Origin of the sequence: Bosea vaviloviae (assembly GCF_001741865.1) — a bacterium.
In the GTDB taxonomy this organism is placed as follows: Bacteria; Pseudomonadota; Alphaproteobacteria; order Rhizobiales; family Beijerinckiaceae; genus Allobosea; species Allobosea vaviloviae.
The window spans coordinates 4,827,939-4,940,851 of sequence record NZ_CP017147.1 but is presented as its reverse complement, the minus strand read 5'-3'; the positions used below and the strand labels follow the sequence as shown (position 1 = coordinate 4,940,851).

The window sequence follows — 112,913 nt, the reverse complement described above, 5'->3', positions numbered from 1 at the left end:
ACAGCAGCGTCGCCGACTATCATACCTCCGGCGCCTGGAACGCGCTCGGTTGCGTTAGCGTCGCCGCGCGCCTGCTGAAGCTCGATCGCGGGACGACGCGGCACGCGCTAGGCATCGCCGAGTATCACGGCCCGCGCAGCCAGATGATGCGCTGCATCGACCATCCGACCATGCTGAAGGACGGTTCCGGCTGGGGCGCCTTCGCGGGCGTCTCGGCGGCCTATCTGGCGCAGGACGGCTTCACCGGCGCACCGGCGATCACGCTGGAGGCGCCCGATCAGGTCGATCTCTGGAGCGATCTCGGTTTGCGCTGGCGCATCCTCGAGCAGTACGTCAAGCCTTACCCGGTGTGCCGCTGGGCGCAGCCTGCGGTCGAGGCCGCAGCATCGCTGGTCGCGCGCCATGGCATCGCGCCGCAAAGCATCGCCGGGGTCGAGGTCGAGACGTTTCTGGCAGCGGTGAAGCTGGGGACGGCGGTGCCGACGACGACCGAAGCCGCGCAATATGCACTCGGCTTTCCGCTCGCCGCCTTTCTCGTGCATGGCCGGCTGGGAGCCGCCGAGATCGGCCCCGCGGGCCTCGCCGACCCCGCAATCGCCGCGATGATCGGGAAAATCGCGCTGTCGGAGCGGGAGGACCTGTCGCGTGCCTTTCCAGCCCGCCGGCTTGCGCGTGTCAAAATCACCCTCGTCAGCGGCGATGTCCTGATCTCGGAGGTGACCAGCGCGCGAGGCGACGCCTCGGAGCCGCTTTCCGATGCGGAGCTCATCGCCAAATTCCACACCTTGGGCGATGGCTGCGACGCCCGGGCATGGCGCCTCCTCGCAGAAACCTGCATGCAGCCCGATGTCGGAGGCTTGAGGCTCGCGGAGGCTCTGACTCTGATCCTGGCGGATTTTCAGAATGCCGGCGCAGCGCAGCCGACCCTGGGTCTGGGAGGCTCGGCGGTTGGCGAGCTGACGTAAGCGCGTCGGCATGGCCCGACCGATCGTCGACCGGGCCATAGCTTTGCATGCGCCAGAACCGGCTTTCCCACGTCAGAACATGTGGAAAGGCGGCTTGGCGTCGTCCGGCAGGAGCGCCTTATAGGGGGCCCGGACAAGACGCTCCGCGAAATCGGCCTTGGCCTTTTCCAGCAACCCAGGTTCGACGAGCGCGTCCACGGCTACGCCCGCCATGACCTTGGCGACGTGGACCATGCCCTTATGCGCCAGCGGCGATTGGCCATGGGCCGTCAACTGCCAGGAATGCCCGGGCGTGCCGATCGTATAGGTCGCGCCGCGCGCCTGGACCGTGGGAACGGCCCAGGAGACATCGCCGACATCGGTCGAGCCCATCATCCGCGGTCCCGGCACCTCCTTGGGTGCGATCGCGTTGCACAGCGGGAAATCCGTCACCGGCAAGCCCGAGCGGCGAAATGCGCTTTCGATATGCGCGGGCGTCACGGTCTTCTGCATGCGCCTGGCGAAGGCGACGTCGTCCGCATCGAAAGGCGGCGGGCCGAGCCGATCGAAATTGCGCTGCATCGCATTTTCCAGGGGCGTGTTCGCCAGCAGGCTGCTCATCGCGCTGACGACTTCGCTGCTGACTGTGGTCTCGGTCATCAGCGCCGCGCCTTCGGCGATTTTCCGGACGCGGGCGATAAGCTCATGGACCTGGGAGACCATCGTCGCGCGCACGACGTATCGCAGCCTGGCCTTGGCCTGCACGACGTTCGGCGCGATGCCGCCGGCATCGAGATAGGCATAGTGAATGCGGGCGTCCGAGGGCATATGCTCGCGCATGTAGTTGACGCCGACATTCATCAGCTCGGCGGCGTCGAGCGCCGAACGGCCGAGATGCGGCGCAGCGGCGGCATGCGAGGCACGGCCGGAGAACTCGAAATCGAGCGTCGTGTTGGCCAGGGATATGGCTGCCGTCACCGCCGCAAAATCGGCCGGATGCCACGAAATCGCGATGTCGACGTCCTTGAAGGCACCGGCCTTGACCATGAACGCTTTGCCTGCCCCGCCTTCTTCGGCAGGGCAGCCATAATATCGGACGCGGCCCTTGAGCCCACGCTCCGCGAGGAAATCCTTGACCGCCGCGGCCGCCAGCATGGCGCCGGCGCCGAGCAGGTTGTGGCCGCAGCCATGGCCGGCCGGCTGGTTGGGAAGCGGTTGATGCTCGGACACGCCGGGCGCCTGCGAAAGCTCCGGCAGCGCGTCATACTCACCGAGGATGGCGATCACCGGCCCGTCTTCTCCCGCTTCGCCCATGACGGCGGTCGGCAATCCGGCGATGCCCGTCTCCACGCGAAATCCCTCGCGCCGAAGCTGCTCGGCATGGGCTGCAGCCGACTTGACCTCGCGATAGTTGAGCTCGGGCATCTCAAAGACGCGGTCGCTCAGCTCGATATAGTCCGCCTGCTTTGAATCGACGATCGTCCAAATCTTATCGGTATTCTGCACAGCCTTCTCCCGAGATTGCGTTGGCGCCCATAATTGCGTTCGCGCCCCTGGAGGCTACTACAAGGCGGACGGCAGAACGGCCGAATTTTGCCCCGAAGAATCGGCGATTCTTGCAGGTTGGAGGTTTGCTTGCGCCCTCCGGAATTCGCGATGCTTGCCTTCAAAACCCTGCAGCGGACCTCACACGGGCAATTCGTGCACGGTGATGGCGGGGCAGATCCCGCGGGCAATGTCGATCAGGTGGCGGTGATGCGTAGCCACGACAACCTGACCGGTCTTGGCCATCTCGGTGAGGAGACGGCAGGCCTCCTCGGATCGGAAATCGTCGAAGGTCTCGAGGATGTCATCTGCTATGAACGGCAGCGAGGGACGGGTCTTGGCGAACTCGTGATAACCGGCGATGCGCAGCGCGAGGTAGAGCTGAGCCCGCGTGCCGGTCGACATGTCCGTGGCGAGTTTCGAGCCGCCCGTGGCCATGACGCCCAAAAGGATTTCCTTGTCGCCGCTGGGCTGGGTCTTAAGGCCGGAATAGGCGCCCTTGGTGATCGTCTGGAAAGCCTCCGAGGCGCATTGCAGCATCGAGGTCCGGTGCGTCTCCCGATAGATCTGAAGTGCCTGGTGGGCGGCAGCGATGCCCAATTTCCGGCGCGCAAAGGTGATGGCCTTCTCTTCGAGCTCGACAAGCAATGTCCGGCGCTCTTCGTCGAGCCGCGCGACCGCATCGTCGCCACCGATCGCCGCGAGCGCGCGATCTGCCTGCATGTGCCGAGCATGGAGTTCGTGAGCTTCGCGATCCTGTCCGTCGATCCGCGCCGTGAGCGTCGCCGCCTCGGTTTCAAGCTGCGATTGATCGAGGTTGGCCAGGATCGCTTCAGCGGCGTCCAGCGTTTCGGATCGACACGCTGCAGTCACGCGCTCGCCCAGGAGCTTTAGCTGGCGCTCAAGGTCGGAGCGACGATTGGCCTGGTCGATCATGGCGCTGACCTCGAGCAGCGAACCGACGCCGAAGAAAGCGGTGAGGGTCGATGCTTCGGCCTGATGCAACGCGATCCCTTCCATGGCCTCACGATGCACGATCTCGGCCTGGTCGAAATCGGCTTGTTTGCTGCGGCGCTTTTGGTCGTTCAGGCGCGCGAGCTCAAGTTGCTGGCGTAGGCCTGCGGCGAGTTTGAGGGGATCATCGGTGGCTGCGAGTCTAAGCGTGCCGGCGATCGACTGCACGGCCTGGGCGAACTGCTCCTGGTCTTGCTTCATTGCCGCGATGCGGTGGCTGAGGCTTTCGCGTTCGGCCTCCAGAGGCGGAATCTCAGCAAGCAGGGACAGGATCTGATTGATCTCGTCAGGTCCGGGCGGGGAGGGCACTTGACCTAGCCAGCAAGACCCGACGGCAGTGCTCCAATCCCGTTGCCATTCGTCATCGATGGCTTGTGCCTCGGCGAGATCTCGCTTGCGTGCGGCGACTTCGGTCGAATGGGTTTCGACCGCCTTTGCTGCGTTGGCGAGATCGGAACGCTGCTTCTTCTGCTGATCGACGATGGCCTGCAGGCTGAGGAGAAGGCTGTCGAAGGCGACCTCGGGCGACGCGATTCCAGCAATCTTCAAGGCGGATGTCAGCCGCTCGATCTGGGCGGCGGCATCATCTTGAGCGGCCTGAAGATCGATCGATACCGATTTGAGGCCGGCATTGATGTCGAGAACCGATAGGCGACGCGACAGCCAACGATCGAGTTCGCTCAAACGCATGTCCGCCGGCAGCCCGATCGCGGTGAGAGCGCCTGCCGTTTCGCGTTCCAGAGCCAGCTTCAGGTCGAGCGCCCGGCTGTGGAGATCCTCGACCCGTTTCAGCCTGGCGGAGGCTGTCGCCAGCCCCTGCACGGCCTGCCGCAGCTCGGCAGCCTGGCTTGTCTGGCGAAGTTGCGTATCCGTGATCCCGTCATCCTGCCGCAACGCGCTCTCGAAGGCTTCGGCCGTGGCATGGTCCATGGCTCGGCGATGGCTGAGCCAGGCGTCATCGCGCCTGGCCCGGGTAGCGAGGGCGGCGGCATGATCGACCAGCCCGGTTGCGGCTTTGATCGAGTCGCTTTTCGCAGAGAGCTCGATTGTGGTGCTGGTCAGGCTTTCAATCTCGGATGCGTGCGTGACCAGGGACTGGCGGATCGTTTCAGCCCGGCCGCGCCAGTCTTCGATCTGATCTGCCGTCGGCACTCTGACCGCGTTGAGCTGATCGATTTCGCCAGACCACGGGCTAAGCTGCGAGACTTGGTCTGCAAGCTTCTCTCTGAGCTGGACGACGATGCGGCGCGCCGATGTCTCGCGGGCGACATGGTCGCTCGCCCGAGCCTGATCGAGAACGAGCTGCAGCCGCGCCACCGACGACTCATCGGGCTTGGCCGGGCCGAACCCTTCAAGGACCTGTCTTGCCGCGGCATCCGCCTCGCTGGCACGGATATGTTCTCTCCTGGCGGACTGCCGCCTTTCGTGGATTCCCGATCGTCGATCGATCAAGCCGCGGAGCTTTCCAACGAGCGAGGCCGGCAGGACCAGTTGCGATGGGTCTGCATCCCGTCGATCGAGCCGTTCTGCGAGCGTCTTCAGGTTGCCGGTGATGACGGCGAGTTCGGATTGCCGCTTTGGGATGTCGAGTGCAGCGACATAGCGCGCCTCGCCGGTATGCAGGGCGTCGATTGCGGGGCCTGCCTCGATGACGGACTGCACGAGCTGAATGCCATCCCGCTCCCGGCGAATCCGCTCGACGCTGGCTGAGGCGATCTCGGATGCGGCCTTGAGGCGGCTATCGGCCGCGATAAGCTCCGGCAAGCGTCCAGTCCAGGCGGCAGGCGGCTGTGGCACGTCGGCCAAGGTCGCAAGGTCCTGGCGAAGAGCCCTTGCGGCTGCCAGGTCAGGCAAGGCGGAGAGGTAGCGGTTGATCTCGTCCAGACGGAGCTTCGACTTGCCGCGCTCGGCCAGCGATGTTTCGTATTGTGCCGCGGCGCCGTCCCTATCCTGGACAAGTTGGGCATAGGTGGTGGCAAGGACGTTGATCTCGTCCTTTCTGGCTTTCAGCGCATCGAGCCTGGTCTTGAAGGTCGAGAGTTCGCTCGATCGGGCGCGTGCCTTGTGAAAGGCATCGGCGGTCTCCTGCAATTTGGTGAGGGTCGCGCCGAAGCCAGCCAGGCCTGCGCTGGCGGAGAAGAGCAATTGGCCGAGCTCACCCTGGCTGGCGAGGATGCTTTCACCGCCGAGGCGCAGCGTCTCCTCATCGAGACAGAACATCATCCGATAGGCTTCGCGGGTGATGCCGGATAGGCCGGCGGTCAGCACGCCTTCATCGATCGCCTGGCCGCTCGCATCCCTAAGCCGAGCCCCCCGTTTGACGCGCACGAATTCTCGCGTGCCGCTGGGAAGGTCGAGAGCCGCACCGAGCTGCATGGTGTCGTAGCCGTGCAGGAAGTCGTAGGGCGAGCGCTGGCCAATGCCGAAGAACAGGTCGACGATCGCCGCCGTGAGCGTCGATTTACCAGCCTCGTTGGTGCCGACGATCAGGTGAAAATCGGGCTTGCCGTCCTCGGGGCTGCCGAAGTCGAGCGGATGGTCGGTGAAGCGACCGAAACGGGTGAGATCAAGGCGCCGGATCCGCATCAGGCGCGCGGCTCCCCATCGGCTTCATGCAGATGGGCGATGACGTCGAGCGCGCCATCGCTGGTCAATTGCGCGACGGCCCTCTCGAAGCTGGCCTCATCCTCTCCAAAAATCTTGTGAAGCTCGCGAGGCAGTGCGCCCCGAAGCTCCGTGATGATCTCGCTGGCCTGAAGCCGGTACGCATCTGATGTCAGGACGTCGCTGGAGATGAGCCGCGACAGCTCCGCGACGGCGCTGGCGCTGTCGACCGCTGCTCCCTGAGGTTCGGAGCATTCAGAGCTGACCTTTTCGATCCAGGTCTTGCCGATGATCGCGGCTTGCTGCTCGGCTTCGGCGAGCAGCATCTCGGTGTCTCGGCGCAAGCGCCAGGTCAGGGGCGTTGCGCCGGTGAGCATGATACGGGCGATCAGATGATCAGATGCCGCGACTTCGCACTCGGCCGCCAGTTTGCGACCGATGGCTCGCATGGCGTCTGACCAGTCCTCAACGCCGGACAGGTCCACCATGACGCGCTCAAACTGAGCCGTACTGGTACGGTGCTCTTCGATCTGGATGGTGCCGTCGTCGTTGACTGTGACGAGGCTGACCGATTTCGCGCCGCTCTCGTTGATGTCACGGCCCTGCGGGATGCCGGGCATGACGATGGCTGGCTTGTCGAGGTGAACCTGGCGCTTGTGGATGTGGCCGAGCGCCCAATAATCGAAGCCGGCCGCGGCGAGGTCGGTGACGCTGCAGGGCGCATAGCCGTCATGGCCTTCGGCGCCGGCGAGGCTGGTGTGCAGAAGCCCGATATTCACCGCGCCGTCGACCGGAGGCTTGAACTTCGGCAAGAGGCTCTCGGGGGCGTGCGGTCGCGGAAAGCTGATCCCGTGAATGACGACGTCCCGGCGGCCTGTCTGGCTCGGCAGGCGAATGGCCCCGGCGGAACCTTTGAAGAAGGTCACGCTGTCGGGAAAGACGAGCTCCTTGGTGATCTTGGACTCGGCATCATGGTTGCCGCGGATGCCGAAGGTGCGGATGCCCGCTTCATGCAGCCGGCGCAGTTGCGCGGCGATGAAGCCGGCGGTCTTCATGGAGGTCTGGTCGCCGTCGTAGAGGTCGCCCGAAATCAGGAGGGCGTCGACCTTCTCGTCCAGGCAGAGATCGACGATTGCGACAAACGCTTTTCGCGTGGCGTTGCCGACCAGGTCCGCGAGCTCGGGGTTTCGCAGCGCCAAAGACTTGAGCGGCGCATCGATATGCAGGTCCGCGCAGTGAACGAAGCGAAAGCTGAAAATGACGTTCGGGCTCCATCCCGTCAGGATTTTTGTCGATCGAGCATACCCGAAAGAATCCCCTTGAGGAGGGACGGCCCCGAATTGTCAGCTGGTATCACGCTCCCGGACGCATGTTTGCAACTGGAATCTGGGGCCCGGCAGGATGATTGTCCTGACCTGGTGGCCCGCTTGGTATAAGGACGCCTGGGGAGCGGTGTTCCCTCAAATGACAACCTCGATTTGGAACGGCCCAGAACGCCTGAAAGCGGATGTTGGCACAGTTCGGAAGGTGGCACCCAACGCGAAACTAGGCGGGAACTTTCGCCTTGGCGGCGAAGCTCAAGGAGGAGGCCCCGCAGGCGCAAAGGAGATGTTTCTTTGAACCGCGCGGCGGGGTGAGCTCAAGAAGCCCACTGCAGGTTGGGCAGTGGAATTGCGTCACTACCTCCTTATAAGCCGCGACGACGGCGGCGAAGTCCTTGCGGCCAAGGTTCGCCCACGCGTTGAAGTGGACAGTGGGATTTATCTGCCAGTGCTCGATGGTTGCGGCGCGGATCGCATCCTCGAGGTTCTGCTTTCTGGCCTTGATTGCAAGGACCTCTACCGCGCCGCCCCACGTCTCGGCGGCCTTCAGAGCGTCGCCATAGAGTTCACGCTTGCGGTTGAGCGCGGGCTCCAGCAGATCGCCGAGGTCATAACGCCCGTCGGCGCTGAAGAGCACCTTCGCCCGAAAGGCCTGGCAGGCCTCGGCAGTGACGTACTCCAGGTAGTTCCGCAGCTGCGCGGCCGCCTCGCGCATGTTGTCGTTGTCGATGGCCGCCTCGATCTCGTTCCATACATCGTTGTCCACCCAGATGGACGGACCCGTTTCGACGGACCATTTGCGGAAGCGCACAATGTTTTTTGACGGAACGAGACCGGCCGTCTGCATGAACTTCAACCAGACGGGGTCGTGGGTAGTCAGTACGAACTGGGTGCCGGGGAACTGGGCCTTCAGCATGCGCGTGACTTCCCGCCGATGACCGGTGTCCACTGACATCAAGACGTCGTCGAGAACGGCGAAGGTAAATTTGTTGCCCTGGAGATGGTCCATCAAGGCGAGGTAGAGGCACAAGCCCATGCTGTCTTGGTGGCCTTCGCGGTGAAAAGCACCTGGAGGGAATTTGCCCCGTTTGTAGAAGTCGACCTTAAAATCCAGGCTCGCCTTGTCCTGCTTCATCTCGGCTTCGAAGACGCCTTCGTCTTCCGCATTAAGTTGCCGGTAAAGCTCAGAGAACCGGGTCTGTACCTTCCGATAGATGCCCACCAGGGCCGCCTCGGTCTCCGCGCTGTAGATCTCGGACACTCGCGACGCCGTCCGCGCCTGTTCAGAAGCGTGAGTAAGCGTGGCGTTTGCAGCGCGCAGGGCGTCAAGGCGCGCTTGGGCGACGCTCAGCACGGCTGCAGCGGCGTGCTGTGCCGACGGTTCTGGGAGTTCGGCGATCCGGAGGGCCAGACTGTCGAGCAAGCCATGGATGACCGACTCATCGGGTAGGGCACCCAGGGTCTCGATAGACTGCTCAAGTGGCAGGAATGCTTGCAGTTCGCCGATGGCCTTGCCGAGCGCCGTTCCCCATGCCGTAAGCACGGGCAGCGAGTCGGGTGGGAGCATAGCTTTAGCGTGCGGCCAGACAGTTCTCAATACCTCGCGCTCAGCCTCGAGCTTGGCCACGATTGGCGACAGATTGGCTTCTGCATCGACGCGCAGTGCCTTCACCTCAACGAGCTTTGCACGCTTTTCGGCAATGATCGACCAACGCTTCAGGCGTATGGGGGATATCGCAGGCCGGGCAGTGCTCCCCGTCGAACAAATCGAGGGCGACCTTCAGGAAGTCGTCGCGTATGACCGCGTTGAGCAAAGAGGCGTCGGCCTCCAGACGCCGCAGCTTGGTGAGCGCCTCGTTGCGCGCCGCGCTGAATTCGTGGCTGGCCCTGGCGTCCATTGCGTCTCGTAGGGCGCGTAGATCATTCTCGGCAACCGCCTTGTTCACTGGCATGGTCGGTTGACCGCCCACTATCCCGACACCTGCGTTGACCGCAGTATCTGCGCAGATCTCTTGAAGCTGCCCGAGACCCAATGCCGCGCGTTGCGAATTGACGGCCGAGAGGATCACGGTCGGCGTAGTGGTCGATAGGCTAAGCGCCCGGCTGAAGGCGTCATCTGCCGCCTTTCGAGCTTGGCCGGCGGTCTTCCCGGCAGCCATGGCGTCGCGCGCGATCTTCTGGAAGCGAAGCCGCAAAGCGTTGATCCGGTCGAGCTTAAGGAGTTCCTGGACCTCCTTGGATCTCGCCCCCGGCTCGGCGAGCACATAGCTGGTGATCTCGCGCCGCGAGAGCGCGAACTCGGGGTGGCCCTCGAGATATGCTAGGATCTTGCGCATTTCCGCGGTGTCGGGGGTGATCTCGGGCGTCGTAGGCGCCTTGACTGTCCGCCGTATGGTCAAGGTCTTGCCTAGCGGCGGTATATGCAGCACGGCCTCTGCGAATGCTTCCTCCGGCAGAACGCAGTCGATGTGCGGGCCATGCAGCTTGATCGACAGCTCACCTCGACCGCGTCCGGTCAGCCGTGAGATCGTCCCAGATAGTACGAACTCGAGCGCATCCACGATACCGCTCTTACCGGTTCCATTAGGCCCGCAGATCGCGAAGTTCTTGCTGTTCAGATGCAGCGTGAGATCGCGGATGCCTCGCAGGTCTTATTGGCGGAGAGTGCGGCAACGGCTCGGGAACGTCGGCTCCTGGCCCATTGCTGACGCTTTCAACGTCCGCTTAGCGGTAGCCCAGGTCATCGAGGCAAGAACGGAAATCCGCCCTGAGGAGCAGGGCTGTGTCAGGATGCCTTCCTCGTCCGGGAACCTGTCGAGGCGCCTGACGTTAATCCTGGCAGAAAAATGGGTGGGACCGATGTGACCGGGGACGAGCTTCGAGGCGGGATAATTAGCGAAGCCGCTCCACAGCGCGATGTGATCGTCCTCGGCGGTGCCGAGAAGCCAGCTGAGCATAGCAAAACCCGACCCGCCGAATCGGTTTGGCGGATGCTCGGTCGATTTCTCGCATCCACTCCCTCGAAAATTTCGGCAGCCGCGTCAGCCTGCTCACGAATCGGCGCCGACGTCGCTCAGCGCACGCAGCCTTGGCGGGCGCGGCTGGGCGCGCGCCTCCCGCCCTTGCGGCGACGGGTCGCCGAGGGCGCCGTGCTGACGGGGAGCGTTCTCCTGCGCGCCCTCAGGCGCATTCGCGCACGCCATGTCGCGATCGCGGCCGCGCTCTTGATCACGCCCATAGTTGTGCTGATCGCCTACAGCGTTGTAACCCTGCCGCTAAACGGCGGCCTCGTGATCGCGCCAACACCGAGCGCCCTGGTGATCGAGGCCCAGGACGGCCGGAACTTCGCCACGCGAGGCGTCTTCAAGGGCGGAAAGCTCTCCTCCGCGGATCTGCCCGAGCATCTCAAAGCGGCCGTCGTTGCGATTGAGGATCGCCGATTCTACGAGCATGCCGGCATCGATCCGCGCGGCATCGTCCGCGCCGCCTGGCGCAATTGGCAAGGCGGCGGCACGCGCGAAGGCGGCAGCACCATCACGCAGCAGCTGGCGCGTCTGATGTTCCTGTCGCCCGACCAGAACCTCCGCCGCAAAATCCAGGAGGCTGTGCTAGCGATCTGGCTGGAGCGGCAAATCGGCAAGCAGGACATTCTGTTGCGCTATCTGAACACCGCCTATTTCGGCGCCGGCGCCTATGGTGTCGATGCGGCGGCGAGGCGCTATTTCGACAAGCCGACGAAGGACCTATCCCTTGCCGAATCGGCGATGCTGGCCGGGCTCGTGCGCGCGCCTTCGCAGCTTGCGCCGACGCGTAACCTCGGCGGAGCCAAGGAGCGGGCCGACACCGTCCTGCGAGCGATGCTGGCGAGCGGGGCGATCTCGGCGCAGCAGGCCGCCGATGCCCGCGCCGCGCCGGTGAGCCTGCGCATTCCGCCAGAAACGCCGCCCGGAACGAATTACTTCGTCGACGTGGTCGAAGCCGACACGCGCCGCCTGATTGGAGTGGCCGCGGGCGACCTGACGCTGCGCACGACGCTCGATCTGGAGTTGCAGCGGGTCGCCGAGGGTGTGATCGCCCGCCGCTTTGACAGCGAGGGCGCGGCCAGGAAGGTCTCGCAGGTCGCGCTCGTTGCACTGGCGCCCGATGGAGCGATCAAGGCCATGGTCGGCGGTCGCGACTATGAGGCGAGCCAGTTCAACCGGGCGACTCAGGCCAAGCGCCAGGCCGGCTCGGCGTTCAAGCTGTTCGTCTATCTTGCCGCCTTGCAGAAAGGTTATACGCCGCAGACCAGCGTGCTCGACGAGCCGACGCAGATCGGCGACTGGGAGCCGCAGAACGCGAGCGGACGCTTCAGAGGCCGGATGCCGCTGCGCACCGCCTTCGCGCAGTCGAGCAACTCAGTGGCAGCGCAACTCGGCAACGAAGCCGGCATTCCGGCCGTGATCGCAATGGCCAAGCGGCTCGGCGTCAAGTCGGAACTCCCGACCGTGCCGAGCCTGGCTCTGGGGTCCGCCGAGGTGACCTTGCTGGAGATGACCCGCGCCTATGCCGTGCTGGCGACCGGCAACGAGGCGATCGAGCCCCACGCGATCCGTGCGATCCAGAGCGAAGGCCAGAAGGCGTTGTTCACCCATGTCGCTCCCGCCCCCGGCCCGGCAGGCGGCCTCGGCGAGAGCCGCGCCATGATGCTCGACCTGCTTGAGGCGGTTGTGCGCGAGGGTACGGGCAAAAGCGCTCGGCTCCAGCATGCCCCTGTCGGCGGTAAGACCGGGACGACGCAGGATTACCGCGACGCCTGGTTCATCGGATTTACGCCCGAACTGACTGTCGGCGTCTGGCTCGGCAATGACGACAATAGCCCGATGGATAAGGTCACAGGCGGCGGCTTGCCGGCAGAGATTTTCCGCGATTTTCTGACCCAGGCGGTTCCGGTCTTGGCAAAGGGCAAGGCACCGGGCGCGACGGCCCAGACGACCCGGACCGCGCCCAGCATTGCCTCCGTCCCGGGTACGGCGGACGAGGGGCGCGCGTCGGATGCGCGGCCACAGCCTGCGCCGGTGAGCGGAGCAGGCGCGGTCATTCGGGGCGTGCCGGAGGTGCTAGATACCGGCACGCTGTTGGTCGCGGGCGAACCCTTGCGGTTGGAAGGCGTAGCCAGCGAAGGCGGTGCGCCGGCAAGGCAACTTGCTCGTTTCCTGCGCCGCCGCGAGATCGAGTGCATGACGGGCCAGGCTGCCGAAGTGCAGCGCTGCCAGATCGATGGCGAGGATCTATCGGAAATTATCATCGCCGCAGGCGGCGCTCGCGCCACGCCCGATGCTCCCGCAAATCTGTTGGCTGCGGAAAACCAGGCGCGCTCCGCACGGGTGGGGATTTGGCGGCGGCAGCGCTGAGAGCGCTCGTCAATACGTTAAGATCAAGGTAACCGCTCGGCCACGTAGCGAGAGCTTTGTTTTCGATCGGCCGTCCTGTCCCCACCCCGGTATGTATGTCGCCAGTCCCTCCGTGTGTTCAACTGGTGTTCAAGAAGCGCGCGTTAAGTCGTCGCCGTGTGCCGGCTTGAGCTGCTGCAGGAATGTGTGGCGGCTTGGAAAAGTCGACGAGAACGGAACAGTATCCAATGACCACTCATACAGATGGCATTTTCGAGCCGTCCGAGCTGGCGCGAGTCGACGAGGCATTAAAATCGGCTGTTGCAACTCTTCGCGCCCGAGGATTGTTTTTCGAGGCGGAAGCTGCTGCATCGCACAAGCGCCTCACCCAGCTGTGTCTTCGCCATATCAACGAGGGCACCGATGACGCTCTCCTAGCGGAGTCGGTCGTTGAGGCATTTTTGAAGGGTGACTAGCTCCACGTCACTAGGGCAGGGTTGGCATGGCGACCGATAGGCGCTGAATCGCGCCTTGCCCGACTTCTATGTCGGACAGGCAGTCATGTTGCGCATTTGATCGCGGCTTGGGTGTTAGTCGCGATGCGAACGGGCCGATCCGGAGGCGCTGACCGGGTGGCTCATCTTGCAAACCGTTGTCTCGACGGTTTCGCCGCTGTCGTTAAGCCGCTTCCAGCGCTTCAACTCAGCCTGGAAATAGTAAGCAGGCAGACCCGGCCTCGGTTGCCACAAGTTTCTGTTGGTCGAAGATGTATTGCCGCGTCGACCCGTCGATCTGAACGGTGGCTCGGCTGGCGGCCTCACGATGGTCGATGACGAGCAGGCCGCCGTCGAATTTGCAGCTGTAAGTAATGTTCGCATCGGGCTCTGTGTGGTTGGTCAGGAAAACCGCGCCCGGTATAAGCAGCGCTGCCAAATGCGAGATCACCGCGGCCTCCCAAATTCATGCATGTCTCCTGAAGGCGCCGCGGACAGGCCAAGGTTCCGCCACTCAGCCCACGCTCTGGACATAGTCGCTGGAGCGCGTCGTGCGCTCTAGCCGCACCACCAGAGTGAGAGAAACTCGATCAGATTCGCGCTAACCCACTCATTATGAATGGTTATTCATGGAACTGGATCTCTGGTCAGCAGTTTAGAATGCGACTGAGGGGCAATATGTCCACGAAAGGGAGAAGACCATGATCAAGAATCTCGTTCTGATCGCCGCTCTCGCCGTCGTTCCGGCCACCGCATTTTCGCAGTCGAACTCAGGTGCGGCTGGTGGCGCGGCAAGCGGCGCGGCCACAGGGGCTGTCGGTGGTGCCATCGTCGGTGGTCCTGTTGGGGCCGTGGTCGGCGGCGTCGGTGGTGCCGCTGCTGGCGCGATCGTCGGCGGCATCGCGACGGATCAGCGCACCGAGTTCCGCACCTACGTGAAGGAACAGAAGGTGCCTTCGGTGACGTACCGCGAGAAGGTCGTCGTCGGTGCGACGTTGCCCGAGACGGTCACCTATCGCGAGGTTCCGGCTCGCTACGGCAAGACCGAGTATCGCTACACGGTGGTCAATAACCAGACCGTCCTGGTCGAGCCCAAGACTCGCAAGATCGTTCAGATCATCGAATGATCAAATGGAGCCCATCCCTGACGGGCTGGGCTCCTTTCGTTCGGCTACCTGATCAACGAAGGAGACAACGCCATGTTACGGCCTTTCCTTATCGCCGCTGCCGTTGCGGCTACAGCCGCCTTCAGCGCTCCCGCTGAAGCGCAGGTCCAATTCCAATTCGGCATCGACCGGCCGGGTTATGATGGTCCGCGCTATCACGAGCCCCGTGGCTACCGCTTTGCCGGTGAACGACGTGGCTTCCGAGGCCCCGTCTTCGACGACGATGACGATTGCCGCATCGTCATAAAGCGTCGGGTCAATCGCTACGGCGAGGTAGTCGAACGCCGGATGCGCATCTGCGACTGAGACAGCCTTCGGTGCAGCGAGTGAGTTCGGGCTCATGTCCCAACACCTGCTGCCTGATCAACCCTGAACAACGACAGGTCACAGAGGAGATACCCATGCGAAAGTTCGCTCTTGTTGCGGTGGCCATGTCGGGCCTGGGCTCCATGACACCGTCCATGTCGCTGGCCGCTCCGGTAGTCGGTCTGACAACCATCGAAACGCCAGACCATGTCGAGCAGATCAAGAAGGATGGCCACAAGTTCAAAGGCCACAAGGGTTGGAAGGGCTCGGGGCACTGGGACCGGGGCTATGGGTCCGGTCGATATTATGGAGGCCCTCCGCCACACGCTCGGGCCTATGGGCGGCGCGCCCGTGACTTCGGATATTACCGCTATTGGTAAATTGCCTAGAAGTGTCCGCTACGGTCGAAGCTCTGAATGGGAAGGGCCGACGGTTGTGACCGTCGGCCACGCCCACCCGGAGGTCCGCTTTCGGGCGGTGAGCCAGAGTCCGCAAATGGCGCTGCGCCGGCATCGGGAAAGTCGGCTTTCAGGCAACTCATGACCGGGCTGGCCGATGGGCGACTAAGGCGCGGAGCTGACAGCAATCCGGCTGTGCGACGAAATCTCGGCGACACAAAGTGGGGAGGGGCCGGCAAGCGCCGTTCCGGCCTTCGCAATGGCCCGAGCGAGCGGCTGCTATCGCGCCGTCATCGATCGAGCGGGACAATCGGCTACCGGTTCGGTCATGGATCCGGTTGCTCGGAGAGACCCATGGCGCAATCGAATGCAATGCCGATACGTCATCGCTTGCGACATCCCGATCGCGAAATCTTCAGGCCGCGCGACGCGCGTCTGACGCCTCCCGCAGGAGCCTAATTCAGCTGAACATTCGCTTTCTTGACGATACCGGTCCATTTGCCGATTTCCTCGACCATCCGTCTCGTCAATGGATCCGGGCCGCGCTGATCTGGGGTCGGGAGAATCAGCCCCGCTGCTTCCAGCTTGGCCCGAACCCCCGGATCGTTGAGGGCGGCATCGACGGCGCCGGCCAGTCGATCCCGGACTGCGGTTGGCGCTGCCCGCGGCAGATAGAAGGCGAACCAGCTGGAGGCGACGAATTGCGGGAGACCAGCCTCGGCGGCCGTCGGCGTGCCCGGGAGCTGCGGCACGCGCGCGGGAGCGGAGACGGCGAGGAAGCGCAGCCGGTCGCCGCTGATGAACGGCAGGGCGTCGACGAGCAGGGCGCAGGTGAAGTCGTATTGACCCGCGATGAGATCGGTCATGGCGGGGGCGGAGCCGCGATAGGGAACCTCGGCCGGCTTCAGATTCAAGATCGACGTGAGCAGGAGGCAGCTGATGTGGCTGATCGAGCCGACGCCCGCATGGCCCTGCGTGAGAGCCGGGCCGCGTTGCCTTGCGACATCGATGAACTCCTGGAGAGATCCCGCCGGGAAGTCTCGCTTCGCCGCGATCACGATGGGTGTTTCCGCCACGAGGCTCACGGGCGTGAAATCCTTCAACGGATCGTAACGGAGGTTTGGATAGAGCGCCGGAGCCGCGGCATGGGTGCCGACATGGCCGCTGACGAGGGTGTAGCCATCGGGTTGGGCCTGGGCGACGCGGGCCGACCCCGTGGTGCCGCCCGCGCCGGCCACATTCTCGATGATGATGGGTTGCCCGAGCGTGCGAGACATATGCTCGGAAACGATGCGGCTCATGATGTCGTTCGGGCCGCCGGCCGCGAAGGGCACCACCAGGCTGATCGGCCGGTTTGGGTAAGGGGTCTGGGCGTTGCCTGAAGCGAGGAATGCCTGCGCTGCGGCGAGTATCAGGCCCGTCAAAACACGCTTCATGATGGCGGCCTTTCTGTTGAAACGATGGCGAGAGCTCGGCGAAATCAACTGTGAGATGCGTGCGACCAGGCGAGGAGGACACGGTCGACTTCTTCGCCAGCCTGGCCGGTGTAGCGCCCCGGATCGGCGGCGACTTCAATCTGCTCGGGGGACAGGACGCTCGTGACGGCAGGGTCGCGCGCCAGCGCCTCGGCCAGTGAGGAGCGCGAGGAGACTGCGCTGCGACAGGCATTGCCGACGACGTCGTGAGCGTGGTGCCGGCCCATATGCGGCGCCAGCGTCATCATCACCTGTTCGGCGGCGATCAGACCCTGCGTCCGGTCAAGATTGGCTCGCATGGCGTCGGGCTGGAGCCTGAGACCGGAGCAGAGGGTCAGGCAGGCCTTCAGCGAGCCCGAGATCAGCAGGAAGGCTTCCGGCAGCAGCAGCCATTCGGCCTGCCACGGACCGGTCGCGCGCTCATGGTCGTGGATGGAGGCATCCAGGAAGGCGCTCACGAGACGGCGCAATGCGAGCCCGCTGCTCAAAATCCTTTCACAGGTGATCGGGTTGCGCTTGTGCGGCATCGTGCTGGAGGCGCCCTGGCCCGGACCGCCCGGCTCGAGCGCCTCGCCGACCTCGGTCTGCGCCATCAGCGCGATGTCTCCAGCGATCTTGCTGAGGCTGGTCGACAGCAGGCCGAGGAAGGTCATGGCTTCCGCCAGCGTGTCACGCACTGCGTGCCAGGCGATCAGCGGCCGGGCCAGCGCCAGTTCTTCAGCCAGGGCCTGGCAGATCCTCGGGCCATCGGCGCCAAGCGCGGCATGGGTGCCGACGGCTCCTGCGAACTGCACCTGCAGCAGGCGAGGCTTGAGTTCGCCCAGGCGCTGGCGATGACGCATCAGACCGGAAAGCCAGATGGCGGCCTTGAAGCCGAAGGTGATCGGCAGCGCGTGCTGGAGCTTGGTACGCCCGACCATGACTGTGTTCCGCTCTCGGCGTGCGAGTTCGGCCAAGGCCTGCGCGAGCTGGTCGAGATCCTGCTCGACCAGCGCCAGAGCATCGCGGATCTGCAAGATGAGAGCCGTGTCCATGATGTCCTGGCTGGTCGCGCCCCAATGGACGAACTCGCCATAGGCCGGTCCCGTGAGCCGGATGAATTGTTCGACCAGATTGACGATGGGCAGGCCCGCCCGAAGCGTGCCTGCGGCCAATTCGTCAAGATCGAGTGCACCGGCATCGGCCGCCTTTGCGATGGCGTCGGCCGCCTCGGCCGGAATCAGGCCTGCACGCGCCTGGACCCGCGCCAGCGCCACCTCGACGTCGAGCATCGCCTGCAGCGTCCGCCGCTCGTCGAAGACCGCGCGCATGGCGGGCGTGCTGAAGAGGTCGGCAAGGTGCCGGCTGGCGAAGGGGGTTGCGGAACTGAAGCTCATGCAGGGCGTGTCGCGATCATGGATGGTCGGGTTGAGACGTCGTCGAGCCAGCGCGCAAGACGCGGGTGCGGCTCGCGCCATGCGATGTGGGAGAGGCGAAAGTCGAGATAGGCGAGTGCGCAGGCAAGGCCGATGTCGCCGGCATCGAAACGCCCCGGAACCAGCTTGAACGACGCGTCGATGAACGACAGGGCGCGCCCGATCGCCCGTTCTTGCCGCATCACCCAGTCGGACCAGCGCAGCGGCTCGGGCCGGCGGCCCTCGATCACGGTGATGAAGCTCGCATCGATCAGCCCCTGGCAGAGCGCCGCGCGGGCCAGAGCGTCGCGCCGCTGGGCCGGAGCGCCCGACAGCAGCTGGCCATTCGGCGTCAAACTATCCAGAACCTGCAGGATCGTGCCGCTCTCGGTGACCAGCTCACCGTCGACAAGAAGCAAGGCCGGGACCTTGGACAGAGGTGCGACGGTCACGAGTTCCGCAGGCTCCGCCCATGGATCGACCTCGACCAGGGTAACCTGCTGTTCCAGGCCGAGCTCGATGACCGCGACGCGCGCCTGGCGAGCGTAAGGCGAGGTCCGGTTGAAGAAGAGCTGCATGGGACGATCCATCTGGCCTGATCAGGCCGCCATACGCGCGAGCATGACCGGACTATCGGGTGGTCGGGTGCGAACGGTCGTGAGCGCCATAATTCCCCTTTCCGATACGGTACGACCTACCGTAAAAGCGCTTTGTGTTCTGTAGAACTGAATTAATCTGAACGCTTCATTCTCTCTGACAGAATGCGCCCATGGACATCCTCGATCTTCGCACCTTCCTGGAGGTCGCCAGGGGCAAGCGCATCACCGCAGCGGGCATCGAGCTCAATACGGTCGCGTCGAACGTGACGACGCGCATCAGGAAACTCGAGGAGGAGATCGGCCTCGCCTTATTCGAGCGTCACAGCCGCGGCATGATGCTCACGGAAGCCGGGGAGCGCTTGCTGCCCTATGCCGAGAACCTGATCGTCATGCTCCGCGAGGCCAAGGAAGCCGCGCGCGACGATGGTGCGATCCGCGGCGCGTTGAAGATCGGATCGATGGAGACGACCGCCGCAGTGCGCCTGCCGGCGCTGCTCGCGCGATTTCATCGCGATTGTCCGGACGTGAAGTTCACGCTTGTAACCGGACCCACCGCGCATCTGGTCGACGAGGTCCTCGCCCGAAGGCTGGACGGCGCCTTCGTCGCCGGCCCGATCAACCATCCGGAGCTCGATGTCGTCCTGGCCTTTACCGAGGAACTCGTCCTCGTGACCGCCCCGAGCATCGCTACGCTCGAGGCCCTGCGCCACTCTGCCTCCGACGGTTTGACTGCGCTGATGTTCCGTATCGGCTGTTCGTATCGCCAGCGATTGGAGCATGTGCTGGCCGGGATCGGGTTGCCGGCTTTCAACCGGATGGAACTCGGCACGCTCGACGGGCTGCTGGGCTGCGTCGCGGCGGGCATGGGCGTCACATTGCTGCCCCGCGCCGTCATCGCGGGGTCCCATTATGCCGACAGCCTTCGGATACACGCCTTGCCTCGCGACATAAGCGAGGTTGCGACATTGTTGGCCATCAGACGGGACAAGCGCGTCGGCGCTGCCCTCCGCAATTTCCTGGTGCTCTGCAGAAGCTGACGATGAGGGCTCAGGAGGTTTCCAAATAGCTTCCATGCGCTCAACGCGCAGCGGACGACCTCATCTCGCTAGGCTCGGTGATGAGCTCCTGAACCGGCAAGCGGACATGCCGCGTCGAAGGCGCGCCTGCGGCAACACCCAGCCTGAAGACGTTGACGAGCCGGCGTCCCGTGGGGACGCCATGCTGCGCGACCAGCATCCGGTTCGCCTCGGGCCAATCGGCCAGAACCGAGACCGGGCAGGCGGCGAGGCGAAGCCGCTCCATCGTCAGCCAGGCGCGGTAGAAGGCCTGGCCTGTCTCGATCGGATCCTCTCCGGCGGGGCGGTGAAACAGCGCGATGACGCCCGATGCGGTCTTGGCGCGATCGCTCGTCAGCGGGGCAGCCAAACCGATGCGACGCAGCAGCGGGAATAGCGGCCCCAGAACCCAAGCGGCCCCGAGCGCCTCGACGCGCCCCAGAGCCAGCGCCTCGGCGTCGAGCCCATCGCGACCATTGCCGGCATCACCCTGCCTCAGCCGCATCCAGTGCAGGAGTTCCCGACGCTGCGCGTCATCGCACAGGGCATGATAGGCCGCACGATTGCCCAGATCGGCGATCGCCGTCACGGCATCGCGCTGCGAGATGACGATGAGATCGTCCCTCTCGCTGTCCAGGCTTTCGAGGCGTCCTTGCGTCTCGTCGTCGGGCGGCTGGAAGGCGCCGCGCCAGCTCATGCGGGTGGCGACTGCCGCCGCGAGCGAATCCGGCGCGCCGCCAGCCTCGACAACGAGGCGGGCGACGGGGTTCGGCCCGCTTGCGATCTCGATCCGGCCGATCCGCAGGCCGCGGCGACCAAGCGCGATGCTCATGCCTTCGATCGCGGCGCCATGCGAGAGCCGCACATCATGGCCGCTGGGATCGGCCGCGGGCAGCTGCCGCGTGTCGTCGGCGAGGACGAGCAAGGCTTCGCCGTCGCGCTGCCAGCGCGTCGGCTGGATGTTGTGGACGCTCGGCGCAAGCCTGGCCTCCGCCACCAGCTCTTCCACCACTGGGCGATCGAGCATGGCCACCCCTAAACCACCAGCGATTTCGAGAACAAATGCAGGCGGTGCAGCGGCCTGGCGCCGGCCTTCTCGGCCTGGCGCAGGCTCGGCCCGTTGCTGTCGGCGATCCAGGTGCCGCCCAGCCTGGCGTAGCCGGCCGCTTTGAGCGCGGTCGCGACCTTGTACAGCATCGCGCCGTTGATGCCGCGGTTATGGGCGGCGCGGCTGACCGACTGATAGACGATCACGGCGCGCCGGTTGCTCCAGCGATGCCGAAGGAAGCGGAACGGGAAGCTTGGCCCGAGCCGCCCGCCGACCGCTTTCACCAGCGGGTTGAGATCGGGGATGGCGATGATCGCGCCGATCGGCTCGCCCTTGTGGTGGACGACGGTCGAGATGCGCTTGTCGATGACCCACATCATGTCGCCGGCCTGGAAGCGGTATTCCGCCTGGCTGGGCGGCACGAACATCGGGTTGCCGTCGAAGCCGTCATTCAGGATCAAGCGCGATTCTTCGAGCCGCGCCTCGAAATGGCGCCGGTCGATCGGCATCCAGCGATAGTCGGGGTCGGCCAGGATCTCGCGCTGCCTGGGGCCGAGGAGCAGCGCCGGGTCGATGTCGGAGAGCGCGATCTCGAAGGTCGTCATCGGGAAGGTGCGGGCATAACCGTTGGCCTCCAGCAGCGTGACGAGATGCGGCGGCGTCCAGACCATGTCGGTATAGGGCGCGCGCCCGAAACCCTCCGTGACCACGCCGATCTGCTGCATGGCGGTCAGGTTGAAATTGCCTGATATCTCCGCCATGCCGCGCTGCCGTGCCCAGGCCTCGGCCGCGCCCAGCAGCGCGCCTGCGGTTTCGGGATCGTCGCCGCAATCGAAATAGCCGAACTGGGCGCGGTTCGTGCCGTGGCGTGCATTGGAGGCGTCGTGGATCGCAGCAATGATGCGCCCGGCCGGCACGCCGTCGCGCAAAGCGACGAACAGCTCGAAACGGCCATGGCCGTCCCTGGTCAAAGGATTGCGGGCGGGGTCGAGCATGCGGTCGAAATCCGACCACATCGGCGGCACATAGGGGCTGTCGCGCCCGTAGACATGGCCGGTGACCGCGAAGGCCTTGCGGCGGTCATTGCTGAAGATCTCGATCATGCGGTCGCACCCTGCGCAGACGTCGCCAGCATGCGGCGAACCAGGACAAGCGCGGTCTCGGTCGCGGGATCGGCCGAAACGGCCGGGATCGTCAGCAGCAGGAGATCGAGCGGTTCGGTCGCGATGACGAGCATATGGCTTGCCGAATAGGTCGCCATCAGCGCGGTAAGCCGTTCCGTCGCCGGATCGGTCTGGTCTCGCCCCCAGGGTTGCTGGGCGGCGCGCAGCACCTGCTGCTCCTGCAAGGCCGGTCGCAGGATGTCGGGATCGAACGCGGACAGATCGGGTTCGCGCAGATGCCTGGCGCTTTCGAAGACGGGGTGGGCGGCGAGATCGGCGATCAAGGCAGGGCGATCACGCCCGCGCGACTGAACGATGGAGGCCAGCACTCCCGGCGAGTTCGCCTCGAACAGCCCTCTCAGCGCATCGACCATCAGGCCGGCCGCGAGAAAGCCGGAGAGCAGGATGGCGCTGAGCCGGACCGTCTCCGGCGCATCCGCCCCATTGGACACCGCCAGGACTGCCGCGAGCAGCAGGGCCGTCGCGCAGCGCAAGGCCAGCAGGGCAAAGCCCTGACGTCGCGTATGTTCGCCGCCGCTCTGGATCAGCACCACGCCGACCATGACGAGCACGCCAAGCCCGCCAAGCCGCACCGGCATGTTGGGGATCAGGTTGCGGAAATCCGTGAACAGGAAGGGCAGCACCAGCACGATGCAGAGCCAGAGGCGGTCGACCCCGGCGTTCTCGGCCTTCGTCAGCGAGGCCTTGTCGCGGCGCGCCAGCAGCAGGCCACACATGATCAGGGTCGCGATCTGCAGGGCGGCGAGGCCGATATCGTAGAGGCGCGTCAGCTCGGAGAGGCCGAGCAGGCTTCCAAGCGCCAGCACGGCGGAGCCGATCAGGACCACAAGCTTGACGAAGCGTGGCGCATGGCGGCGCAATGCCCCTTCGGTGACGGCGAGAACGCCGAGCGGCACCGTGGCGGCGCAGGCCAGTGCGAGACGCTCGAGCCCGATGCTGCCCGACCACCAGGCGAGGCCGCGCAGCACGAACAGCGCCATGACGAGCCCGAGCGCCCATTGGAAGCGTTGCGTCAGCGCGCCGCGCGGGTCGCGCCGGCGCAGGCTGAGCATCGCGACGCCGAGGCCGAGCGCTCCGCAGAGATTGACGACGGAATCGGCGACCAGGACCGAGGTCATGGCGAACCCATCATGCGGGCGAGCGCGCGCGCCACGAAGGGGCGCAGCAACGCAGCGACCGGCGCCGGCCAGGGTCGCTCGACCGCGGGCTTGTGCGGGTTGAAGAACCAGCCGCGGCAATCGGTTCCGCTGCGCTTGCCGAGCACCAGCGCGATCGCCTCATAGGCCATCATCATGCCGGTAGTGATGACCATCGGCGCGAAGGACATGCGGCTGCGCCGCCCGGCGGCGACCTCGGCGGCAACAGCGAGATCGACATGGTGGCGCGAGCTCGAATGCAGCATGACATGCTCGATCTCGCGCAGCATGGCGGCGCGCCGGTCGGCCTCGTCGATGGCCCGCCAGTCCTTGCCGAGCGTGGGGAAGCCGAGGCGTTCCTCCGGCCGCGGATCGCTGGGGCGCACCACGGTGACCGAGGGCAGCGGCGACATATAGGCGTCGATCACCGTCGCACCGGCAAGCTTCGCCTCACGGTAGAGCTGAACGCCGGCCGCAATGTCGTCCATGCCGTTGACCAGCACGGCGCAGCGCGCGGCAATAGCGGGCAGTTGCTCGATCCACTCCGCGCCCAGGACCTCGACTGCGATCTCGGGGTTGATCTGGCGCGCCGCCTCGGCTGCGGCTTCCGCCTTGCCAAGGCCCAGCGTTCCCGCATGGGCGAAGACCTGGCGGTTCAGGTTGGAGGTCTCGAAGCGGTCGATATCGGCGATGATGAAATGGCCGATGCCGGCCCGCACCAGCGCCATGAAGGCCGCCCCGCCCATGCCGCCGACACCGCAGATGAAGATGCAGGCCCCGCGTAAGCGCTCCTGCTCCTGCGCCGAGACGAAGCCGAGATTGCGGGTGGTGAAGCTCTCATAGGAGAAAGGCTCGGTCATAATCTCTGCCGGGACGGGCGTGGACGCAGCAGGCCGAAGCGGCGGCCGTCATCGAGCCAATAGAGGATGGGCAACACGAGCCGCTGCAGCAGCAGGAAGGCCCCGGCCCCCAGCAGCCCCGGCAGCGACGCGCGCGGCAACTGGCCGATGAGGTAGCGGCGCGCGGCAGGCAGATCGATCCGGCCGAGCTGAAGCAAGTCGTCGCCGCGCTCATAGTCGAGCGTGCTCTCGCAGAAAGCGTTGTAGTGCGGCTCGCGGTGCTGGGCCGCGGCCGCGAAGCTCTTCTTCAGATCGTCGGAACCGCCGGTATAGGCGTTGGTGATGACCGAGCGGGCCTCGTCGAAGCCGGCCTCCTCGCCGACGCCGAAGACATGGCGGTGGTCGCGCATGATCTGCCGCGCGAGGGTGAGATGCGCGAAGCTCTGGCGCGCGCCGGCATCGGGCGAGGGGTAGATCTCGGAGAAGGTCTGGCAGACCATGCCGACGACGCCGGGCACCTGCGTGACATTGGAGATCCAGCGCGGGCGCAGGCCGCCCCGGATGAAGAGCACGAGCACGGTCAGCCCGTAGAGCACACCCGAGAGGCCGCGCCCGCGCTGATCGGGATCGACCATGACGAGGCCCAGATGCGTGACCTCCTGCTGGTCTCCGTTCAGCGAGACGCGCATCTGCGCCAGCGCGTTGAAGGCGATCGGCTTGCCGCTCTCCTTCTCGGTGATCAGCGTTATGATCGTCTGCGACAGCCGCTCGCGCTCGCCCGAGAACACGCCATAGCTCAGGGCGCCCTGGGCCAGCGTCCGGCCCGCGACGATGCGCAATTGCTCGACCAGCGCAGCCAGCGCCACGTCGTCGAGCACCGCGCCGGGGCGCTCGATGATCCGCGTCACCAGCCCGGGATGGGTGGTCAGCGTCAGATCGAGCGCCGGCTTCGTCAGCGCCTTGAGCCAGAAGCGCAGCATCGCCTCAGGCGGCCAGCGCGGCGGAGCGTTCGCGCACCAGGCGCGTGACCCCGGCGAAGTCCAGCTTGCCCGAGCCGAGCACCGGCACGGCCGGCACGACCAGGACTTCGGCGGGGACCATCAATTCGGAGGCGCCCTTGCTCTTGGCATGGGCCTGGAATGCCGCCTTGGTCGCATCGCGCTGGGCGGTGACCAGCACCAGGCGCTCACCCTTGCGCGCATCGGGCAGGCTCGCCACGGCCGAGAGCGCATCGGGCCAGAGCTCGGCCGCCAGGGTCTCGATCGCGGCGAGCGAGACCATTTCGCCGGCGATCTTGGCGAAGCGCTTGGCGCGCCCCTTGATCACGACGAAGCCGTCCTTGTCGATGGTGACGATATCGCCGGTATCGTGCCAGCCCTCGACCGGCGGCTCCAGCACGCCGGGATTCTCGGCGCGCAGATAGCCCAGCATGATATTGGGACCGCGCACATGCAGGCGCCCGCCCTCATCGACGCCGGGAACCTGTTCGAGCCTGGCTTCCATGCCCGGCATGATCCGGCCGACGGTGCCGAAGCGGTTGAACATCGGCGTGTTGATCGCCAGCACCGGCGCGGTTTCGGTGACGCCGTAGCCTTCCAGGATGCGGACGCCGAACTTCTCCATATAGATCCGGCGCGTCGCCTCCTTGACCGGCTCGGCCCCGGCCAGGATGTAGCGCAGCGAGCGCAGATCATAGGGGTGGGCCGCCCGGGCATAGCCGGAGAGGAAGGTGTCGGTGCCGAACAGGATGGTGGCGTTGGAGCCATAGACCAGCTCCGGCACCAGCCGGTAATGCAGCGGCGAGGGATAGAGATAGACCGGCACGCCCGAGACCAGCGGCAGCACGAGGCCGACCGTCAGGCCGAAGGAATGGAACACCGGCAGCACGTTGAAGACCTTGTCGCGCCGGCCGAAGTCGATCCGCGCCGCGGCCTGGGCCGTGTTGGCGAGCATGTTGGCATGGGACAGGACGACGCCCTTGGGCGTGCCTTCCGAGCCGGAGGTGAACAGGATCGCGGCCCGGTCCTGCCCCGTCGAGGCAAGGATCGGCCGGCCATGGCGCCACAGGGCCTTGAGCTTGTCGCTAGTCGATACCGTGGCCCGGACATCCTCCAGATAGACGATCGCGACTGTTTCCCTGAGTGCCTCGACCAGCGGCCCCATCCGGCCCTTCTCGACGAAGGCGCGCGAGGTCACGATCGTGCCGATCTCGGCCGCCTTGCAGGCCGCCGCGATATTGGTGGCGCCGGCCGTGAAGTTGATCATCGCCGGCACGCGGGCCGCCGAGATCAGGCCAAGCAGCGTCACCGCCGCGCCATTGGCATTGGGCAGCATCACGCCGAGCGCTTCGCCGGGCTTTGCCAGCGGCGCGAGCTTGCGGCCGAGCACCTCGGCGCCGATCAGCAGGCGCTTATAGGTCAGCGAGCCCGTGATCGGGTCCTCGACCGCGATTCGGCCCATGCCATGGACCTTCGCGGCCTCGACGACGGCCTCGAAGACGCTGCGGTCGATATCCGTGGTCTTGAAGATCAGGTCCGACATGATCTGGTAGAGCGCAGCGCCCGCGGCCTGGCGGCGCGCCTTGCCCTTGAGCTCCTCGGCGACGCTGAGCGCGACCGGCTCCAGGATGGTGACGCGCACCTTCGGGAACCAGCGGCGGCGAACCTGCTCGCGGGTCAATCGCGAGAACACGGTCGCCTCCAGCCCCTCGATGCGGACAGGCACGACCATGGCGCCGGATTTCTCGGCGATCATGGCGGCGCCGTCATAGACCTTCATCAGGCTGCCGGTGACGGTGAGGCGGCCTTCCGGGAAGATGATCAGGCTCTCGCCACCCTTCACCGCATTGATCAGCGAGCGCGTCGCCAGCGGGCGCGTCGGGTCGAGCGGCATGGCGCGCGTCAGCTTCAGGAAGGGCTTGACCCACCAGCGCTGGGCGATGCCGTGGTCGATGGCGAAGACCGGGTCCTTGTCGAGGATCGAGAGCGCCAGCGCCGCATCGAGGAAGCTGACATGGTTCAGCGCGATGATCGCATTCGGGCCGGCCTTGGCGATGTTCTCCTGGCCGGCGATTTCGAGCCGGTAGAAGGCGCGCAGCAGGATCGACAGGAAATCGCGCAGCGGATTGGTCGGCAGCGTCCTGAAGATCCAGACGGCAGCCGCAAGCGTGCCCGCGCCGATGATCAGGAAGAGCTGCGACAGGCTCAAGCCCGCAGCCTGCAGCAGCGCGACGACGACGGTGCCCGCGACCATGAAGGCCGCCGAAAGCACATTGGCGGCCGCGATGATGCGCGCGCGTTTTTCAGCCGGGGCCCAGACCTGCATCGCCGCAAAGGACGGCACGATGAAGACGCCGCCGGCGATGGCGAGGCCGGTAAGGTCGATGCCGACGCGCCAGGCCAGGCCGTCCGCGAAGAAGGCGGCGACATCGCGCGCCGGCTGATGCGCCACCACGCCGGAGATCGCCCAGCCGAGATCGAGCGCGAACAGGCCCATGACGAGGCAGGCGACCGGCACCGGCAGGAGCACGATCCGCCCGCTCGACAGGAAGGAGCCGATGCCCGAGCCGACCGCGATGGCGATGGCGAAGAGACCGAGATAGACGCTGACCACGAGTTCGGTGCCGCCCATGCCGTTCTTCACCAGAGAGGGCAGCAGCGACATCACCACCGCGCCGATCAGCCAGAACAGGCTGACCATGACGCCGGTGCGCCAGAGCCGGGCATCGGCCCAGAGATCCCTGAGCAGGCCGCCGGTCGAGCGGAAGATGTTGGCGTCGATCTTGAGGTCGGGAGCCGCGGCCTCGGTCTTGGGGATAAACAGGGTGGCAATCCAGCACGCGAGCGCGAAGACCATGATCAGGGCGCTGAGCGAGGCGACATTGCCGCCCTCCCGCGCGGTGAGGCCGCCTGCGACGGTGCCGAGCAGGATCGCGATGAAGGTTGCGCCCTCGATCAGCGCGTTGGCCGCCGGCAATTCCTCGCGCCTGAGATGATCGGGCAGGATGCCGTATTTGATCGGGCCGAACAGCGCCGCGATGATGCCGAAGGCCGCCAGCGCCACGAACAGCACCGGCACCGATTGCAGCATGAAGCCTACAACCGCGATCCCGGATGCGCCGATCTCGGCGAGCTTCAGGCGGCGCGCAATCAGCGCCTTGTCGAAGCGGTCGGCCATTTGGCCGCCAAGGCCCGAAAGCAGGAAGAACGGCGCAATGAAGATGCCGCCGGCGAGCGTCACCAGCGCTTCGCCATGCGAGCCGACGAGCTTGTAGAGGATGATGAAGACGAGCGCGTTCTTGAGGAAATTATCGTTGAAGGCGGAGAAGAACTGCGCCCAGAACAACGGCGCGAAGCGCCGCTTCAGCATCAAACTATCGGTCATGGCTTGCTCGCGTTGCGTTCGAGGGAGGGTTGCATCGCCATTGGAAAACAATCGTTTCACGCGAGTGGCGATGCGGTTTCTCGGTTAAGTCGCGCTTACCGGCGCGCCGGCGTTTTGCGCGATCGGGCGGCTCAGAGCGCCGGCTTGCCGACATCCATCAGCAGGCGCTCGGTGCGCGCATCCTCGATGCGGTTCACCAGGCGCGAGGCCTCGTGCATGTCACGCACCGTCTTGGTCATGGTCACGCAGGACTGGACGAGCATGACCGCGCCCATGCCGAGATAGCCCTTGGCCCACCAGTCGAGCGGCAGGAACAGGATGCCGGTGCCGACCATGACGGCGGCGGTGAAGAACGAGGCATAGGTGAAGCTGACCCAGGCGCCGCTATGGGGTTGGGAATTCTGGTTCATCGAAGATCTCCGTGCGTGAGAGGGAATTGGCAGGGGATTGGTGAATGGTCAGGCGGTGGCCATGCCGCGCAGACGGGCCAGTACGTCGTCGGCGGTCGGCTTCAAGCGCGGGCCGTAGCCGCGCGCGGCGAGCTTCTCCGTGACCGAGATTGTGGCTGCGCCGTCGAGCTCATCGAGCGCGAGATCGGCCGCCTCGGCTTGCGTCTGGCGCTCGCGCAGCCGCTTCAGCGTCTGCTCGGCCACTCCAAGCGTCGCCTCATGGGGCCGGGCGGCTTCCGTCCGGCCGCGCCGCATCTCGCGCACGGCCTCCGAGGCCCGCGCCAGGCGCCGGCCGCGATCGAGCTCGGCGATGCGCGTCTGGGCCTGGGCGAGATGGCGCCGCAGCCGCAGGATCTCCGTGGCGAAGAGGGCCTGCGCCGCGGCAGCGGCATCGCGATCGGCCTCCAGCGCCGCGATGGCTTCGGCGCCCTCGCGGGCCAGGATCTCGTCGCCGGCATGAAGCGCCGCGCCGACCCGGTTCTCCAGATCGACGACCCGGCCTTTGGTCGCCGCGAGGCGGGCGCTCTCCTGCTGGTCCTGGGCGATCGCCACAGCGAGGGCTTTCTTGGCCCGGTCGAAGGCGGCAGTTGCATCGCGCAGCTGCTGGTCGAGGATCAGCAGCGCGTTGCGGTCGGCGATGGCTTCGCCCGCCTCAGTGACGCTGCCGCGGAAGAGGGTCACAAACATCTTGAACATGGCTGGTTCTCCGTTATGAACGTTGTTCATGAACGTAGGAATGGCACGAACATGAACGTCGTTCAAGACATATTTTGAACAATGTTCAAAATCAGAATGAGACATGGTCAAGACGACGGAACGCCGCGAGCGGCAGCGCGAGGCCCTGGTGCTGGCGGCTGAGCGCGCCATTGCCGAGAGGGGGCTTGCAGGTCTCAAGGCGCGCGAGCTGGCGAGCGAGGTCGGCTGCGCGCTGGGGGCGATCTACAATCTCGTCCAGGATATGGACGAGCTCGTGCTGCGTGTCGGATCTCGAACGCTTGCACGGCTCGACGCCGCCCTGGCCGAGGCAACGCAAGGCCGCCGCTTGGATTCCAAGGAAGAGGCGAGCGCCCAGCTGGTCGCGATCGCGCAGGCTTACTGCCGCTTCGCGCGCGGGAACCTGCAGCTCTGGCGGACCCTGTTCGAGCATCGCATGGCGGAAGGCGCCATCGTGCCGGAATGGGCGATCAGCGAGCAGATGACGATGTTCCGCTACATCCTGGCGCCGCTGCAGCGGCTCCAGCCCCAGGCGGGCGAGGCCGATCTTGTCCTGCTGAGCCGAACCCTGTTCTCGGCCGTCCACGGCGTCGTCATGCTCGGGCTCGAGGAGAAGCTTGTGGCGGTGCCACAGCGCGACCTGGACCAGCAGGTCGAGCGGTTGGTGAATCTCGTCTGCGGTGGGCTTGCGAGCCAGATGCAACGCGCCTGATGCCAGCGCCCCGTTTGGAGCCTCCAGCCCTCATCCTGAGGAGCAGCCTGTAGGCTGCGTCTCGAAGGATGAGGACGCGAGTTTAGGATGGAGCCGGTGTTTCCAAACAGATCGGGGAATGCGGGAGCGACCCGACCATCATCGATCGAGCGGGAAGATCGGCTGGCGCACGTGGCGATAGGGCAGTTTGGTCAGGTCCGGCGTGCACAGCGCGCCGCTGTCGCAGACGATGGCCTTGCCGGCGATCGGCTCGAAGGCGGCCCGGACATGCTGCATCGACTTCAGCGCTACTACGCGTTTGGAATGCGCTTCACACGCGGTGCCTGAGTGCATCCAACAGCGCGACGAACGCCGGAGATGATTGCCGGCGGCTCGGATAATAAAGGTGGTACCCATCCCATGGCGGGGAGAATTCCTGGAGGACGCGGATCAGGCGGCCGTCGGCGACATAGGGAAGGATGATCTCCTCGGGGATATAGGCCAAGCCGAAGCCGTCCAGCGTCGCCTCGAGCGACTCGAAGGTGTTGTTGAAGGCGAGCTGGCCATCGACGCGTATCCTGATCTCGCGCCCATCTTCCTCGAATTCCCAGGCGTACAGGCCGCCAGAACTCGGCAGGCGAAAATTGATGCAGGCGTGACCGACCAGATCCTTGGGATGGGCGGGCTTCGTCCGGCCAGCGAAGTACGCCGGTGACCCGACCACCGCCAGGCAGAAATCCGGGCCGATCCGAGCCGAGATCATGTCCTTGGCGAGGTGCTCACCCATCCGGACGCCGGCATCGTAGCGCTCGGTCACGATATCGGTGAGGCCGTTGTCGAGGATCAGCTCGACCTTGATGTCCGGGTAGTGCGGCAGGAACGTCCTGATCTTGGGCCAGAGCACATATTTGATGGCGTAGTCGGCAGCGACGATCCGGATGGTGCCGGCCGGCTTGTCCCGCAGGTCGCCGAGGGCCTCGACCTGGGCCTCGATCTCGTCGAAATGCGGACCGATCCCGTCCAGCAGCCGTTCGCCGGCGTCAGTCAGGGACACGGCCCGGGTCGTGCGCGTCAGGAGGCGAACACCAAGGCGCGCCTCCAGTTGCCGCACGGTATGGCTCATGGCCGACTGCGACAGGCCGAACTTGGCTGCGGCCTTGGTAAAGCTGCGCTCCCGCGCGACCGCGAGGAACGCGACTAGCTCATTCACATTGTCACGCGGCACTCATGAAGCCCTTCATACCGGGAGCCAGATTGACGAGCGTGACAGCGATTGGCAACTCGTGGCCTCGGGCTATTTGGCGCGCTCGACCCGGATCGACACCGCGCCCGGGCGATCGAATATGGAGGCGCCACCCTTCACCTGCCCGAGGATGACGATTCCAGGTTGGGGAACCTGTCCGTCGCGGTAGTAGACCACGAAGTGGTCAGGCCCCCACAGGCCGAGCGTCCCGTTCTTGAACTCGCGCTGTCGTGGGGACGTGGGGAGAGGCGATGGCAAGTTGCCGGTCTTCTCCTGGCGAAGATGATCGCTCATATCGATGGTCAGCGGCAGCATTGGAATGAGCGCCTTGGTCGCTGCGTTGTCGGCGAACTCGGCAGTGACCGAGCCCCATTCCGATGAGATCGTGATGCGTTCCTGGGCCATGGCGTTACCGATCATTGCGAGCGTGACGATGCCTGCGATCTGCGTGGTCTTGAACAGCATTTTCTATGGCTCCCAATGGACGATCGAGAGCCGGAAGTATCCGCGCTCTCGATCCAAGACGTGTCCAGGGGCGAGCGTTAGAGCGTTTTCGAGCGAAGTGGACACCGTTTCGCGTGAAGAAAACGCATTCAAACAAAGAACAGGAGCTGTTGAACGATCCAGTTGGATCGGAAACGGCTCTAGGCTGACAGATTGCGATCGAAGAAGCTCTTCAGCTTGTCCCAAGGGATGAGGTTGACCCGGTCGTAGAGGTCGACGTGGCCCGCATTCGCCACGATGAAGAGCTCCTTGGGCTCACTCGCCCTGGCATAGGCATGCTCGCTGAAGATGCGCGAATGCGCCTTGTCGCCGGTAATGAACAGGACCGGACGGGGCGAGATCCAGCCCAGCCGCTCATACGACCAGAACTGCATCATCTGCGCGTCACTGGTGGTCGAGAACGCGGTCGTCGAGCGCGCATGCTGGCCGCGAGGGGTGCGGTAATAGTCGAAGAACTCGCGATCGATCTCGGTCGAGGCCGCCGTGATCGCCTGAGGGGTACCGATCACCATCGTCCGCTCCGCGCCATCGACCTCGGCCCAGCGCTGCGCGGCGACCTTCTCCAAGGATTTCCTGATCGAGGCCTCGTCGGCTGCGGCCGAAAGTCCCTGACGCTTCGCCTGGCCGATGTCGTACATGCTGACGGTTGCCACCGCCTTGATGCGCGGATCGATCTCCGCTGCTGCGAGCCCGAAGCCGCCACTACCGCAGACGCCGATCAGGCCGATGCGCTCGCGATCCACGAATGACAGCTTGCCGAGGTAGTCGACGCCGGCGCTGAAGTCCTCGACCAGCGCCTCCGAGGACGCGATCTCATGCGGCTGGCCGCCGCTTTCACCGACATAGGAGGGATCGTGCGCGATGGCGACAAACCCTCGCTCCGCCATCGTCTGGGCATAGAGGCCCGATGCCTGCTCCTTGACCGCGCCGAAAGGCGTGCCGACAACGAGCGCCGGATACCGCCGGGAGCGTTCGAGCCCCTTTGGGAGGTAGAGGTCGGCGACGAGGGTGATTCCGAGCCGATTGGCATAGGACACCTTGCGATGCTCGACCCGATCGCTCTTCGGGAAGGTCTTGTCCCAAGCCAGCGTCTGCTGGGCCATGGCCGGCGCGGCCATGTTGGACGCCAGGCCCAGCGCGGCGAGTCCGGTTAGTTTCAACATCTCGCGCCGCTGGGTCAGCGCCGTTCCGGTTTCCTTCGTCGCATCGCCGTTCATGTCGTTCGCTCCTGTTGCTGGCAGCAACCTAAGCGATGCGGCGGGAATGAATTAGCCGGGTGAATTCGCTTGTCATCAGAAAATAAGCTCATCAATCGAGCTGTCGCCAGGCTGGTCGATTGAGAAGCCGTGCTCATGATTGCAAGCCGTTCGGCATGGCTATTCGCTGAAATTGCCAGGCCTTAGGTTGAACCTCAACCGATCCAAGCCACTCGCGCCGACGATGCTCGCGCGTCTGAGCTGGGCTCCGCAGGCGCAGCCATACCAAAACCCTGAGTGACGTTGGCGCGCCTACGGCGGGTCGACGAACGACGACCGCGAGGCACCCCGATGCAAGTTCATGTTCCCGCCAATACTGTCGATCTACGTGAGGCCTCCGCACCATGGAGCGCCGTCTGCGCGATGTCGCTATGTGCCTTTGTCCTGGTGGCGTCCGAGTTCATGCCGGTGAGCCTGCTGACGCCTCTGGCAAGCGAGTTGGGGCTGACCGAGGGCCAGGCCGGACAGGCCATCTCCATTTCAGGTATTTTCGCGGTGGCGACGAGCCTCGGCATTTCATGGGTGACCCGGCGGCTCGACCGAAAGCGCGTTCTGTTGTCCCTGACAGCATTGATGATCGTGTCTGGCGCTCTGGTTGCACTCGCGCCGAGCTATGCCCTGCTGATGCTCGGCCGCGCCTTGCTGGGCATCGCCATTGGCGGCTGCTGGTCGATGTCAACGGCGGTTCTGATCCGCATCGTGCCCAAGGCCAGCGTGCCCAAAGCCATCGCCATCCTTCAGGGCGGCAGTGCGTTCGCCTCAACCGTCGCGGCTCCGCTGGGAGCCTTCATCGGCTCGCTCATCGGCTGGCGCGGGGCCTTCTTCAGCGTGGTTCCACTCGCCGCGATGGCGCTGATCTGGCAGGCAATGACCCTTCCGGCATTGCCGAGCGAGCGCAAGCGCGGCACCGGCAACGTCCTCTTGCTCCTGGCTCAACCCAAGATCGCGGTCGGCATGACCGCGGTGGCGCTTCTGTTCATGGGGCAGTTCACCCTCTTCACCTATCTGCGACCGTTCCTCGAAACCGTGACGCGCGTCGATGTCTCGACCCTCTCACTCATCCTGCTGGGAATCGGGGTCGCAGGTCTTGTCGGGACCATGGCTATTGGCGAGCTCATCGAGCGACACCTGTACGCGACGGTCATTGCCATTCCGCTGCTGATGGTCGTCATCGCAGTGGGCCTCGTCGTCTTCGGGGGCTGGGTCGTCGGCGCGGCGGTGCTTTTGGGGGCCTGGGGCCTCCTCGCGACGCCGGCTCCGGTCGGGTGGTTCACCTGGCTGTCGCTCAGCTTGCCGGAGGATGCGGAGGCAGGGGGCGGACTCATGGTTGCCGTGATTCAACTCGCGATCACGCTGGGGGCCACGGTCGGCGGTCTTCTTTATGACGCCGCGGGCTACGAGGTGACATTCGGCCTCAGTGCCGGCATTCTTGCTTTGGCTGCGGCGTTGGCCATCCTTACAGGACGGACGGCTCCGGCTAGTTAGGGTCCGGGACCGCGCGCCGGACCGCCTCCATTGCAGTAGGCCGATCAGTGCGCGTGGCTGACAGCAATCCGGCGGTGCGAAGAGATCTCGGCGGGACAAAGCGGGGAGGGGCCGGCAAGCGCCGTTCCGGCCTTCGCAATGGCCGGAGCGAGCGGCTGCTACCGCGCCATCATTTATCGAGCGGCAAAATCTGGATCGAGCGGGTAGATCGGCCGACGCACGCGGCGATAGGGCAGCTTGGTCAGATCCGGCGTGCACAGCGCGCCGCTGTCGCAGACGATGACCTTGCCGGCGATCGGCTCGAAGGCGGCCCGGAAATGCTGCATCGACTTCAGCGCCACCACGTGTTTGGCCGCGGGATCGATACCGAAGGCGCGAAATTGCTGCAGGTCGTTCATCTGCGCCCGGATCGTGGTGACCAGGATCTCGATATCGCCGACGCGCAACACGGCGCAGGGCCCCCAGCTCGCATGCAGACCGCCGAGCATCGGGCCGTCGCCGACATAGTCGCCGTCGCTCAGGCTGACGAGCGTGCCGGTGAGGGCAAGCGGCCCGCCGCCGATCCCGGGATCGACCTTGCCGCCGAGCCTGACCGACACCGTCGATCCCGGCTGCGCCTTGTGCAGTTCGGCCGCGGCTTGGGGATCGACGATCGGGCCGAAGCAGGCCTCCTTCAGATCGGCCTCGATCATGGCTTTCAGCAGCCCGGTCGCGTCGCCATAGCCGCCGCCGCCGGGGTTGTCGGCGTAATCGGCGATGATCAGCGGGCCTGATGTCGCGACATAGGCGGCCGCCTCCGCGACGGCGTCTGCCACCAGCAGGAAGGGCGTCACCATCTCGAAGCGGCGCTGCCACATATCCTCGACCAGCGCCTCGGCGAAGCCGCGATGACGATCGAGATCGCCCTGGCAGGTGACGAGCACGGTCGGGCCGACCTCGGCGATATCGGCATTGCCGAAACCGCCATTGACGCTGACGGCGAAGACGCCCGGCTCCTGTTCATAGGCCTTCGCCTTGGCGATGCGCGCGACCATCGGGCCGATATCGGTGCGCCCGCCATTGACCTCCTCCAGCATCGGCCGCTCAGCGCGCAGCGTCACCGGCCTGATCTCGCCCGCCATGGTGCGCTGCAGGATGCCGGCTGCCAGCCGCCCGGTCTCGCGGACATCGACATGCGGATAGGTCTTGTAGGAGACGACGATGTCGGCCAGTTCCGTCATCGCCCGGGTGACATTGGCATGGGGGTCGAGCGTGACGCCGATCGGCAGTTTGGGGCCAAGCACGGCGCGCAGCCGCTTGAGCAATTCGCCTTCGCCATCCTCGGAGAACTCCGTCACCATCGCGCCGTGCAGGCCGAGCAGCACGCCGTCGATCGCCCCGGCATGGGCCTTGGCCGCATCGACGATGACATCGGCGATGCGGTCGAAGGCGTCACGCGTCACCGGGCCGCAGGGCTGGGCGGCGGCGCTGATCGCATGGATCACCCGCCAGCCGGCCGGGCGACCGATATCGAGGAAGCCGGCGATCGGCGTATTGGCCTCGCCGCGCTCCGCGATGGCGGCGTCGCCTAGCCTGATGCCGCGATCCGTGAAGGCGGCGTAATCGGCCGGGCAGCGGCTGAAGGTGTTGCTCTCATGCGAGAACTCTGCGGTCAGCACGGTGAAGCTCATGGCGTTCCCTACGATCCCTGGTGTTTGTCTTGGGTGATGCGGCGCGTCAGCCGTCGCGCAGCGAGGCGCGGATATCGAGCGCCTCGATCAGCGCGTCCCCGAACAGGTTGATGGCGATCACGGTGGTGGCGATGACGAGCCCGGGAAAGATGATGATCCAGGGCGCGATGAAGATCTGCGCCGTGCCGGAGCTCATCATCGCCCCCCAGCTCGGGACTGGCGGCTGCGCGCCGAGCCCGAAGAAGCCCAGCGTCGCCTCGAGCACGATGGCGTCGCCCGTCGCCAGCATGCCGGCGACGATGACCGGGGTCATCGCATTGGGCAGAAGATGGCGGAAGAGCACGCGGCCGGGATGGGCGCCGGCCGCCACCGCCGCATCGATGAAGAGCTCGCCCCGCAGCGCCATCACCTGCGCACGCGTCAATCGGGTGAACTGGGCGAGATAGGCGATCGCGATGGCGATCGCGGTGGAATGCAGCCCCGGGCCCAGGATCGCGATCAGGATCAGCGCCAGCAGGATCTCGGGGAAGGACCAGGTCAGGTCGACGAGGACGGTGACGACGCGGTCGAAGACGCCGCCGAAATAGCCGGCGGCGGCGCCAAGCGTCGCTCCCGCGAGCACCGACAGCGCGATCGACAGCACGCTGACGCTGAGCGAGGTGCGCGCGCCCTGGATGATGCGCGAGAGCAGGTCGCGCCCGAACTCGTCGGTGCCGAGCCAATGCGCCGGGGAGGGCGACGTATTGGCGATCGAGAGCTGCTGGGCGGCATAGTCGTAAGGCGCGATCCAGGGCGCGAAGATGGCGCAGCAGACGAGCGCGATCAGGAACAGCGCGCAGATGGCGCCGCGCGGCGAGCGGGCAAGGCGGGCGGCCAGCGACGGACGGCTCATCGTGCAGCCCTCATCTTGTAGCCCTCATCTTGCACCCGTTCATCTCGCACCCATGGCTTCGCGCAGGCGCGGATCGAGCGCCGCCTGAGCCAGGTCGCCGAGCAGCGTGCCGAGCATCACCGCGATGGCGAGCATCAGCAGGCAGCCCTGCACTAGCGGATAGTCGCGCTGGCCGAGCGCGGTGATCAGCAGCGAGCCGAGGCCCGGCCGGGCGAAGACATATTCCACGGTGACGGCGCCGCCGAGGATCCAGCCGATGCGCAGGCCCAGGATCGTCATCACCGGCAGCATCGCCTGCTGGAGCACATGGCGCAGCTGGATGCGCCAGAACGGCAGGCCCTTGGCCTGGAGCACCCGCACGAAATCGCGGCCGGCGATCTCGATCATCGCGGCGCGGGTGACGCGGGCGATCAGCGCCGTGCCGCCGATGCCGATGGTCAGCGCCGGCAGGACCAGCGCGTCCCAGCTGCGCGCGCCGGAAACCGGGAACCATTCGAACTGCACGGCAAACATCAGGATCATCAGCAGCGCCAGCCAGAAGCTCGGCAGCGTCGAGCCGAGCAGGATGAAGCCCATCACCGCCCGGTCGAACAGGCTGTCGCGGAAGGAGGCGGCGAGCACGCCGGTGACGATCCCCACCGTGGTGGAGAAGATCAGCGCCGCGCCGCCGAGCGCCAGGCTGTGCGGCATGTTCTCCGCGATCAGCCGCGCGACCGGCTGGCGCATCACGATGGCGTCGCCGAGATCGCCCGTGACGAGTTTGGCGAGCCAGCGCCCGTACTGCACGAGCAGCGGCTGGTCGAGGCCGTAGCGGGCGATCATCCGCGCCCGCTGCTCGGGCGAGGAGCCGACCTGGATCAGATGCTCCAGCGGATCACCCGGGACGAGGTGGATGATCATGAAGATCACCAGCGAGACGGCGAGGAACACCGGTATCAGCATGGCGAGCCGCCGGATCGCGAATTGCAGCAAGGCGCTCTCCCCTATGCGGCCGGGACCGGGCTCGGTTCGCTTGGGCTCAGTTCAGTTTGCCGGAGCAATGTCGAGCATGGTCGGCCCGTAGAGCCCGGTGCCGCGGATCTCCTGCGGCAGCACGATGCGCTTGCCATAGGCCAGGCTCTGCGCCGGCTGGTAGATCGGCGCGAAGGCGTACTGCGACAGCACATATTCATGATAGCGGGTGAAGTTCGCGACGCGCTCGTCCCAGCTCTTGGACTTGTTCATCGCGATGTCGTTCAGCCGCTCCGCCTCCGGGTCGTTGAACATCGAGACATTGGGGTAGCCGGCGCGCTTGGCCGCGAAGAACCAGTCGACGATGTCGGCATTGGTCCACTGATAGGCGCGGATCGCGAGCTGGTGCTCGGTCTTCTTGCGGTACTGCGCATTGATCGAGCCGGCATCGATGATGCTGATATCGGCCTGCATGCCGACAGCCTTGAGCTGAGCCTGGACGATCTCGACGAGGCGCTTGAACTCGGTGCCGTTCTGGGTCCAGAGCTTGACCTCGAGGCGCTTGCCGTCCTTGACGCGGATGCCGTCAGGGCCTGCCTTCCAGCCGGCTGCGTCGAAGAGTTTTCTCGAGCGCTCCGGGTCGTAGGAGATCTTGTATTTCGGCTCGACCTGCGACTCCTTCAGCGAGGCGATCAGGAAGGTGTCCGCCGCCGCGCCATTACCGCCATAGAGGCTGGTCAGGATCTCCTTCTGGTTGACGGCGAAGGCGGTGGCCTCGCGCAGCTTGACGTCGGTGAACGGCTCGACGCTGGTGTTGATCGGCATATAGACCAGCTCATTGCCGGGAAGGGTGACGAGCTTCACCGCCTTGTCGGCCTGGATGCGCGGCAGGAAGTCGGTCGGGACATTGACCAGCATATCGGCGCCGCCGGTCTTCAATTCGAGATAGGCGGTCGATTCCTCGGCGATTTCGCGGAAGGTCAGCTTCTTGAACTTGGCCGGCCCGCGATTGGCCGAGAGGTCGGACGCCCAGGCATAGTCGTCATTGCGCACCAGCACGGTCTGCTGGCCGACGCTGAATTGCTGCATCTTGTAGGGGCCGGTGCCGATGGCATCGGTCACGCCGAAGCTGTCGCCGAGCGCCGTGTAGGATTTCGGCTCGGGAATGCACATGAAGGATGTGGCGAGGTTGAACAGCAGGTTCGGGTCGGGGCGCTTCATGTGGAAGCGCACGGTCAAATCGTCGACGACCTCGACACGCTCGATCGCCTCCACGGTGAAGGCGTTCTCGGTGCCCTTGAACTGCGGCACCCACCATTCGATCGTCCGGGCGTTGAACGGCTCGCCATTGTGGAACTTGACGCCGGGCTTGAGCTTGAAGGTCCATTGCATGCCGTCGGGGCTGGCTTCCCAGGAGGAGGCGAGCTGGCCATGGAAGCTCTGGTCGGCGTCCTGCACGACCAGACGGTCGAAGATCAGCGTCGTCGCCGTATTGAGCTTGGTCGCCTTGGTCGGATTGTAGGTCGGCGCGCCGACGAGGCGCGCGGTCATCACGAAGGTCGCCTCCTGCGCCTGCGCGGTGGTTGCGGCCAGGCCTGCGAGGCCCAAGCCTGCGAGGCCCAAGCTCGCGAAACCCATGGCCAGCAGGCTGCGTGTCATCATCGTCTTCATCCCGTTTCCCCTTTTTGTCGTGAGATGCTGCGCAGGCATGGAAGGCTTGGAAGGCGGCCCGTCAGTCGAGCGGGCCGGAATTGTCGCCGACATGGCCGGTGAAGCGGCCATAGAGCTCCGCCATCCGGTTCAGCCGCTGCTCGACCTGCGGGCCGAGCTCGACGAAGACGGCGTTGATCAGGAGGTTGCTCAGGCTCGCCATCTGGGCGGTCGAGTCCCAGAACAGGTTGAACTCGGTCGAGACGACCAGCATCTCGTCGACCAGCCCGCGCCCCCAGTCGCAGAAGGAATCGGTGACGAGCGTGGTCGCGATGCCGGCAGCCTTTGCTTCCCGCGCCAGCACTTTTGCCATGCGCGAATAGCGCCGCGCCTCGAAGATCACCAGGCAGCGCCCGGGCTCGTCCGGGAGCAGGAGCTCGGAGAAATTGCCGGCGGCGAGGTCGACGAGATGCACGCCGTCGCGCAGGTATTGGAGCTGGTTGGCGAGGTATTGCGCCAGCCCGCGCTCGGTCTGGAAGCCGGTGATGTAGACCACGGGCGCGCTGGCGAGCCGGCGCGCCACGCGCTTCCACTCCTCGCTCTGGGCAAGCTCGTAGAGCCTGACGAGGCCGGCGATCTCGAGCTCGAGGCTGCGCGCCAGCTGGTCGTCCCCGGCGCGGCTGCGCTGCTGGAAATCGCGCAGCCGGTCGCTGATCAGCCAGGGGCTGTCGCCGATCTCATCGGCGAGGCTCGCCTTGAGATCCTTCAGGCTCCTGTAGCCGAGCGTCCGGCAGAAGCGCCCCACCGTCGGCTCGCTCAACGAAACCTTCTCGGCCAGGCTCGCGGCCGTCTCGAATGGCAGGCTCGGCATCCGCGCCAGCATGTAGCTCGCCAGCGCCTTGTCGGCGCGGGAGCCCCCAGTGAGGCAGGCCTGCAATCTCTGGCGGAGTGTCTGCGACATCGGAACTCCCGGCGATGTCGCAATCAAGAAATTTTTCTATCACGCTGTCAAAGTATTTTTATTTTCTTGCAAATCACTATGGTTTGAGGCTCGTCTGTGGCTATGCCCCAGGCAGCCATGCCTCAAGCTGCGCGCGCCCCAAGCCGCTGCTCAGCGTTGGGCGATAGGGAGACGGCTCTGCCCGGCGCGATGACGACTGCAACAGAACAGGCGCAAACAGGGCAGGCCGGAATACGCCAGGCGCAGACACGACAGGCCCAGACACGGCAAGCCGACGTGATCGTTCTCGGGGCCGGCATCATCGGCGTCAGCGCGGCCCTGCATCTGCAGGAGCGCGGCCGCAGCGTCCTGCTGGTCGATCGCGGTGAACCGGGAGGGCAAACCAGCCATGGCAATGCCGGGCTGATCGAGCGCTCCTCCGTCGTCCCCTACGCCTTCCCGCGCGATCTCGCGACGCTTGCCGCCTTCGCCTCGAACCGTTCCATCGCCGTGCGCTACCGGCCGGCGACGCTCTTGCGGATGGCGCCCTGGCTGGCGCGCTACTGGTGGAATTCGGCGCCGGAGCGGCTCGACAGGCTGGGTCGCGCCATCCTGCCGTTGATCGAGCGCAGCATCGATGAGCATCGACACTGGGCGGTGGCCGCCGGCACGGAAGCGCTGATGCGCGGCGAGGGCTGGGTCGAGCTCTACCGGAACCCGCGCGCGCTCGAGCAGGCGGTTTCCGCCGCGGCGGGCTTGCACGGCTACGGGCTCACCTATGATGTGCTGGACCTTGAGACCTTGCGCGCCCTGGAGCCTGCTTTGCTGCTCGGCGCTGCCGCAGGCGCCTTGCATTGGCGCGACCCCGTCACCGTCAGCGATCCCGGTGCGGTGACGCGCGCCTATGCCGGGCTGTTCGCCGCGCGCGGCGGCACGCTGGTGAAGGCGGACGCGCTGGAGTTGCGCCAGGAGGGTGCGCAATGGCGCCTGCCAACCGAGGCCGGAGACTGGCGGGCAGCGGAGGTCGTCGTGGCGCTCGGGCCCTGGTCGGGCGATCTCTATGAGCGCTTCGGCTATCGCTTCCCGCTCGCTTTCAAGCGCGGCTACCATATGCATTACGCCGCCGTGAACGAGGCTGTGCCGCAGCACCCGCTCTGCGATGCGCAGGCGGGTTTCGTGCTGAGCGCGATGCAGCGCGGCATTCGCCTGACCACCGGCATCGAGCTTGCCGGCCGCGACGAGCCCTCGGACAACTGGCAGCTCGACCAGGCGGAGACGATCGCGCGGCGGATCATGCCGCTCGGCCAGCGCCTGGATGCGCAGCCATGGCGCGGCGCGCGCCCCTGCCTGCCCGACATGCTGCCGGTGATCGGCCGGGCTGCCCGGCATAGCGGCCTGTGGTTCGCCTTCGGCCACGCCCATCACGGCTTCACCCTGGGCCCAGTCACCGGGCGGCTCCTGGCGGAAGCGATGACCGGCGCGCCGGCCTTCTGCGACCTCAAACCCTTCGCGGCCGATCGCTTCTAGGCAAGGACTGGTCTAGGCGAGGACCGGCCTGACGGTGAAACCGGGCGACGGGGTCGGACAGCAGAGGCAATCAGAAACCGGCGAGCGCGACCATGTCCGCCATCATGTCAGGAATTGAGTGCTGACCTGCTCACTGGGTGGTGACGAAGCGTGCCACTTCCTCGTCGCTGATCGGTGTCAAAGGCAGGTCGAAGGCCTCGCGCAGGCGCATGACAAGCGATTGTGCCCATAGCGCATTCCAGACAAGACCGCCGTGATGATCCGCCAGCTCCGCATTAGTGGGCTCGTCCCCGACTGTGTTGGTTACGCGCAGCTTTCCGCCAATGGTGACTGTCTTGAATGCCGCAGTGCCGTCAGGGGCGCGCCTGCCCCAAAGGCCCTCAAACCAGGCTCCGAGATCGAAGAAGGCGATGCGTGCGTCGGTACTGGCCAGCTCGCGTAACTGGGCGTTGAAGTCGTCGAAGGCGGTTTGAATGTTGGCGATGGCTGCGGCGGGATAACGTTTGTCGATCGCCGGTTCATTGACCTCATTATCCGTGCCGACCAACAGGATGCGGGTCTTGGGATGAGCGGCATGGATCAGGCGTATGGCAGCCGCGATCTGTTCCGCGCAATACGCTGCCGCAGCACGCACCCTGGGCGCCCTGGGATCGCGCGCCTGGTCATCCAGCAGCGCCGACCAGTCGTTGTTGCCGATCCGGATGACGACGACGCCGTTGCGCCAGCGCCCAGGGTCATGGTCCATCAGCTCCACCAGTCGCGGCGCCTGAGAATGACGCTGTAGCGGACCACCCATCAAATTCCTGCAAGTGGCGCCGGAATTCGCGAAATTATAAAGGTAATCCTCCTTCCTTGGCGTCCGGCCGGCATGCAGCCCGATCAAATCGCGCAACCAGGCTATTTGGTCAGCCCGTCCCCAGCGTACCCACGGTCCGGGATTGAGCTCATGGCCGCGCAGGCGCGCCAACGCTTCGGTCCACTGGAAGGTACGGGCGTGGAACACGCCGCCACGGTCGGCGGAGCCCGGCGGGAAGCTCAGGCTATCCTGATAGGAATGGCTGCTGGAATCACCGAGAATCGCCAGCGCGATCATGGTCGGTGGCGAATTGTCGGCCGGGGTGGCGCTGTCCCACGCGACCAGGATGGCCAGGCCCAGAGCAGTGAGGCCGAGCACAGCACCAAGTCCCGTCATCGCGCCAAGCGCGTATCTCGACCACGCGCTGGCCAGGGCGGCTTTCATCGGTACGAGCGGTCTCCGGATTCCCCTTTCTTGCATGAAGTCGGGCTTCCTTTTGCGCTCGGCTGCAGCTTGGCGTCGCACTCATGCGGCTCGACCGGAGCGAGCCTACTCCTATAGCTGGGGTGATCCTCGGCTTATCAAAGGGGAGGGGCCGGCCGGAGTGCCAAGCATTGCACCACGCATCCGGCCCACCCGATTGTCGAGGTCGTCAGACCATGCGCTTGATCTCGATATAGGCTCCGTTGGTCTTCAGCCGGATCGTGACATCCTTGTTGCCACGGTTGCGCCAGAACCAGCCATGAGCGCCGTCGCCTTCGGCCACGCCCATCACGGCTTAATCCTGGGGCCGGGCATCGGGCGGCTCCTGGCGGAGGCGATGACCGGCATGCCGGCTTTCTGCGATCTCAAGCCCTTCGCGGCCGATCGATGAGGGCTGAGGAAAGCTCAAACATTATGTCTTGCAGCCGGGTGAAAGGCCTTCCCACTCCGGCAGGAGTGCCTGCTTTGGCGGCGTGATTCCGACGCCGGATTTTGTTTTGCAAATAGTGCGGCTCTGAGTTTCCAGATGCTGGCCTGACCCGGACATAAGCACGTAACGGAGATGGGCCCAATCCCGTACCTCAGCTCACCGATGGCAGCTTGTCGAGCAGCTTGTCCAAGGTGATCGGATAATTGCGCACGCGCACGCCGGTGGCATTGTAGACCGCATTGGCGACCGCCGCTCCCACACCGCAGATGCCGAGTTCGCCCACGCCCTTGGCCTTCATCGGTGACGACATCGGGTCGGTCTCATCGAGGAAGACGACGTCCTGGTGGGGGATGTCGGCGTGGACGGGAACCTCGTAACCCGCCAGGTCGTGATTGACGAAGAAGCCGCGGCGCCGGTCGATGACGAGATCCTCCATCAGGGCCGCGCCCGCGCCCATCGTCATCGCGCCGATGACCTGGCTGCGGGCGGATTTGGGGTTGAGGATGCGCCCCGCCGCGCAGACGGCGAGCATGCGCCGGAGCCGGACCTCGCCGGTGGCGGCGTCCACGCCGACCTCGACGAAATGGCCGCCGAAGGTCGATTGCTGGTGCGTCTTGTCGAGGTCGCCGAACTCGATCGTATCCTCGACGGCGATATCGGCCTCGCGCGCGGCAAACGCCAGCGGGACGGCGCGATTGCCCGATCTCACGGCGCCATCTTCGAACACCGCATCGGCCGTGTTGATTCCGAGTTTTTGCAGCACGGCCTCGCGCAGTTTGACGCAGGCCGCGTAGACGCCCGCGGTCGCCGAGTTTGCTCCCCACTGGCCGCCGGAGCCGGCAGAGACAGGGAAACTCGAGTCGCCGAGTTCGACCTTCACCTTGTCGATGGCCAGGCCCATCATTTCTGCGGCCGTCTGGGCGATGATGGTGTAGCTGCCGGTGCCGATGTCGGTCATGTCGGATTGGACCGTGACGGTGCCGTCGCGATCGAGCCGGACCCGTGCGCCGGACTTCATGACGAGGTTGTTGCGGAAGGCGGAGGCGACGCCGATGCCGACGAGCCATTTGCCGTCCCGGACGGTAGCTGGTGTCGCTGAGCGCTTGTCCCAGCCGAAACGCTCCGCACCCAGGCGCAGGCACTCGACCAGGCGGCGCTGCGAGAACGGCCGCTGCGGCTTCTCCGGATCGACCTGGGTGTCGTTGCGAATGCGGAACTCGATCGGGTCCAGGCCGAGTTTCTCCGCCATTTCGTCCATGGCGATCTCCAGCGCCATCAGGCCCGGCGCCTCGCCCGGTGCGCGCATCGCATTGCCCTCGGGAAGATCGAGGACCGCTAGCTTCAGCGAGGTCATCCGGTTGGCGCCGGCATAGAGCAGGCGCGTCTGCTGCGTCGCGACCTCCGGCCCGCCATCCTTCAGATCCCCGGACCAGCTCTCATGTCCGATCGCGGTGATCTTGCCGTCGGGCGTCGCGCCAATGCGAATGCGCTGGATCGTCGCCGGACGGTGGGTGGTGTTGTTGAACATCATCGGCCGCGTCAGGGCGACCTTGACCGGCCGCCCGGCCGCCCGCGCGCCCAGCGCCGCCAGCAGCGCGTCGGCGCGGTTGAAAAGCTTGCCGCCGAAGCCGCCGCCGATGAAGGGCGAGATCAGCCGGACGTTCTCCCTGGGAATGCCCAGCGTCTTGGCCATGTCACCCGCACTCCAGGCGATCATCTGGTTCGAGGTCCACAGCGTCAGCTTGTCGCCCTCCCAGCGCGCGATGGAGGCGTGCGGCTCCATCATCGCGTGGGCCTGATCGGGCGTCGAATAGCTCTGGTCGAGTTTCACCGGCGCGGCGGCGAAGGCGCCCGCGAAGTCGCCGACGGCCGTCTGGGTCGGTGTCTCCCCGTCGGCCGGCGCATCGGGAGCGCTGTCCATGACGGCGGCGAGATCGAAGCTGCCCTTCGCGTCCGAATAACGCACTTTGACCAACTGCGCGGCAGCGCGGGCCTGCTCGAAGGTCTCGGCTACGACGAGAGCCACCGCCTGATGGTAGTGCTGGATCTCCGGGCCGCCCAGCAGGCTGGCGGTGTTGTATCTGCCCTTGTCGAGCTTGCCGGCGCTCTGCGCTGTGACGATGGTCAACACGCCGGGCGCCTGCCGCGCGGCGGCAAGGTCCATTCCGGTGATCCGGCCCTTGGCGATGGCCGAGCCGACGACATGGCCATAGGCCTGGTTCGGCGCGACATCGTGCTGCTCATAGGCGTAGCGGGCCGTGCCGGTCGCCTTGCGCGGCCCGTCGATCCGGTCCAGCGGCTGCCCGATGACCTTGAGCCTGTCGATTGGATTGGTGGTGGCTTGTGTGTCGAACTTCATGGCTTCAGGCCCTCGCTTCGACAAGCACGGCGGCGAGCGTGCGCTCGACCAGCGGAAGCTTGAAGGCATTGTCATGGGTGGTTCTGGCATTCGCCAGCAGGCGCTCCGTCACGGCCTTGGCGCCTTGCGGCAACTGGGCCTCCGCCGCCTCGATCCGCCACGGCTTGTGGGCGACGCCGCCCAGGGCAACGCGCCCGCTGCCGTCGCGCTGCACGATCGCGCCGACCGAAATCAACGCGAATGCATAGGACGCGCGGTCGCGCACCTTGCGATAGACATGCTTGCCGCCGACCGGCCTGGGTAAGGTCACCGCCGTGATCAGCTCTCCCGGGGCGAGGGTGGTTTCAAGGTGGGGCGTCTCGCCCGGCGCCCGATAGAATTCGGCGATCGGCAGGCTGCGCGTTCCGCCATCGGACCTCACCGTCTCGACCTGCGCGTCCAGCGCCCGCATCGCAACCGCCATGTCGCTGGGATGGGTGGCGATGCAGGCATCGCTTGCGCCCACCACCGCGAGGGACCGGCTGAAGCCGCCCAGCGCCGAGCAGCCGGTGCCGGGCTGCCGTTTGTTGCAGGGCTGGTTGGTGTCGTAGAAATAGGGGCAGCGGGTGCGCTGCAGCAGGTTGCCGGCCGTCGTTGCCTTGTTGCGGAGCTGGCCCGAAGCGCCTGCCAGAAGCGCGCGCGACAGCAAGCCGTAATCGCGCCGGATGCGCGCATCGGCCGCGAGATCGGTGTTGCGTACAAGCGCGCCGATCCTCAGGCCGCCATCCTGTGTCGAGGCGATGGTGTCGAGCGCCAGGCCGTTGACGTCGATCAGGTGGCGCGGGGTCTCGATCTCGAGCTTCATCAGGTCGAGCAGGTTGGTCCCGCCGGCGATGAAGCGCGCATCCGGGTTTCGGGCGGCGGCTGACGCAGCCTGCGCCGGCGTGGCGGCACGCTCATAGGTGAAGGATTTCATGCCTTCCTCCCGGACACTTCGGTGATGGCGTCGACGATGTTGGAATAGGCGCCGCAGCGGCAGATGTTGCCGCTCATGCGCTCCCGGATCTCGGCTTGCGATCCTTCGGGAAGGGCAGTCAGGTCGGCGCTGACTTGGCTGGGGATGCCGGCCTTGATCTCGTCGAGAACGCCGACCGCCGAGCAAATCTGGCCTGGCGTGCAGTAGCCGCACTGAAAGCCGTCATGCCTGACGAAGGCGGCCTGCATCGGATGCATGTCGGCGGGCGTGCCGAGGCCCTCGATCGTGGTGATGCGCTCGCCCTGATGCATGACGGCGAGCGTCAGGCAGGAATTGATGCGCCGGCCCTCGACAAGGACGGTGCAAGCGCCGCACTGGCCGTGATCGCAGCCCTTCTTCGTGCCGTTCATGCGGAGATTTTCCCGCAGCGCGTCGAGCAGCGTCGTCCGCGCATCGAGGTTGAGCTCGCGTTGCGCGCCGTTGACCTCGAATGAAACAGGCAGGATGACGGAGCCCAGGCTGGCAGCGCCGGTCTCCGTCGGGGTTTGTGCGGCGAGCCGCGAGGCGGATGATGTCGTCGCAACCGCGGCTGCGGTGCCGACCAACACGTCGCGGCGCGTCGCCGCCAGATCGGTGGGTAAATTCATGCTCACTCCGGAAAAACCGACGCTTGCAGCGACCTCGCGCTGACCGACGATCGCCATGGAGAACTCGCCCATGGGAGGACACGCCGTCGCGATGCCGCGCTTCGCGGATGCCTGACCCCCTAACTGCTCAGAGCTTGGAAGCGTTCCAGAAGCAGAGCCGATTGGCCTTATGAGACAGGCTCATCAATCCGGCGCCGTTCCGAGATCAGCGAGTTGCGGCTCGTGGAAGTCCCTGCGATCCTATGCGGAAATACGCAGCCTGCTTCGCGGCCTGGCGGCCGGGAAGGTCGGCACAGGCAGCCAGCTGGGCGGCGCAGCATCGGGGGGGGCCACTCGACTTTCACGCCGGCCGGGCTTTCTCAACGACGCCGGCGCTCGCCAGACACGCCCTGACCAGACTTGCCGCAACCAGACTTGCCGCAACCAGACTTGCCATGAGCGGCGCGGCTCTGCACCATCCGGCATGCCCCGTCGCGCAATTCTCGCGGCTTTCCGGAAGGAGGCCGTCTATCTTGGTCTCCTGGCTGTCCAGACCGCAGCGGCGACGGTGCTGTTTTGGGTGATGTTTCCGTTGTTTCGTCAGATGATCCTGCGGATAGGCGAACCGCAGCAGGTGAGCCGCCTCGTCGAGCTGGAAATCGTGTTGGCGACGTTGATCCTGCATTGTGCCTACTGGGCGCGATATCGCTGGGTCGCGGTGGTGGCGCCGGTCCACAGCCCCTTCCTCGGTCATCTCGTCCAGTTTGCCGGGCGCTCCAGTTTCTTCTTTGGCAGCGCGGTGTTCTCGGTACTGTTCTTCCGGCACCTGCCCGAGCTCGCCGCATTGCCCTCGCTCGACCAGGCCCTGGCCAGGGGCTTTATCGTGCTCTGGGTGCTGTTTGCTCTGTTCTGCTATTCGCTCGAGCTCGACCGGCTTGGCAAAGCCATCGAGGAGCTGCCGAAGCCGGAGCCGCCCAGCCAGAGTTGAAAAGAGGCGGATCTGGAGCTGACGTACCCGGCCGGCGCGCTGTCTGCGGGGTTCGCGTGACCTTTGGCCGAAGCTCAGCGTTTCCGGGTCAGGTAGAGCGGTACGGAGAGGACGAGCTGGATGGAGGTGCTGGTCTTGCCGGTCGTGCTCCGCGACAGCGCGCCAGCCAGCCCCACGCCGAAAATCTTGTTGTCGGCGGCATCGTATTTCTCGAATTCCATGACCGCAAAGACCTGCCGAACCGGCGTGGCGCGAATGACCGTGCCGAGATTGCCGCCGCCAAAGGTGGCGTAGCCGGCCTTTCCCGTCAGCTTCCAGCCGGCCTCCCACTGATGATAAGCCCCGACATAGCCGCCATAGAGCGGTTGAAGTTGGCCCGGCCCGGAATTGACGGTGACATAGGTCAGCCCGAGGCCTGCGATGAGGCCGCGGTGTCCCGCCTCGTCGAGGGCGTAATCCGCATCGATCCCCCCTGACCATGTCGTCGTCAGAGCCGATCCTGCGGGAATTCTGACAGGCCGGGACGCCGAACCGGAGACCGAAAGCTCGGGGACAAACCGACTCTGCTCGATGAAGGTATAGTCGAAACCGGTGCTGAAGCTGCCGATGGCCAGCTGCGACCATGGCGTGGAAGCCGTCTTGGAGCTGCTGAAATCGAAGCCTGCATAGACGCTCAGATCGTCGGTGATGTCGATGGTCAGCGGGGCATCGATGGAGAGGGACTTGCTGGAGCTGCCCGTGATCGAGAAAAAACCGCGCCGGCCAATAATGAAACTGTTTCCCGGCGATCTCGCCATTGTCGCGGAGGTGTCGATATAGATCACCGGTCCTGTCGCTGACGGCTCGGCCTCTGAGGCGGTCGCCTCCCTGCCAGGCCGCTCTTCGGCAAGGCTGGCCGGGGCGGGAAGGGCGCATGCGACCGCCATCAGGACCCGGTGGAGAGCCCGGCTGAACGGTGCCGGCCGCCGCGCGCCACCAGAGGCATGCGCTCTCGGGACATGCGCTCTTGGGACGTGAGTTGCCTGCATATGAGTTCCTGGAACATCAGCTCCGCATTCCCTAGCGCTGGCCCCGCCCTGCCCTAATTTCCCAGCCCAACATGCGCTAAGGCTCCTGCACATAAAACTTGACCTTGCGGATGCCGTGAAGCTTGTCGACGCGGTTCGCATCGACTAACCTTGGCCCTATAGGAGGCTTCGGTCAATTGAGCTGGCGCTCTATAATTTTCATATGTAAAATGGTAGGCTGAAAACTTATCAGTGATGAAATTAGTCTGCCTAAGCAGATATTGCCAGGGGTTGTCGAATTTCATTCTATAAAGCGGCGGACAATATCGGCGATATGGGCCTGCTTGCCACAAATGACTTCAGCTATTTTTCTGACCTGGTGGCCGGTGGGCGTGCGTCAATGTCTGCTCAGAAACAATTCAGCAAGCGCCCATCTAGGTCAGCTTTAAGGTTTCTGGCGCTCGCGCCTCTATTCTGCCTGTTTTTATGTTTGCACGCCCTCTCGCTTCCAGCGCTCGCCCAAACCCCGGCTCCGCCCACCGGGATCAGCCAGGAACAGTTCGACGCACTTGTCGAAGCTATCGGTCGATCTGTCGTCGAGAAGCTGAAGGCTCCCGCGTCCGCGCCGGCGGCGAGAGGAGGGGCCTCGGACGCCGCCGGTGCCGCGACGCCGGATCCGCTCGAAACCCGGGTAGCGCAATTCGTCGACAGAGGCGCTGCCGCGCTGGCGGCTTTCCCTGAACTCGGCCGCCGGCTGGCGGAATTTCCCCGGCTGATCGTCCAGGCCGGCGATGGCCGCGGATTATCGGCGTTTCTCCTGCTCCTGTTCATCTCCGCGGCGCTGGCGCTCACCGTCGAACGGCTCGTGGCGGCGCTGTTCGGCGGCCTGCGAACGCGCCTTGGTGCAAGAGTCGCCGCGACATCCGGCCCTTCTGCGCTGCTGCCGATCGGCGGGATCCTGGTGCTCGATCTTGTCGGCGTCGCCGCCGTCTGGCTCGTCAGCTATGGCGCGATCGGCATCTGGTTTTCCCGCGGCGTCGGCCAGGACAAGCTGGCGGCCGCGGTCCTGGCGGGGATCTTCGCCTGGCGGCTTTACATGCTGGCTTTCCGCTTCGTGCTGCGGCCAGGCCTCGCCGGCGCCCGCCTCGCGGCAATGGACGATGGCGAAGCCGCTGCCCTGTATCGCCGCATCACGCTGATCGTCCTCCTGATCATGGTCCTGCGGATCGTGATCCGCCTGCTGATCGCGACCGGGACCCCGGCGGAGGCGATCGCCGCCGGCCAGATCCTGGTGACGAGCCTCGTGCTGAGCTTCGTCTTCTGGATGGCCGCGCGCTCGCGCATCGCCGTCGGCCGCTGGCTGGCCGGGCTGGCCTCGGCCCCAAACAGCCTGGCCGGCTGGCTGGGCGCTCACTGGCTCACCGTCGCGGCGCCGCTTTTCCTAGCGCTCGGGCTCACCCAGATCTACGGCGCCGTGGTCGCGCGCTACACCGTGCCCAACGCCGTGCTCCTGACGCTCAATGCGCTGATCGCATTGATCCTGTTTCAAACGCTGGCACGCTACCTGACCCAGCCACGCCCGGCGGCCGTGCCTGACGTCGCAGAGGGCGAGCCGACCGCTGAGCCCGCCGCCGATGCGGCGGCGATGCCGTCTCCGCGCGGTTTTACCGATGTCGTCATTCGCTGCATCCGGACAGCCATCCTGCTCGCGATCATGGTCTTCGTCGCGCAAAGCTGGATTGTGGATGTCTTTGCGCTCGTCGACGAGCAGGGCTGGCGGACGCTCGCCCGTTCGTCCCTCGCCACAGCCGTGACGCTGTTCCTTGCCTTCGTAGCCTGGGAGCTGGTCGATTTTTTCACCCGCGCGACACCGGCGACGGCCGCCGACGCCGCGGCCGGAGGGGAGGGCGGCGGCTCCGGCTCCCGCCTTGCGACCATGCTGCCGCTGTTGCGGGTCGTGCTCGCGATCACGATTTGCGTGCTGGCCCTGCTCATCGTGCTCTCGGAGGTGGGGGTCAACATCGCGCCGCTCCTGGCCGGGGCATCGGTGTTCGGGCTGGCTTTGTCCTTCGGCAGCCAGGCGCTCGTCCGCGACATCGTCTCGGGAATATTCTACCTGAGCGACGATGCCTTCCGCATCGGCGAGTACATCGATTGCGGCAAGGCGAAGGGGTCCGTCGAAGGCTTCACGCTGCGCTCGATCCGGCTGCGCCATCAGAATGGCCAGGTCCACACCATTCCGTTCGGTCAGCTCGGCCAGATCACCAATTTCAGCCGGGACTGGGCGACCGTTAAATTCAACCTTCGCTTCAAGCGCGACACCGATCTCGAGAAACTGCGCAAGACGGTCAAGAAGATCGGCGACCAGATGCAGGCGGACCCCGAATTCGCCAATGATTTCATCGCCCCGCTGCGCATGCAGGGCGTTGCCGACATCTTGGACAATGCGATCCTTGTTCGCTTCAAATTCACCGTCAAACCGATCCAGCCGAGCTATGTCCAGCGGGTCGCGGTGAAGACCATGGTCACGACCTTCCCGACCGTGGGGATCGAATTCGCGGACTCGATGGTCGCGGTCCAGACGATGGGTGCAGGCGGCGATCAGGCCGCCGCGGCGGCCGCGAGCTCGGCCCAGAATCGATCGCGGGCCGAACTGGCGCTGTCTGCGGAGGAAGGAGCGTGACGATGCATGTGGCGCAGCCCCTGGCCGACGCATTCCTCGCCCGAGCGATCGCATGGTGCCGCGCAGCGTTTTGCTCCGCATTTTTGATCACGCTCCTCACGGCCTGCGCCTCGCGCCCGGAGACGGGCTTCCTCAGCCCGGTCGCCGGGCCGGGCTCGGGGGCAACCGAACACGTGCTGCTGGTTGCGACGACGCGCAAACGCGACGATCGGCCCGGGACGCTGTTTGGCGGCGAGCGGGGCTCGCCTCTCGACTTCGCCAGGATCAGCATATCGGTTCCGCAGGCTCACAAGGCCGGAGAGATCGAGTGGGCGTCGGCCGCCCCCGGAAGTGCGAAAACCGATTTCGTGGTCCGTCAGGCGGCCTATCTCGACGGCGAAAAGGACTTCGTCCGCTCGCTCAACGCCCAGCTGGCCACGCGTCCGCGCGGCAGCCGCAAGGTGCTGCTGTTCATCCACGGCTATAATACGATGTTTGCCGAGAGCGTGTACCGCTTCGGCCAGATCGTCCACGATTCCAAGACGCTGGCCGTGCCGGTGCTGTTCACCTGGGCGTCGCGCGGTGCGCTGACGCAATATGTCTACGACAACAACAGCGCCACGACGGCGCGGGACGATCTGGAACGCACCATACGCCTGATCTTTGCCAGCGACGCCGAGCAGGTCAACATCCTCGCGCATTCGATGGGCAATTGGGTGACCGTCGAGGCGCTTCGGCAGATCAAGATCTCCGGACGCCTGCCTGATGGCGGCAAGCTCGGCTCGATCTTCCTGGCAGCGCCCGATATCGACATCGATGTCTTCAAATCGCAGATGCGGCGCTTCGGGAAGCCGCGCAAGCCCTTCTATATCGTGCTGTCCAAGGATGATCAGGCGCTGCGGGCGTCCAGCTTCATCGCCGGCGGCGGCAATCGCGTCGGAGCCGACGGCAATACCGAAGAACTCGCGGCGCTGGGCGCCGTCGTCATCGACCTGACGGATGTGAAGGCGCTGGACTCGTCCAACCATGGCAAGTTTGCCCAGTTGGCCGAGATTGCGCCCCGTCTATCGGCCGTACTCGAGAACGGCATCTCCGGAGGCGCGGACAACGCGAACCCGGCGCAGACCGCGGTCGGTGATGCTGTCGGGGCGATCGTATCCCTGCCCATCACGATCCTAGGCGCACCGATCAAAATCATAACAGGCCGCTGAAGACCGCTTCGAACGAAGCATCACGGGAGGAGAAGACCATGATAAAATTCGTGCTACCCATCGCGCTCGGCTGCTTCGTCTGGAGTGGCACGGCGGGAGCCCAGCAGCGCAATCTCGGGCCGGCGACCGGCTCCGTCAGCATCCGCCAGCTCCAGGTCGCCTTCATCGGCTCGGGCGCGATCGGCGGCGGTGTTCTCAAATTCGGCGGGCGCTCCTACGACATCACCGTGGCGGGCCTGGGTGTCGGCGGTATCGGCGCATCGCGTCTGCTTGCCCGCGGGCCGGTCTATGGTTTGCAGCGCGTCGATGATTTCGTCGGTCCCTATGTCCAGCTTCGCGAAGGCTGGGCGATCGGTGACGAGGGACGCGGCAGGCTCTGGCTGCGCAATGCCAAGGGGGTGACCCTGCGCCTCAACACCCAGCGGCGAGGCCTCCAGATCTCACTTGGCGCGGACGGCGTCGTAATCGGCTTCAAGCAATAGGTTCATGGGCCGCTGAAGCGGGGCGCCTGACAGGGCCCCGTCTTCGGTGTCGCTGCTTCTTTGACTCGGGGAGTTTTCGACATGACCAACATGACGACGGACGTATCAGCGACCCCTTCGAGCGGCTGGCGCTTCAAGCTGGGAATCTTCATCTTCATCTTCGCCTTCGCATTGTGGCTGCTCATTCCGCTTGCTGCCTCAATGGGCGTTGCAGGACCACGCATCGCAGCGATGACGGGTGCGATCTTCGTCGCCAACAAGGTCCTGCTCCTGACTTGCATCGCGGTGATGGGCAAGGCCGGCTTCCAGCAGCTCAAGGGGTTGGTCTTCGGCTATGCCAAGGGTTTGGCGCCGAGCGGCCCGATTGGCCCGGCACGCCATGTCATCGGATTGGTGATGTTCTGCCTGCCGCTCGTCACGGCGATGCTCGAACCTTATGTCGACCAGTTCTTTCCGGGACTGAGGCCGAATATCTGGCAACTCCAGGCGCTCGGTGACCTCATGCTGATCGCCAGCTTCTTCGTTCTGGGAGGCGATTTCTGGAACAAGATTCGCGCCTTGTTCGTGCGCACGACCACGGTCGTCGACAGCGGCGCAGGCAGCTAGAGCGTTCAATCTGCGAAAGCGCTTTCGAGCGGAATGGCTATCGGTTTTGCGTGAAGAAAACCTACTGAAACAATGATCTGGAGCGGTTTCCGACCAAACTGGATCGGACATAGCTCTAACGGCCGAAAGGGAGTCCGATGAGCACAGACGCGCCCGGTGTTCCGGCAGAGGCGACTGAGCCGCTGCCCGCGACACGCGATGCCGAAGCCAATCCGCTGCGCAAGACGGCGCTGGTGGTCGTGGTGGTGGTCGCTGTGCTGTTTGCACTGTCGATCGCCATGGAGCGCCTGACGCCGTCCTCCGCCCAGGCGGTGGTTCAGGCCTATGTGGTGCGGATGGCGCCCGATGTCTCCGGCCGCGTCGTCGAGGTCGGTGTCGTCGACAATGCGCGCGTCGCGGCGGGACAGCTCCTGTTCCGGATCGATGCCAGGCCTTTCGAGATTGCGGTGACGGAGGCGCAGGCGCAGGTCGAGCGCATCGGCCAGACGCTGGGCGCATCGACGGCGGCGGTGGAGGCGGCCCAGGCGAAGCTGGTCAAGGCGGGGGCCGATTTCGAGAATGTGCAGTCCCAGACGCAGCGCACGCTTGAACTGGTGCAGCGCGGCATCACCGCGAAGGCCAAGGGCGACGAGGCGCGCGCGGCTCTGGAGGGGGCACGGGCGGCGGTCGATGGCGCGCAGGCCGATCTGGCGAAAGCCCGCGAGGAGCTCGGACCGGCAGGCGCCGACAACCCGCAATTGAGGGGCGCTCTGGCGCAACTCGAGCGGGCCCGCCTCAACCTGCTTCACACCTCGGTCGTGGCACCCGCCGCCGGCGTGGTCTCCAACCTCCAGCTCGCCACCGGCCAGTTCATCGGCGCCGGTCAGGCCGCGCTGAGCTTCATCGATGCGAGCTCGATCTGGATTTCGGCGAACTTCAAGGAAAACAGCCTGGAGCACATGTCGCAGGCCGACAGCGCCGAGATCGTGATCGACGCGCTGCCCGGCAGCATCTTCAAGGCGAAGGTGGAGAGCATCGGCTGGGGTGTCTCGCAAAACAGCGTCGATCCCAGCACGGGCCTGCCCACCATCCGCAACAGCAGCGGCTGGATCCGCGACCCGCAGCGCTTCCCGGTGCGCCTGATCTTCGATGGCGAGCTGCCAAACCGGGTGCGGTTCGGCTCCCAGGTCAATGTGGTCGTGTATACCGGCCAAAATCCCGTCGCCAATGCGCTAGGCGCCGCGTGGATCCGGATTCTCTCGGTCCTGACCTATGCCAGCTGAGGCATCCCCGCGAAGCCTGGAGATCGCCCGTCAGCGGCGCATGGGGCTGCGGGTCGCGCTGGCGGTCGCGATTGGACTGAGCTTCGGCATCGGCAGCGGTGCGGTCATTCCCTTTCTGGGGCCGCTTTTCGCCGCGCAGTTCCTGCTCGGCGGCGCCAGGCCGCTGCCGCTGGCGAAGGCGATGGGGACTGTCGGGCTGATCCTGCTGGCCGGACAGTTTTTCATCGTCATGGTCGGTATATTTGGCGGCCGGCCGGTACAGATGCTTATCCTGCTGGGGCTGTTCTTCTTCCTGTGCTTCTTTCTCCAGGCGCAAGGTAAAGGCGGGCCGGCGATCTTCCTGTCCTTGGTTATCTCGGTCATGGTGCCGTTGCTCGACCTGCTCCATGGCGACCTCGACCAGAGCATGATCATGATCCTGTTCCAGGGCAGCGTAGGCGGCGTGGTGCTGTCCTGGCTCGCCCATGCCGCTGTGCCGGAGCCCGCCGGGGCCGCCGATAAATTGCCTCCACAGGCCGTCGCGCTGAGCAACCCGACCGCCCGTGCCTTGGCCAACACGGCCATCCTGCTGGGTTCGGTGACCCTGTGCCTGACCAACAGCGCCTTCTCCTCTGCGATCGTCATCCCGATCACCGTCTCTTCCCTGCTGCTTCAGCTCGATCTCGCCGGCGGCGCGCGCGCGGCGCTGGGCCTCGTCGCGGTTAATCTGCTCGGTGGGGTGCTCGCTTCGCTGGCGTTCACGTTCCTAGAAATCCGCCCCTCGCTGGTCCTGTTGTTCTTCACCACGCTGCTGGTCGGCCTCATCCTGGGAGGCCGGGCCGCGATGGCCTCGCCGCTGGGCAAAGTCTATGGCGGTGCGCTCACCACATTCCTGATCCTGCTGGGAACGGGCCTGTCGCCGCTGCCGACATCGACGCCGGAGTCGTTCTCGACACGGGTCTTCTACGTGCTGCTGGCGATCGCCTACGCGCTCTGCGCGACAGCGCTGTTATGGTCTCGCGCGCCGGTTCAGCGACGTGTCAGCAGCCAAGGGTAGCGGCGCAGATATCTGTCGCAGACCTGTTGTTCCAGGCCCTTGGCGTAAGCCGCGGAGAACTCCTTGGCGAAGTCCGCGCCGCCCATCGTCGTCGCCCGTGACGAGATGCCCCCGGCCTTGGTTTCGGGATGGGCCTTGCCGTCGGGAAAGGCTTGCGCCTGCGACCCCGTGTCGACGAGCGCGAGACCGCGGCAGCGCGCCGCCGCCTCGCTGGCCGCCCCGATCTGGTAGAGAGCCCGGGGCGAGCCCGCCTCCGGCCGCGCCTGGGCAGACACCGGCAAGGCAGCGACCAAGGCCAGCATCAGCAGCGCCGCCGCGAATTGTCCTTGCAACGACGCCTCCCATAATCGCGAGTGGCTCGCGTCGCCACGATCGCAACAGGTTACCACGAATTCCACACTGCGTTTCGAAGAGTTCCAGGACTCTTCGAGGGGTTCCATGACGCTTCGTGCGAAGGTGCCGATCTGCTCCGATATCTGATCGGTCAGGAAGCTGCCGCGATGGCGATGCGCTCAAACTCGGTCAGTCCCCGATCAGGTTCAAGCGCGATCGACCGCGATGATCGCTTCAGCGAATGCTGCGGGCGCCTCCTGCGGAGGGTTGTGCCCGATCCCGCCGGAGAGGGGCCTGTGCTGATACCAGCCCGAGAACTTCCTGGCATAGGCTGCCGGGTCCGGGTGCGGTGCACCGTTGGCGTCGCCTTCCAGCGTGATGGTCGGCACGGCGATCGAGGGAGCCTGGGCGAGGCGCTGCTCCAGATCGTCATAGCGGGCCTCGCCCTCCGCCAGACCAAGCCGCCAGCGGTAGTTGTGGATGGTGATGGCGACGTGATCGGGATTGTCGAGAGAGGCCGCGCTGCGCGCGAAGGTGGCGTCGTCGAAGGCCCAGCGCGGCGATGCGGTCTGCCAGATCAGCCGCGCGAAATCATGCGTGTTCTGCTGATAGCCGAGCCGGCCGCGCTCGGTCGCAAAATAATACTGGTACCACCAGTCCTGCTCGGCTTTCGGCGGCAGCGGCATCCGGTTCGCGCTCTGGCTGCCGATCAGATAGCCGCTGACCGAGACCATGGCCTTGACGCGTTGCGGCCAGAGCGCCGCGACGATGTTGACGGTCCGCGCCCCCCAGTCGTAACCGCCGAGAACGGCCTTCTCGATCTTGAGTGCGTCCATCAGCGCGATCACGTCGACTGCAAGCGCCGCTTGTTGTCCGTTTCGCGGCGTCGCATCCGACAGGAACCGGGTCGTCCCGTAGCCACGCAGATGCGGCACGATCACGCGGTAGCCTCCGGCCGTCAGCAAGGGCAGGACATCGACATAGCTGTGGATGTCGTAGGGCCAGCCATGCAGCAGGATGACGACGGGGCCGTCGCTCGGGCCGGCATCGACATAGCCGATAGTGAGGACCCCGGCCTCGATCTGCTTGAGGGCGGGGAAGCCCGAGGCGCCGGCTGGTGCTGCCGTCGGCTGGGCGATGGCCGGGCCGATCGGGCCAAGCTGCGTGGCCGCAAGAGCAGCAGTTGCGCCTGCCAGCAGGCAGCGGCGGTTCTGGTCGACGGATTCGGGGGAGCGGGAAGGCTGCATTGTCGTTCTCCGAGGAGTGTCTGGAGGATTGTTGGGCGTCTTGAAGGGGGCGCTGGGCCTTCGCCTCAGCCGAAGGTGAAGGCGTAGGCGCGCACGCCCGGATCGAGGAACTCGATCTCGACGGTCCGATCCGTGACCGGGCCGGCCTGGCGCACGAGCTGGTAGAGCCGCCCGTCGCGGACGGTGCCCAAGCCCTGCTCGTCGATGTCCGAGCCGTGGCTTGCTCCCGGCGCGGCGCCGTCGATCCTGACGCGAAACCGGACCGGGCGGTCGGGCGAGCCCGGAACCAGCACGAGATGCAGGTCGCGGGCATGGACGCGATAGCGCAGCCCGCCTCCGGCCTGGTTCAGCGCGGCGAATTCGGGACCGACCGTCCAGTTGCCCGACAGGCTCCAGCCATTCGCCGGCAGCGCGGCAGGGTGGCGGTATTCGCGCGGTTCGTCCGGGGTGAGCGAGCCGGGCGAGGCGAAGCGCTCCGCCTTGTCATGGCCCAGATAGGTTTCGGGCGAACGGAGATTGCTCCAATCCGCTTGCTTCTGGGCGCCCCGGCCTTCGACCGGTTGGCTGGAACCGGCGGTGCCGATCGCGTTCGCCTCGGTCAGCAGGCGCCGGATGACCTGCTCGGACTGGTCGTAGCGGCCTTCGCCGGTCGCCTGATGGCGGATGCGGCCGTCAGCGCCGACGATATGGACGCCCGGCCAGCCGGCATTGCCGAAAGCCCGCCAGATGCGAAATTCATTGTCGAGCACGACCGGATAACGCACGCCGAGCGCCGCGCTGCCCCGGGCCACATTGTCCGGATCTTTCTCGAAGGCGAATTCCGGCGCGTGGACGCCGATGACGACGAGGCCTTGATCCTTGTACCTGTCCGCCCAGGCCTTCAGATGCGGCAGCGCGCGCAGGCAGTTGATGCAGGAATAGGTCCAGAAACTGACGACGACGACCTTGCCGCGCAGCGCTTCGGCGCGAAGCGGCGGCGAATTGATCCAGCCCTGCCTGTCGAGTAGCGCAGCGAGTGGACCCGACAAGGTATCGGGGACGGCGGCGTCGGCCGATTGCCCGAAACGGCCAAGGGGATTTGCGATGCTTGTCATGAGCGTGTTCTCCAGCCTGGAGGTCTGCTCGGCGGAGAGGCGCTGCAGCAGGCTGGTGTCGAGGCCAAGTCCGAGCAGCGCCACGCTGCCGATGACGGCGGCCCCAGTGAGCCGGCGTGCCCGCTCGACCCAGGGCAGCGAAGGCCGCAGGCGGGCGAGGAGTTGCCGCCCGGCGAGAATGGCGGCGGCCAGCGAGCTGGCCGCGCCGAGGCCGTAGGCGAGCAGGAGCGCGCTGGTCTGCGGACCGGGCCCGTTGAGCGCCGCGCCCGAGAGGATCAGCCCCAGCACCGGGCCGGCGCAGGGCGTCCAGAGCAGTCCGGTGGCCACGCCGAGGACGACCGAGGAGAGCGTGCCCGCCGGTCCGCTCTGCGCCCGTCCTTCTTCCGTCCATGCCGCCAGCCGCGATCCAGCCCCCACCAGCGGCGAGGCAAACCGGGCGGCGAGCGAAGGAAAGATCAGGCTAAGACCGAAGCCGGCGAGCAGGATCAATGCGACGGCGCGCCCGAAGCGGTTCGCCTGGACAGCCCAGCCCCCGGCGACCGCTGCGAGGCTCGCCACCGCGGCGAATGCAAAAGCCAGCCCCAGCAGCATAGGCAAGCTGTTGCGAAGGAAGGACTGGCGATGGAGGGACCGGTTCGCCTGCGCCAGGATGAACGGCACGACCGGGAGGATGCAGGGCGAGAGGATCGTCAGCACGCCCGCGAGATAGGCCAGGATGAAAAGGGACAACGGTGCCCTCCTTCTCGGTTCAAGATCTGCTCAGTGCAAGGCTTGCGTCGGCGTGGAATTGGAAGCCAATGCCGGGCCGCCCTCACCCTTGCCGCGATAGGCGTGCGGTCGCCGGAGCCGTGCAAATGCTCAGAGGACGGTCGTCGCCACCTCGATATTGCCGTGCGTGGCCTTGGAATACGGGCAGGTCTGGTGCGCGGCTTCGACCAGCGACTGGGCAATCTCGGGCTCGATGCCGGGAAGGCTGACATTGAGCCGGACGCGCAGGAAGTAGGCCCCGTCGGTATTGGCGAGATCGACCTCGGCATCGACGGCCGTGTCGGCGGGAAGCCGGATCTTGCGTGAGCCGGCGGCAAGGCCGAGCGCGCCGATGAAGCAGGCGGACCAGCCGGCGGCGAAGAGCTGCTCGGGATTGGTGCCGGCGCCCGATGAGCCGGGCGAGGAGAGGGCGATATCGAGACGGCCGTCAGAGCTGCGCGCGGCGCCTTCGCGCCCGCCGGTGGTGTGGGTCTTGCCGGTATAGAGGACCTTGGTGGTCATGGCGGCGTCCTTTCCATTTTTGATCGTATCCGCTTTAATCGGATGCGCTGTAAGTGGGCGGCGCACCTGGGATTGTCAACCCCTTCCGATTTAATCGCATGCGATCTATATTGGCCTTATCCGGCCCACGCTGAAGCGGGAGACGTCCATGACCAAATTGAAAGCCCCTGGCCTGGCAACGGCGAAGCTCGCCGATTTCATGTGCTTTGCGGTCTATTCGGCCAATCTCGCCTATGGCCGGGCCTATAAGCCGATCCTCGAGGCGCTGGGCCTCACCTATACCCAGTGGATCGCGATCGTGGCCCTGTGGGAGGAGGACAACCAGACGGTCAAGAGCCTGGGCGAGAAGCTGTTCCTCGAGTCGAACACGCTGACGCCGATGCTCAAGAAGCTCGAGGAACTGGGCTATCTGCGCCGCCGACGCGATCCCGAGGATGAGCGGCAGGTCATCGTCAGCCTGACGGAGGAGGGGCGCCGCCTGCGCGAGAAAGGAGCGCAGAGGACACTGGTCAAGGCGACCGGCATGGATGCCGATGAGTTTGCTGGGACGCAGAAGGCAGTCGTCAAGCTCCGCAACAATCTGATCGCGCACGCGCAGAAGTGACGGCCCGCCTCCGGCAGAGGGCATGCAGCGATCGCAGGCAGCTATCGAAACTGAAAACCTGCCTCTCGAAAAGCTTGCCGTCTCGGCGATGTCTCTTCGTCGAAGCCGCTTATCGCGAGGCTTGGGAACGTGAACTCCCCTGCGAAGATTCAGCAAGGCGGACGATCGCCACGATCAATCCGGCGCATCGTCTTCGCTATCCCAACCTGCCGTCGAACTAACCCTTTCGATCGGCGGCGTCAGCTCCGCGCATTCCTATCGGCATTGGGGGGCCCTTAGTCGTATCGCGATCTGTTTGGCGCTCGCACTCCGAATTGAGTTCCGCGCCCACCAGGACGATGGTTGCCGACAGCCACATCCAGGTTAGCAGTCCGATGACAGCGCCGATCGCACCATAAGTTTTGTTGTAGTCCTCGAAGTTGGCGACGTACCAAGACAATAGCAGGGATGCTGCGAGCCACCCGACGCTGGCAAAAACCGCGCCGGGGCTGACCCAACTCCATTGGGCTGCATCGCGGCTCGGGCCGAACCGGTAAAGCGCCGACAACCCGAGCATGAGCGCAAAGATCAGAACCGGCCAGCGCGCCAGAGAAATCAACAGCTCAGCCCCGCTGCCGAGATAGAGGCGGTCGAGCAGGACAGGCAGCGCGGCGATCGCACCGAGGGCGAGTAAGACGAAAAGCAGAACGCCGACGGTAAAGCCAAGAGAGATCAGGTTCAGCCTGACGAAGCCCCGTTTCTCGTCTTCGCCATAAGCTACGTTCAAGGCATCGAAGATGGCTTTGATGCCAGCGTTGGCGCTCCAGATGGCGACGGCAAGCCCGAACGCAAATGCGAATCCCAGCTTCGCGTCGCCGGCTTCTGTAATGCGCGTCACCTGATCGCGGAAGAAATTACTCGAACCCGGCGGGAGAAACCCGGCGACCACACCGATGTGCTCTCCGATTGTGCTAGGTTCCGCGACGAGGCCGTAGATCGAAACGACGGCGGTCAGCGCTGGAAAAAGGGCGAGCAGCGCATAGAAGGTCACCCCCGCGGCGACAGCCCGAACCCGATCGCGATCGACCTCGTAGTAGGTTCGGCGCAGGATGTCGGCCCACCCTCCCACCGGAATGTCCGTGGGAGTGACGGCCCGTGCGCCTTGTTGTGATCGATGTGCAGTCTTCTGTTCGTACGCGTTGTCACGCGCGCTGACCTCGGCATTCGAAAGGCGCGAGAACAGCATTGCGCTGCCCAAGCCCGCGAGAGCAGCAATTCCCACGTCCCTGAGCAATCGTTGATGGCGCATGTCGCGTCTCCGCGACCCAACCAACGCCAGCCAAGCGCAAATGTTCGAAAACAACCTGACGCGATCGCCCCCGGCCTAGCACCGCGATCTGGACGCCCCCGCGGGTTTTACTCGCTCAAGCTTACCTCGTAACGGCGAGGCTCAGAGACAGCCGGGGTAGGGGGTCTTTTAAAAGCTGCGCAAGGTGGATGCCATTGGGGCGAACCATCTTGGACGGCGGCTGTCGGCCCAGCTCTGCGCCGGCCCAGCCAAGCTTTCTGAGTCAAGCGTGCTCTTAACGGTGAAACGTAGCCATCGGCCGCAACCATTGCGCGCCAGCAGGGCACCGCCGATTCATCGACCGCGACGCATGATGCGCGTCTCGTTTCCGAGCTATCAGCTGCTCACAGGTCCCGCGTCCGATCCGGCAGTTTATCGACGGCTTCGTCAGCCCCTTCGTCACGGTGAAGGACGCCCTCGCGCAGCACCTTGGTCGCCGCGTCGACCTTCTGGGCGGGATCGGTTTTCAGGCCGTCTGTTGACGGCGTGGCCTTCAACCCGACGTCGTCAGGTTTCTTGCTTTTGTTGCGGGCACTCGCCGCGAAAGTAGCCAGGGCTTCGGGTTGCTTTGCCATTGTCTCCTCCTCTTTTGCCGAGGAAACCAACGACACTGGGGTGGTGTTCCATTTCTGACGCGGAGTCTGCCCAACGTGATGGTTCCGCAGCGATCAGCTCGTGCGGACCACGCCCGTTGCACCGATCCAAACGCTACGATGGATGAACGCTGCGATGGATGCTTGGGAGTTTAAGGCCGAAGGGCGCTTCCATTGCAGCGCTATCACTCCGCCGGCGCTTGCCTTGTCGATATTGCCGTCGACCACCCGTCCGAAGGGATCAAGGTGCTTCGATTGGCAGGGCCTAGTCTGGTCGCCTGAGCGCGACCGCGCTCTCCGCGGAGCGAGCCGCCTAGCGTCGGGATAGGACCGAGAACCGCACAGCAAACGGAACATAGGGCGAAAATGCCCCGCCGGTTCAAAAACTGGCGGGGCCGATTGAGTGCAACCTCGCCTACTATGCGGCCTTGCGGTTGATCCCGCTCATCGCGAGCTTTGTCAGCTTCTCGTCAGTCGCGGCCTCTTCATCGAGGTTCTGCTTCAAGAGAGCAGCGCAATCTTCGCGGCCGAGTTGTTTCGCCCAGGCAACGAGCGTGCCGTAGCGGGTCATCTCGTAGTGCTCGACTGCCTGCGCAGCCGCTATCAGAGCTGCGTCGAGAACTTGCTTGTCATCAACCTCTCCGGCGACGTCGCTCGCCTCGGAAAGGATGCCGTCGATCGCAGGGCAAGTGACGCCCTTCTCCTCCACACCGTGCTGCTTGAAGACCTGCTTCAAGCGAGAGATGTGGCCCTCGGTTTCCTGAAGGTGTGTCTGGAAACCCTGCTTCAACGCCGGGCTGGTTGCCTTCTCGATCATGTCGGGGAGTGACTTTTTGATCTGGTTCTCGGCGTAGTAGATGTCTTGGAGTGTGTGGACGAAGAGATCGTCCATTGTCGCGATGTCCTTGGTGAACCATCCCATGAGAGCCTCCTGTCACATTGCCCAGCCCTGAACAGGAAGAACAACAAGTGAGGGATCAGGTTCCTACCAACGGGCCGAAAGGATGCTGGAGTGCAATGTCGCGCTCATGTTCGGTGAACACCCGTGGTGTATCGCAATAGACCATGAACTTGCCGCTTAGCTCGGCGTCTCCGGCAACAGGAATGAAGGCGAGCGCATGGATCCCTTCAGCGAGAACTGTCGCAATGAGCTGCGGCGGCTCTCTGAGGAGCGCGATGTCCTCGACGATAATCGGGTCAGCGTTGCGCTCGTGGCAGTTCCAGGGCGCTTGCAACCATTTCAGCGTCGGAGCGTTTCTCTATCATCACCTCAGCATTGGGAGAGAGAGATGGACTGGAACCGAATCGAAGGAAACTGGAAGCAGGCAAAGGGCAAAATCAAGGAGCAGTGGGGCAAGCTCACTGACGATGACCTCGATGTCATCGCGGGCAAGCGCGACCAGCTCGAAGGTAAAATTCAGGAGCGCTACGGGCTCGAAAAAGATCGTGTCCGGGCGGATGTCGACGATTGGAGCAAGCGCCAGAACTGGCTGCCATGAGCAGCCGCTTCAGGGATTGATTCCGGCAGGAAGGTCGGCCCGCGACGGCCGGCCTTTTTGCGCTCACGGGTCAGATCGCGGCATCTCGCGCTGCCGCTTTCGTCGCGGGCAAGCAGGCGCGCCGCGCCGTCGCCGCCCTTGTATTCGAGCAGCCGATAGCCGAGGCGCTCCATCCTCGGCCTCGGCAGCTTCAGCATAGCGGGCTCGCCCTGATGGCGCACCTGCAACAGGCGGCTGCCATGGGTGATGATGGCGTCGCCGTCGGGCGCGAGCGCCCAGCGCGACAGCCAAGGCTCAAAATGCAGCCAAGACTCGAAATCGGCAGGCGCAGCGGAATCCACAGATCAGACGCGCCCGATCAGCGGATATTGCTCGGCCTCGTAGAGCTGGCCCGAGACCGGGGCGCTCTCGTCGGAGAGCCAGAAGGCGGTGTGGGCCGCGATCTCCTCAGGCTGCATGATCCGCCCGGTCGGGGCGAGCTTGAGCGGGACATGGTCCTGCCAGCCGGGCTTCTGGCCCTCGCGCTGCTGTGTCGCATCCTCATTGGCGGTGAAGGTCCAGCCAACATTGAGCTGGTTCACCCGGATATGCTCAGGTCCAAGCGCATTGGCGAGGTTGCGCGTCATCGTCATCAACGCGCCCTTCGACATCGAATAGACGGTCAGGTTGGAGAGCCCGCAATAGGCGTTGATCGAGCCGACGGTGACGATGGCACCGCCGGATTTCTGCAGGCGGAAGGCGCGGATCGCGGCCTCGGCGCAAAGCAGCGGCGCGCGGGTGTTGATCGCGAAGATATGGTCGAAGAAGGTCGCCGTGGTCTCGCCGAGCACGCCGCGCGGATAGATGCCGGCATTGTTGACGAGGCCGTCGATGCGCCCGAAGGCCTTCACCGTGGCGTCGATCAGCGTTTGCGCGGTGGCGGGGTCGGCGAGATCGCCGGTGGCCCCTTGCGCCGAGGCGCCGAGATGCCGGCAGGCGGCCGCGACCTCGGCCTCGTCGCGGCCATGGACGAGCACTTTGGCGCCGTCCGCCACCAGCCGCTGCGCCATGGCGTAGCCGATGCCGGTCGAGGAGCCGGTGACGAGGATGGCCTTGCCTGCAAGTCCGCGCATGGTTGCGTCTCTCCCTTTGACTTTCGCTCAGACCTAGCTCGTCTCCTTGCCGCCGTCATCCCGGCGCGAGCGACCGTCATTGCGAGCGCAGCGAAGCAATCCAGGAGGTCTCGCGCTACGCCCCCTGGATTGCTTCGCTGCGCTCGCAATGACGGGGGCTGTGGAGAAACGCCGCAAGCGCTGGTCGGGTTGCCTTGCAGGGCTTAAGTTCCGCCCATGTCGCTTCACCTGCTCAAACTCTGCGTCGGCGCCGAATCGATCAGCGATCTCGAGGAATGGATCGAGGAGCAGTCGCTGCTGCGCCGGCGGATGGGCCGCCCCGACGAGCAGACGCATACCACCCGCATGGTGCCCAAGCGCGTCAGCGAGATCGTCGATGGCGGCTCGCTCTATTGGGTGATCAAGGGCCAGATCTCGGCCCGCCAGCGCCTGACGGAGATCAGGCCCTTCACCGATGCGGACGGCATCGGCCGCTGTCATCTGGTGATGGAGCCGGTGGTGGTCCCGGTCGAGCCGCGCCCGTGCCGGCCCTTCCAGGGTTGGCGCTATCTCGCTGACAAGGACAAGCCGCGCGACATCGACGGCCGCAGCGGCGATCTCGGCGTGATGCCCGAAGCGATGCGGCGGGAGCTGGCGGAATTGGGGTTGCTGTAGAGAAGCTCACAAGGGCGGGGAGGTGACGTGTCAGCGCGGCTTGGTGCTTCCGCCGGCTTGTCCGGTATCGACCGGCGCGACGATCTCCTCGGTGCAGCGCACGAGCAGGTCCGTGCTGCGGGTGAGGAAGCCGGTCACGGCTCGTAGCGTCTCCTCGTCGAAGCTCGACCAGAGCCTGTGCATGGCGATCCGGCGCGGCTCGTAGGCGGCTTCGATCGGCGCCGTTGCTGTCCGCACGACGCTGATCAGCATGCGCCTCCGATCGGCCTCGTCCCGGCGGCGGGTGACGTAGCCGCGCGCCGCCAGCCTGTCGACCAGCGCCGTCACCGAACCCGAGGTCAGGCCGGTGGCAATGGCGAGTTCGCCGGCCGTGACGGTCTCGTGCAGGACAATGAGGTCGAGCACCTCCAGATCGGTTGGATGCAGCCCGAAGTGCTTGGCCATGGCGGCGCTGCTGAGCACGCTCTGTGCCCCCATTCGCCTCACGGCGAGGCCAAGCTGGCGCAACAGCGTATCGTTGTCGTGCTCGGGCATGTCGGTCAGATCCCAGCGCTCCGGGCGGCTGTCCAGAATGCGGCGAGCAGCGCGGCCAGCTTCGCGAGATCGAGGGGCAGCCTGAGGCGACTGCGCCTGGTCCAGCGCCGTGCCGCATCCGGCGAGACGCTATCGGCCTCGTCCCGCTCGAAGGCGAGGGCTTTCGGGATGAAATCGAGCGCCGACCAGATCCGCATCGCCGCATGGGTGGCGAGAGCGATCAGAAGCCACCGGCTGATGCCGGGCGCTCCCCAGGCGGCCACCAGTGCGGCGACGAGCAGAAGCTCGAAGACGATATGCGCCGGTATCCAGAAGCGTTTACGGGACACCCCGCCATGCATCGGTTGGACCAGGGCAGGCCGGTTCGGCCAGACCGGATCGAGCACCACGAACTCGTAAAGCCCGCCGCCGATCCCGATGGCCGCAGCCAATATCGCCATTCCGATGAGGAGCTCTGCAGCCGTCGCCTCCATCCCAGTTTCTCCTCTTGCGAGTGCCTCAGCCGACCTTGCTGTGATTTATCTTGATCATCAAGATAAAATCAAGCGACGGCTGTAAGCCGAGGCGCGAGCTCGCGACACCCTCCCGCGAGAAGAAGCCGGATCGCTGGAGGCATTCTGCGGGGAAGGCGAGGTTGGGGGGCGACAAGCCGATAGCAGCGACCGCTGCGACGACCTACACGCCGATATTGTCGATCAGCCGCGTGCCGCCGATCCGGGCCGCCACGAGCAAACGGATCGGGCCATCGGCCAGCGAGGTTACGGCAGCGAGCGTGTCGGCGTGCCGCGCCTCCAGATAGTCGAGCTCGAAGCCGGCCGAGATGATCTCGCCTTGCGCTTCGGTCACGGCCTTGAACAGGTCGTCGCGATTGCGCAGGCGCGCGGCGAGCTCTTGCATGACCTTGTGCAGCAGCGGCGCGAGCGCGCGATGCTCGGCCGAGAGGTAGCGGTTGCGCGAGGACATGGCGAGGCCGTCGGGCTCGCGGAAGGTCGGGAGCGGGACGATCTCGATGCCGAGGTCGAGATCAGCCGCCATCCGCGTCACCACCTTGAGCTGCTGATAATCCTTCTCGCCGAAGACGGCGCAATCGGCCTGACTCTGGGTAAAGAGTTTGCAGCAAACCGTTGCAACGCCTTCGAAATGTGTCGGCCGAAAGCGGTCGTCGAGGCCGACCGCGGCGGGGCCGAGCAGCAGGATGCGGGTGGCGAAGCCCGGCGGATACATTTGCTCGACCTGGGGAAAGAAGACCGCGTCGGCCTGCGCCTCGGCCAGCATCGCGCAGTCCTGGTCGAAGGTGCGCGGATATTTCTTGAAGTCCTCATGCGGGGCGAACTGCGTCGGATTGACGAAGATCGAGGTGATGACGCGCCGCGCATGGCGCTGGGCTTCCTTCACCAGGGCGATATGGCCTTGATGCAGCGCGCCCATGGTCGGCACCAGCGCGACCTTCTCGCCTGCGGCATGCCAGGCCGCGACCTTGGCCCGCATGGAGGCGACCGTCTCGAAAACCGCTATCTGCGTCACTGCGCCTGTTCTCCCTTTTGCGGACGGGTAGCAAATGCGCGGGCGATGGCCAATATCAGGTCAGTATGATTTGCAGCGTCGTGCGACCGGGAGCCTCATGAGCGACAAGACCGACCGTGCTCTGGGCAAGGCCGAAACCACCGCGCCACAGGCTGCGGGGGCTTCGACGCCGGGTGCGATCGATCGCTTCCTGGGAGCCGCCAAGCAGCTGGCGCCGCTGGCGACGGGGCAGGCGGGCCGGCTCGTCTTCGCGCTCGACGCCACGATGAGCCGCCAGCCGACCTGGGATCTCGCCTGCTCCTTGCAGGCGCGGATGTTCGAGGTCGCGGCGAAGAGCGGTGGGCTTGCGGTCCAGCTCGTCTATTTCCGCGGGCTGATGGAGTGCCGCTCGTCCGGCTGGGTCGGCGAGCCGCAGCGCCTCAACGGGCTGATGAGCCGGATCGCCTGCGAGGGCGGCCAGACGCAGATCCATCGCGTGCTCAAGCATGTCCGCGACGAGGCGAAGACCGTACCGATCCGCGCCTTCGTCTTCGTCGGCGATGCGATGGAGGAGGATGTCGATGCGCTTGCCGCTCTCGCGGGCGAACTCGGCTTGCGCGGGATTCGCGGTTTCCTATTCCAGGAAGGCCATGACCCCGCCGCCAGCGCGGCCTTTGCGACGATCGCGCGCCTGACCGGTGGCGCGCATGCGCGCTTCGACGTCAATGCGCCGGGTTCGCTGCTCGACCTGCTGCGGGGAGCTGCCGCCTATGCCAGCGGCGGGCGCGAGGCGCTATTGCGGCTCGCCGGCGACAATGCTGCGGTCAAGGGGCTGTTGAGCGCCATGGATGGAGGCCGTCGGTGAGTTTGCTCTACGGCATCGCCGTCCTGATCCTGCTCTGGTGGCTGTCGAAGTTCTTCGTCGGAGCCAATCCGGCGAAACTGGCCAAGCTTGCCAAGACCGGGGGCGGCGTGCTTTCGCTCGGCGTCGCGGCCCTGCTGATGCTGCGCGGGCGGCTCGACATGGCGATCTTCGTCGGCGGGCTCGGTGCCTGGCTGCTCGGCTGGAGCGCCTATGGGCCGGGCGGAATGCGCTTTCCCTGGGGTGGAGGGGCTGGGACGAGCACGACGCCGGGCGCGCACTCCAAGGTCGAATCCAGGCTGCTGCAGATGGAACTCGACCATGACAGCGGCGGCATGACCGGCAAGGTCCGCGCCGGAGCCTTCGCGGGGCGCGATCTCGATGGCTTGAGCCTGCCGGAGATCAGCGCCTTGATGCGCGAATGCCTCGCGGGCGATCCGGACGGCGCCCGCCTGCTAGAGGCATATCTCGACCGCCGGACGCCCGGCTGGCGTGAAGACGCTGATCGTCACCGCGACACGGGGCAGGGTGGCGCGGCGGGCCCGGGCGCGATGTCGCAGCAGGAGGCCTACGAGATCCTGGGGCTTCAGCCGGGGGCGGGCGAGCAGGCGATCCGCGAGGCCCATCGGAGCCTGATGAAGCGGATTCATCCGGATGCCGGCGGCAGCAGCGGCCTTGCCGCTCGCGTCAACCAGGCCAAGGACGTCCTTCTGAAGTGAGCCGAACGGCGGCAGGGTGTGGGGCTGGAACGACATCGGTCTCAGATCCTTCCTGTCTGTCCATCAGCCGCGGGTCGCGAAGCAGGCGAAACCGTCGCGCTTGAGCTTCGTGCAGGCGTTCTGGGCGTCCTTGGGGTCCTCGAAGCCGACGAAGCGGGCGCGGAACAAGGTAGCGCCGCCCTTCTCGACCTTCTCGGTGAAGCCGGAGGCATCGGCCAGCGGGCCTGCCGCCTTGGAGCGGGCGCGAGCGAGGATGTCCTTGGCCTTGGCCTCGTCATCGGTGGCGCCGAGCTGGATGATCCATTTGCCGCTGGCGACTGCCGCAGCCGGGCGGGCATCGTTCGCCTTGGTGTCGGCCGCGGCCTTGGCGAGGACGATGGTGGCGGGCTCGGGCTTCTTGTCAGCAGCGGCGGCGGCCACGGCGATGGGCTGGCGCAGTTCGATCTTGCGCTCCAGCTGTTTCACCTCTTGCGGCGTGGCCTGGGCGAGCTTGGCGAGGGCCTCCTCGTCGGGCTCGGCGACCTTGGCGATCGAGGAGGTGACGTCGACATTCGCCGGCGGGCGCAGAACCTTGGCATCGGCCGGCTGGGCGCCGATCGACCAGCGCATCGCCGAGGGCGTCGTCGTCGCGGTCACGGTGCGCATGCCTGAAAGCTGCAGCGGCTGGGCCCCGACATTGAGCGGACGCGGCGGCGCGATCGGCGTTGTGGTGGTGGCGGTGTAGGCGCGGGCGGCGGCGGGAAGCGGCGCTTCCTGCTGGATGCGCGGACGCGGCACCGGCATGGGCGCGGGCTCGACGGCTGCGACAGCGACGGGCTGCGGCGGCGCGGCGGCGACCGGGGCGGCGCGGCGCGGCGCCTCCTCCGGCTCGGGCGCTTCGGCGACCATGGTCGAGGCGCGGCCGCTGGTGGCGGCGCGAGGCAGGTTGGCGACCACGAGATCGGCCATGATCTTGTCGCGGGAGGCGCCGGAGCGGCCGCCGAGCACGATCGAGACGATCTGGCGGCCTTCCGATTTGGCCGAGGTCATCAGGTTGAAGCCCGAGGCGCGGGTGTAGCCGGTCTTGATGCCGTCGACGCCCTCGATGCGGCCGAGCAGGCGGTTATGACCACGGATCGTGCGCTCGCCATATTGGAAGGAGCGCGTTTGGAAGAGCGGGAAATAACGCGGGAACCGCTCCTGGATCGCACGGGCCAGGATGGTGAGGTCGCGCGCCGTGGTCAGGTTCGGCGGGGAATGCGGCAAGCCATGCGGGTTGTGGAAGCGCGTGGAGCTCATGCCGAGCGAGCGCGCCTTGCGTGTCATCATCTCGGCGAAGGCGTCCTCCGAGCCGGCGATGCCCTCGGCGACCACGACCGAGGCGTCGTTGGCCGAGAGCGTGATCATGCCCTTGATGGCGTCCTCGACCGCGATGGTGGAGCCCGGGCGCAGGCCGAGCTTGGTCGGCGGCTGGGCCGCGGCATAAGCCGAGACCTTGAGCTCGGAATCCATGCTGAAGCGGCCGCGCTCCATCTGCTCGAACAGCATATAGAGCGTCATGACCTTGGTCAGGGAGGCGGGGATGCGCGGCGCATCCTCATTGACGGCGTGCAAGGTGCGCCCGCTCTTCACGTCCACGACCATGGCCGCGTAAGGCGGCGTATAGCCGCCGCCGGCGCCATGGTGGCGACGCTTGCGGGCTTCGGCCGGAGACGCGGCCATGCTGACCGCAATCGTGACGACACCGATCAGTCCGACGACCGCGCGAAGACGCGCGCGTCGGGTACCAACGCAACAAAAAACCATGCAACCCGCCTCAACTCAGAACTCACGTCCCGAACCCGCACCACGTCAACAAACGTGGCGATAAGGACACAGTGGGAGAGGTTAGGCGGATGCGGTTACGGAGCCGTTAAAAAGCGACGCATCTGTTTCGGCGCGGTCTGCGTCTGGTGCAATGCGGTGCGTCCTTGACATTCATGTTGCACTGCACAATATGAGGACTGTCCCCGGTGGTGAACCTTTTCATCTGGCCTTGGGGCGCAAAACCTGGGTCCGCAAGGGCTCGTCAGCAGAGGCGGCACTCCGGTGCCGGAGGGAAGAAACATGATCCAGCAGTTCGAGACGATCCAGAAGGCTTCGAAAGAGAACGTCGATGCGGCCCTGAAGGCTTTCGGCGCCACCTCCAAGGGCGTGCAGACCATCGCCGTCGAGGCTTCCGACTACGCCAAGAAGTCCTTCGAGGCCGGCACCGCGACGATCGAGAAGCTCGCCGCCGTGAAGACCCTCGACAAGGCGATCGAGATCCAGACCGACTACGTCAAGACCGCTTTCGAGGGCGCCGTCGCCCAGCTGACCAAGATGGGCGAGCTCTACACCGCCCTCGCCAAGGACGCCTACAAGCCGTTCGAAGGCATCGTCGCCAAGGCCGTTCCGGCCGCCAAGTGAGGCGCCGGCCCTCGGGCCGCACCTCAAACCATCGCTAACTATAGCTTATTGAACCCCGGTCATTCTTGATCGGGGTTTTCTCTTGGTAGGTCTTCCTTCAGCGCGCGCGACTACAGCTGCTCTTAAATATTCGCTCGATTGCGTGCTGGAGTGTCTACCAATGAAGATCATGTTCGCTCCGGCGTTGGCATTGCTGCTTGGCGGCTGCGTTGCATCAGGCAGTTCAGGCCGTGTCGTCAGGGCTTCTGCCGGCGAGGCCGAGACCCGTTGGATGATCGCATCCACCATCGCCAGCGCCCCGCATTTCGGTGGCTGGAGCATCATCGGCAAACCCCAATTCGCTCAAGCCGGGCTCGCGCCCGGGCGTAGCGTCGGGTCAATGCTTTTCGGCAGCACAAGCGAGGAATACTGCGTTTCGGCGACGATGATCGTGGCCGGTATTCCGCAGCGTAAAAGCGCCTTCGTGACGGTCAATCGTAGCAGCTCGGTCGCGACGGCACGAGTGCGGCCAGGCTACTGCACCGCAACGGCGCCTTTCCCGGAGCTGGAGATGGTTTCCATCCGACGCTAGTTATCGCTGTCAAGGCCGCTTCGCCGGCGGGTTTCGTCATCGGCGAGAACGTCGGCAGCCGTTTGAGCGTTGAGCACTCATCCAGAGAGCCTAGTCTGAAATGCACCCAAAGATGTCGATAGCTCTGCCTTGACCACCTAGCCGCCGTCATTCCGGACGCAGCGAAGCGGAGATCCGGTCCAGTGCAACGAGCGCCTCGTCCGGCAATGCGATGTCCGCCGCAGCCAGATTGTCGTGCAGATGCGCGATGGACGAGGTTCCAGGGATCAGGAGAATGTTGGGCGCCCGGTGAAACAACCAGGCAAGCGCGACCTGCATCGGCGTAGCGCCGAGCTGCGCGGCGACATCCGACAGGATCGAGGATTGCAGCGGGCTGAAACCGCCGAGCGGGAAGAACGGCACATAAGCGAGGCCGTCGCGGGCGAGATCGTCGATCAGGGCATCATCTGCCCTGTGCGCCAGATTGTACTGGTTCTGGACGCAGACGACCTCGACCATCTTGCGCGCATCCGCGATCTGCGTCGGCGTGACATTGCTCAGCCCGATATGACGGATGAGGCCCTTGCGCTGAAGTTCGGCCAGCGTGGCGAGCGGCGCCTCCAGCGACCCTTCCGCCGGGCCGTGGACGTCGAACATGGCGCGGAGGTTGACGACGTCCAATACGTCGAGGCCGAGATTGCCGAGATTGTCGTGAACCGCCTGCGTCAGGGCGTCGGCCGAGAAGGCTGGAATCCAGGATGCGTCCTCGCCGCGCCGGGCACCGACCTTCGTGACGATGACGAGGTCGTCGGGATAGGGATGCAGCGCCTCGCGGATGATTCGGTTGGTGACGTGGGGCCCATAGAAATCCGAGGTGTCGATGTGGTTCGTGCCCGCCGCTACCGCCTCGCGCAGCACGGCGAGCGCGGCGTTGCGATCCTTGGGTGGGCCGAAGACGCCGGGCCCTGCGAGTTGCATGGCGCCGTAGCCGAGGCGCTTCACGGGGCGGTCGCCGAGGACGAATGTGCCGGATGGCTCGATGGTGGACATGGATGATCTCCGCTGGGAACGACCCCGAGCTAGTCATTGCCGGCCTGCACGATAACCGGTCATAATCCGTACAGGCTGTGCGGGATTCAAAACAATGAAAGCCGATCTGAGCGACCTCAACGCCTTTGTGGCGGTCGCGCGCGCCAAGGGCTTTCGCGATGGCGCACGGGCCGGCGGCGGTAGCGCGTCGGGATTGAGCGAAGCAGTGCGTCGGCTCGAGGCGCAGCTCGGAGTCAGGCTGCTCAACCGCACCACACGCAGCGTGGCAGTGACCGAGGCTGGCCAACGCCTGCTCGATCGTCTCGGGCCGGCCCTCCTGGAGGTGGAAACGGCGCTCGACGTCGTGAACAGCTTTCGCGACAGGCCCGCGGGAACGCTCCGCCTCAATGTGCCGGTCAGCGCGTCGCGGCTCATCCTGCCCACCATCGTGCCGCCGTTCCTGGCCGCCTATCCGGAGATTCGGCTGGAGGTGGTCGCCGAGGAAAGCTTCGTCGATGTCCTGGCGGCCGGCTGCGACGCCGGCATCCGCTATGACGAGCGTCTGGAGCAGGACATGATCGCGGTGCCGATCGGCCCCCGCGTCCAGCGTTTCGCGGCTGCGGCGGCTACGGCCTATCTCGATCGCGCCGGCCGTCCGGCGCATCCCCGCGATCTGCTCGGCCATGCCTGCCTGCTCGGCCGTTTTGCCAGCGGAGCCTTGACGACGCCATGGGAGTTCGAGCGGGATGGCGAGGTCGTGCGGGTCGACCCCGCGGGCCCGCTCATCGTCAGCGTGGGAGGCGCGATCGATCTCGCCGTCGAGGCCGCGATCGCCGGCAGCGGGATCATCTCCCTCTTCGAGGGTTGGCTGCGTCCGCATCTCGACAGCGGCGCGCTCGAGCCGGTCCTCGAAACCTGGTGGCAGAGCTTTCCGGGACCGTTCCTATATTATCCCGGCAGGCGCCTGGTTCCCGCGCCGCTGCGGGCCTTCCTCGATTTTATCAAAGCCGGCCATCGCGCATGAGGCCGTGTATCGCTCCGCCCCGCCTCGCTTTCAACCCAAGCCGGCTAGCTTCTATGGCTCAGCTTTTTGGCGCACGACAAAGGGTCGCGGTTCAGCATTGGGAACGAACTTTGGAACCAACCTAATCTGGCCACGTTCCAAGCGGACCGAGCCCAATCATGGGCAGGGGACAAAGGAGAACACCATGAAAAAGGTCATTCTCGGTTCCGTGATGGCCGCTGCGCTCGTCGCTGGCTCGACAGCCTTCGCCCAAGTGAGCGCCAATATCACGATCGGGCAGCCCGAGCAGACCCGTATCAAGGAGTACGTGGTCAAGGAGAAGGTCAAGCCCACCATGATCAAGGAGAAGGTCACGGTCGGCGCGACGCTCCCGGCCGACGTCGAACTGGCGCCGGTGCCGTCGGACTGGGGCCCTTCGGTCAGCAAGTATCGCTATGTCTACACCAATAATCACGTCGTCCTGGTCGAGCCTTCGAACCGGCGCGTCGTGCACATCATCGAGTGATCGCCCCAGACCGGCAGATCTCCCCGGCCATAGGGCCGGGGAGAAGCCGGCTTCCGGTTCATAAGCAACCTTTAACGAGAATGGCCCGAGAATTGCTCTGACCCTTGCGGCCGCGTTGGCCAGCCGGTCATCGAGCAACGGAAGGGTCGAGGGAATGGACGCATTCACGATGGTGGTTCTTGCCTGTGTCACAGGCCAGGCGAATTGTACGACGACCAGGATCAACGAGAGCGCGTTCACCACGATCGAGGCCTGTGAAGCCCGGGTAGACGACGTCACACGCGATATGACACGCGAATTCGCGCAGCGCGCCGAGTTCAAGGGGCGGCAGGTCACTTACGACGTGTCCTGCATGAATCGTCAGCAGATGCGCGACAAGTTGGGTGTGACCGACGCTTCGATCTGACGAGGCCGGCGGTCGCTCGCGTTTTCATGGGTGAGAGCCCGGGCTTTTTGTCCCGGAGCGACGCAAAGCCGCTGCCCGCTTCAAACGATTGAAAACTGACGCGGAGAGGCGCATTGCTTTGCCCGAATGCTGCGATCTTCGCAGCCTAGGCAGCCAATGGTCCTTCTCCGATGCTCGACAAAGCGATTCCGCCCCGCACGCTCACGCTCAACGCCGCCGATAATGTCGCGGTCGCGGTCGATCCGGTCGATGCCGGCGTGACGGCAGCAGGCGTCACCGCGCTGAAGCGGATTCCGCGCGGGCACAAGCTGGCGCTGAGCAAGATTGCGACCGGCGAGCCGATCCGCAAATTCGGCCAGATCATCGGTTTCGCCACGGTCGATATTCCGCCTGGCGAATGGGTGCATGAGCACAATACCGGCTTCCACGCCTTCGAGCGCGACTATGCTTTCTGCGCCGAGGCCAAGCCCGAATTCGTCTTGCCCATCGAGCAACAGGCGACCTTCGAAGGCTTCCGTCGCGAGGGTTCTGGCGGAAGACCGGGCAAGGCCGGTACGCGCAACTATGTCGGCATCCTGACTTCGGTGAACTGCTCGGCCTCGGCGGCGCGTTTCATGGCCGAGGAGGTCAAGCGCTCGGGCCTGCTGGCCGATTATCCCAATGTCGACGGCGTCATCGCGCTGACCCACGGCACCGGCTGCGGCATCGACTATAATGGCGAGAGCTTCGAGGTGCTGAAGCGCACGACCTGGGGCTATGCCTGCAACCCGAACATGGCCGCCGTCCTTGTCGTCGGCCTCGGCTGCGAAGGCTTCCAGATCAAGCGGATGAAGGACGCCTATGGCGTCGAGGAGAGCGACGTCTTCCGCACGCTGACGATCCAGGAAACCGGAGGCACGAAGAAGGCCGTCGCCGCCGGCATCGAGGCGCTGAAGGTGATGCTGCCGATCGCCAACCGCGCCGTGCGCGAGACCGTGCCAGCCTCGGAATTGATGCTGGCGCTGCAATGCGGCGGCTCGGACGGCTATTCCGGCATCACCGCCAACCCGGCCTTGGGCAAGGCCGTCGACCTCCTGGTCGAGCATGGCGGCACCGCGATCCTCTCGGAGACGCCGGAGATCTACGGCGCCGAGCATCTGCTGACCCGCCGTGCCGCGACGCGCGAGGTGGGAGAAAAGCTCGTCGGCATCATCAAGTGGTGGGAGGACTATACGGCCCGCGCCCGGATGGACATGAACAACAACCCGTCGCCCGGCAACAAGGCCGGCGGGCTCACCACCATCCTGGAGAAGTCGCTCGGTGCGGCGGCCAAGGGCGGCACCAAGACGCTGGCCGCGGTCTATCACTACGCCGAGCAGGTGAAGTCCAAGGGCTTCGTCTACATGGACACGCCCGGCTACGATCCAGTCTCCGCCACGGGGCAGGTCGCCGGCGGGGCCAATATCCTCGCCTTCACCACGGGCCGTGGCTCGGCCTATGGCTGCAAGCCGACGCCCTCGGTGAAGCTCGCCACCAACACGCCGATGTATCTGAAGCAGACCGACGACATGGACATCAATTGTGGCGATGTGCTCGACGGCGTGACGCTGGAGGAGAAGGGCAAGGAGATCTTCGACTACCTGCTGCGCATCGCTTCGGGCGAGCATTCGAAGTCCGAAGAGATGGGCTATGGCGACGCCGAATTCGTGCCCTGGCAGATCGGGGCGACGATGTAGCCGCTTTATCCTTCTCCCCCATCAAAGTCGGCTGTTGCCGACTTTGACACTTAGGTTGCCCATCTCGGGCAAGCCCGAGATGGGTGGGAGAAGGTGTCGCCGCAGGCGACGGATGAGGGAAGGGTCGCGCCAGCGGTCCTTTTTCTTGCAGCCAGAAGACTTCCCTCATCCGTCACGGCTCCGTCGTGCCACCTTCTCCCCCGAGGGGAGAAGGGAAACGCGCGCATTGACAGCGCCTCGTCCTGGCCTGATAGCCGCGACCGGACTTCTTCAACGCGGCCGGGGGGCACGTCATGCGACAGATTCTTCTGGTTACGGTTCCGCGCGTCCTGCTCGGGCTGCTTTTCCTCGTCAGCGCGGTCGACGGTTTCTGGTGGCTTGCCACTGGCGCGCATCTGATCCACCCGCCGACCAGCGAGCGCGGCGTCGCCTTCGAGACCGCGCTGCAGAATGCCGGCTTCTTCTGGCCGCTGTTGAAGACGGTCAATCTGGCGGGCGCGCTCAGCCTGCTCTTGAACATCGTGCCGGCCTTCGGCCTCGCATTGCTCGCGCCGGTGATGACGGTGATCGTGCTGTTCCATCTGGTGATCAACCCGCAGGGCATCCCAGTCGCTATCATCCTGGTGGTGCTCGGGAGCCTCTTGGTCTGGGCTTATCGCGAGCGCTATGCGGGCCTGTTCAGGTAGCTAGAGCAATTCCGGCTCCCGCCGCGCTCGAAAACGCTCCGATCTACGGAGGCGAGAGGTCTTTCAACCATTTCGTGCGTTCCGCGGTCGCCTTCAGGAGGCAGCTCTGGTCGCTCAATGACGCCATCGTGCCGCGGTCGCGCAGGCCCGTCATGAAGGAGCAGGTGGCATCACGATGCGCCAGCCAGGCGCGCTGGGTATTGCGCAGCAGGTTGCGCTGATCCGGCGTCAGATTGGCCGACGCGCCGCGATAGGCGGCGTTGAGCTCGGCATCGAGCGTCCTGTATTCGGCTGCCCCGCAATCGAGCATTGCCACGGTGACGCCGCCGCTTGCTTCCATGCATTTCTGGTAGGTGGGAGAAAAGTTCTCTTCCAAGGTGCCCGGCTGTGCGGCGCCCGGCTGTGCGGCGCCCGCGAGCACGGCCATGACGCCGAGGCATATGGTCGCCTTTCGGATATCGAACCACATTGCGGGGCTCCCTCCTGTTCGACGCTTCAACCGAGGGCGAATCCACGCAGTCTTTCGTTCAACCCGCCAATCCTGTCGGCTGCGACATTGGCGATGGCGACGCGCAGATGCTGCTCCTGGGCCGGGCCGAAATAGGGGCCGGGCAGGGCGAGCACTCCGCGCTCTTCAACCAGCCTGCGCGCGACATCAGCTGCCGGCACGCCCGCGAAGGGATGTGCGACATAAGCGAAATAGGCTCCCGCTGCGAGCACGCGCCAGCCTTCGAGCGGGGCCATCGCGGCGCGGAACAAGGCGGCGCGGGCATTGATCTCGACGCGGTTGGCCTCGCGCCAGGCGCGGATGCCGTCGATGCCCCAGGTGATCGCCGCCTGGCCGGCGCGCACGGGACTGATCTGGACGCAGTCGAGCACCTTGCCGATCTGCGCGACGACCTTTTCGCCTGCCGTGATCGCACCCAGGCGCCAGCCCGGCACGGCATAGGCCTTGGAGAAGCTGTAGAGTCCGATGACGGAGTCTTGCCAAGTGCTTGCGGCAAAGATCTCATGTGGCCTGGCAACGCCTTCGGGCAGGAAATCGCGATAGGTTTCGTCGAGCACGAGCCAGAGCCCGCGCCGTGCACAGAGCTCGGCGAAGGCGGCGATGGTCGCGGCCGGATAGACTGCGCCGGTCGGGTTGTTGGGCGTCACCAGCACGATGGCGCGGGTGCGGGCGTCGATCAATTTTTCGGCGTCGGCGACATCCGGCACGAAGCCGGCGGCGGGATCGCAGGGCAGAGGCTTGGGCTCGACGCCGAGCATGGTCAGCGTCATCTCGTGGTTGAAGTACCAGGGCGTCGGCAGGAGCACATTGTCGCCGGCCCGGGCCAGCGCCATCATCGTGATGACATAAGCCTGGTTGCAGCCCGAGGTGATCGCGATCTCACTGGGCGAAAAACGCGCGCCGTAGATACTCCCGATCTCCTTCGCATAGGCCTCGCGCAAAGCGAGATCGCCGGTGATCGCGCCATAGCGGGCGCTGTCGGTCGCGGCGGCGGCCTCACCGAGGCGCTGCAGCAGCTCCTGCGGCGGCGGTGAGCCCGGCACGGCCTGAGACAGGTCGATCAGCGGCCCGTTGCGGCCGTCATAGGCGCGCGCCCAGCCTTGGGCCTCCGGGATCGGAGGCGTACCGGTGCCGAGGAGGTCGGGATTCAAGGTAGCTTGCGGCGTCTTCAACATGGCAGGCAGCTTTGGGATGCGGCGGCGCCCTCGTCAATCAGCCATCCCCGTCAATCAGCTTGGACGCGGGCGAGTTATCACCCCATATCATTGCGCATGCAGGACGAGATCAACGACGCCATCGACGAACTCCATGCCATGCTCGACCGGGCAGCCGTGATCGTCGGCTTTACCGGAGCCGGCATCTCGACTGAATCCGGCGTGCCGGATTTCCGCACGCCAGGTTCGCCCTGGATGGTTCACAAGCCGATCCCGTTTGCCGCCTTCACCGCCAGCCGCGAGGCGCGCATCGAGGCCTGGCGGCGCAAATTCGCAATGGACGACCATTTCGCCGGCGCCGGCCCCAATCGTGGCCACCGCGCTTTGGCGCGGTTGGTGAGCGAGGGCCGCTCGCCCGGCATCGTCACCCAGAATATCGACGGCCTGCATCAGGCCTCAGGCGTTCCCGATGAGCGCATCGTCGAACTGCACGGCAACGGCACCTACGCTACGTGCCTGACCTGCGGCTGGCGTCATGAACTCGCCGCGATCAGACCGGCCTTCGAGGCGACGGGCGAACCGCCGCGCTGCATCATGTGCGGCGGCCAGGTCAAATCGGCGACGATCTCGTTTGGTCAGGCGATGCCGCAGATCCAGATGCAGCGAGCCCATGCGCTGACGCTGCAGGCTGATCTCTGACGCTGCAGGCTGATCTCTTCCTCGTGGTCGGCTCTTCGCTCGTCGTCTTTCCCGCCGCGGCGATGCCCGTCATCGCCAAGCGCAATTGCGCGAAACTCGTCATCGTCAACCGCGAGCCAACGGAGCTCGACGCCATCGCCGATCTCGTGGTTCGGGCCGAGATCGGCCCGGCGCTGGGGCGATTGGCGGGGTAGGGGATCGTGGTGCAGGGAAGGGCCGTATTCCGGTAGGCGCGCCTTATGTGGCGGGCATGGGATTTCCTCCGACCAGCTTCGCACGTTGGACATACGCATTATATTCGCTATATTCGGAAAATGCCGAATATAGCGAATAAGCGCATGGCGACGGCCGAACAACGCTTCATCGAGGACGCCGCCCGGTTGTTGATCCCCTGGGGCGTGCCCCAGACAGCGGCGCGCCTCTACGGCTATCTGCTGCTCCGCGCCGAGCCGGTCAGCCTCGATCGCATCACCGCCGAGCTCGAGATCAGCAAGAGCAGCGCCAGCGTCGCCGCGCGATTGCTGGAAACATACAGGCTCGCCCGGCGTCATGGCGAGCGCGGCAGTAAGCGCGCCTTGTACGCGGTGTCCGATAATTACGAGGGCATGCTGACCGAGCAGAACCGCCTGCTGGATGCGCTCGCCGCGCTCCTCAGGAACGGCGCAGGCACCGTCGCGTCGGGAGGGGTTCGGGACCGCCTCGAGGACATGGCCGAGTTCTACCTGGCGATACGCCAGGCGATGGAGGCAGCGCTCGAGCAGTGGCGCGCGAAGACGCCGCGATCCTGAGGCGATCGATCGGCGTTCCCTCGCATGGATCAAGTCAGTCTTGGGCCAAGTCAGCTTTGGGCCAAAGCCAGCCTGGAGACAATTTTGCCGAAGGAGTGCGTGACATGGAACAGACCGAAACGCCCCGGGAGCCGAGCGCGATGTCGCGCGGCACGGCCATCGCCTATGCGATCGGCCTGCCGCTTTCGCTGCTTGGATTGATCTTCTGGCCTGCCGGCACGATCGCCTGGCGGCCCGGATGGGTCTTCCTTGCGGTTCTGATTTCGGGCTTCGGAGCTTCGGCCCTGGTGCTCGCCTGGGTCAATCCGATCATCTACCGCGCACGCAGCCGCTTCCAGGCGGGCACGAAAAGCTGGGACAAGGCGCTGCTTGCGGTCATCCTGCCGGCGATGGTCGCGGTCCTGCCGGTCGCGGCGCTCGATGCCGGGCGGTTCCACTGGTCGGTTGTGCCGGCCTGGGCGGTGCTGTCGGGCTATGTCGCCGTGCTGGCGGGCATTGCGGTGACGGGCTGGGCGCAGGCGATGAACCCGTATTTCGAGCCGGGCGTCCGGATCCAGTCCGAGCGGCATCAGCGCGTGATCGACAGCGGTCCCTACCGTTTCGTGCGCCACCCCGGCTATATCGCCGCGCTGTTCCTGTTTTTCGGCATGGCGCTCGCGCTGGGCTCGCTCTGGGCGCTCGTTCCCGCCGCTCTGGCGGCGGCGGTGCTCGTCCTGCGCACGTCATGGGAAGACCAGCTGTTGCGGGCCGAGCTTCCTGGCTATGACGATTATGCCCGCCGGGTGCAGTGGCGATTGGTCCCCGGCCTCTGGTGACGGCCGGATTTGCCGGCGGTCGTCGAGCATAAGGCGGGTGCCCGGGCTGTCCGCGTGCCATAGCTGACGCGGCCTGTCAGCATCCTCCTTGCCCGGGCTTCACTCCTCTGTCGGCAGTGCTAAGCAAGAAAGTGCAGCTCGGTTGAGAGGGAATTCGGGATGGCTCACGACGCGTTGTTCGAGCGGCTCTGGAGCGGCGCCGCCCGGATGGAGGAATGGACGGCGGCGGTGTCCAAGGGGGCGATCACGCAGGTCGCGGAGAACATCATCACCGTCCATACGACGTATTTCTGCGGCAGCGTCACGGCTATCCGCACCGATGCCGGGCTCGTCCTGATCGACACGGCCAAGCCCGATACCGCAGCCCAGACGCTGGACGTCGTGCGAAGCTGGGACGACAGCCCGGTTCACACCGTGATCTACACCCATGGCCATATCGACCACACCAGCGGCATCACGCTCATCGACGAGGAAGCTGATGCGAGGGGCCGCCCCAGGCCGCGCATCGTCGCTCACCGGAACGTGCGGCGCCGCATGGAGCGATACGAAGCGTCGCACGGCTTCAACAGCCTCGTTCAGGGCCAGCAATTCAACAAGCCGGACTATGTCTACCCGATCGGCCAGCGACAGCCTGACGAGGTCTATGACGACAGCTTGTCGCTCACGATCGGCGGAGAGGAGATCACGCTCTTCCACGGGCGTGGCGAAACCGACGACGCCAGCTTCGTCTGGTTGCCGAAGCGTCGCGTTCTGGCGAGCGGCGACTTCGTGATCTGGGTGTTTCCGAATGCGGGCAACCCGCGCAAGGTCCAGCGTTATGCGGCGGATTGGGCGGTCGCGTTGCGGCGCATGGAAGAGCTCGAGCCGGAGATCCTGATCCCGGGCCATGGGCCGGTGATTTTCGGCAAGGAGCGGGCGGCGCAGGTGCTGCGGGACGGCGCCGAGGCGCTCGAATATCTGACGAGCGAGACGCTCCGATTGATCAATCAGGGCGCCACGCTCGATGACGTGCTGCACGCGGTCAAAGTCCCGCCACGCTATCTGGCCAAGCCCTATCTGCTGCCGAAATATGACGATCCCGAATTCCTGGTTCGGGCCATCTACCATTTCTACGCCGGCTGGTTCGATGGCGATCCGGCGCATCTGAAGCCGGCGCGGACTGCCGATCTGGCAGCGGAGTTGGCGCGACTCGCGGGCGGCGCCGACAAGCTTGCCGAGCGGGCCGCTACCCTGTCCGGGGAAGGCCAGACGCGGCTTGCGGCTCAGCTTGCCGAATTCGCCGGGGCGGCGGCTCCGGAGGACGCGCGGATTCAAGGCATCCGCGCGGCCGTTCTCCAGACATGCATCGACGGCGAGACCACGCTGATGGGCAAAGCCTTCTTCGCCGTCTACCAGCGCGATGCGGACGAGAAATCGAAAGCCTGACCGAGCGACGAGCCGTCGGCTTTCTGCCCAGGCGATCGTGTTGCTCTATCGTCGCTCATCATCTGCCGCGATCGCGCGCGCTACGTGATCGGCCGTCATGGACGCTCGATGGGGTTCGTTGTTAGCATCCCGACCGCTCGATTTTGGAGGAGACGCAGCATGGACCGGTTCACGGGCGGCTGCCTGTGCGGCAATGTCCGGATTGTGGCGTCGGGACGCCCATACCGGGTCGGCCTCTGTCACTGTCTCGACTGCCGCAAGCATCACGGGGCTCTTTTCCACGCTTCCGCGGTGTTCCCACAGGATGCGGTGACGATCGATGGCGAAACACGCGACTACGCCGGGCGGTTTTTCTGTCCCCGCTGCGGCTCGCCCGTTTTCGCACGCAGCGCCGACGAAATCGAAGTGCACCTGGGATCGCTGGATGCCCCCGACCAGTTGATGCCGACTTACGAGCTCTGGACCATCCGCCGCGAAGCCTGGTTGCCGCCGTTTCCGCTCAAGCGGCGATATGAGCGCGATCGCGACGCCACGGGCCGCTTTGAGGAGTAGGTCGCACGAGCGGGGCGAGAGCGCCGTGCCGACATTCCATTCCGCCGGGCGAGGACGATAGCCGGGGAGCCGGCGACCGCCCATGGGCGCATAGTTTGCCCTGAGGAAAGCACCGGGCTGTGCTGCGGGCGACCGTCTCAGCCCGGCCGGCAATCATGGCGGAGTTGGCAAGCCGCGACCCTTCGACCTTTCGCCAGGGTCAGGGTGGTGGTTCGGAATGATGGCGTGGTTCCGGGGGCAACATCCAGCGCACTTTCCCCGGCGTCATGATTGCAGCTTTGGGGGCAGCGCAATTTTGGATGTCCCCCGATGACACAGAACGCCCCGAAAGCGAACGCAGATGCCGCTCCGGCATCCTCCCGTCCGGTCTTGAAACGGCTCGCGAATGCCTTGGCCGGAGGAGCTTGTGCCTTCGCGCTGTCGGTCCCGTTGCTCAGCGAAGAGGTCATGGCTCAGGGTTGGCAACTCAGCTCGCAATATTATTCAGGGGGCTCGACCTGGACGCTCCGCAAGCTTCGTCCCGGCAATGGCAGCATCACCGAACTCAAGGAGCCGGCGCCCGCGAACAACTGCCCCGTCCCGGCCTTCGAGGTGGTGAACCCTAGGCGCGGAGAGCTGCGCTGCGTCGGCTATGTCGCCCCGTCCTGGCTGCGCTAGAGCAGGATGCGAAAAAGTGGGAACCGGTTTTCGCATAGATCCTGCTCTCACTCTTGGTTGAGAGACGGATTCAGGTTTCAGATGGATCACTTTGTGATTCCATGTGAAATCCTCATCGAACGGCATAGTAGCCGGGCTGACCGATATCGCTGAGCAGGTCCGAGCCGGTCGGCTCCCAACCGAGCAGCGACCGTGTGAGCGCGCTCGACGCCGCCATATCCGCGCCTGCGAAGTCGGCGAACCAGCCGAAATGCTCGCGGCCACGCGATTCGACGGGCAGGCAGAGTCGGCGACCGATCACCCCGGCGATATCCTTGAAGGGCGTGCCTTCGTCGGCGACCGCGTGATAGGCGGGCTCGGTGGCGCCCTGTTCGAGTGCGAGCCGGTAGAGGCGCGCGGCGTCCAGCCGGTGCACGCCGGCCCAGCGGTTCTGGCCCTCGCCGATATAGGCCGATACGCCTTTCTCACGCGCCATCGCAATCAGGATCGGGATGAAGCCGTGGTCGCCAAGGCCGTGGACCGAGGGCGCGAGCCGGATCGTTGCCGCGCGTACGCCGCGCTCCGCCAGCGCTCGCGCTGCCGCCTGAATATTCGGGTAAAGTAGCGATCTTATCCCGGTATAATTGCTAACAGGGTGAGCCGCGATGTCCGACGGCAATTCGCTCGGTGTCTATCTCAGGAGCCGACGCACGAAGCTCGATCCCGCCTCCTTCGGCCTTGCCGGCGGCCGGCGGCGAACCGCGGGGCTGCGCCGCGAGGAGGTGGCGCAGCGCGCCAATATCAGCGCGACCTGGTACACTTGGCTGGAGCAGGGGCGCGGTGGAAGTCCCTCGGCGGACGTGCTCGACCGGATCGCGCGGGCGCTCACGCTGACGGATGTCGAGCGCGAACATCTGTTCCTTGTTGGCCTCGGTCGTCCGCCCGAGGTCCGTTATCGCGGCAGCGACGCGATCACGCCGCGATTGCAGCGCCTGCTGGACGTGCTGACCTACAGCCCTGCGATCGTCAGGACGGCGACCTGGGACGTCGTTGCCTGGAACCGCGCAGCCGCGGCCGTACTGACCGACTATGGCGCGCTCCCGCCCGATCAACGCAACGTCCTGCGCCTGATCTTCTGTGATCCCCGCGTCCGCGCCGCGCAGTCGGAATGGGAATCCGTGGCCCGCTTCGTCGTGGCTACTTTCCGGATCGATGCCGCACGCGCGGGTGCCGACGCGGAGGTCGCGAAGCTGGTCGACGAGTTGAGCCAGGCGAGCCCCGAATTCGCATCGATGTGGCGCGACAACAATGTCCAGACGCATGGCGACGGCGTGAAGCGCCTGCGTCATCCCAGGCTGGGATCGATCACCCTGGAGTACTCTGCCTTCGCGGTGGATGCCCGGCCGGATCTGAGCCTGATCGTCTACAATCCGGCCACGCCGGCCGACCGGAGGCTCATCGAGTCCCTGGTCGAAGAACTGCCAGTAACCGGCTAGGCGTCGTGCCAGGGTCTCACTCGCGGGCCGAGACCGCCAGCCTGATCGCCAGCGCGCCGAAGACCGCGCCCATCAGCTTCTGCGGCAGGCGCGCGAGATGCGGGCGGCTGGCGATGGCGTGGCCGAGCCGGCTTGCGGTCAAAATCACGATGCCATTCGTGATCAGCCCCATCAGGTTGAGGATCGTCGCCAGCACCATGACCTGAAGCGCGACCGAGCCGGCTTCCGGCTTTAGGAACTGCGGCAGCAGGGCGAGCATGAACAGCGCCATTTTGGGATTGAGCAGGTTGGTCAGCAGGCCCTGCATGAAGATGCGACGCATCGAGACGGGGCTTGCCGTGGCGTCTGGCGCGAAGAGCGGGGTTTTCGAACGCAGCGTCGTCCAGGCGAGCCAGGCGAGATAGGCCGCGCCGATCCAGCGCAGGATGTCGTAGGCGGTAGGAACCAGGATGAAGAGCTGCGACAGCCCGAATGCGGCGGCGAAGGCCTGCAGATAGCTGCCCGCCGCGATGCCGGTATAAGTCAGGAAACCGGCGACGCGGCCCTGGCTCAGGCTGCGCGAAGCGATCAGCAGCATGTCGGGACCCGGCGTCGCGGTCAGCACCGCGCAAGCTGCCGTAAAGAGAACCAGGGTCTGCAGGTCTTGCATCGGTCTCTCCGGAATCAAATGGCGGCGCGCGTGATCATGACGACTGAGCTTTGGGCGGCCAAGCTGCTTACAATTGAATATTTCCCTCTCGTTGATGTGGATGAAGCTCTGCGGGCTGTATCGCGCCTTGGCAGCAATGGTATCGTGACACCACGAATCAAGCCAATCGCGTGGGGGTGAGCGGCACATGTCCGACGAGTACGGTGAGAGCGGGCGACCACCAGTAGGACCGATCCAGTCGCTCAATCGCGTGATGCGGCTCGACGGGCCCGATGGGCTGTCTCATGAGGCTGGTGTCGAGCTCGCCGGCTATGTCAAATGGTTCGACGTCAGCAAGGGCTATGGCTTCGTCGTCCCGGAGGATGGCGGCGCCGACGTGCTCGTCCACGTCACCATCCTGAAGCGCGACGGCTTCAACGCCATTGCCGAGGGCGCGCGCATCGTGCTCGAGGCGATCGAGAAGACACGCGGCCGGCAGGCGGTGCGGGTTCTGTCGATCGACACCAGCGCCGGGCGTCATCCCGCCGAATTGCCGATGGCGCGCACCAATGTCTCGGTCACGCCGACCAGCGGCCTCGAGCGCATGGTGGTGAAGTGGTTCAACCGCCTGCGCGGCTTCGGCTTCGTCTCGGCGGGCGAGGGCGCGCCGGATATCTTCGTCCATATGGAAACATTGCGGCGCTATGGCTTGGTGGAGCTGATCCCGGGTCAGGCCGTGCTGGTGCGCTATGGCCCCGGGCCGAAGGGCCTGATGGCCGCCGAGATCCGGCTGGAGCAGGGCGGCGCGATCAGTTCGCATTGATGCCGCGCTGCCACTTGTCCGGTCAAGTAATCCGCGCCGTCATGCTCGCCCTTGTGGCGAGCATCCACGTCTTGAACATTGCCCTCGACGAAGGAAGACGTGGATGGCCGGGATGATCCTCGGGACAAGCCCGAGGACCACCATGACGAGGAAGGCCGCTCCCGACGTTCAGAGCGTTGGATTCAGACCGCGAACGACGTCCCGCAGCCGCAGGAGCTGGTCGCGTTCGGGTTGGTGATGCGGAACGACTGACCCACCAGATCGTCGACGAAATCGATCGTGCAGCCTTCGAGCAGATCGAGCGAGGTCTCGTCGATCAGCACGGTTGCGCCGTCGCGCTCGATCACGAGGTCGCCCGGCGCTTTTTCCCGGTCGACGTCGAAGATGTACTGGAAGCCGGAACAGCCACCGCCGGCGACGCTGACGCGCAGCATCGAGCCGGGCGGCTCCTTTTCCATCACGGAGAGAATGCGGCTCGCGGCCTTGCCGGTGACGGCGACGGCGACGCCGCGCGGATTGACCTCGATATCGGTCGACATGGCGAGCTCCTTGGGCAGATGCTGCTTGCACCCGGGTTGCCCACAAAGGTAATTGCCGACACGCGCCTCTACAAGCAGGGGGCGATGACGGATCCGCCATGCCGCATCAACAGAGCTTTGAACCGGAACCCGGCGACCGCTGGCGGGCGATTTATGCCTGCCGATCGAGCCTGAGTCGCGGTCGTCTGGTCGATGAGCCGAGCTCGCCGACGCGCAGCCAGTTCCAGCGCGACCGCGACCGCATCATCCATTCCACGGCCTTCCGGCGCTTGAAGCACAAGACGCAAGTCTTTGTTTCGCATGAGGGAGACCATTACCGCACGCGACTGACGCATACGATCGAGGTGGCGCAGATCGCGCGTGCGCTTGCCCGGGCGCTGGGGCTCGATGAGGATCTCGCCGAGGCGCTCGCGCTGGCGCATGACCTCGGCCACACGCCCTTCGGCCATACCGGCGAGGATGCGCTCGACGCGTGCATGAAAGACTTCGGCGGCTTCGACCACAATGCCCAGACGCTGCGAATCGTGACGCGATTGGAGCATCGCTATGCCGGCTTCGACGGGCTGAACCTGAGCTGGGAGACGCTGGAGGGGCTGGTCAAGCATAACGGCCCATTGCTCGGCGGCGATGGCAAGCCGACCGCGCGCTATGCGGATACCGGCATTCCCGCCGCGATCCTCGAATACCAGGCGCAGCAGGATCTCTGGCTCGACAGCTATGCCTCGGCGGAGGCGCAGGCTGCCGCGCTCGCCGACGATATCGCCTATAACGCGCATGATCTCGATGACGGCCTGCGCGCGGGGCTGTTCGAGCTTACGGACCTGCGCAAGCTGCCGTTCCTGGCGGAATTGCTCGACGAGATCGACCGGCTGCATCCCGGCCTCGCCAAGCCGCGCGCCACCAACGAGCTCGTCCGGCGCGTCATCACCCACTTCGTCGAGGATGTGATCGGGGAGTCGCAGGCCCGGATCGCGGCGCTGCAGCCGCGGGACGCCGATGCGGTTCGCCGGACGGGCGCGCCCGTCATCGCCTTCTCCGGGGCGATCACGGCGGCCGACAGCGAGATCAAGGCCTTCCTCTATCCCAATATGTATCGCCATCCGCGCATCGCCGAGATCCGGCGCAGGGCGGCCGACGTGGTGCGTGACCTGTTTTCGCGCTTCCTGGCCGAGCCCAGCGCCATGCCGGCGGAGTGGGGCGAGGGCTGCGAGGCGCTCGATCCGCAGCGTCAGGCGCGGCGGATTTCAGACTATATCGCCGGCATGACCGACTGGTACGCGCTCGACGAACACCGCCGCCTGTTTGACGCCACCCCCTCGCTGCGATAGGGCCGGGCGCTTCCCTGCAAGCACGAACCACCGCCAAGAATGACCGCGATGAACCTGTTCGAGACCTATTCCGCCCGCGTCAACGCCGCGCTGGCGCGCTTGTCCGAGCGTGGTGCGCTTTCCGCCGGGCTCAATCTCGGCCGGGTCGTGGTCGAGCCGACCAGGGATGCAGCCCATGGCGACCTCGCGACCAATGCCGCGATGGTGCTGGCCAAGGAGGCGGGCACCAATCCGCGCGCGCTGGCACAGCTGATCTGCGAGGAGCTCGCCAGCGATGCGACGATCGTCAAGACCGAGATCGCGGGGCCGGGCTTCATCAATCTGACGCTGCAGCCGGAGATCTTCACCGCGATTCTGAAGAGCGCGGTCGAGGCCGGACTTGACTACGGCCGGGGCGCATTCAAGCCCGAGCCGAAGATCAATGTCGAATATGTCTCGGCCAATCCGACAGGGCCGATGCATGTCGGCCATGGCCGCGGCGCGGTCTTCGGCGATTCGCTCGCCAATGTGCTGGCTTTCGCCGGTCACAACGTGGCGCGGGAATATTACATCAACGATGCCGGCGCGCAGGTCGATGTGCTCGCGCGCTCCGCCTTCCTGCGTTATCGCGAGGCGTTGGGCGAGACGATCGGCGAGATCCCCGAGGGCTTGTATCCCGGCGACTATCTCGTCTCCGTCGGGCAGACGCTGGCCAAGGCGCATGGCGACGCCTTGCTGGCGAAGCCCGAATCCGAGTGGCTGCCGCTCGTCCGTGCGGTCGCGATCGACGGCATGATGGCGATGATCCGCGACGATCTCGCGGCGCTCGGCGTCGTCCACGACGTCTTCTTCTCCGAGCGCTCGCTGCAGAAAGTCGACGGCAATCTCGACGCAGTGGCCGAGACGATCGCGGATCTGCGCGCCCGCGACCTGATCTATGAGGGCCGCCTGCCGCCGCCCAAGGGCCAGAAGGACGAGGATTGGGAGGATCGCGAGCAGACGCTGTTCCGCGCCACCCAGTTCGGCGACGATGTCGACCGGCCGATTTTGAAGTCGGATGGCAGCTACACCTATTTCGCCAACGACATCGCCTATCACCGCTCCAAGTTCACGCGCGGCTTCACCGAGATGATCGACGTCTGGGGCGCCGACCATGGCGGCTACGTCAAGCGCATGCAGGCGGCCGTGAAGGCGGTGACCGGCGGGGCAGGGGCGCTCGACGTCAAGCTCTGCCAGCTCGTCCGGCTGCTGCGCAATGGCGAGCAGGTGCGCATGTCGAAGCGTTCGGGCGATTTCGTCACGCTGCGTGAGGTGATCGACGAGGTCGGCCGCGACGCGGTGCGCTTCATGATGATCTTCCGCAAGAACGACGCGACGCTCGACTTCGATCTCGCCAAGGTCGTCGAGCAGTCGAAGGACAACCCCGTCTTCTATGTCCAGTACGCGCATGCGCGCTGTGCTTCGATCTTCCGGCAGGCGCGCGAGGCCTTTCCCGATCTCGATCTGTCGCCTGCCAAGATGGCTCAAGCGGATCTCGCTATGCTCACCGACGAGGCCGAGATCGGCATCGTCAAGATGATCGCGGCCTATCCCAGGATGATCGAGGGTGCAGCCCTGGCGCATGAGCCGCATCGGGTGGCCTTTTTCGTGCATGAGCTGGCGAGCGCATTCCACTCGCTTTGGAACAAGGGCAAAGACTCGCCGCAATTACGGTTCGTTAATCAAACTGATCGAAAGTCGACGGAAGCGAGATTGGCGTTCGTGCATGCGGTGCGCAGCGTTCTTGCTTCCGGTCTGGCAGTCGCAGGTGTAGCGGCGCCGGAAGAGATGCGCTGACGGAACCTTCCGGCAGCGCGCACAAGGTCAATTTGACCGCGCGTGAGGTTCGGCGTTCCAATCGTCGCCTCGGCCCGCGCTGGAATGGATCATGCCATGAGTGAGCCAGCTAGAAACCGTTTCGCCCTCGACCTCGAAGATCTCGAGCGTCAGCTTCGCGGTGCGGCCCAGGCGCCCAAGCCCGGCCAAGCCACGGATCCGCTCGCGGAACTGACGCGCATCGTTGGGCAGGACGATCCGCTGAAGGATATCTTCGCCCATCGCGGCCAGCCGGCGCCAGTGCCGCAGCCGGTACAGTCCTGGCAACAGCCAGCGCAGTCCTGGCAGCCGCCGCGGCAGGAGCCCTCCTTCGTGCCCGCTCCGGTTCCGCCGGCGCCCGAGAGCTCTGCTCCTCCCGCCGAGCTGCGCGGAGCGCTCGACGAGTTCGAGGCGCTGCTGCGGCGCACCGACGTCGCTCGACCGGCGACGCCCTCGGTGCCTGCGCCCGTCGCCGACGAGCATTATGACGAGCCCGTGGAGCATGGCTTCCACCTGCCGGAGCCGCAGAGCTATCAGCGACCCGCTTCGGTGCAAGGCGTGGCTGATGCGCCGCGTGACCTCGATCAGGAGGCCGGCGGCTATTCCTATGCCTATGAGCAGTCCGGCGGCTACAGCCAGCCAGCCATGTCCGAGCCGGCTGAGCGGCCGATGATGGCGGAGGACGATGCGCCCGATCTCGAGCCGCGCCGTTCGCGCAAGGGCTTGTGGCTGCTGGCCTCCGTCGCCGTCATCGGCATCGTTGGCGTCGCCGGCGCGTCGTTCTTCCGTTCGTCCGGCCCGGTCAGCAAGGACGGATCGCCGTTGGTGATCAACGCCGATCGCGGCCCGACCAAGGTCGAGCCGACCAATCCCGGCGGCGCCGAGATTCCCAACCAGAACAAGCAGATCTACGAAAAGGTCGGACAGGCTCCCTCGACCCAGACCCAGGTGGTCACTCGCGAGGAGCAGCCGGTCGATGTCCAGCAGGCGGCGCGGTCCTTGCCGGCGCGTGTCGTCCTGCCCGGCCCGGGTTCGTCCGTGGTCACCGGCGGCACCGACACCTCCGGCACGACCAACCCGCTGGCGAACGCTCCCGCCGTGCCAGAGCGCAGCGCGACGCCAGCCGAGCCCGCTTTGACGTCGGGGCCTGCCGTTCCGGGTCTGGGCGAGCCGCGCCGCGTGCGCACCGTCGCGATCCGGCCCGACGGCACACCCGCGCCGCCTCCCGGCGCGAACGGCAACGGCAACATCAACGCCGTATCACCGTCGGTCACGGGCTCGGCTCCCGCCAAGCTCACCGCGCCTGCCGCGAGCAATTCGAGCGCGACGGCGGCCAACAGCCAGCCACGCCCGCGCCCGGCCACAACGCCCGAGGCCGCGAAAGTGCAGGAACGCGTCGCGACGCCGGCACCCGCGACCACGCCGCCGCTGCGCGTCGCCAGCGCCGCACCGGCTACGCCGAATGCCGCTCCGGCCACCGCCGCGATCCGCGCCGGCACCGGCGATTTCGCGGTGCAGCTCGGCGCGCCCGGCAGCGAGGCGGAGGCGCGCGCCACCTTCTCGGCGCTGCAGCGCAAGTACCCGGATCAGCTGGGCAGCCAGGCGCCGATCGTGCGCAAGACCGAACTCGCCGGCGGCAAGACCGTCTACCGCCTGCGCGTCGGCCCCTATTCGCGCGACGACGCCACGGCCATGTGCACGCAGCTGCAGACGGCCGGCGGCCAGTGCTTCATCGCCAAGAACTAGACGAGCAAGAACTGAGCGAACAAGAACTGAGCGGGCTTCAGCCGTCACATAACGCCTGACCTATAACAACGCCGCCGGCAGCGCCCAATCGCTGCCGGCGGCTTTTCCGTTCGGCCTGCGGCGCATGACGCTCCCGCATGGTTGGGGTTCAAGCGCGGGCTCAGTGCGGGTAGCGTCGCCGCCGAGCTTGCGCATGTCTTGGCTAGAGCGAGGCTTGGCTAGAGCGAGTCTTGGTCAGGCGAGGGCAGGGCGCGAGACCAGAATCCCACGCGACACAAGAAACCGAGGAAACCCATGGATCGCCGTACATTCGTCAAGGCCGCAGGCACGGGCGCCGCAGTCGGTGGCACAGCCATCGCCGCTCCCGCCATCGCCCAGTCGCAGCCCAAGGTCAGCTGGCGCCTAACCTCGAGCTATCCCAAGAGCCTGGACACGCTCTATGGCCTCAGCACGCAGGTCGCCAAGCGCGTCGGCGAGCTCACCGACAACCAGTTCCAGATCCAGGTGTTTGCGCCCGGCGAGATCGTGCCCGGCCTGCAGGCGCTCGACGCCGTCCAGAACGGCACGGTCGAGTGCAGCCATACGCTGTCGAGCTTTTATATCGGCAAGGACCCGGCCTTCGCTTTCGAGACCTCGCTGCCCTTCGGCTTCAATACGCGCCAGCAGAACGCCTGGCTCTATCAGGGCGGCGGGCTCGAGCTGTGCCGCGCCTTCATGAAGGGCTATAACTGCTACACGATCCCCTCCGGCAACACCGGCGCCCAGATGGGCGGCTGGTTCCGCAAGGAGATCAAGACGCTCGAAGACTTGAAGGGGCTGAAATTCCGCATCGCGGGCCTCGGCGGGCGCATCATGGCGCGGCTCGGCGTCGTGCCGCAGCAGATCGCCGGCGGCGACATCTATCCGGCTCTGGAGCGCGGCACGCTCGACGCCGTCGAGTTTTCCGGTCCGCTCGACGACGAAAAGCTCGGTTTCCAGCGCGTCGCGAAATATTACTACTATCCGGGATTCTGGGAGGGCTGCGCCAATGTCAGCTTCATCGCCAATCTCGACAAGTGGAACGATCTGCCGCCGGCCTACAAGGCCGCGCTCGAAGCCGCCTGCTCGGAGGCCAACGCCTTGTGCGTGGCCAAATACGACCACGGCAATCCCGATGCCCTGTTGCGGCTGGCCGCCGCCGGCGCCGAATTGCGCCCCTTCCCGCAGGAGGTGATGCAGGCGGCGTTCAAGGAGGCCTTCGCGCTTTATGGCGAGCTCGCCGCGGGCAACCCGGCCTTCAAGACGTTCTATGATTCGTTCCTGCCCTATTGGAAGAAGGAGCAGCTCTGGTTCCGCGTCGCCGAGCTGCCTTTCGACGCCTTCAACGCCCAGATGTCGGCGCAGATGCGCTGAGGCGCGAGGGTTCTTCCGTCCTCCGCCGTCATCCTGGGCGACCGAAGGTCGTCCCGGGATCCATCGTAGAGCTCCGGAGCCCTCCGATGGATCCCGGAGCTGCGCCGCGGAGTTTATCCTTGGGCCGATCGAAAGTCGGACCCGAGGGCGGCTTGTCCAGGATGACGGCGGAGGGTTGACCGCCGGCCTGCCCCTTTCTAGGCCTCACATATGACCTCACGCGCCTTCATCGCCGGCTGCCTCGGCACGAGCCTGACCCAGGACGAGCGCGCCTTCTTCAAGGAGGCGCGGCCCTGGGGTTTCATCCTGTTCAAGCGCAACACGCAAAGCCCTGAGCAGGTCGCGGCCCTGACGGCGCAGATGCGCGAGACCGTCGGCTGGCACGCGCCGATCCTGATCGATCAGGAGGGCGGGCGGGTCCAGCGCATGGGGCCGCCGCATTGGCCGGCCTACCCGCCGGCGCGGGCGTTCCTGGGTATCAATGATCCCGTGCAACAGCGTGAAATCGTGCGGCTTTCGGCGCGGTTGATGGCGCACGACCTGAAATCCGTCGGCATCGATGTCGATTGCCTGCCGGTACTCGACGTGCCCGTCGCCGGCAGCCACGACGTCATCGGCAACCGCGCCTATGCGCATGAGCCCGACATGATCGCGCGGCTCGGCCGGGCGGCGGCCGAGGGGCTGATTGCGGGCGGTGTGCTGCCGGTGATCAAGCACATGCCTGGCCATGGCCGCGCCAAGGCTGACAGCCATCACGACCTGCCGGTGGTCGAGGCCTCGCTGGCGGAATTGCGGGCGAGCGATTTCCGCCCGTTCCGGCATCTCGCCGACATGCCGATGGCGATGACGGCCCATGTCGTCTTCACTGCGCTGGACCCGAAGCATCCGGCGACGGTGTCGAAGACGATCGTCCGCGAGATCATGCGCGGCGAACTCGGCTTCGACGGCTTGATCATGACCGACGATATCTCGATGAAGGCGCTCGCGGGCGGCTTCGCGCAGAAGGCCAGGGCAGCGATCCGCGCCGGCGTCGATGTCGTGCTGCATTGCCACGGCATCATGGAGGAGATGGTGGCGATCGCCGGCGCTGTGCCGGAGATGACAGGTGCGCGCGGCCGCCGTGCCGCCATGGCGCTCGCCCGCATCCGGCACGAGCCCGAGCCTCTGGATGTGGACGAAGCGAGGGCGCAGCTTGCAAGCGCGCTTGCCTTGAGCGCCTGAACAGCCGAACCTGCGGCCTTCGTGGGGTTTGGGGCCTGTCCGGCACCGCAGCCCTTATCCTGAGGAGCGGACGGAAGTCCGCCTCTCGAAGGATGCTCCAGAGCGCGCTGAAGCATCCTTCGAGACGCCGCTTCGCGGCTCCTCAGGATGAGGGCTGCGAGCGGGCAGGCGCGATCAAGAAGGGGCGGCCGGCCATGGCGGCGCAACTGCCATTCGAGGATGACGGCCCGCGCCGTGAGGACGAGCCCGCGCTCCTCGTCGATGTCGACGGCTATGAAGGTCCGCTCGACCTGCTGCTCGATCTGGCGCGGCGCCAGAAGGTCGATCTGCACCGCATCTCGATCCTGGCCCTGGCCGAGCAATATCTCGTCTTCGTCGAGCAGGCGCGGGCGCTCAGGCTCGAACTGGCGGCCGACTATCTCGTGATGGCGGCCTGGCTGGCCTATCTCAAATCACGCCTGCTCTTGCCTGAACCGCCCAAGGGCGAAGAGCCGAGCGCGGCCGACCTTGCCACCGCGCTCGCCTTGCGCCTGCGCCGGCTGGAGGCGATCCGCGAAGCGTCGCGCCGGCTCGCCTCGCGCGAATTGCTGGGGCAGGATGTTTTTGCGCGCGGCGCGCCCGAGCCGATCGTGGCGGGCGCGCGCCCGATCTGGGAGGCCGAGCTCTATGATCTGCTCTCGGCCTATGCGCAGCAGCGCCAGAGGCGCGTTCAGGGGCATATCTCCGTCGGCCACCGCATCGTCTGGTCGCTGGTCGAGGCGCGCGAGGCCTTGCAGCGTCTCGTCGGCGAGGCGGGCGATTGGACCGCGATAGACCCCTATCTTGCGCGCTACATGAGCTCGCATGGCCTGCCGGTGCGCGAGATGGCAGCGACCGTCAGGGCCTCGGCGTTGTCGGCGATGCTGGAGATGGTGAAGGAGGGGGCGCTCGATCTGCGTCAGGACGAAGCCTTCGCGCCGCTCTATCTGCGCCGCCGCTCGGCGCGGCCGCCGGCCTTGCCATTGTGAGCGGGCGATGACAGTGGCAATGACCGAGCGTTTCGACGAGGAGGACGATGGCGGCGAGGCCGAGGTTCTGGCCCTGGCGACGCGCATCGTCGAGGCGCTGCTCTTCGCCTCGGCCATGCCGTTGAGCGCCGAGGAACTGGCGCGCTCGGTGCCGGCCGGCGTCGATGTGGCGCAGGTGCTGGAGCATCTGATCGAGCTTTATGCGCCGCGCGGGGTGAATCTGCGCCTGGTCGCCGGCGGGTATGCCTTCCGCACCGCGCCCGATCTCGGCTATCTCCTGGCGGCCGAGGCGGAGCCGCCGCGCAAATTGTCGCGGGCGGCGCTCGAGGTGCTCTCGATCATCGCCTATCACCAGCCGGTGACGCGGGCCGAGATCGAGGAGATTCGCGGCGTCGCCACCGCCAAGGGCACGCTCGACATCCTGCTGGAGGCAGGCTGGGTGCGCCTGCGCGGCCGCCGGCGCTCGCCCGGCCGGCCGGTGACCTATGGCACGACGCCAGGTTTCCTTGACCATTTCGGTCTCGACCGCATCGACGACCTGCCCGGCCTCGACGAGCTCAAGGGCTCGGGCTTCATCGAGGGGCGGCTGACCAAGGACCTCTCCGTGCCAATTCCCGACGATGATCCGGATCTGCGCGCCGACGAGGATCCGCTCGGCGACCTGTTCACGCCGCTTGACGACGGCGAAGGGCCGCCGCACAGGGCGGATGAGTAAACTGCAGGCGATCACCACACCCGCCCGTCATCCCGGACGCAGCCCTCGGGTCCGATCTTCGATCGGCCCAAGGATAAACGCCGCTTCGACCCGGAATCCGAAGCGCGTCATGGTCGGGCTTGACCCGACCATCTCGTAAACCAGAGCACTCTGGTCATGAGATTCTCGGGGCAAGCCCGAGAATGACGCTCTACGATGGATCCCGGATCGGCGCGGCTTCGCCGCTTGTCCGGGATGACGGGCGTGGTTCCGAATGAACTGGAACGGATTTTGGCGTCGAATGAGACCAAGGCGCGCTGGCTGAGCTGGGGCAGGCGGGGGACGGCCGGCGCCGCGATCCCGATGGCGCTGGGATTCGATCAGGTGACGCAGCGCTTCGGCGATGTGACGGCCTTGAGCGAGGTCAGCCTGTCCATCGAGCCCGGCGAGGTCGTGGCCCTGCTTGGCCAGTCGGGCTGCGGCAAGACGACGCTGCTCAGGCTGGCGGCCGGCGTCGAGCGGCCGAGTTCCGGGCGCGTGCTGCTGGAGGGCAGCGATGTGTCCTCGCCGCAAAGCTTCGTCGAGCCGGAGCAGCGCGGCGTCGGGCTGGTCTTCCAGGACTATGCGCTGTTCCCGCATCTGAGCGTGCGCGAGAATGTCCGCTTCGGCCTGCGCGGCTATGACGAGACATCCGCCGAGGCCACCGCGTTGCGCGCCATCGCCCGCGTCGGTCTCGCCGATCTCAGCGAGGCTTATCCACATATGTTGTCGGGCGGCGAGCAGCAGCGCGTCGCGCTGGCCCGCGCCATAGCGCCGCGCCCCGGCGTGCTCTTGATGGACGAACCCTTCTCCAATCTTGACCGGCGCCTGCGCGATGTGGTGCGCGACGAGACGGCGGCGCTGCTCAAGGAAACCGGCGCGACCTCGATCATCGTGACGCATGATCCCGAGGATGCGATGCGCATCGCCGACCGCATCGTGCTGATGCGCGCAGGCAGGATCGTTCAGGTCGGCACGGGCGAACAGCTCTACCGTCAGCCCAACAGCCTCTTTGCCGCCCGATTCTTCTGCGATTTTACCGAGATAGAAGGCCGTGTCCTGCGCGGAGCGGTGGATACGCCGGTGGGGCGGTTTCCGGCGGGCGATCTCGGCGAAGGCGCGCAGGCCGTGGTCTGCATTCGGCCGCAAGCGATCCGATTGACGCCGAAGGGGTTCTGCCTGCCTGGCCGTGTCGTGACGCGGCGCTTCCTCGGCGAGGTCGATCACGTCCTGCTCGCGGTCTCGGGCTTCGACCGGCCGCTGCTCGCGCGGGTCTCGCTCACCGGGAGCGTTCGCGAGGGCGACGATGTCGGCATCGATATTCCGACGGATGAAGTTCTTGTGTTCCCTGCAGGGGACACATAGGTTCCGCCACAAGAAGTTAGCCGAGGCTCAACGCCCGGCCGCACTGTAATTCGGAGGAGTTCGCCATGGGTGGCGTCAGTATCTGGCACTGGATCGTCGTCGGCGTCATCGTGATGCTGCTGTTCGGGCGCGGCAAGGTTTCCGAGCTGATGGGCGACGTTGCCAAGGGCATCAAATCCTTCAAGAAGGGCATGGCCGACGATGACGAGCCGGCCACGCCGCCGCCGAGTGCTACTCCGGCGGATCCCCGGGTCATCGACCAGGCGACCACGAGCAATCCCGCTGCGGCCAAGGCCGAGCACAAGGCCTGATGGCGCGCCGCTTGCCTCAAGGCGAGCGGTTGAGAGGACGAGCCATCGATGTTCGACATCGCCTGGAGCGAATTGATGCTGATCGGGGCGGTTGCGCTCGTCGTGATCGGCCCCAAGGATCTGCCCAAAGCTATGCGCACTGTCGGCCAGGTGGTCGGCAAGGTGCGCCGCATGGCCAGCGAGTTCCAGGGCCAGTTCAATGACGCGATGCGCGAGGCTGAACTCCACGACCTGAAGAAGCAGGTCGAGGATGTCGGCGGCTCGGTGTCTTCAGCCATGAACTCCGACTACAAACCGATCGATATGCCTAACGAACCCGCCTCGACGGGCCTCGACGACGCGCAGCTCAAGGAGGCCGAGGCCAAGCTCGCGGCCCTGCCAGCGCCTGAGCCCTTGCCCGAGGTCGTGATCGCGCCCGCACCGATCGCGGACGCTGCAACTGAAGAGAAGCCGAAGCGCAAGCGTGCGCCCAAGGCGGAGCCTGCGGCGGTGGTGGAAATGGTCGAACCTGCCAAGGCCCCGCGCAAGAGCAAGGCCAAAGTCAGCGAACCCGAAGACGGGAGCGCAGCATGAGCGTCGTCAATGCGAAGGACGGCGAGGACGAGATCGAGGCCTCGCGCGCGCCGCTGATCGACCATCTGATCGAGCTCAGGGCGCGGCTGATCAAGTCGATGATCGCCTTCCTGCTGATGTTCTTCATCTGCTTTGCCGTCTCGACACAGATCTACAACATCCTGGTGCAGCCCTATGTCTGGGCAGCCGGGAGCACCGCGAACGCGCAGCTCATCTATACTGGCCCGCTCGAACTGCTCTTCACCCATATCAAGGTGGCGGCGTTCGGGGCCGGCTTCTTCGCCTTTCCGGTGATCGCGACGCAGGTCTACAAATTCGTCGCGCCGGGCCTCTATAAGAATGAGAAGGCGGCGTTCGCGCCCTATCTCGTGGCGACGCCGGTGTTCTTCACGCTGGGTGCCGCGCTGGTCTTCTTCTTCGCCATGCCGGTGCTGATGAGGTTCTCGCTCGGCATGCAACAGGCCGCGACCGAGACCCAGGCCGGCATCGCGCTCCTGCCCAAGGTCAGCGAATATCTCTCGCTGATCATGACGTTGATCTTCGCCTTCGGCGTCGCCTTCCAGCTGCCGGTGGTGCTGACGCTGCTCGGACAGGCGGGGATCATCGATTCGCAGTTCCTGAAGGACAAGCGCCGCTACGCCATCGTCTTCGTCTTCGTCATCGCCGCGGTGCTGACGCCGCCGGACGTGATCTCGCAGCTGATGCTCGCCGTGCCGATGCTGCTGCTCTACGAGCTCTCGATATTCTCGGTGCGCTATGTCGAGAACAAGCGGGCTGCCAAGAAGGCGGCGGAGGACGCTGCCGCGGAGTGATCCTCTGCTGTCTCGCTTGCCGAGGCCTTTCGTTTCCCCTCACCGTCATCCGGGATCTGCGCCGCTTCGCGGCTTGTCCAGGATGACGGTGAGGTTCCACGGCAAGCTCTGTGTGATCGAAGTGGTTCCATCGCTCGCCATCCCGGTCTAGAGCATCTCTCGCTGCATTCCGCAGCGGCGGCATGGCCTGACGACGATGTACGATATCAAATGGATTCGCGAGAACGCCGAGGCGTTCGATACCGGCTTGAAGAGGCGGGGGCTCGAGCCGCTGTCGTCGTCGCTGCTCGCCCTTGACGACACTCGCCGCTCGGCCATCGCCAAGGCGCAAAGCGCGCAGGAACGCCGCAACGCCCTCTCCAAGGAGATCGGCAAGGCGATGGGCGCCAAGGATGTCGCGCTTGCCGACAGCCTGAAGGCCGAGGTCGCCAGCTTGAAGGAATTGCAGCCGGCGCTGGAAGCGCAGGAGAAGGCGGCGGTCGAAGTGCTGAACGAGCAGCTCGCCGCGATCCCGAACCTGCCCCATGACGACGTGCCCGAGGGCGCCGACGAGCATGGCAATGTCGTGAAATCGGTGCATGGCGAGGCGCCGGAGAAGACCGGTGGCCGGCTCTTCGGCTTCAACCAGCTCAAGGAACATTACGAGCTCGGCGAAGCGCTCGGCCAGATGGATTTCGAGACGGCGGCGAAGCTGTCGGGCTCGCGTTTCGTCGTGCTGAGTCAGCGGCTTGCTCGGCTCAACCGGGCGATCGGGCAGTTCATGCTCGACACGCATACGGAGGAGCATGGCTATACCGAGGTCAACCCACCGCTGATGGTGCGGGACGATGCGATGTTCGGTACGGCGCAATTGCCGAAGTTTCGCGAAGATCAGTTCAGGGCGGGCGAGGATCACTGGCTCATCCCCACAGCCGAAGTTCCGCTCACCAACCTCGTGCGTGAATCGATCCTCTCCGAGGAAGAGCTGCCGCGCCGCTATACTGCGCTGACGCCCTGTTTCCGGTCTGAGGCCGGCTCTGCGGGGCGCGATACGCGCGGCATGCTGCGCCAGCACCAGTTCGAGAAGGTCGAACTGGTCTCGATCACCGCGCCTGAAAAATCGCGCGAGGAGCATGAGCGCATGCTGGCTTGCGCCGAGGCCGTGCTGAAGAAGCTCGATCTGCATTATCGCGTGATGACGTTGTGCACCGGCGATATGGGCTTTGCCTCGCAGAAGACCTACGACATCGAGGTCTGGCTGCCGGGACAGAAGACCTATCGCGAGATCTCGTCCTGCTCGGTCTGCGGCGATTTCCAGGCGCGGCGGATGAACGCGCGCTACCGTGCGGGCGAGGGCGGCAGCCCCCGCTTCGTCCACACGCTGAACGGCTCGGGCACGGCGGTCGGCCGGGCGCTGATCGCGGTGATGGAGAACTACCAGAACGCCGACGGTTCGATCACGGTGCCCGACGCGCTGGTGCCCTATATGCGCGGCGTGACGCGGATCGAGAAGGCGTAAGTGCACCTCGTTTGGGAAACAAGGCGCGGGGAACCCTCTCCCGTAGGGAGAGGGCAGGGTGAGGGGTCGGCCCCTCGACCAGCAACCCGCGAGATAGCCGCCGTTGGCTCGCAGCCACAGCGTCAAGCGGCCGACACCTCACCCCTGCCCCTCTCCTTACAGGAGAGGGGTTCCCCGCGCTTCCCGCGCCTTTTGCTTCCCCATTCGCTGAAAGCCTGACCCATGCGCATTCTCGTCACCAATGATGACGGCATCCATGCCGAGGGGCTGGCCGTGCTGGAGGCGATCGCCGCCCAGCTCTCCGATGATGTCTGGGTCGTCGCGCCCGAGACCGACCAGTCGGGCGTGGCGCATTCGCTGTCGCTCAGCAATCCGCTGCGCCTGCGCCAGATCGACAAGCGCCGCTACGCGGTCGCCGGCACGCCGACGGATTGCGTCATCATGGCCGCACGCTCGATCATGATCGACCAGCGGCCCGATCTCGTGCTGTCGGGCGTCAATCGCGGCCAGAACGTCGCCGAGGACGTCACCTATTCCGGCACGATCGCAGCCGCGATGGAGGGCACGCTGCTCGGCATTCCCTCGATCGCCGTCAGCCAGGCCTATGGGCCGGCCGGCCGCGACCAGATCCATTGGGACTGCGCCAAGCACCATGCGCCCGGCATCATCCGGCGCTTGCTGGACGAGGGCATTCCCAGGGATGTGCTGTTCAACCTCAACTTCCCCAATGTCCCCCGAGCGAGGTCGCCGGCGTCGCGGTCACGGTGCAGGGCCGGCGCGACCAGGAATTGATGAAGCTGGAGCCGCGCCAGGACGGGCGCGGCAATCCGTATTTCTGGATCGCCTTCCAGCGCAGCAAATCCGAGCCCGCCAACGGCACCGATCTGCGCGCGCTGTTCGAGAAGAAGATCTCGGTGACGCCGCTTGAACTCGACCTGACGCATGAGCCGACGCTGACGCGTTTCGCGCAGGTGTTCGCTTGAGCGGGAATTTTGCTCAGGAAACACGGCGTCATCCTGGGCGGCCGAAGGCCGTCCCGGGATCCATCGTAGAACTCCGGAGCCCTCCGATGGATCACGGCGCTCCGCGGAGCCTGTCCTTGGGCCGGCCGACGGCCGGACCCGAGGGCTCCGGCCAGGATGACGTCGCGGTTGGAATGACCGCCAGCGCGGACTGAATCATGACCAGCGGCGAGGGCGCAGGGATGACCGAGGAGGCGGCCGCCAGCGAGGGCGAGCGCACCGTCGCCTTCCTTTTGTCGCTGCGGGCGCAGGGCGTGCGCGATCTTGTCGTGCTGCGCGCCATGGAGAGGGTGCCGCGCGAGCGTTTCGCGCCGTCGCGCTTTGCCGATCTGGCGCGCCAGGACGTTTCAGTGCCGCTGCCTTGCGGACAGACCATGACGGCGCCGCACACGGTCGCCGCGCTCCTGACCGCGCTCGAGATGCAGCCTTCGGCGCGCGTGCTCGAGGTCGGCACCGGCTCGGGCTATGTCTCGGCGCTGCTGGCTGCAATGGGCGGCGAGGTCGTCTCGCTGGAGCGCTACCGCACGCTGGCGCTGGCCGCGCATGAGCGCCTCACCGGCAATGGCTACGGCCAGGCGGTCGATCTGCGCCATGCCGACGGATTTCAGCCGGACCGGACGCTGGGCTGCTTCGACCGCATCCTGGTCAATGGCGTCGCGCAGGCCGTGCCCGAGGCGCTGTTGATGCGGCTTTCGCCGGGCGGGCGGCTTGTCGGCGCCTTGCGCGTCGAGGGCGTCGCGCGCCGGGTCGTGGTGACGAAGGCGGCCGATGGCAGCTTCGACCATGCCATGGGGCCGGTGGTGCGCCTGCCCCCGCTCGCGCCGGGCCTGGCGCGGGCGCTCTGATTTTTGACTCCAGCGTGTTTTCTTCACGCGGAGCGGTACCTCCTTCGCCGGAAATCGCTTGAGAGCCGCACAGAAAATGAAGCGGGCGGGAGAGGGCGAAACGCTTTCGTAACCTGAACAGGGCTTTAATGCTCCCCATCGAGTTGCGTTGTTCGCGAGTACCAGTCCATGCGTAGCCAGGTCGCCAAGCGTATTCTAGTCGGATCGGTCCAGCCCAGCGTCGTCCTTCGCGTGTCGACGGTCTGTCTGCTTGCTCTGGGCGTCAGCGCCTGCTCCTCGGAGACGATGCGCTTCTCCGACGCGCCGTTCTCCAGCCCCTTCAAAAGCGCCCAGGCGGCACCGCCCATGCGCGATCCTGCGACCACGGGCTCGATCGGCCGCGTCGCCAGCACGCCGCTGAACCCGCCATCCGCGCCAGCCATGGCGTCGGTCCGCTCGCAGCCGCTGCCGCCGCCGCAATCGGCCGTGGCGCTGCGCAATACGGCTCCGCTTGCCGCCGGCGGTACCGCTTCGGGCTGGTCCGCGCAGGGCGGCACGCCGGTCGTCGTCGCCCAGGGCGAGACGCTCGACATGATCTCCTCGCGTTATGGCGTGCCGCGTGCCGCGCTGATCTCCGCGAATGGGCTTTCGAGCCCCAATATCGCGCCGGGCTCGCGCCTGACCATTCCCGTCTATAATGCCAATGCAGGCTCAGTCCCGGCCGCGCGGCAGCAATTCGCCCAGAGCGCGCAGGTTCAAAGCGACGCCCGGCCGGAGCCTGCCCGCAACCTCGCGCCGCCGACAGCTCCTGCGGCCCGCATCGCGGCTCCCGCCATGCCGGCCAGCGCGACGGCCAGGGCCAAGGCTGTCGCCGAAGCCAAGGCAAGCGCTGCCGCCGAGTCCAAGGCGACTGAGGCCGCTCAGGCCAAGACCAAAGCCGCAACTGACGCGCAGGCGATGCGCGAATCGCGCGCCAAATTTGCTGCTGAAGCCAAGGCGAAGGCCGAGGCGCGCAAGACGACCGCAGCAGTGGCTCCTGTCGCGCCTGTGGCCAAGCCGATCGTCGCCGAGGTGAAGAAGCCTGCGCCTGAGAAGGTGAAGCCGGTGGTGGTCGCCAGCGCGCCTGCCGTTGAGCCCAAGGTTACGGCCGTGCCGAAGGCCGCGCCGGAGCCTGTCGTTACCGCGAGCCTGCCCAAGCCGGCCGCCGAGGAGAGTGCCTCCGACAAGGCCGATTTCCGCTGGCCGGCGCGTGGCCGTGTCATCAGCGGCTATAGCGGCAAGGGCGGCAATGAGGGCATCAACATCGCCGTGCCGGAAGGCACGCCGGTGAAGGCGGCTGAAGGCGGCACCGTCGCCTATGCCGGCAGCGAGCTGAAGGGCTACGGCAATCTGGTGCTGATCCGCCACCCCAACGGCTATGTCTCGGCCTATGCCCATAACGGCGATCTCAAGGTCAAGCGCGGCGATACGGTCAAGCGCGGCCAGGTCGTCGCCAACTCCGGCCAGTCCGGCAACGTCTCCTCGCCGCAGCTGCATTTCGAGCTGCGCAAGGGCTCCGCGCCGGTCGATCCGACGCCTTACCTGACCAACTGAACGATCCCGGAATTCGATCGGTACCCGCGAGACCCCACCGATCGGAACAAGGCGGGGCGGTCCCAGGAAAGGCCGCCCCGCTATTGCTTTGTCTATTCTCTTTTCCCTTCTCCCCTTGGGGGAGAAGGTGTCGAACGCAGTGAGACGGATGAGGGAAGGGTCGCCTAAGCGGCCCTTTCATATTTCAGATTGAGGCTCTTCCCTCATCCGACCCGGCTCCTTTTCCCGCCCCATCTCGGGCTTGCCCGAGATGGGCAACCCCAAGTGTCAAAGTCGGCAACAGCCGACTTTGATGGGGGAGCAGGAAAACGGCTACTCCTCCAGCCGCTTCCCCAGTCGCCCGGCCAGATCCTGGATGTATTGCCAGGCGGTGCGGCCGGAGCGGGAGCCGCGTGTCGTCGCCCATTCCAGCGCCTCGCGACGCAGATCCTCGGGCGCGACCTGCAGGCCGAAATGGCCGACATAGCCGTCGATCATCGCCAGATATTCGTCCTGGCTGCATTTGTGGAAGCCGAGCCAGAGGCCGAATCGGTCCGACAGCGAGACCTTCTCCTCGATCGCCTCGCCGGGGTTGATCGCGGTCGAGCGCTCATTGTCCATCATGTCGCGGGGCATCAGATGCCGGCGATTCGAGGTGGCGTAGAACACGACGTTCTCGGGTCGCCCCTCGACGCCGCCGTCGAGCGCCGCCTTCAGCGATTTGTACGAGGTGTCGTCGCCGTCGAAGGAGAGATCGTCGCAGAACACGATGGCGCGGTGCGGATCCGCGCGGAGCAGGGCCATCAGCACGGGCAGGCTCTCGATGTCCTCGCGATGGATCTCGATCAGCTTCAGCGGCAGCGCCTTGTCCTTGAGCCGCGTGTTGGTGTCGGCATGGACCGATTTGACCAGGGAGGACTTGCCCATGCCGCGCGCCCCCCAGAGCAGGACGTTGTTGGCGGGCAGGCCGCGCGCGAAGCGCTCGGTGTTCTCGGCCAAGGTGTCGCGGACGCGGTCGACGCCGCGCAGCAGCGAGAGCGCCACCCGGTTGACCCTGGCGACGGGGGCAAGGTCCGCCCCGGCCGGATGCCAGACGAAAGCGTCGGCCGCTGTCAGATCAGCCGGTTTGCGGGCAGGGGGAGCGATGCGCTCCAGGGCGGAGGCGATGCGCAGGAGCGTCGCAAGCGTCTGGTCGGTAGCGGTGTCGGTCATCTGGAAAGCGCCTTGAAACAGGTGAGCCGCAGCAGCCGTACCCGGCGGTACGGTTCAACAATCCGGTAAACTGCACCTCGATGCAAAGCGCAAGGCCATTGCGCGAATGATGGCAAGCCCATAGGTGGTGGACGCGGCTGGGTGACCGGCCGCTCTCAGATTGATTTACCGGCGTCCGTGGCTATAGTCCGCGCGATTTTGACAAGCCTGACGATGCTTTTGCCGCGCCCCGCGGCCGGTGGCCTTTTGCGCCGCTGCGATGAAGGAGCCTATTCGTGATCACCCCTGCTTTCGCTCAAGGCCTCGGCGGCGGTTCCTCCGACGTGCTGATGTCGCTGGTGCCGTTCGTTCTGATCTTCGTCATCATGTGGTTCCTGATCATCCGCCCGCAGCAGAAGCGGGTGAAGACGCATCAGGAGATGATCAAGAACGTCCGCCGCGGCGATACGGTGGTCACCTCGGGCGGCATCGTCGCCAAGGTGTCGAAGGTCATCGACGATGGCGAGATCGAGGCCGAGATCGCCGAGGGCGTGCGCGTCCGGCTGGTCAAGGGCATGATCCAGGAAGTTCGCGCCAAGGGCGAGCCGGTCAAGAGCTGAACGACGCTCCGGCTCCAAAGCGAGCCGGCGCGCGACAACAAGGCTGTTCAAGCAGATGCTTCGTTTCCAGGCCCGCAAGGTCATCGTCGTCCTTCTCGTGCTGTTCTTCGGTTGCGGTCTTGCGCTGCCGAACCTGTTTTCCCAGCAGACGCGAGACGCGATCAAGAACGGCGCGCCGTCCTGGATTCCGCGCATCCTGCTGCCGATCCACGCGGTCGTGCTCGGGCTCGACCTGCAGGGAGGCTCGCATGTGCTGCTGGAGATCGACCGGAGCGACCTGCTCCGCAGCCAGGTGACGCAGCTGCGCGACGATCTGCGCCGTATCCTGCGCGAGGAGCGCATCAGCTTCCAGGGCGGCATCGGCTCGATCGCGCGCGGCGTGCAGGTGCGTGTTCCCGAGGCCGCCGACCGCGCCAAGCTCCTGCCCAAGCTGCGCGAGCTCGCCCAGCCGGTCGGTACGCTGGGCGCCTTCGGGCCATCGAGCAACAGCACGCTCGAGGTGACGGAGCAGCCCGACGGCTTGGTTCAGCTCTCGGTGACGGAGGCCGGTATCAATGAGCGCGTCCGCCGCGCCGCGGGGCAGGCGATCGAGGTCATCCGCCGCCGTATCGACCCCGACGGTACGGTCGAGCCCAGCATCCAGCTCCAGGGCATCGACCGGATTCTCGTCCAGGTTCCGGGGCTGCAGGACCCGCAGCACCTCAAGACCATCCTGGGCCAGACGGCAAAACTGCAGTTCCGCTTCGTGGCGGAGCCGGGCGCGACCGATGTCGACATGCTGCCCTCGAAGGATAGCGGCGGCCAGCGGATCCCGGTCAGCCGGCAGGTCATCGTCGAGGGCGGCGATCTGATCGACGCGCAGCCGGCCTTCGATTCCCGCACCAGCCAGCCCATCGTCAATTTCCGCTTCAACATCCGCGGCGCGCAGCGCTTCGGCCAGGCGACGACCGAAAATCTGGGACGCGCGCTCGCCATCGTGCTCGATGACGAGGTGATCTCGTCGCCGGTGGTGCAGTCGCCGATCACCGGCGGCTCCGGCCAGATCTCCGGCAACTTCACCGTCGAGAGCGTCAATAATCTCGCCATCCTGCTGCGCGCCGGCGCCTTGCCGGCGAAGATGACGATCGTCGAGGAGCGCACCGTCGGCCCTGGGCTGGGCGCCGATTCGATCCATGCCGGCAAGCTCGCGACATTGATCGCGACCGCGCTGGTGATCCTCTACATGCTCGCGACCTATGGCGTGTTCGGGCTGATCGCCTCAATCGCGCTGCTCGTCCATGTCTGCCTGATCTTCGGGCTGATGTCGGTGCTGGGCGCGACCATGACGCTGCCGGGCATTGCCGGCATCGTGCTCACCATCGGCACAGCGGTCGATTCCAACGTGCTGATCTATGAGCGCATGCGCGAGGAGGAGCATCAGGGCCGCCCGCTGGTCTCGGCCCTGGAGGCCGGCTTCCAGCGTGCCTTTGCGACCATCATCGACTCCAACGTCACCATGCTGATCGCGGCCGTGGCGCTGTTCTCGCTCGGCTCCGGCCCGGTGCGCGGCTTTGCGGTCGTCTTCATCCTCGGCATCCTGACGACCGTGATCACGGCCGTGACGCTGACGCGGATGCTGATCGCGCTGTGGTATCGCTGGGCCCGTCCCAAGCATCTGCCGTTCTGACGCTGCCAACCCTTTTCAGGAGATAGCGCATGCGTCTGCTTCGCATCGTCCCCGATAATACCCGCTTCAAATTCGTCCGTTTCCGGCGCTTCAGCTACCCGCTCTCGGCCGCCTATTCCATGCTGGTGATCATCCTGTTCCTGACGGTCGGCCTGAATTACGGCATCGACTTCAAGGGCGGCACGCTGATCGAGATGCAGGCCAAGGATGGCAAGGCCGAGATCGCGCAGGTGCGTTCGACCGCCCATGGCCTGGGCTTCGGCGAGGCCGAGGTGCAGGAATTCGGCACTGCTGGCGACATCTCGATGCGCTTTGCCTTGCAGGCGGGCGGCGAGGCGGCCCAGCAGGCGGTCGTCGTCAAGGCGCGCGAGGCCTTCTCCGCGAACTATGATTTCCGCCGTGTCGAGACTGTCGGCCCGCGCGTCTCCGGCGAGCTGGTTCAGGCCGGCACGCTTGGCGTCGTGCTCGCGATCATCGGCGTGCTGATCTATCTCTGGTTCCGCTTCGAGATGCCGCTCGCCATCGGCGCGATCCTGGGCACGCTGCACGACATCGTCCTGACGATCGGCTTCTTCCTGATCACGCAGCTCGAGTTCAACCTGACCTCGATCGCGGCGATCCTGACCATTGTCGGCTACTCCTTGAACGAGACGGTGGTGGTGTTCGACCGCACGCGCGAGTTGCTGCGCCGCTACAAGACGATGCCGATCGACGAATTGCTCGACCTCTCCGTGAATTCGACGCTTTCGCGCACGGCGATGACCGCGACGACGACCTTCCTGTCGCTGCTGGCGCTGGTCTTCTTCGGCGGCTCGGCGATCGAGGGTTTCGCGCTCGTCATGCTGTTTGGCGTCGTGGTCTGCACCTATTCGGCGATGTTCGTCTCGACGCCGGTGCTGCTCTACATGGATGTGCGCTTCGGCCGTCCCGAGAGCGCCGAGGAGAAGGCGCCCGCCGCGACAAAGGCCAAGGCGAAGGCCTGATTTCACGCCTCAGCCCTCGCCCTGAGGAGCCGCGTAGCGGCGCCTCGAAGCATGCGGGCTGTCGCTGGATTGGAATGGATCGATCATGGCTCGCTTCGACGGTTTCGTTCCGGGCCGGCATCAGATCGACGCTTTTGGGGCCGGCGGTTTCCGCTTCGCCGATATGAGCCATCGCGGCTCGATCCTGGCGACGCCGGCGGGCATCCGGATCTGGCCGGTGACGGCTTTCGCCCAGATTACGCGCGAGAGCCTGCAGCAGGTTCTCGACGAGGCCGAGAGCATCGATTTCCTGCTGATCGGCACGGGGCACGACATCGCCTTCGTCCCCGCATCCCTGCGCGAGCCGTTCCGCGAGGCTGGAATCACCATCGAGGGCATGGCGACGGGGGCGGCGGCGCGCACCTATAATGTGCTGGTCGGCGAGGACCGGCGGGTGGCTGCGGCACTGATCGCGGTTGATTGAGCGCCTGCCATGACGACGAACGCATAGCCACGCACCCCAACCTGGGCCTAGACTGAAGCTTGAGCGAGGCCTTCCCCCGAGAGCTGGCCAAGGCGGAAACCATGCCGCAGACGACGCAGACCGACGATCGTTCCAAGACCGTGGTGCCGGCCTTGCCGGAGGCTTATGCGTATTGCGCCGCGCTGGTGCGCGAGCATGATCACGATCGCTATATCGCGGCCCTCTATGCGCCCGAGGCGCAGCGGCCGGCGCTGTTTGCCCTCTATGCCTTCAGCCATGAGATCGCGCGCGTGCGGGCGCTGGTCAGCGAGCCGCTGCCGGGCGAGGTGCGCATGCAATGGTGGCGCGACCTGCTGGAGAACGAGGCCAATGATCAGGGTGGCCAGGATCTTGGCGGCAAGGATTATGGCGGCAAGCGCGAGGGGCAGGCGCACCCCGTCGCGGCCGCGCTGCTCGACGCGGTCGCGCGCTACCGTTTGCCGATCGCGCCGCTGACGGGGCTGATCGAGGCGCGCATCTTCGATCTCTATGACGATCCGATGCCGTCCTTGCGCGATCTTGAAGGCTATGCCGGCGAGACCTCGAGCGCCCTGATCCGGCTCGCCTCGATCGTGCTGGCCAATGGCACCGATCCGGGCGGCGCGGCGGCCTGCGGCCATGCCGGCGTCGCCTACGCGCTGTGCGGGCTGATGCGGGCCTTTCCCTGGCATTCGGCGGCAGGGCAGGTCTACATCCCGGCCGATATCCTCGCCCGCAACGGCGTGACCCGCGACGATATCGTGCGCGGGCGCGGCGGGCCCGGCGTGCTCTATTCGCTGAAGGAGCTGCGCGAGATAGCGCGCAAGCATCTCAAGAAGCTGCGCGAGATGCGCGAGACGGTGCCTTCGGCGGTCGCTCCCGCCTTCCTGCCCGTTGCGCTGGTCGAGCCCTATCTCAAGCGCATGGAGCGCAGCGGCTACGACCCCTATCGCACGATCATCGCGCTGCCGGCCTGGCAGCGGCAATGGACGATCTGGCGGGCGGCGAAAGCGGCGCGGTAGCTGTCGCTGTCATTTCCGACAAGAACGCCGTCATTCCGGGGCAGGCCGAAGGCCTGAGCCCGGAACCCAGAACCGATGCGCTTCTTTGTCTAGGCTTTGATGTCCGACGCTGGTCCCTGAACCCGCATCGGTTCTGGGTTCCGGGCTCTTCGCTACGCGAAGCCCCGGAATGACGATGCGGTTCGTGAGTGACGCTACTCCGCCGCCTGAACCTCGACCCCGCCCGCCCAGGCCTCCATCTCCGCCTTCGCCCTTGCCGTCAGCGCGTGCTTGCGCGCGACGCTCTTGGCCGGGCCTTTCAGCTTCTTGCCGTCGGGGCCATGCGTCGCCTGGCCCTCGATATGCGGGAACAGGCCGAAATTGATGTTCATCGGCTGGAAGGAGCGCGGGCCCTCGTCGATGGTGACGATATGGCCGCCGGTGATGTGGTTGACCAGCGCGCCCAGGGCCGTCGTCGCGGGCGGCAGGGCGAGTTCCCGGCCGAGCCGCTGGGCGGCGGCCATGCGGCCCGCCAGCAGGCCGATCGCGGCGCTCTCGACATAGCCCTCGCAGCCGGTGATCTGGCCGGCGAAGCGCAGGCGCGGATCGGCTTTCAGGCGCAGCCGCTCGTCGAGCAGCTTTGGCGAGTTCAGATAGGTGTTGCGGTGGATGCCGCCGAGCCGGGCGAATTCGGCGTTCTGCAGCCCCGGGATCATCCGGAAGATCGCGGCCTGCTCGCCATATTTCAGCTTGGTCTGGAAGCCGGTCATGTTGAACAGCGTGCCCAGCGCATTGTCCTGGCGCAGTTGCACCACGGCATAAGCCT

106 protein-coding genes and 3 pseudogenes (2 of these 109 cut by a window edge) are annotated in these 112,913 nt (G+C 65.7%); 55 read left to right on the top strand and 54 right to left on the bottom strand.

The features are described 5' to 3' along the window. Positions 1–965: the 3' portion of an MmgE/PrpD family protein gene (locus tag BHK69_RS22620; protein WP_069692061.1), read on the top strand. It extends 451 nt beyond the left edge of the window; the window shows 965 of its 1,416 coding nt (coding positions 452–1,416); its start codon lies beyond the left edge, outside the window; the stop codon is at positions 963–965. A gap of 72 nt (positions 966–1,037) precedes the next feature. Here the strand turns inward: BHK69_RS22620 and BHK69_RS22615 are convergent, their stop codons facing one another. The 5 genes from BHK69_RS22615 to BHK69_RS31650 form a co-directional block, all read right to left on the bottom strand. Then, positions 1,038–2,450, bottom strand: a complete 1,413-nt coding sequence (locus BHK69_RS22615) for a M20 family metallopeptidase (protein ID WP_069692060.1) — start codon at positions 2,448–2,450, stop codon at positions 1,038–1,040. A 180-nt stretch (positions 2,451–2,630) separates the two neighbouring features. Further along, complete coding sequence (locus BHK69_RS22610) at positions 2,631–6,089, bottom strand: AAA family ATPase (RefSeq protein ID WP_069692059.1); 3,459 nt, start codon at positions 6,087–6,089, stop codon at positions 2,631–2,633. After that, positions 6,089–7,306: a metallophosphoesterase family protein gene (locus BHK69_RS22605; RefSeq protein WP_244548288.1), complete on the bottom strand. Its 1,218-nt coding sequence runs from the start codon at positions 7,304–7,306 to the stop codon at positions 6,089–6,091. Before BHK69_RS22605 ends, BHK69_RS22610 begins: the two co-directional genes overlap by 1 nt. Before the next feature lie 346 nt (positions 7,307–7,652). Continuing rightward, positions 7,653–9,101 (bottom strand): ATP-binding protein, encoded by a 1,449-nt coding sequence (locus tag BHK69_RS31655; RefSeq protein WP_083269625.1) that lies wholly within the window; start codon positions 9,099–9,101, stop codon positions 7,653–7,655. A gap of 1 nt (position 9,102) precedes the next feature. Next, on the bottom strand, positions 9,103–9,990 hold the full coding sequence (locus BHK69_RS31650) for a hypothetical protein (protein ID WP_342029735.1): 888 nt from the start codon (positions 9,988–9,990) through the stop codon (positions 9,103–9,105). A gap of 285 nt (positions 9,991–10,275) precedes the next feature. Here BHK69_RS31650 and BHK69_RS22590 point away from each other — a divergent pair, with 285 nt between their 5' ends. Then, the gene (locus BHK69_RS22590) at positions 10,276–12,822 is read left to right on the top strand and encodes a PBP1A family penicillin-binding protein (RefSeq protein WP_244548287.1); all 2,547 of its coding nucleotides are present in this window, start codon (positions 10,276–10,278) and stop codon (positions 12,820–12,822) included. 227 nt (positions 12,823–13,049) lie between these two features. After that, positions 13,050–13,277, top strand: a complete 228-nt coding sequence (locus tag BHK69_RS22585; RefSeq protein WP_069692055.1) for a hypothetical protein — start codon at positions 13,050–13,052, stop codon at positions 13,275–13,277. Between the two features lie 226 nt (positions 13,278–13,503). On the opposite strand, the gene BHK69_RS22580 is transcribed toward BHK69_RS22585, so the two are convergent. Then, a complete protein-coding gene (locus BHK69_RS22580; RefSeq protein WP_069692054.1) occupies positions 13,504–13,746 on the bottom strand; it encodes a hypothetical protein in 243 nt (80 codons plus the stop codon). A 250-nt stretch (positions 13,747–13,996) separates the two neighbouring features. Between BHK69_RS22580 and BHK69_RS22575 the strand changes: the two genes are divergently transcribed. Further along, positions 13,997–14,422: a DUF1236 domain-containing protein gene (locus BHK69_RS22575; RefSeq protein WP_069692053.1), complete on the top strand. Its 426-nt coding sequence runs from the start codon at positions 13,997–13,999 to the stop codon at positions 14,420–14,422. A 75-nt stretch (positions 14,423–14,497) separates the two neighbouring features. Here BHK69_RS22575 and BHK69_RS22570 read toward each other — a convergent pair whose 3' ends face one another. From BHK69_RS22570 to BHK69_RS22550, 4 genes are all read right to left on the bottom strand, one after another. After that, complete coding sequence (locus tag BHK69_RS22570) at positions 14,498–14,803, bottom strand: hypothetical protein (protein WP_069692052.1); 306 nt, start codon at positions 14,801–14,803, stop codon at positions 14,498–14,500. Between the two features lie 817 nt (positions 14,804–15,620). Beyond that, a complete protein-coding gene (locus BHK69_RS22560; protein WP_069692050.1) occupies positions 15,621–16,601 on the bottom strand; it encodes a Bug family tripartite tricarboxylate transporter substrate binding protein in 981 nt (326 codons plus the stop codon). A gap of 44 nt (positions 16,602–16,645) precedes the next feature. Further along, positions 16,646–18,016 carry a 3-carboxy-cis,cis-muconate cycloisomerase gene (pcaB, locus tag BHK69_RS22555; RefSeq protein ID WP_069692049.1) on the bottom strand — a complete coding sequence of 457 codons (1,371 nt, stop codon included), beginning with the start codon at positions 18,014–18,016 and terminating at the stop codon, positions 16,646–16,648. Continuing rightward, complete coding sequence (locus BHK69_RS22550) at positions 18,013–18,612, bottom strand: glutathione S-transferase family protein (RefSeq protein WP_069692048.1); 600 nt, start codon at positions 18,610–18,612, stop codon at positions 18,013–18,015. Before BHK69_RS22550 ends, pcaB begins: the two co-directional genes overlap by 4 nt. Before the next feature lie 191 nt (positions 18,613–18,803). Here BHK69_RS22550 and BHK69_RS22545 point away from each other — a divergent pair, with 191 nt between their 5' ends. After that, the gene (locus BHK69_RS22545) at positions 18,804–19,670 is read left to right on the top strand and encodes a LysR substrate-binding domain-containing protein (protein WP_069692047.1); all 867 of its coding nucleotides are present in this window, start codon (positions 18,804–18,806) and stop codon (positions 19,668–19,670) included. Positions 19,671–19,710: 40 nt separating this feature from the next. Here the strand turns inward: BHK69_RS22545 and BHK69_RS22540 are convergent, their stop codons facing one another. From BHK69_RS22540 to BHK69_RS22505, 8 genes are all read right to left on the bottom strand, one after another. After that, complete coding sequence (locus BHK69_RS22540; protein WP_083269621.1) at positions 19,711–20,715, bottom strand: nitroreductase family protein; 1,005 nt, start codon at positions 20,713–20,715, stop codon at positions 19,711–19,713. An 8-nt stretch (positions 20,716–20,723) separates the two neighbouring features. After that, complete coding sequence (locus BHK69_RS22535; protein ID WP_069692045.1) at positions 20,724–21,839, bottom strand: GNAT family N-acetyltransferase; 1,116 nt, start codon at positions 21,837–21,839, stop codon at positions 20,724–20,726. After that, positions 21,836–23,038, bottom strand: a complete 1,203-nt coding sequence (locus BHK69_RS22530) for a hypothetical protein (RefSeq protein ID WP_069692044.1) — start codon at positions 23,036–23,038, stop codon at positions 21,836–21,838. Before BHK69_RS22530 ends, BHK69_RS22535 begins: the two co-directional genes overlap by 4 nt. Then, positions 23,035–23,916 (bottom strand): ThiF family adenylyltransferase, encoded by an 882-nt coding sequence (locus tag BHK69_RS22525; RefSeq protein WP_069692043.1) that lies wholly within the window; start codon positions 23,914–23,916, stop codon positions 23,035–23,037. Before BHK69_RS22525 ends, BHK69_RS22530 begins: the two co-directional genes overlap by 4 nt. Further along, complete coding sequence (locus BHK69_RS22520) at positions 23,913–24,875, bottom strand: hypothetical protein (RefSeq protein ID WP_069692042.1); 963 nt, start codon at positions 24,873–24,875, stop codon at positions 23,913–23,915. The genes BHK69_RS22525 and BHK69_RS22520 overlap by 4 nt, the downstream gene beginning before the upstream one ends. Before the next feature lie 4 nt (positions 24,876–24,879). Next, entirely contained in the window at positions 24,880–28,278 is a 3,399-nt protein-coding gene (locus tag BHK69_RS22515) for an acyl-[ACP]--phospholipid O-acyltransferase (protein WP_069692041.1), read from the bottom strand. A gap of 131 nt (positions 28,279–28,409) precedes the next feature. After that, the gene (locus BHK69_RS22510; RefSeq protein WP_069692040.1) at positions 28,410–28,688 is read right to left on the bottom strand and encodes a YiaA/YiaB family inner membrane protein; all 279 of its coding nucleotides are present in this window, start codon (positions 28,686–28,688) and stop codon (positions 28,410–28,412) included. A 48-nt stretch (positions 28,689–28,736) separates the two neighbouring features. Then, the gene (locus BHK69_RS22505; RefSeq protein ID WP_069692039.1) at positions 28,737–29,423 is read right to left on the bottom strand and encodes a PspA/IM30 family protein; all 687 of its coding nucleotides are present in this window, start codon (positions 29,421–29,423) and stop codon (positions 28,737–28,739) included. A gap of 103 nt (positions 29,424–29,526) precedes the next feature. Between BHK69_RS22505 and BHK69_RS22500 the strand changes: the two genes are divergently transcribed. Then, on the top strand, positions 29,527–30,153 hold the full coding sequence (locus BHK69_RS22500; protein WP_069692038.1) for a TetR/AcrR family transcriptional regulator: 627 nt from the start codon (positions 29,527–29,529) through the stop codon (positions 30,151–30,153). A gap of 138 nt (positions 30,154–30,291) precedes the next feature. Here the strand turns inward: BHK69_RS22500 and BHK69_RS33235 are convergent, their stop codons facing one another. The 4 genes from BHK69_RS33235 to BHK69_RS22485 all read right to left on the bottom strand — a co-directional run bounded on the left by BHK69_RS33235 (position 30,292) and on the right by BHK69_RS22485 (position 33,096). Beyond that, positions 30,292–30,429, bottom strand: coding sequence for a hypothetical protein (locus tag BHK69_RS33235; RefSeq protein ID WP_244548286.1), 138 nt, complete (start codon positions 30,427–30,429; stop codon positions 30,292–30,294). Positions 30,430–30,463: 34 nt separating this feature from the next. After that, entirely contained in the window at positions 30,464–31,357 is an 894-nt protein-coding gene (locus BHK69_RS22495; protein ID WP_069692037.1) for a LysR family transcriptional regulator, read from the bottom strand. A gap of 69 nt (positions 31,358–31,426) precedes the next feature. Beyond that, the gene (locus tag BHK69_RS22490; RefSeq protein ID WP_244548285.1) at positions 31,427–31,840 is read right to left on the bottom strand and encodes a cyclophilin-like fold protein; all 414 of its coding nucleotides are present in this window, start codon (positions 31,838–31,840) and stop codon (positions 31,427–31,429) included. A gap of 179 nt (positions 31,841–32,019) precedes the next feature. Further along, a complete protein-coding gene (locus BHK69_RS22485; RefSeq protein WP_069692036.1) occupies positions 32,020–33,096 on the bottom strand; it encodes an alpha/beta hydrolase in 1,077 nt (358 codons plus the stop codon). Positions 33,097–33,426: 330 nt separating this feature from the next. Here BHK69_RS22485 and BHK69_RS22480 point away from each other — a divergent pair, with 330 nt between their 5' ends. Next, positions 33,427–34,620: an MFS transporter gene (locus BHK69_RS22480; RefSeq protein ID WP_069692035.1), complete on the top strand. Its 1,194-nt coding sequence runs from the start codon at positions 33,427–33,429 to the stop codon at positions 34,618–34,620. Positions 34,621–34,793: 173 nt separating this feature from the next. Here BHK69_RS22480 and BHK69_RS22475 read toward each other — a convergent pair whose 3' ends face one another. The 5 genes from BHK69_RS22475 to BHK69_RS22455 form a co-directional block, all read right to left on the bottom strand. Continuing rightward, positions 34,794–36,290: a M81 family metallopeptidase gene (locus BHK69_RS22475; RefSeq protein ID WP_069692034.1), complete on the bottom strand. Its 1,497-nt coding sequence runs from the start codon at positions 36,288–36,290 to the stop codon at positions 34,794–34,796. Positions 36,291–36,336: 46 nt separating this feature from the next. Then, positions 36,337–37,182 (bottom strand): ABC transporter permease, encoded by an 846-nt coding sequence (locus tag BHK69_RS22470; protein ID WP_069692033.1) that lies wholly within the window; start codon positions 37,180–37,182, stop codon positions 36,337–36,339. Positions 37,183–37,221: 39 nt separating this feature from the next. After that, positions 37,222–38,154 carry an ABC transporter permease gene (locus BHK69_RS22465; protein WP_069692032.1) on the bottom strand — a complete coding sequence of 311 codons (933 nt, stop codon included), beginning with the start codon at positions 38,152–38,154 and terminating at the stop codon, positions 37,222–37,224. 51 nt (positions 38,155–38,205) lie between these two features. Next, entirely contained in the window at positions 38,206–39,804 is a 1,599-nt protein-coding gene (locus BHK69_RS22460) for an ABC transporter substrate-binding protein (RefSeq protein ID WP_069692031.1), read from the bottom strand. 61 nt (positions 39,805–39,865) lie between these two features. Beyond that, positions 39,866–40,744 (bottom strand): MurR/RpiR family transcriptional regulator, encoded by an 879-nt coding sequence (locus tag BHK69_RS22455; RefSeq protein ID WP_069692030.1) that lies wholly within the window; start codon positions 40,742–40,744, stop codon positions 39,866–39,868. A gap of 189 nt (positions 40,745–40,933) precedes the next feature. On the opposite strand from BHK69_RS22455, the gene BHK69_RS22450 reads away from it, so the two are divergent. Continuing rightward, on the top strand, positions 40,934–42,250 hold the full coding sequence (locus BHK69_RS22450) for an NAD(P)/FAD-dependent oxidoreductase (protein WP_083269620.1): 1,317 nt from the start codon (positions 40,934–40,936) through the stop codon (positions 42,248–42,250). Positions 42,251–42,380: 130 nt separating this feature from the next. Here the strand turns inward: BHK69_RS22450 and BHK69_RS22445 are convergent, their stop codons facing one another. The 4 genes from BHK69_RS22445 to paoA form a co-directional block, all read right to left on the bottom strand. Next, positions 42,381–43,490 carry an SGNH/GDSL hydrolase family protein gene (locus BHK69_RS22445; RefSeq protein ID WP_158516261.1) on the bottom strand — a complete coding sequence of 370 codons (1,110 nt, stop codon included), beginning with the start codon at positions 43,488–43,490 and terminating at the stop codon, positions 42,381–42,383. A 620-nt stretch (positions 43,491–44,110) separates the two neighbouring features. Further along, positions 44,111–46,318 carry an aldehyde oxidoreductase molybdenum-binding subunit PaoC gene (paoC, locus tag BHK69_RS22440; protein WP_069692028.1) on the bottom strand — a complete coding sequence of 736 codons (2,208 nt, stop codon included), beginning with the start codon at positions 46,316–46,318 and terminating at the stop codon, positions 44,111–44,113. A 4-nt stretch (positions 46,319–46,322) separates the two neighbouring features. After that, on the bottom strand, positions 46,323–47,273 hold the full coding sequence (locus tag BHK69_RS22435) for an FAD binding domain-containing protein (protein ID WP_069692027.1): 951 nt from the start codon (positions 47,271–47,273) through the stop codon (positions 46,323–46,325). After that, entirely contained in the window at positions 47,270–47,920 is a 651-nt protein-coding gene (gene paoA / locus BHK69_RS22430) for an aldehyde dehydrogenase iron-sulfur subunit PaoA (protein WP_069693893.1), read from the bottom strand. The genes BHK69_RS22435 and paoA overlap by 4 nt, the downstream gene beginning before the upstream one ends. Before the next feature lie 463 nt (positions 47,921–48,383). On the opposite strand from paoA, the gene BHK69_RS22425 reads away from it, so the two are divergent. After that, entirely contained in the window at positions 48,384–48,887 is a 504-nt protein-coding gene (locus BHK69_RS22425) for a hypothetical protein (RefSeq protein ID WP_069692026.1), read from the top strand. A gap of 74 nt (positions 48,888–48,961) precedes the next feature. On the opposite strand, the gene BHK69_RS22420 is transcribed toward BHK69_RS22425, so the two are convergent. Further along, a complete protein-coding gene (locus tag BHK69_RS22420) occupies positions 48,962–49,711 on the bottom strand; it encodes a hypothetical protein (protein ID WP_069692025.1) in 750 nt (249 codons plus the stop codon). A 673-nt stretch (positions 49,712–50,384) separates the two neighbouring features. Here BHK69_RS22420 and BHK69_RS22415 point away from each other — a divergent pair. From BHK69_RS22415 to BHK69_RS22390, 6 genes are all read left to right on the top strand, one after another. Next, entirely contained in the window at positions 50,385–52,577 is a 2,193-nt protein-coding gene (locus BHK69_RS22415; protein WP_069692024.1) for a mechanosensitive ion channel domain-containing protein, read from the top strand. A 2-nt stretch (positions 52,578–52,579) separates the two neighbouring features. After that, positions 52,580–53,767, top strand: a complete 1,188-nt coding sequence (locus BHK69_RS22410) for an alpha/beta hydrolase (protein ID WP_083269618.1) — start codon at positions 52,580–52,582, stop codon at positions 53,765–53,767. 38 nt (positions 53,768–53,805) lie between these two features. Then, positions 53,806–54,249 (top strand): hypothetical protein, encoded by a 444-nt coding sequence (locus BHK69_RS22405; RefSeq protein ID WP_069692023.1) that lies wholly within the window; start codon positions 53,806–53,808, stop codon positions 54,247–54,249. An 81-nt stretch (positions 54,250–54,330) separates the two neighbouring features. Next, entirely contained in the window at positions 54,331–54,855 is a 525-nt protein-coding gene (locus tag BHK69_RS22400) for a transporter suffix domain-containing protein (RefSeq protein WP_199578972.1), read from the top strand. A gap of 137 nt (positions 54,856–54,992) precedes the next feature. Next, complete coding sequence (locus BHK69_RS22395) at positions 54,993–56,117, top strand: HlyD family secretion protein (RefSeq protein WP_083269617.1); 1,125 nt, start codon at positions 54,993–54,995, stop codon at positions 56,115–56,117. Between the two features lie 40 nt (positions 56,118–56,157). Next, positions 56,158–57,153 carry a DUF2955 domain-containing protein gene (locus tag BHK69_RS22390; protein WP_425285527.1) on the top strand — a complete coding sequence of 332 codons (996 nt, stop codon included), beginning with the start codon at positions 56,158–56,160 and terminating at the stop codon, positions 57,151–57,153. On the opposite strand, the gene BHK69_RS22385 is transcribed toward BHK69_RS22390, so the two are convergent. The 4 genes from BHK69_RS22385 to BHK69_RS22370 all read right to left on the bottom strand — a co-directional run bounded on the left by BHK69_RS22385 (position 57,126) and on the right by BHK69_RS22370 (position 61,096). Next, on the bottom strand, positions 57,126–57,485 hold the full coding sequence (locus tag BHK69_RS22385) for a hypothetical protein (protein ID WP_069692021.1): 360 nt from the start codon (positions 57,483–57,485) through the stop codon (positions 57,126–57,128). The genes BHK69_RS22390 and BHK69_RS22385 overlap by 28 nt on opposite strands. 207 nt (positions 57,486–57,692) lie before the next feature. Continuing rightward, positions 57,693–58,733 carry an alpha/beta fold hydrolase gene (locus tag BHK69_RS22380; protein ID WP_069692020.1) on the bottom strand — a complete coding sequence of 347 codons (1,041 nt, stop codon included), beginning with the start codon at positions 58,731–58,733 and terminating at the stop codon, positions 57,693–57,695. 65 nt (positions 58,734–58,798) lie between these two features. Next, the gene (locus BHK69_RS22375; RefSeq protein WP_069692019.1) at positions 58,799–60,556 is read right to left on the bottom strand and encodes a redoxin domain-containing protein; all 1,758 of its coding nucleotides are present in this window, start codon (positions 60,554–60,556) and stop codon (positions 58,799–58,801) included. Positions 60,557–60,685: 129 nt separating this feature from the next. Beyond that, a complete protein-coding gene (locus tag BHK69_RS22370; protein WP_069692018.1) occupies positions 60,686–61,096 on the bottom strand; it encodes an organic hydroperoxide resistance protein in 411 nt (136 codons plus the stop codon). Positions 61,097–61,244: 148 nt separating this feature from the next. Here BHK69_RS22370 and BHK69_RS22365 point away from each other — a divergent pair, with 148 nt between their 5' ends. Then, the gene (locus BHK69_RS22365; RefSeq protein WP_069692017.1) at positions 61,245–61,700 is read left to right on the top strand and encodes a MarR family winged helix-turn-helix transcriptional regulator; all 456 of its coding nucleotides are present in this window, start codon (positions 61,245–61,247) and stop codon (positions 61,698–61,700) included. Positions 61,701–61,917: 217 nt separating this feature from the next. Here the strand turns inward: BHK69_RS22365 and BHK69_RS22360 are convergent, their stop codons facing one another. The 4 genes from BHK69_RS22360 to BHK69_RS32965 all read right to left on the bottom strand — a co-directional run bounded on the left by BHK69_RS22360 (position 61,918) and on the right by BHK69_RS32965 (position 64,855). Beyond that, positions 61,918–62,988, bottom strand: coding sequence for a YihY/virulence factor BrkB family protein (locus BHK69_RS22360; protein WP_069692016.1), 1,071 nt, complete (start codon positions 62,986–62,988; stop codon positions 61,918–61,920). 383 nt (positions 62,989–63,371) lie between these two features. Continuing rightward, on the bottom strand, positions 63,372–63,602 hold the full coding sequence (locus BHK69_RS22355; RefSeq protein ID WP_148663543.1) for a hypothetical protein: 231 nt from the start codon (positions 63,600–63,602) through the stop codon (positions 63,372–63,374). Positions 63,603–64,038: 436 nt separating this feature from the next. Beyond that, positions 64,039–64,542, bottom strand: a complete 504-nt coding sequence (locus BHK69_RS22350; protein ID WP_069692014.1) for a YciE/YciF ferroxidase family protein — start codon at positions 64,540–64,542, stop codon at positions 64,039–64,041. A gap of 55 nt (positions 64,543–64,597) precedes the next feature. Then, a complete protein-coding gene (locus tag BHK69_RS32965; protein ID WP_069692013.1) occupies positions 64,598–64,855 on the bottom strand; it encodes a hypothetical protein in 258 nt (85 codons plus the stop codon). Positions 64,856–64,909: 54 nt separating this feature from the next. Between BHK69_RS32965 and BHK69_RS31645 the strand changes: the two genes are divergently transcribed. Continuing rightward, positions 64,910–65,119 carry a CsbD family protein gene (locus BHK69_RS31645; RefSeq protein WP_083269616.1) on the top strand — a complete coding sequence of 70 codons (210 nt, stop codon included), beginning with the start codon at positions 64,910–64,912 and terminating at the stop codon, positions 65,117–65,119. Here BHK69_RS31645 and BHK69_RS33640 read toward each other — a convergent pair. Continuing rightward, positions 65,047–65,340 carry an aminoglycoside phosphotransferase family protein gene (locus BHK69_RS33640; protein ID WP_425285579.1) on the bottom strand — a complete coding sequence of 98 codons (294 nt, stop codon included), beginning with the start codon at positions 65,338–65,340 and terminating at the stop codon, positions 65,047–65,049. The two genes, BHK69_RS31645 and BHK69_RS33640, sit on opposite strands and share 73 nt — an antisense overlap. Positions 65,341–65,463: 123 nt before the next feature. Further along, entirely contained in the window at positions 65,464–66,231 is a 768-nt protein-coding gene (locus BHK69_RS22335; protein WP_069692011.1) for an SDR family NAD(P)-dependent oxidoreductase, read from the bottom strand. A 216-nt stretch (positions 66,232–66,447) separates the two neighbouring features. On the opposite strand from BHK69_RS22335, the gene BHK69_RS22330 reads away from it, so the two are divergent. Further along, positions 66,448–66,885, top strand: a complete 438-nt coding sequence (locus BHK69_RS22330) for a DUF1489 family protein (RefSeq protein WP_069692010.1) — start codon at positions 66,448–66,450, stop codon at positions 66,883–66,885. 30 nt (positions 66,886–66,915) lie between these two features. Here BHK69_RS22330 and BHK69_RS22325 read toward each other — a convergent pair whose 3' ends face one another. The 3 genes from BHK69_RS22325 to panC all read right to left on the bottom strand — a co-directional run bounded on the left by BHK69_RS22325 (position 66,916) and on the right by panC (position 68,907). Continuing rightward, the gene (locus BHK69_RS22325; protein ID WP_069692009.1) at positions 66,916–67,419 is read right to left on the bottom strand and encodes a MarR family winged helix-turn-helix transcriptional regulator; all 504 of its coding nucleotides are present in this window, start codon (positions 67,417–67,419) and stop codon (positions 66,916–66,918) included. A 5-nt stretch (positions 67,420–67,424) separates the two neighbouring features. Then, positions 67,425–67,892, bottom strand: coding sequence for a hypothetical protein (locus tag BHK69_RS22320; protein WP_069692008.1), 468 nt, complete (start codon positions 67,890–67,892; stop codon positions 67,425–67,427). Positions 67,893–68,094: 202 nt separating this feature from the next. Next, positions 68,095–68,907 carry a pantoate--beta-alanine ligase gene (gene panC / locus BHK69_RS22315; protein ID WP_069693889.1) on the bottom strand — a complete coding sequence of 271 codons (813 nt, stop codon included), beginning with the start codon at positions 68,905–68,907 and terminating at the stop codon, positions 68,095–68,097. A 133-nt stretch (positions 68,908–69,040) separates the two neighbouring features. Here panC and BHK69_RS22310 point away from each other — a divergent pair, with 133 nt between their 5' ends. Then, positions 69,041–69,787 (top strand): hypothetical protein, encoded by a 747-nt coding sequence (locus tag BHK69_RS22310; RefSeq protein WP_069692007.1) that lies wholly within the window; start codon positions 69,041–69,043, stop codon positions 69,785–69,787. Beyond that, complete coding sequence (locus BHK69_RS22305) at positions 69,784–70,503, top strand: DnaJ domain-containing protein (RefSeq protein WP_069692006.1); 720 nt, start codon at positions 69,784–69,786, stop codon at positions 70,501–70,503. The genes BHK69_RS22310 and BHK69_RS22305 overlap by 4 nt, the downstream gene beginning before the upstream one ends. 63 nt (positions 70,504–70,566) lie before the next feature. Here the strand turns inward: BHK69_RS22305 and BHK69_RS33225 are convergent, their stop codons facing one another. Then, positions 70,567–72,204: a serine hydrolase gene (locus BHK69_RS33225; protein ID WP_244548284.1), complete on the bottom strand. Its 1,638-nt coding sequence runs from the start codon at positions 72,202–72,204 to the stop codon at positions 70,567–70,569. A 384-nt stretch (positions 72,205–72,588) separates the two neighbouring features. Between BHK69_RS33225 and BHK69_RS22295 the strand changes: the two genes are divergently transcribed. Further along, positions 72,589–72,930 carry a phasin family protein gene (locus BHK69_RS22295; RefSeq protein ID WP_069692005.1) on the top strand — a complete coding sequence of 114 codons (342 nt, stop codon included), beginning with the start codon at positions 72,589–72,591 and terminating at the stop codon, positions 72,928–72,930. 160 nt (positions 72,931–73,090) lie between these two features. Then, positions 73,091–73,501, top strand: coding sequence for a hypothetical protein (locus BHK69_RS22290; protein ID WP_069692004.1), 411 nt, complete (start codon positions 73,091–73,093; stop codon positions 73,499–73,501). Positions 73,502–73,648: 147 nt separating this feature from the next. On the opposite strand, the gene BHK69_RS22285 is transcribed toward BHK69_RS22290, so the two are convergent. Beyond that, positions 73,649–74,530 carry an aldo/keto reductase family oxidoreductase gene (locus BHK69_RS22285; RefSeq protein ID WP_069692003.1) on the bottom strand — a complete coding sequence of 294 codons (882 nt, stop codon included), beginning with the start codon at positions 74,528–74,530 and terminating at the stop codon, positions 73,649–73,651. 94 nt (positions 74,531–74,624) lie between these two features. On the opposite strand from BHK69_RS22285, the gene BHK69_RS22280 reads away from it, so the two are divergent. From BHK69_RS22280 to BHK69_RS22260, 5 genes are all read left to right on the top strand, one after another. Continuing rightward, the gene (locus tag BHK69_RS22280) at positions 74,625–75,533 is read left to right on the top strand and encodes a LysR family transcriptional regulator (RefSeq protein ID WP_069692002.1); all 909 of its coding nucleotides are present in this window, start codon (positions 74,625–74,627) and stop codon (positions 75,531–75,533) included. 184 nt (positions 75,534–75,717) lie between these two features. Continuing rightward, positions 75,718–76,038, top strand: coding sequence for a DUF1236 domain-containing protein (locus BHK69_RS22275; RefSeq protein ID WP_069692001.1), 321 nt, complete (start codon positions 75,718–75,720; stop codon positions 76,036–76,038). Positions 76,039–76,192: 154 nt separating this feature from the next. Beyond that, positions 76,193–76,444: a hypothetical protein gene (locus BHK69_RS22270; RefSeq protein ID WP_069692000.1), complete on the top strand. Its 252-nt coding sequence runs from the start codon at positions 76,193–76,195 to the stop codon at positions 76,442–76,444. A gap of 170 nt (positions 76,445–76,614) precedes the next feature. Continuing rightward, a complete protein-coding gene (locus BHK69_RS22265) occupies positions 76,615–78,159 on the top strand; it encodes a UxaA family hydrolase (protein ID WP_069691999.1) in 1,545 nt (514 codons plus the stop codon). A 293-nt stretch (positions 78,160–78,452) separates the two neighbouring features. After that, positions 78,453–78,845: a hypothetical protein gene (locus BHK69_RS22260; RefSeq protein WP_069691998.1), complete on the top strand. Its 393-nt coding sequence runs from the start codon at positions 78,453–78,455 to the stop codon at positions 78,843–78,845. Between the two features lie 43 nt (positions 78,846–78,888). On the opposite strand, the gene BHK69_RS22255 is transcribed toward BHK69_RS22260, so the two are convergent. Beyond that, entirely contained in the window at positions 78,889–79,272 is a 384-nt protein-coding gene (locus BHK69_RS22255; RefSeq protein WP_158516260.1) for a lysozyme inhibitor LprI family protein, read from the bottom strand. A gap of 68 nt (positions 79,273–79,340) precedes the next feature. Next, positions 79,341–80,528 (bottom strand): aminotransferase, encoded by a 1,188-nt coding sequence (locus tag BHK69_RS22250; RefSeq protein ID WP_069691997.1) that lies wholly within the window; start codon positions 80,526–80,528, stop codon positions 79,341–79,343. Between the two features lie 96 nt (positions 80,529–80,624). Here BHK69_RS22250 and BHK69_RS22245 point away from each other — a divergent pair. The 6 genes and pseudogenes from BHK69_RS22245 (at position 80,625) to BHK69_RS32725 (ending at position 85,443) form a co-directional block, all read left to right on the top strand. Next, positions 80,625–81,400 (top strand): annotated as a pseudogene (locus BHK69_RS22245) (SIR2 family NAD-dependent protein deacylase). Positions 81,401–81,544: 144 nt separating this feature from the next. Continuing rightward, positions 81,545–81,994 (top strand): GbsR/MarR family transcriptional regulator, encoded by a 450-nt coding sequence (locus BHK69_RS22240; protein ID WP_244548282.1) that lies wholly within the window; start codon positions 81,545–81,547, stop codon positions 81,992–81,994. Positions 81,995–82,098: 104 nt separating this feature from the next. After that, positions 82,099–82,809: a methyltransferase family protein gene (locus tag BHK69_RS22235; protein ID WP_199578970.1), complete on the top strand. Its 711-nt coding sequence runs from the start codon at positions 82,099–82,101 to the stop codon at positions 82,807–82,809. 159 nt (positions 82,810–82,968) lie between these two features. Then, positions 82,969–84,234 carry an alkyl sulfatase dimerization domain-containing protein gene (locus BHK69_RS22230; RefSeq protein ID WP_069691995.1) on the top strand — a complete coding sequence of 422 codons (1,266 nt, stop codon included), beginning with the start codon at positions 82,969–82,971 and terminating at the stop codon, positions 84,232–84,234. Positions 84,235–84,393: 159 nt separating this feature from the next. Next, the gene (locus tag BHK69_RS22225; RefSeq protein WP_069691994.1) at positions 84,394–84,786 is read left to right on the top strand and encodes a GFA family protein; all 393 of its coding nucleotides are present in this window, start codon (positions 84,394–84,396) and stop codon (positions 84,784–84,786) included. Positions 84,787–85,233: 447 nt separating this feature from the next. Continuing rightward, positions 85,234–85,443 carry a hypothetical protein gene (locus BHK69_RS32725; RefSeq protein WP_158516259.1) on the top strand — a complete coding sequence of 70 codons (210 nt, stop codon included), beginning with the start codon at positions 85,234–85,236 and terminating at the stop codon, positions 85,441–85,443. Between the two features lie 112 nt (positions 85,444–85,555). Here the strand turns inward: BHK69_RS32725 and BHK69_RS22215 are convergent. Further along, positions 85,556–86,029 (bottom strand): annotated as a pseudogene (locus tag BHK69_RS22215) (Rossmann-fold NAD(P)-binding domain-containing protein); the annotation flags it as partial. A 58-nt stretch (positions 86,030–86,087) separates the two neighbouring features. Between BHK69_RS22215 and BHK69_RS22210 the strand changes: the two are divergent. Next, positions 86,088–86,918 (top strand): helix-turn-helix transcriptional regulator, encoded by an 831-nt coding sequence (locus BHK69_RS22210; protein ID WP_069691992.1) that lies wholly within the window; start codon positions 86,088–86,090, stop codon positions 86,916–86,918. Between the two features lie 16 nt (positions 86,919–86,934). Here the strand turns inward: BHK69_RS22210 and BHK69_RS22205 are convergent, their stop codons facing one another. Further along, the gene (locus tag BHK69_RS22205) at positions 86,935–87,567 is read right to left on the bottom strand and encodes a LysE family translocator (protein WP_069691991.1); all 633 of its coding nucleotides are present in this window, start codon (positions 87,565–87,567) and stop codon (positions 86,935–86,937) included. Between the two features lie 187 nt (positions 87,568–87,754). Here BHK69_RS22205 and BHK69_RS22200 point away from each other — a divergent pair, with 187 nt between their 5' ends. After that, positions 87,755–88,369 carry a cold-shock protein gene (locus tag BHK69_RS22200; protein ID WP_069691990.1) on the top strand — a complete coding sequence of 205 codons (615 nt, stop codon included), beginning with the start codon at positions 87,755–87,757 and terminating at the stop codon, positions 88,367–88,369. Positions 88,370–88,551: 182 nt separating this feature from the next. On the opposite strand, the gene BHK69_RS22195 is transcribed toward BHK69_RS22200, so the two are convergent. Further along, entirely contained in the window at positions 88,552–88,908 is a 357-nt protein-coding gene (locus tag BHK69_RS22195; RefSeq protein ID WP_069691989.1) for a HesB/IscA family protein, read from the bottom strand. Positions 88,909–89,006: 98 nt separating this feature from the next. On the opposite strand from BHK69_RS22195, the gene BHK69_RS22190 reads away from it, so the two are divergent. The 15 genes and pseudogenes from BHK69_RS22190 (at position 89,007) to BHK69_RS22120 (ending at position 106,166) form a co-directional block, all read left to right on the top strand. After that, complete coding sequence (locus BHK69_RS22190; protein WP_069691988.1) at positions 89,007–90,236, top strand: deoxyguanosinetriphosphate triphosphohydrolase; 1,230 nt, start codon at positions 89,007–89,009, stop codon at positions 90,234–90,236. Between the two features lie 48 nt (positions 90,237–90,284). After that, complete coding sequence (gene argS / locus BHK69_RS22185; protein WP_069693886.1) at positions 90,285–92,051, top strand: arginine--tRNA ligase; 1,767 nt, start codon at positions 90,285–90,287, stop codon at positions 92,049–92,051. Between the two features lie 96 nt (positions 92,052–92,147). Then, positions 92,148–93,815, top strand: a complete 1,668-nt coding sequence (locus tag BHK69_RS22180; protein ID WP_069691987.1) for an SPOR domain-containing protein — start codon at positions 92,148–92,150, stop codon at positions 93,813–93,815. A gap of 294 nt (positions 93,816–94,109) precedes the next feature. Continuing rightward, positions 94,110–95,207: a TRAP transporter substrate-binding protein gene (locus tag BHK69_RS22175; protein ID WP_069691986.1), complete on the top strand. Its 1,098-nt coding sequence runs from the start codon at positions 94,110–94,112 to the stop codon at positions 95,205–95,207. Positions 95,208–95,417: 210 nt separating this feature from the next. Beyond that, positions 95,418–96,428, top strand: a complete 1,011-nt coding sequence (gene nagZ, locus BHK69_RS22170) for a beta-N-acetylhexosaminidase (RefSeq protein ID WP_069691985.1) — start codon at positions 95,418–95,420, stop codon at positions 96,426–96,428. A gap of 194 nt (positions 96,429–96,622) precedes the next feature. After that, a complete protein-coding gene (locus tag BHK69_RS22165; protein WP_069693885.1) occupies positions 96,623–97,435 on the top strand; it encodes a segregation and condensation protein A in 813 nt (270 codons plus the stop codon). A gap of 7 nt (positions 97,436–97,442) precedes the next feature. Beyond that, positions 97,443–98,150 (top strand): SMC-Scp complex subunit ScpB, encoded by a 708-nt coding sequence (scpB, locus tag BHK69_RS22160; RefSeq protein ID WP_069691984.1) that lies wholly within the window; start codon positions 97,443–97,445, stop codon positions 98,148–98,150. 243 nt (positions 98,151–98,393) lie between these two features. Continuing rightward, positions 98,394–99,533 carry an ABC transporter ATP-binding protein gene (locus BHK69_RS22155; protein ID WP_244548281.1) on the top strand — a complete coding sequence of 380 codons (1,140 nt, stop codon included), beginning with the start codon at positions 98,394–98,396 and terminating at the stop codon, positions 99,531–99,533. A gap of 65 nt (positions 99,534–99,598) precedes the next feature. Beyond that, a complete protein-coding gene (locus BHK69_RS22150; protein ID WP_069691983.1) occupies positions 99,599–99,844 on the top strand; it encodes a twin-arginine translocase TatA/TatE family subunit in 246 nt (81 codons plus the stop codon). 48 nt (positions 99,845–99,892) lie between these two features. Beyond that, the gene (gene tatB, locus BHK69_RS22145) at positions 99,893–100,417 is read left to right on the top strand and encodes a Sec-independent protein translocase protein TatB (protein WP_069691982.1); all 525 of its coding nucleotides are present in this window, start codon (positions 99,893–99,895) and stop codon (positions 100,415–100,417) included. Then, positions 100,414–101,229, top strand: coding sequence for a twin-arginine translocase subunit TatC (gene tatC / locus BHK69_RS22140; protein WP_069691981.1), 816 nt, complete (start codon positions 100,414–100,416; stop codon positions 101,227–101,229). Before tatB ends, tatC begins: the two co-directional genes overlap by 4 nt. A 196-nt stretch (positions 101,230–101,425) precedes the next feature. Further along, on the top strand, positions 101,426–102,727 hold the full coding sequence (gene serS, locus BHK69_RS22135; protein ID WP_069691980.1) for a serine--tRNA ligase: 1,302 nt from the start codon (positions 101,426–101,428) through the stop codon (positions 102,725–102,727). 222 nt (positions 102,728–102,949) lie between these two features. Continuing rightward, a pseudogene (gene surE, locus BHK69_RS22130) lies at positions 102,950–103,710 on the top strand (5'/3'-nucleotidase SurE). Between the two features lie 197 nt (positions 103,711–103,907). Continuing rightward, the gene (locus BHK69_RS22125; protein WP_244548280.1) at positions 103,908–104,594 is read left to right on the top strand and encodes a protein-L-isoaspartate O-methyltransferase family protein; all 687 of its coding nucleotides are present in this window, start codon (positions 103,908–103,910) and stop codon (positions 104,592–104,594) included. Positions 104,595–104,762: 168 nt separating this feature from the next. Next, on the top strand, positions 104,763–106,166 hold the full coding sequence (locus tag BHK69_RS22120; protein WP_244548279.1) for a peptidoglycan DD-metalloendopeptidase family protein: 1,404 nt from the start codon (positions 104,763–104,765) through the stop codon (positions 106,164–106,166). Between the two features lie 312 nt (positions 106,167–106,478). Here BHK69_RS22120 and BHK69_RS22115 read toward each other — a convergent pair whose 3' ends face one another. Continuing rightward, positions 106,479–107,357: an ATP-binding protein gene (locus tag BHK69_RS22115; protein WP_069691979.1), complete on the bottom strand. Its 879-nt coding sequence runs from the start codon at positions 107,355–107,357 to the stop codon at positions 106,479–106,481. Positions 107,358–107,686: 329 nt separating this feature from the next. Here BHK69_RS22115 and yajC point away from each other — a divergent pair, with 329 nt between their 5' ends. The 5 genes from yajC to BHK69_RS22090 all read left to right on the top strand — a co-directional run bounded on the left by yajC (position 107,687) and on the right by BHK69_RS22090 (position 112,108). Further along, entirely contained in the window at positions 107,687–107,956 is a 270-nt protein-coding gene (yajC, locus tag BHK69_RS22110) for a preprotein translocase subunit YajC (protein WP_069693881.1), read from the top strand. Between the two features lie 55 nt (positions 107,957–108,011). After that, complete coding sequence (secD, locus tag BHK69_RS22105) at positions 108,012–109,622, top strand: protein translocase subunit SecD (protein ID WP_069691978.1); 1,611 nt, start codon at positions 108,012–108,014, stop codon at positions 109,620–109,622. A gap of 29 nt (positions 109,623–109,651) precedes the next feature. Beyond that, positions 109,652–110,605, top strand: coding sequence for a protein translocase subunit SecF (secF, locus tag BHK69_RS22100; RefSeq protein WP_069691977.1), 954 nt, complete (start codon positions 109,652–109,654; stop codon positions 110,603–110,605). A gap of 85 nt (positions 110,606–110,690) precedes the next feature. Continuing rightward, on the top strand, positions 110,691–111,068 hold the full coding sequence (locus BHK69_RS22095; protein ID WP_069691976.1) for an Mth938-like domain-containing protein: 378 nt from the start codon (positions 110,691–110,693) through the stop codon (positions 111,066–111,068). 101 nt (positions 111,069–111,169) lie between these two features. Then, a complete protein-coding gene (locus BHK69_RS22090; protein ID WP_069691975.1) occupies positions 111,170–112,108 on the top strand; it encodes a phytoene/squalene synthase family protein in 939 nt (312 codons plus the stop codon). Between the two features lie 194 nt (positions 112,109–112,302). Here BHK69_RS22090 and trmFO read toward each other — a convergent pair whose 3' ends face one another. Next, a protein-coding gene (gene trmFO / locus BHK69_RS22085; RefSeq protein WP_069691974.1) for a methylenetetrahydrofolate--tRNA-(uracil(54)-C(5))-methyltransferase (FADH(2)-oxidizing) TrmFO crosses the window boundary here: on the bottom strand, positions 112,303–112,913 show its 3' portion. Its footprint extends 802 nt past the window's final position; only the last 611 of its 1,413 coding nucleotides appear in the window; the start codon falls outside the window, past its right edge; its stop codon occupies positions 112,303–112,305.

Coding starts and splice junctions, on each gene's coding strand:
- BHK69_RS22610 (WP_069692059.1), bottom strand. CDS start 6,089: ATGCGGATCCGGCGCCTTGATCTCACCCGTTTCGGTCGCTTCACCGAC.
- BHK69_RS22590 (WP_244548287.1), top strand. CDS start 10,276: ATGGGTGGGACCGATGTGACCGGGGACGAGCTTCGAGGCGGGATAATT.
- BHK69_RS22585 (WP_069692055.1), top strand. CDS start 13,050: ATGACCACTCATACAGATGGCATTTTCGAGCCGTCCGAGCTGGCGCGA.
- BHK69_RS22575 (WP_069692053.1), top strand. CDS start 13,997: ATGATCAAGAATCTCGTTCTGATCGCCGCTCTCGCCGTCGTTCCGGCC.
- BHK69_RS22570 (WP_069692052.1), bottom strand. CDS start 14,803: ATGAGCCCGAACTCACTCGCTGCACCGAAGGCTGTCTCAGTCGCAGAT.
- BHK69_RS22560 (WP_069692050.1), bottom strand. CDS start 16,601: ATGAAGCGTGTTTTGACGGGCCTGATACTCGCCGCAGCGCAGGCATTC.
- pcaB (WP_069692049.1), bottom strand. CDS start 18,016: ATGAGCTTCAGTTCCGCAACCCCCTTCGCCAGCCGGCACCTTGCCGAC.
- BHK69_RS22550 (WP_069692048.1), bottom strand. CDS start 18,612: ATGCAGCTCTTCTTCAACCGGACCTCGCCTTACGCTCGCCAGGCGCGC.
- BHK69_RS22545 (WP_069692047.1), top strand. CDS start 18,804: ATGGACATCCTCGATCTTCGCACCTTCCTGGAGGTCGCCAGGGGCAAG.
- BHK69_RS22540 (WP_083269621.1), bottom strand. CDS start 20,715: ATGCTCGATCGCCCAGTGGTGGAAGAGCTGGTGGCGGAGGCCAGGCTT.
- BHK69_RS22535 (WP_069692045.1), bottom strand. CDS start 21,839: ATGATCGAGATCTTCAGCAATGACCGCCGCAAGGCCTTCGCGGTCACC.
- BHK69_RS22530 (WP_069692044.1), bottom strand. CDS start 23,038: ATGACCTCGGTCCTGGTCGCCGATTCCGTCGTCAATCTCTGCGGAGCG.
- BHK69_RS22525 (WP_069692043.1), bottom strand. CDS start 23,916: ATGACCGAGCCTTTCTCCTATGAGAGCTTCACCACCCGCAATCTCGGC.
- BHK69_RS22520 (WP_069692042.1), bottom strand. CDS start 24,875: ATGCTGCGCTTCTGGCTCAAGGCGCTGACGAAGCCGGCGCTCGATCTG.
- BHK69_RS22515 (WP_069692041.1), bottom strand. CDS start 28,278: ATGACCGATAGTTTGATGCTGAAGCGGCGCTTCGCGCCGTTGTTCTGG.
- BHK69_RS22510 (WP_069692040.1), bottom strand. CDS start 28,688: ATGAACCAGAATTCCCAACCCCATAGCGGCGCCTGGGTCAGCTTCACC.
- BHK69_RS22505 (WP_069692039.1), bottom strand. CDS start 29,423: ATGTTCAAGATGTTTGTGACCCTCTTCCGCGGCAGCGTCACTGAGGCG.
- BHK69_RS22500 (WP_069692038.1), top strand. CDS start 29,527: ATGGTCAAGACGACGGAACGCCGCGAGCGGCAGCGCGAGGCCCTGGTG.
- BHK69_RS33235 (WP_244548286.1), bottom strand. CDS start 30,429: ATGCAGCATGTCCGGGCCGCCTTCGAGCCGATCGCCGGCAAGGCCATC.
- BHK69_RS22490 (WP_244548285.1), bottom strand. CDS start 31,840: ATGCTGTTCAAGACCACGCAGATCGCAGGCATCGTCACGCTCGCAATG.
- BHK69_RS22485 (WP_069692036.1), bottom strand. CDS start 33,096: ATGAACGGCGATGCGACGAAGGAAACCGGAACGGCGCTGACCCAGCGG.
- BHK69_RS22480 (WP_069692035.1), top strand. CDS start 33,427: ATGCAAGTTCATGTTCCCGCCAATACTGTCGATCTACGTGAGGCCTCC.
- BHK69_RS22475 (WP_069692034.1), bottom strand. CDS start 36,290: ATGAGCTTCACCGTGCTGACCGCAGAGTTCTCGCATGAGAGCAACACC.
- BHK69_RS22470 (WP_069692033.1), bottom strand. CDS start 37,182: ATGAGCCGTCCGTCGCTGGCCGCCCGCCTTGCCCGCTCGCCGCGCGGC.
- BHK69_RS22460 (WP_069692031.1), bottom strand. CDS start 39,804: ATGAAGACGATGATGACACGCAGCCTGCTGGCCATGGGTTTCGCGAGC.
- BHK69_RS22455 (WP_069692030.1), bottom strand. CDS start 40,744: ATGTCGCAGACACTCCGCCAGAGATTGCAGGCCTGCCTCACTGGGGGC.
- BHK69_RS22450 (WP_083269620.1), top strand. CDS start 40,934: ATGACGACTGCAACAGAACAGGCGCAAACAGGGCAGGCCGGAATACGC.
- BHK69_RS22445 (WP_158516261.1), bottom strand. CDS start 43,490: ATGAAAGCCGCCCTGGCCAGCGCGTGGTCGAGATACGCGCTTGGCGCG.
- paoC (WP_069692028.1), bottom strand. CDS start 46,318: ATGAAGTTCGACACACAAGCCACCACCAATCCAATCGACAGGCTCAAG.
- BHK69_RS22435 (WP_069692027.1), bottom strand. CDS start 47,273: ATGAAATCCTTCACCTATGAGCGTGCCGCCACGCCGGCGCAGGCTGCG.
- paoA (WP_069693893.1), bottom strand. CDS start 47,920: ATGAATTTACCCACCGATCTGGCGGCGACGCGCCGCGACGTGTTGGTC.
- BHK69_RS22425 (WP_069692026.1), top strand. CDS start 48,384: ATGCCCCGTCGCGCAATTCTCGCGGCTTTCCGGAAGGAGGCCGTCTAT.
- BHK69_RS22410 (WP_083269618.1), top strand. CDS start 52,580: ATGCATGTGGCGCAGCCCCTGGCCGACGCATTCCTCGCCCGAGCGATC.
- BHK69_RS22405 (WP_069692023.1), top strand. CDS start 53,806: ATGATAAAATTCGTGCTACCCATCGCGCTCGGCTGCTTCGTCTGGAGT.
- BHK69_RS22400 (WP_199578972.1), top strand. CDS start 54,331: ATGACCAACATGACGACGGACGTATCAGCGACCCCTTCGAGCGGCTGG.
- BHK69_RS22395 (WP_083269617.1), top strand. CDS start 54,993: ATGAGCACAGACGCGCCCGGTGTTCCGGCAGAGGCGACTGAGCCGCTG.
- BHK69_RS22390 (WP_425285527.1), top strand. CDS start 56,158: ATGGGGCTGCGGGTCGCGCTGGCGGTCGCGATTGGACTGAGCTTCGGC.
- BHK69_RS22380 (WP_069692020.1), bottom strand. CDS start 58,733: ATGCAGCCTTCCCGCTCCCCCGAATCCGTCGACCAGAACCGCCGCTGC.
- BHK69_RS22370 (WP_069692018.1), bottom strand. CDS start 61,096: ATGACCACCAAGGTCCTCTATACCGGCAAGACCCACACCACCGGCGGG.
- BHK69_RS22365 (WP_069692017.1), top strand. CDS start 61,245: ATGACCAAATTGAAAGCCCCTGGCCTGGCAACGGCGAAGCTCGCCGAT.
- BHK69_RS22360 (WP_069692016.1), bottom strand. CDS start 62,988: ATGCGCCATCAACGATTGCTCAGGGACGTGGGAATTGCTGCTCTCGCG.
- BHK69_RS22355 (WP_148663543.1), bottom strand. CDS start 63,602: ATGGCAAAGCAACCCGAAGCCCTGGCTACTTTCGCGGCGAGTGCCCGC.
- BHK69_RS22350 (WP_069692014.1), bottom strand. CDS start 64,542: ATGGGATGGTTCACCAAGGACATCGCGACAATGGACGATCTCTTCGTC.
- BHK69_RS31645 (WP_083269616.1), top strand. CDS start 64,910: ATGGACTGGAACCGAATCGAAGGAAACTGGAAGCAGGCAAAGGGCAAA.
- BHK69_RS22335 (WP_069692011.1), bottom strand. CDS start 66,231: ATGCGCGGACTTGCAGGCAAGGCCATCCTCGTCACCGGCTCCTCGACC.
- BHK69_RS22330 (WP_069692010.1), top strand. CDS start 66,448: ATGTCGCTTCACCTGCTCAAACTCTGCGTCGGCGCCGAATCGATCAGC.
- BHK69_RS22325 (WP_069692009.1), bottom strand. CDS start 67,419: ATGCCCGAGCACGACAACGATACGCTGTTGCGCCAGCTTGGCCTCGCC.
- BHK69_RS22320 (WP_069692008.1), bottom strand. CDS start 67,892: ATGGAGGCGACGGCTGCAGAGCTCCTCATCGGAATGGCGATATTGGCT.
- panC (WP_069693889.1), bottom strand. CDS start 68,907: ATGCGGGCCAAGGTCGCGGCCTGGCATGCCGCAGGCGAGAAGGTCGCG.
- BHK69_RS22310 (WP_069692007.1), top strand. CDS start 69,041: ATGAGCGACAAGACCGACCGTGCTCTGGGCAAGGCCGAAACCACCGCG.
- BHK69_RS33225 (WP_244548284.1), bottom strand. CDS start 72,204: ATGGCCGCGTCTCCGGCCGAAGCCCGCAAGCGTCGCCACCATGGCGCC.
- BHK69_RS22295 (WP_069692005.1), top strand. CDS start 72,589: ATGATCCAGCAGTTCGAGACGATCCAGAAGGCTTCGAAAGAGAACGTC.
- BHK69_RS22290 (WP_069692004.1), top strand. CDS start 73,091: ATGAAGATCATGTTCGCTCCGGCGTTGGCATTGCTGCTTGGCGGCTGC.
- BHK69_RS22285 (WP_069692003.1), bottom strand. CDS start 74,530: ATGTCCACCATCGAGCCATCCGGCACATTCGTCCTCGGCGACCGCCCC.
- BHK69_RS22280 (WP_069692002.1), top strand. CDS start 74,625: ATGAAAGCCGATCTGAGCGACCTCAACGCCTTTGTGGCGGTCGCGCGC.
- BHK69_RS22275 (WP_069692001.1), top strand. CDS start 75,718: ATGAAAAAGGTCATTCTCGGTTCCGTGATGGCCGCTGCGCTCGTCGCT.
- BHK69_RS22270 (WP_069692000.1), top strand. CDS start 76,193: ATGGACGCATTCACGATGGTGGTTCTTGCCTGTGTCACAGGCCAGGCG.
- BHK69_RS22265 (WP_069691999.1), top strand. CDS start 76,615: ATGCTCGACAAAGCGATTCCGCCCCGCACGCTCACGCTCAACGCCGCC.
- BHK69_RS22260 (WP_069691998.1), top strand. CDS start 78,453: ATGCGACAGATTCTTCTGGTTACGGTTCCGCGCGTCCTGCTCGGGCTG.
- BHK69_RS22255 (WP_158516260.1), bottom strand. CDS start 79,272: ATGGCCGTGCTCGCGGGCGCCGCACAGCCGGGCGCCGCACAGCCGGGC.
- BHK69_RS22250 (WP_069691997.1), bottom strand. CDS start 80,528: ATGTTGAAGACGCCGCAAGCTACCTTGAATCCCGACCTCCTCGGCACC.
- BHK69_RS22240 (WP_244548282.1), top strand. CDS start 81,545: ATGGCGACGGCCGAACAACGCTTCATCGAGGACGCCGCCCGGTTGTTG.
- BHK69_RS22235 (WP_199578970.1), top strand. CDS start 82,099: ATGGAACAGACCGAAACGCCCCGGGAGCCGAGCGCGATGTCGCGCGGC.
- BHK69_RS22230 (WP_069691995.1), top strand. CDS start 82,969: ATGGCTCACGACGCGTTGTTCGAGCGGCTCTGGAGCGGCGCCGCCCGG.
- BHK69_RS22225 (WP_069691994.1), top strand. CDS start 84,394: ATGGACCGGTTCACGGGCGGCTGCCTGTGCGGCAATGTCCGGATTGTG.
- BHK69_RS32725 (WP_158516259.1), top strand. CDS start 85,234: ATGGCTCAGGGTTGGCAACTCAGCTCGCAATATTATTCAGGGGGCTCG.
- BHK69_RS22210 (WP_069691992.1), top strand. CDS start 86,088: ATGTCCGACGGCAATTCGCTCGGTGTCTATCTCAGGAGCCGACGCACG.
- BHK69_RS22205 (WP_069691991.1), bottom strand. CDS start 87,567: ATGCAAGACCTGCAGACCCTGGTTCTCTTTACGGCAGCTTGCGCGGTG.
- BHK69_RS22200 (WP_069691990.1), top strand. CDS start 87,755: ATGTCCGACGAGTACGGTGAGAGCGGGCGACCACCAGTAGGACCGATC.
- BHK69_RS22195 (WP_069691989.1), bottom strand. CDS start 88,908: ATGTCGACCGATATCGAGGTCAATCCGCGCGGCGTCGCCGTCGCCGTC.
- BHK69_RS22190 (WP_069691988.1), top strand. CDS start 89,007: ATGCCGCATCAACAGAGCTTTGAACCGGAACCCGGCGACCGCTGGCGG.
- argS (WP_069693886.1), top strand. CDS start 90,285: ATGAACCTGTTCGAGACCTATTCCGCCCGCGTCAACGCCGCGCTGGCG.
- BHK69_RS22180 (WP_069691987.1), top strand. CDS start 92,148: ATGAGTGAGCCAGCTAGAAACCGTTTCGCCCTCGACCTCGAAGATCTC.
- BHK69_RS22175 (WP_069691986.1), top strand. CDS start 94,110: ATGGATCGCCGTACATTCGTCAAGGCCGCAGGCACGGGCGCCGCAGTC.
- nagZ (WP_069691985.1), top strand. CDS start 95,418: ATGACCTCACGCGCCTTCATCGCCGGCTGCCTCGGCACGAGCCTGACC.
- BHK69_RS22165 (WP_069693885.1), top strand. CDS start 96,623: ATGGCGGCGCAACTGCCATTCGAGGATGACGGCCCGCGCCGTGAGGAC.
- scpB (WP_069691984.1), top strand. CDS start 97,443: ATGACAGTGGCAATGACCGAGCGTTTCGACGAGGAGGACGATGGCGGC.
- BHK69_RS22150 (WP_069691983.1), top strand. CDS start 99,599: ATGGGTGGCGTCAGTATCTGGCACTGGATCGTCGTCGGCGTCATCGTG.
- tatB (WP_069691982.1), top strand. CDS start 99,893: ATGTTCGACATCGCCTGGAGCGAATTGATGCTGATCGGGGCGGTTGCG.
- tatC (WP_069691981.1), top strand. CDS start 100,414: ATGAGCGTCGTCAATGCGAAGGACGGCGAGGACGAGATCGAGGCCTCG.
- serS (WP_069691980.1), top strand. CDS start 101,426: ATGTACGATATCAAATGGATTCGCGAGAACGCCGAGGCGTTCGATACC.
- BHK69_RS22125 (WP_244548280.1), top strand. CDS start 103,908: ATGACCAGCGGCGAGGGCGCAGGGATGACCGAGGAGGCGGCCGCCAGC.
- BHK69_RS22120 (WP_244548279.1), top strand. CDS start 104,763: ATGCGTAGCCAGGTCGCCAAGCGTATTCTAGTCGGATCGGTCCAGCCC.
- BHK69_RS22115 (WP_069691979.1), bottom strand. CDS start 107,357: ATGACCGACACCGCTACCGACCAGACGCTTGCGACGCTCCTGCGCATC.
- yajC (WP_069693881.1), top strand. CDS start 107,687: ATGTCGCTGGTGCCGTTCGTTCTGATCTTCGTCATCATGTGGTTCCTG.
- secD (WP_069691978.1), top strand. CDS start 108,012: ATGCTTCGTTTCCAGGCCCGCAAGGTCATCGTCGTCCTTCTCGTGCTG.
- secF (WP_069691977.1), top strand. CDS start 109,652: ATGCGTCTGCTTCGCATCGTCCCCGATAATACCCGCTTCAAATTCGTC.
- BHK69_RS22095 (WP_069691976.1), top strand. CDS start 110,691: ATGGCTCGCTTCGACGGTTTCGTTCCGGGCCGGCATCAGATCGACGCT.
- BHK69_RS22090 (WP_069691975.1), top strand. CDS start 111,170: ATGCCGCAGACGACGCAGACCGACGATCGTTCCAAGACCGTGGTGCCG.